Origin of the sequence: Vogesella mureinivorans (assembly GCF_007644035.1) — a bacterium.
Taxonomy (GTDB): Bacteria; Pseudomonadota; Gammaproteobacteria; order Burkholderiales; family Chromobacteriaceae; genus Vogesella; species Vogesella mureinivorans.
Genome location: NZ_VMTV02000165.1, coordinates 56,034 through 154,257, shown reverse-complemented (window position 1 = coordinate 154,257; position 98,224 = coordinate 56,034). Strand labels below are relative to the sequence as shown.

General features: G+C 64.4%; 84 protein-coding genes and 4 tRNA genes (1 of these 88 running past the window's edge). 35 read left to right on the top strand and 53 right to left on the bottom strand.

The window, feature by feature from the left end:
• The 4 genes from FLQ44_RS06315 to FLQ44_RS06300 all read right to left on the bottom strand — a co-directional run bounded on the left by FLQ44_RS06315 (position 1) and on the right by FLQ44_RS06300 (position 3,271).
• Positions 1–77: transfer RNA gene (locus FLQ44_RS06315), tRNA-Gln, on the bottom strand.
• A gap of 9 nt (positions 78–86) precedes the next feature.
• The gene (gene ispE / locus FLQ44_RS06310; RefSeq protein ID WP_147693581.1) at positions 87–941 is read right to left on the bottom strand and encodes a 4-(cytidine 5'-diphospho)-2-C-methyl-D-erythritol kinase; all 855 of its coding nucleotides are present in this window, start codon (positions 939–941) and stop codon (positions 87–89) included.
• A 6-nt stretch (positions 942–947) separates the two neighbouring features.
• Entirely contained in the window at positions 948–1,514 is a 567-nt protein-coding gene (gene lolB / locus FLQ44_RS06305; RefSeq protein WP_147693580.1) for a lipoprotein insertase outer membrane protein LolB, read from the bottom strand.
• Positions 1,511–3,271, bottom strand: a complete 1,761-nt coding sequence (locus tag FLQ44_RS06300) for a tetratricopeptide repeat protein (RefSeq protein ID WP_147693579.1) — start codon at positions 3,269–3,271, stop codon at positions 1,511–1,513. The genes lolB and FLQ44_RS06300 overlap by 4 nt, the downstream gene beginning before the upstream one ends.
• Before the next feature lie 80 nt (positions 3,272–3,351).
• Between FLQ44_RS06300 and mutM the strand changes: the two genes are divergently transcribed.
• The 3 genes from mutM (at position 3,352) to FLQ44_RS06285 (ending at position 6,418) form a co-directional block, all read left to right on the top strand.
• A complete protein-coding gene (mutM, locus tag FLQ44_RS06295; RefSeq protein WP_147693578.1) occupies positions 3,352–4,167 on the top strand; it encodes a bifunctional DNA-formamidopyrimidine glycosylase/DNA-(apurinic or apyrimidinic site) lyase in 816 nt (271 codons plus the stop codon).
• Between the two features lie 13 nt (positions 4,168–4,180).
• Positions 4,181–4,954: a lysophospholipid acyltransferase family protein gene (locus tag FLQ44_RS06290; protein ID WP_147693577.1), complete on the top strand. Its 774-nt coding sequence runs from the start codon at positions 4,181–4,183 to the stop codon at positions 4,952–4,954.
• A gap of 138 nt (positions 4,955–5,092) precedes the next feature.
• On the top strand, positions 5,093–6,418 hold the full coding sequence (locus tag FLQ44_RS06285) for a dicarboxylate/amino acid:cation symporter (protein ID WP_147693576.1): 1,326 nt from the start codon (positions 5,093–5,095) through the stop codon (positions 6,416–6,418).
• Positions 6,419–6,523: 105 nt separating this feature from the next.
• Here FLQ44_RS06285 and FLQ44_RS06280 read toward each other — a convergent pair whose 3' ends face one another.
• Positions 6,524–7,345, bottom strand: coding sequence for a symmetrical bis(5'-nucleosyl)-tetraphosphatase (locus tag FLQ44_RS06280; RefSeq protein WP_147693575.1), 822 nt, complete (start codon positions 7,343–7,345; stop codon positions 6,524–6,526).
• Between the two features lie 147 nt (positions 7,346–7,492).
• On the opposite strand from FLQ44_RS06280, the gene FLQ44_RS06275 reads away from it, so the two are divergent.
• A complete protein-coding gene (locus FLQ44_RS06275) occupies positions 7,493–9,517 on the top strand; it encodes a UvrD-helicase domain-containing protein (protein WP_147693574.1) in 2,025 nt (674 codons plus the stop codon).
• Positions 9,518–9,618: 101 nt separating this feature from the next.
• On the opposite strand, the gene FLQ44_RS06270 is transcribed toward FLQ44_RS06275, so the two are convergent.
• The gene (locus tag FLQ44_RS06270; RefSeq protein WP_147693573.1) at positions 9,619–10,359 is read right to left on the bottom strand and encodes a c-type cytochrome; all 741 of its coding nucleotides are present in this window, start codon (positions 10,357–10,359) and stop codon (positions 9,619–9,621) included.
• A gap of 155 nt (positions 10,360–10,514) precedes the next feature.
• Between FLQ44_RS06270 and FLQ44_RS06265 the strand changes: the two genes are divergently transcribed.
• The 5 genes from FLQ44_RS06265 to FLQ44_RS06245 all read left to right on the top strand — a co-directional run bounded on the left by FLQ44_RS06265 (position 10,515) and on the right by FLQ44_RS06245 (position 15,521).
• Positions 10,515–10,591, top strand: a tRNA-Arg gene (locus tag FLQ44_RS06265).
• Positions 10,592–10,775: 184 nt separating this feature from the next.
• Positions 10,776–12,236, top strand: coding sequence for an efflux transporter outer membrane subunit (locus FLQ44_RS06260; protein ID WP_147693572.1), 1,461 nt, complete (start codon positions 10,776–10,778; stop codon positions 12,234–12,236).
• On the top strand, positions 12,233–13,576 hold the full coding sequence (locus FLQ44_RS06255) for an efflux RND transporter periplasmic adaptor subunit (protein ID WP_147693571.1): 1,344 nt from the start codon (positions 12,233–12,235) through the stop codon (positions 13,574–13,576). Before FLQ44_RS06260 ends, FLQ44_RS06255 begins: the two co-directional genes overlap by 4 nt.
• Entirely contained in the window at positions 13,573–14,310 is a 738-nt protein-coding gene (locus tag FLQ44_RS06250) for an ABC transporter ATP-binding protein (RefSeq protein WP_147693570.1), read from the top strand. The genes FLQ44_RS06255 and FLQ44_RS06250 overlap by 4 nt, the downstream gene beginning before the upstream one ends.
• Positions 14,310–15,521, top strand: coding sequence for an ABC transporter permease (locus tag FLQ44_RS06245; RefSeq protein ID WP_147693569.1), 1,212 nt, complete (start codon positions 14,310–14,312; stop codon positions 15,519–15,521). Before FLQ44_RS06250 ends, FLQ44_RS06245 begins: the two co-directional genes overlap by 1 nt.
• Positions 15,522–15,584: 63 nt before the next feature.
• Here the strand turns inward: FLQ44_RS06245 and FLQ44_RS06240 are convergent, their stop codons facing one another.
• From FLQ44_RS06240 to recC, 8 genes are all read right to left on the bottom strand, one after another.
• A complete protein-coding gene (locus FLQ44_RS06240) occupies positions 15,585–15,785 on the bottom strand; it encodes a hypothetical protein (protein ID WP_147693568.1) in 201 nt (66 codons plus the stop codon).
• A 168-nt stretch (positions 15,786–15,953) separates the two neighbouring features.
• Positions 15,954–16,835 carry an NUDIX hydrolase gene (locus FLQ44_RS06235; RefSeq protein ID WP_147693567.1) on the bottom strand — a complete coding sequence of 294 codons (882 nt, stop codon included), beginning with the start codon at positions 16,833–16,835 and terminating at the stop codon, positions 15,954–15,956.
• A 203-nt stretch (positions 16,836–17,038) separates the two neighbouring features.
• Positions 17,039–17,115 (bottom strand) — tRNA-Pro (locus FLQ44_RS06230).
• Positions 17,116–17,144: 29 nt separating this feature from the next.
• Positions 17,145–18,872: an exodeoxyribonuclease V subunit alpha gene (recD, locus tag FLQ44_RS06225; RefSeq protein ID WP_240801197.1), complete on the bottom strand. Its 1,728-nt coding sequence runs from the start codon at positions 18,870–18,872 to the stop codon at positions 17,145–17,147.
• Positions 18,869–20,356 (bottom strand): polyphosphate:AMP phosphotransferase, encoded by a 1,488-nt coding sequence (gene pap / locus FLQ44_RS06220; RefSeq protein ID WP_147693566.1) that lies wholly within the window; start codon positions 20,354–20,356, stop codon positions 18,869–18,871. The genes recD and pap overlap by 4 nt, the downstream gene beginning before the upstream one ends.
• A 90-nt stretch (positions 20,357–20,446) precedes the next feature.
• Positions 20,447–24,004: an exodeoxyribonuclease V subunit beta gene (gene recB / locus FLQ44_RS06215; RefSeq protein WP_147693565.1), complete on the bottom strand. Its 3,558-nt coding sequence runs from the start codon at positions 24,002–24,004 to the stop codon at positions 20,447–20,449.
• Positions 23,991–24,839, bottom strand: a complete 849-nt coding sequence (locus FLQ44_RS06210) for a hypothetical protein (RefSeq protein WP_147693564.1) — start codon at positions 24,837–24,839, stop codon at positions 23,991–23,993. Before FLQ44_RS06210 ends, recB begins: the two co-directional genes overlap by 14 nt.
• Before the next feature lie 5 nt (positions 24,840–24,844).
• On the bottom strand, positions 24,845–28,021 hold the full coding sequence (gene recC / locus FLQ44_RS06205; RefSeq protein ID WP_147693563.1) for an exodeoxyribonuclease V subunit gamma: 3,177 nt from the start codon (positions 28,019–28,021) through the stop codon (positions 24,845–24,847).
• 107 nt (positions 28,022–28,128) lie between these two features.
• On the opposite strand from recC, the gene FLQ44_RS06200 reads away from it, so the two are divergent.
• The 3 genes from FLQ44_RS06200 to FLQ44_RS06190 all read left to right on the top strand — a co-directional run bounded on the left by FLQ44_RS06200 (position 28,129) and on the right by FLQ44_RS06190 (position 30,749).
• Entirely contained in the window at positions 28,129–28,506 is a 378-nt protein-coding gene (locus FLQ44_RS06200; protein WP_147693562.1) for a SirB2 family protein, read from the top strand.
• A gap of 264 nt (positions 28,507–28,770) precedes the next feature.
• Positions 28,771–30,252 (top strand): S8 family serine peptidase, encoded by a 1,482-nt coding sequence (locus FLQ44_RS06195; RefSeq protein ID WP_170252846.1) that lies wholly within the window; start codon positions 28,771–28,773, stop codon positions 30,250–30,252.
• A 2-nt stretch (positions 30,253–30,254) separates the two neighbouring features.
• The gene (locus tag FLQ44_RS06190; protein WP_147693560.1) at positions 30,255–30,749 is read left to right on the top strand and encodes a hypothetical protein; all 495 of its coding nucleotides are present in this window, start codon (positions 30,255–30,257) and stop codon (positions 30,747–30,749) included.
• A 184-nt stretch (positions 30,750–30,933) separates the two neighbouring features.
• Here FLQ44_RS06190 and FLQ44_RS06185 read toward each other — a convergent pair whose 3' ends face one another.
• On the bottom strand, positions 30,934–32,220 hold the full coding sequence (locus tag FLQ44_RS06185; protein WP_147693559.1) for an NAD(P)/FAD-dependent oxidoreductase: 1,287 nt from the start codon (positions 32,218–32,220) through the stop codon (positions 30,934–30,936).
• Positions 32,221–32,373: 153 nt separating this feature from the next.
• Complete coding sequence (locus FLQ44_RS06180; RefSeq protein ID WP_147688645.1) at positions 32,374–33,342, bottom strand: LysR family transcriptional regulator; 969 nt, start codon at positions 33,340–33,342, stop codon at positions 32,374–32,376.
• 507 nt (positions 33,343–33,849) lie between these two features.
• Between FLQ44_RS06180 and FLQ44_RS06175 the strand changes: the two genes are divergently transcribed.
• From FLQ44_RS06175 to FLQ44_RS06140, 8 genes are all read left to right on the top strand, one after another.
• On the top strand, positions 33,850–34,425 hold the full coding sequence (locus FLQ44_RS06175) for a response regulator transcription factor (RefSeq protein ID WP_206208690.1): 576 nt from the start codon (positions 33,850–33,852) through the stop codon (positions 34,423–34,425).
• Between the two features lie 146 nt (positions 34,426–34,571).
• Complete coding sequence (locus FLQ44_RS06170) at positions 34,572–35,747, top strand: NAD(P)H-dependent flavin oxidoreductase (protein ID WP_147693557.1); 1,176 nt, start codon at positions 34,572–34,574, stop codon at positions 35,745–35,747.
• Between the two features lie 120 nt (positions 35,748–35,867).
• The gene (locus FLQ44_RS06165) at positions 35,868–37,223 is read left to right on the top strand and encodes an aldehyde dehydrogenase family protein (protein WP_147693556.1); all 1,356 of its coding nucleotides are present in this window, start codon (positions 35,868–35,870) and stop codon (positions 37,221–37,223) included.
• Positions 37,224–37,247: 24 nt separating this feature from the next.
• On the top strand, positions 37,248–37,919 hold the full coding sequence (locus tag FLQ44_RS06160; protein WP_206208689.1) for an exopolysaccharide biosynthesis protein: 672 nt from the start codon (positions 37,248–37,250) through the stop codon (positions 37,917–37,919).
• 74 nt (positions 37,920–37,993) lie between these two features.
• Complete coding sequence (locus FLQ44_RS06155; RefSeq protein WP_147693555.1) at positions 37,994–38,617, top strand: glutathione S-transferase family protein; 624 nt, start codon at positions 37,994–37,996, stop codon at positions 38,615–38,617.
• 8 nt (positions 38,618–38,625) lie between these two features.
• Entirely contained in the window at positions 38,626–38,973 is a 348-nt protein-coding gene (locus FLQ44_RS06150; RefSeq protein ID WP_147693554.1) for a hypothetical protein, read from the top strand.
• A complete protein-coding gene (locus FLQ44_RS06145) occupies positions 38,966–40,348 on the top strand; it encodes an FAD-binding oxidoreductase (RefSeq protein WP_147693553.1) in 1,383 nt (460 codons plus the stop codon). The genes FLQ44_RS06150 and FLQ44_RS06145 overlap by 8 nt, the downstream gene beginning before the upstream one ends.
• Positions 40,349–40,623: 275 nt before the next feature.
• Positions 40,624–41,805, top strand: coding sequence for a PAS domain-containing protein (locus FLQ44_RS06140; RefSeq protein WP_170252844.1), 1,182 nt, complete (start codon positions 40,624–40,626; stop codon positions 41,803–41,805).
• 372 nt (positions 41,806–42,177) lie between these two features.
• Here the strand turns inward: FLQ44_RS06140 and FLQ44_RS06135 are convergent, their stop codons facing one another.
• The 3 genes from FLQ44_RS06135 to FLQ44_RS06125 all read right to left on the bottom strand — a co-directional run bounded on the left by FLQ44_RS06135 (position 42,178) and on the right by FLQ44_RS06125 (position 45,131).
• Positions 42,178–42,705: a response regulator transcription factor gene (locus FLQ44_RS06135; RefSeq protein ID WP_147688626.1), complete on the bottom strand. Its 528-nt coding sequence runs from the start codon at positions 42,703–42,705 to the stop codon at positions 42,178–42,180.
• Positions 42,702–43,952 (bottom strand): ATP-binding protein, encoded by a 1,251-nt coding sequence (locus tag FLQ44_RS06130; protein ID WP_147693551.1) that lies wholly within the window; start codon positions 43,950–43,952, stop codon positions 42,702–42,704. Before FLQ44_RS06130 ends, FLQ44_RS06135 begins: the two co-directional genes overlap by 4 nt.
• 189 nt (positions 43,953–44,141) lie before the next feature.
• Positions 44,142–45,131: an isocitrate/isopropylmalate dehydrogenase family protein gene (locus FLQ44_RS06125; protein WP_147693550.1), complete on the bottom strand. Its 990-nt coding sequence runs from the start codon at positions 45,129–45,131 to the stop codon at positions 44,142–44,144.
• Positions 45,132–45,374: 243 nt separating this feature from the next.
• Between FLQ44_RS06125 and FLQ44_RS06120 the strand changes: the two genes are divergently transcribed.
• Positions 45,375–46,154 (top strand): ferredoxin--NADP reductase, encoded by a 780-nt coding sequence (locus FLQ44_RS06120; protein WP_147693549.1) that lies wholly within the window; start codon positions 45,375–45,377, stop codon positions 46,152–46,154.
• Between the two features lie 424 nt (positions 46,155–46,578).
• On the opposite strand, the gene FLQ44_RS06115 is transcribed toward FLQ44_RS06120, so the two are convergent.
• The gene (locus FLQ44_RS06115; RefSeq protein ID WP_147693548.1) at positions 46,579–47,520 is read right to left on the bottom strand and encodes a LysR family transcriptional regulator; all 942 of its coding nucleotides are present in this window, start codon (positions 47,518–47,520) and stop codon (positions 46,579–46,581) included.
• 86 nt (positions 47,521–47,606) lie between these two features.
• On the opposite strand from FLQ44_RS06115, the gene FLQ44_RS06110 reads away from it, so the two are divergent.
• Positions 47,607–48,488, top strand: coding sequence for a DMT family transporter (locus FLQ44_RS06110; protein WP_147693547.1), 882 nt, complete (start codon positions 47,607–47,609; stop codon positions 48,486–48,488).
• 13 nt (positions 48,489–48,501) lie between these two features.
• Here FLQ44_RS06110 and FLQ44_RS06105 read toward each other — a convergent pair whose 3' ends face one another.
• The 6 genes from FLQ44_RS06105 to cydP are packed head-to-tail and all read right to left on the bottom strand — an operon-like array spanning position 48,502 to position 52,344.
• The gene (locus FLQ44_RS06105) at positions 48,502–48,969 is read right to left on the bottom strand and encodes a hypothetical protein (protein ID WP_147693546.1); all 468 of its coding nucleotides are present in this window, start codon (positions 48,967–48,969) and stop codon (positions 48,502–48,504) included.
• A gap of 31 nt (positions 48,970–49,000) precedes the next feature.
• Entirely contained in the window at positions 49,001–49,282 is a 282-nt protein-coding gene (locus FLQ44_RS06100) for a cyd operon YbgE family protein (protein ID WP_147693545.1), read from the bottom strand.
• Positions 49,275–49,400 (bottom strand): cytochrome bd-I oxidase subunit CydX, encoded by a 126-nt coding sequence (gene cydX / locus FLQ44_RS06095; protein WP_147688601.1) that lies wholly within the window; start codon positions 49,398–49,400, stop codon positions 49,275–49,277. The genes FLQ44_RS06100 and cydX overlap by 8 nt, the downstream gene beginning before the upstream one ends.
• Before the next feature lie 57 nt (positions 49,401–49,457).
• Positions 49,458–50,597 carry a cytochrome d ubiquinol oxidase subunit II gene (cydB, locus tag FLQ44_RS06090; RefSeq protein ID WP_206208688.1) on the bottom strand — a complete coding sequence of 380 codons (1,140 nt, stop codon included), beginning with the start codon at positions 50,595–50,597 and terminating at the stop codon, positions 49,458–49,460.
• A gap of 9 nt (positions 50,598–50,606) precedes the next feature.
• Entirely contained in the window at positions 50,607–52,160 is a 1,554-nt protein-coding gene (locus tag FLQ44_RS06085) for a cytochrome ubiquinol oxidase subunit I (protein WP_147693543.1), read from the bottom strand.
• The gene (gene cydP, locus FLQ44_RS06080) at positions 52,150–52,344 is read right to left on the bottom strand and encodes a cytochrome oxidase putative small subunit CydP (RefSeq protein WP_147693542.1); all 195 of its coding nucleotides are present in this window, start codon (positions 52,342–52,344) and stop codon (positions 52,150–52,152) included. The genes FLQ44_RS06085 and cydP overlap by 11 nt, the downstream gene beginning before the upstream one ends.
• Before the next feature lie 211 nt (positions 52,345–52,555).
• Between cydP and FLQ44_RS06075 the strand changes: the two genes are divergently transcribed.
• On the top strand, positions 52,556–53,896 hold the full coding sequence (locus FLQ44_RS06075) for a sigma-54 interaction domain-containing protein (protein ID WP_147693541.1): 1,341 nt from the start codon (positions 52,556–52,558) through the stop codon (positions 53,894–53,896).
• 69 nt (positions 53,897–53,965) lie between these two features.
• On the opposite strand, the gene FLQ44_RS06070 is transcribed toward FLQ44_RS06075, so the two are convergent.
• Entirely contained in the window at positions 53,966–55,594 is a 1,629-nt protein-coding gene (locus FLQ44_RS06070) for a phosphoethanolamine transferase (protein WP_147693540.1), read from the bottom strand.
• 173 nt (positions 55,595–55,767) lie between these two features.
• Here FLQ44_RS06070 and FLQ44_RS06065 point away from each other — a divergent pair, with 173 nt between their 5' ends.
• Together FLQ44_RS06065 and FLQ44_RS06060 are read left to right on the top strand one after the other, a co-directional pair.
• Positions 55,768–56,589 (top strand): UDP-2,3-diacylglucosamine diphosphatase, encoded by an 822-nt coding sequence (locus FLQ44_RS06065; protein ID WP_240801195.1) that lies wholly within the window; start codon positions 55,768–55,770, stop codon positions 56,587–56,589.
• Complete coding sequence (locus FLQ44_RS06060; RefSeq protein ID WP_147693538.1) at positions 56,577–57,641, top strand: glycosyltransferase family 4 protein; 1,065 nt, start codon at positions 56,577–56,579, stop codon at positions 57,639–57,641. The genes FLQ44_RS06065 and FLQ44_RS06060 overlap by 13 nt, the downstream gene beginning before the upstream one ends.
• Positions 57,642–57,723: 82 nt before the next feature.
• On the opposite strand, the gene FLQ44_RS06055 is transcribed toward FLQ44_RS06060, so the two are convergent.
• Together FLQ44_RS06055 and FLQ44_RS06050 are read right to left on the bottom strand one after the other, a co-directional pair.
• A complete protein-coding gene (locus FLQ44_RS06055) occupies positions 57,724–59,907 on the bottom strand; it encodes a patatin-like phospholipase family protein (protein WP_170252842.1) in 2,184 nt (727 codons plus the stop codon).
• Positions 59,908–59,924: 17 nt separating this feature from the next.
• Positions 59,925–60,563, bottom strand: coding sequence for a ribonuclease T2 family protein (locus FLQ44_RS06050; protein ID WP_147693536.1), 639 nt, complete (start codon positions 60,561–60,563; stop codon positions 59,925–59,927).
• Positions 60,564–60,752: 189 nt separating this feature from the next.
• Here FLQ44_RS06050 and FLQ44_RS06045 point away from each other — a divergent pair, with 189 nt between their 5' ends.
• Entirely contained in the window at positions 60,753–61,295 is a 543-nt protein-coding gene (locus FLQ44_RS06045) for a DUF1523 family protein (RefSeq protein ID WP_170252840.1), read from the top strand.
• Positions 61,296–61,398: 103 nt separating this feature from the next.
• On the opposite strand, the gene FLQ44_RS06040 is transcribed toward FLQ44_RS06045, so the two are convergent.
• Together FLQ44_RS06040 and xth are read right to left on the bottom strand one after the other, a co-directional pair.
• The gene (locus FLQ44_RS06040) at positions 61,399–61,602 is read right to left on the bottom strand and encodes a cold-shock protein (RefSeq protein WP_017508689.1); all 204 of its coding nucleotides are present in this window, start codon (positions 61,600–61,602) and stop codon (positions 61,399–61,401) included.
• 295 nt (positions 61,603–61,897) lie between these two features.
• Positions 61,898–62,668, bottom strand: a complete 771-nt coding sequence (gene xth, locus FLQ44_RS06035; RefSeq protein WP_147693535.1) for an exodeoxyribonuclease III — start codon at positions 62,666–62,668, stop codon at positions 61,898–61,900.
• 207 nt (positions 62,669–62,875) lie between these two features.
• Here xth and FLQ44_RS06030 point away from each other — a divergent pair, with 207 nt between their 5' ends.
• Both FLQ44_RS06030 and FLQ44_RS06025 read left to right on the top strand, forming a co-directional pair.
• Positions 62,876–63,061, top strand: a complete 186-nt coding sequence (locus FLQ44_RS06030) for a hypothetical protein (protein ID WP_147693534.1) — start codon at positions 62,876–62,878, stop codon at positions 63,059–63,061.
• Between the two features lie 192 nt (positions 63,062–63,253).
• The gene (locus FLQ44_RS06025) at positions 63,254–63,871 is read left to right on the top strand and encodes a LysE family translocator (protein ID WP_147693533.1); all 618 of its coding nucleotides are present in this window, start codon (positions 63,254–63,256) and stop codon (positions 63,869–63,871) included.
• 214 nt (positions 63,872–64,085) lie between these two features.
• Here the strand turns inward: FLQ44_RS06025 and FLQ44_RS06020 are convergent, their stop codons facing one another.
• The 4 genes from FLQ44_RS06020 to FLQ44_RS06005 form a co-directional block, all read right to left on the bottom strand.
• Positions 64,086–64,463 (bottom strand): VOC family protein, encoded by a 378-nt coding sequence (locus FLQ44_RS06020; RefSeq protein ID WP_147693532.1) that lies wholly within the window; start codon positions 64,461–64,463, stop codon positions 64,086–64,088.
• 88 nt (positions 64,464–64,551) lie between these two features.
• On the bottom strand, positions 64,552–65,553 hold the full coding sequence (locus FLQ44_RS06015) for a CE1 family esterase (RefSeq protein ID WP_206208687.1): 1,002 nt from the start codon (positions 65,551–65,553) through the stop codon (positions 64,552–64,554).
• A 185-nt stretch (positions 65,554–65,738) separates the two neighbouring features.
• Positions 65,739–66,047, bottom strand: a complete 309-nt coding sequence (locus FLQ44_RS06010; protein ID WP_147693531.1) for a hypothetical protein — start codon at positions 66,045–66,047, stop codon at positions 65,739–65,741.
• Between the two features lie 346 nt (positions 66,048–66,393).
• Complete coding sequence (locus FLQ44_RS06005; RefSeq protein WP_147693530.1) at positions 66,394–68,436, bottom strand: M3 family metallopeptidase; 2,043 nt, start codon at positions 68,434–68,436, stop codon at positions 66,394–66,396.
• Between the two features lie 69 nt (positions 68,437–68,505).
• On the opposite strand from FLQ44_RS06005, the gene FLQ44_RS06000 reads away from it, so the two are divergent.
• Both FLQ44_RS06000 and FLQ44_RS05995 read left to right on the top strand, forming a co-directional pair.
• Positions 68,506–69,054: a gamma carbonic anhydrase family protein gene (locus tag FLQ44_RS06000; RefSeq protein WP_147693529.1), complete on the top strand. Its 549-nt coding sequence runs from the start codon at positions 68,506–68,508 to the stop codon at positions 69,052–69,054.
• Positions 69,055–69,237: 183 nt separating this feature from the next.
• Positions 69,238–70,890 (top strand): methyl-accepting chemotaxis protein, encoded by a 1,653-nt coding sequence (locus FLQ44_RS05995; RefSeq protein WP_147693528.1) that lies wholly within the window; start codon positions 69,238–69,240, stop codon positions 70,888–70,890.
• 77 nt (positions 70,891–70,967) lie between these two features.
• On the opposite strand, the gene tpx is transcribed toward FLQ44_RS05995, so the two are convergent.
• The 12 genes from tpx to rplU form a co-directional block, all read right to left on the bottom strand.
• Positions 70,968–71,465: a thiol peroxidase gene (gene tpx, locus FLQ44_RS05990; protein WP_147693527.1), complete on the bottom strand. Its 498-nt coding sequence runs from the start codon at positions 71,463–71,465 to the stop codon at positions 70,968–70,970.
• A gap of 105 nt (positions 71,466–71,570) precedes the next feature.
• Positions 71,571–71,966 (bottom strand): carboxymuconolactone decarboxylase family protein, encoded by a 396-nt coding sequence (locus FLQ44_RS05985; RefSeq protein WP_147693526.1) that lies wholly within the window; start codon positions 71,964–71,966, stop codon positions 71,571–71,573.
• Between the two features lie 25 nt (positions 71,967–71,991).
• On the bottom strand, positions 71,992–72,885 hold the full coding sequence (locus FLQ44_RS05980; protein WP_147693525.1) for a DMT family transporter: 894 nt from the start codon (positions 72,883–72,885) through the stop codon (positions 71,992–71,994).
• Positions 72,886–73,039: 154 nt separating this feature from the next.
• Entirely contained in the window at positions 73,040–74,497 is a 1,458-nt protein-coding gene (locus FLQ44_RS05975) for a high affinity choline transporter 1 (RefSeq protein ID WP_147693524.1), read from the bottom strand.
• Between the two features lie 454 nt (positions 74,498–74,951).
• Positions 74,952–75,821 carry an MBL fold metallo-hydrolase gene (locus tag FLQ44_RS05970; RefSeq protein ID WP_147693523.1) on the bottom strand — a complete coding sequence of 290 codons (870 nt, stop codon included), beginning with the start codon at positions 75,819–75,821 and terminating at the stop codon, positions 74,952–74,954.
• Between the two features lie 117 nt (positions 75,822–75,938).
• Positions 75,939–76,676 (bottom strand): M48 family metallopeptidase, encoded by a 738-nt coding sequence (locus tag FLQ44_RS05965; protein WP_147693522.1) that lies wholly within the window; start codon positions 76,674–76,676, stop codon positions 75,939–75,941.
• A gap of 113 nt (positions 76,677–76,789) precedes the next feature.
• Positions 76,790–79,600, bottom strand: coding sequence for an ATP-binding protein (locus tag FLQ44_RS05960; protein ID WP_147693521.1), 2,811 nt, complete (start codon positions 79,598–79,600; stop codon positions 76,790–76,792).
• Positions 79,600–80,328 (bottom strand): hypothetical protein, encoded by a 729-nt coding sequence (locus tag FLQ44_RS05955; RefSeq protein WP_017508671.1) that lies wholly within the window; start codon positions 80,326–80,328, stop codon positions 79,600–79,602. Before FLQ44_RS05955 ends, FLQ44_RS05960 begins: the two co-directional genes overlap by 1 nt.
• Before the next feature lie 2 nt (positions 80,329–80,330).
• Positions 80,331–81,602: a hypothetical protein gene (locus FLQ44_RS05950; protein WP_240801194.1), complete on the bottom strand. Its 1,272-nt coding sequence runs from the start codon at positions 81,600–81,602 to the stop codon at positions 80,331–80,333.
• A 50-nt stretch (positions 81,603–81,652) separates the two neighbouring features.
• Positions 81,653–82,858, bottom strand: a complete 1,206-nt coding sequence (gene obgE / locus FLQ44_RS05945; protein ID WP_147693520.1) for a GTPase ObgE — start codon at positions 82,856–82,858, stop codon at positions 81,653–81,655.
• Between the two features lie 162 nt (positions 82,859–83,020).
• Complete coding sequence (gene rpmA, locus FLQ44_RS05940) at positions 83,021–83,296, bottom strand: 50S ribosomal protein L27 (protein ID WP_017508668.1); 276 nt, start codon at positions 83,294–83,296, stop codon at positions 83,021–83,023.
• A 12-nt stretch (positions 83,297–83,308) separates the two neighbouring features.
• Entirely contained in the window at positions 83,309–83,620 is a 312-nt protein-coding gene (gene rplU / locus FLQ44_RS05935) for a 50S ribosomal protein L21 (protein ID WP_147693519.1), read from the bottom strand.
• 193 nt (positions 83,621–83,813) lie between these two features.
• On the opposite strand from rplU, the gene ispB reads away from it, so the two are divergent.
• The 3 genes from ispB (at position 83,814) to FLQ44_RS05920 (ending at position 85,900) form a co-directional block, all read left to right on the top strand.
• On the top strand, positions 83,814–84,785 hold the full coding sequence (gene ispB, locus FLQ44_RS05930) for an octaprenyl diphosphate synthase (RefSeq protein WP_147693518.1): 972 nt from the start codon (positions 83,814–83,816) through the stop codon (positions 84,783–84,785).
• A gap of 16 nt (positions 84,786–84,801) precedes the next feature.
• A tRNA-Arg gene (locus tag FLQ44_RS05925) sits at positions 84,802–84,876 on the top strand.
• 190 nt (positions 84,877–85,066) lie between these two features.
• Entirely contained in the window at positions 85,067–85,900 is an 834-nt protein-coding gene (locus tag FLQ44_RS05920) for a DUF3025 domain-containing protein (RefSeq protein WP_147693517.1), read from the top strand.
• Here FLQ44_RS05920 and FLQ44_RS05915 read toward each other — a convergent pair.
• Positions 85,846–87,051, bottom strand: coding sequence for a YihY family inner membrane protein (locus FLQ44_RS05915; protein WP_147693516.1), 1,206 nt, complete (start codon positions 87,049–87,051; stop codon positions 85,846–85,848). The genes FLQ44_RS05920 and FLQ44_RS05915 overlap by 55 nt on opposite strands.
• Before the next feature lie 61 nt (positions 87,052–87,112).
• Between FLQ44_RS05915 and wrbA the strand changes: the two genes are divergently transcribed.
• Positions 87,113–87,703 (top strand): NAD(P)H:quinone oxidoreductase, encoded by a 591-nt coding sequence (gene wrbA, locus FLQ44_RS05910; RefSeq protein ID WP_147688538.1) that lies wholly within the window; start codon positions 87,113–87,115, stop codon positions 87,701–87,703.
• A gap of 10 nt (positions 87,704–87,713) precedes the next feature.
• On the opposite strand, the gene pbpC is transcribed toward wrbA, so the two are convergent.
• Together pbpC and FLQ44_RS05900 are read right to left on the bottom strand one after the other, a co-directional pair.
• Positions 87,714–89,924 carry a penicillin-binding protein 1C gene (pbpC, locus tag FLQ44_RS05905; protein ID WP_147693515.1) on the bottom strand — a complete coding sequence of 737 codons (2,211 nt, stop codon included), beginning with the start codon at positions 89,922–89,924 and terminating at the stop codon, positions 87,714–87,716.
• Positions 89,914–95,598, bottom strand: coding sequence for an alpha-2-macroglobulin family protein (locus FLQ44_RS05900; protein WP_240801193.1), 5,685 nt, complete (start codon positions 95,596–95,598; stop codon positions 89,914–89,916). Before FLQ44_RS05900 ends, pbpC begins: the two co-directional genes overlap by 11 nt.
• On the opposite strand from FLQ44_RS05900, the gene FLQ44_RS24030 reads away from it, so the two are divergent.
• Positions 95,597–95,743, top strand: a complete 147-nt coding sequence (locus tag FLQ44_RS24030) for a hypothetical protein (RefSeq protein ID WP_206208703.1) — start codon at positions 95,597–95,599, stop codon at positions 95,741–95,743. The genes FLQ44_RS05900 and FLQ44_RS24030 overlap by 2 nt on opposite strands.
• Here the strand turns inward: FLQ44_RS24030 and FLQ44_RS05895 are convergent.
• From FLQ44_RS05895 to metX, 3 genes are all read right to left on the bottom strand, one after another.
• Positions 95,740–97,410 (bottom strand): AmpG family muropeptide MFS transporter, encoded by a 1,671-nt coding sequence (locus tag FLQ44_RS05895; RefSeq protein WP_147693513.1) that lies wholly within the window; start codon positions 97,408–97,410, stop codon positions 95,740–95,742. The two genes, FLQ44_RS24030 and FLQ44_RS05895, sit on opposite strands and share 4 nt — an antisense overlap.
• 64 nt (positions 97,411–97,474) lie before the next feature.
• Positions 97,475–98,071, bottom strand: a complete 597-nt coding sequence (metW, locus tag FLQ44_RS05890) for a methionine biosynthesis protein MetW (protein ID WP_147693512.1) — start codon at positions 98,069–98,071, stop codon at positions 97,475–97,477.
• Positions 98,068–98,224 carry the 3' portion of a homoserine O-succinyltransferase MetX gene (metX, locus tag FLQ44_RS05885; protein WP_147693511.1) on the bottom strand. 986 nt of this gene lie beyond the right edge of the window, so 157 of the gene's 1,143 nt are visible here — the last part of the coding sequence; its start codon lies beyond the right edge, outside the window — the gene reads right to left on this strand; its stop codon occupies positions 98,068–98,070. The genes metW and metX overlap by 4 nt, the downstream gene beginning before the upstream one ends.

Sequence of the window (98,224 nt, the reverse complement as noted above, 5' to 3'; positions counted from 1 at the left end):
TGGCTGAGGAGGAAGGATTCGAACCTTCGCATGCCGGAATCAAAATCCGGTGCCTTAACCAACTTGGCGACTCCCCAGTATCCTTGCTATTCCCCGTCTGAAACCGGATGCGCCTTTAACCCCTTGGCAACATACACAGTCATTTCACCAGACAAAGAGTGGAATACTTTATTTGCTTGATCTTCATTTGCCAGCTCCAGAAACACACATGCTCCTGAACCTGTCATCAGCGGCGAACCGTATTCACTTAAACGATTCAAAACCTGTTTTACCGCTGGATATATTTCTGCTACGCCTGGCTGCAAATCGTTTTGTTTTTGCGTCGCGCCAGACAGGCTTCGCATTATGGAGAACGAAGCTTTGCCTGTCAACAACCTTTGTGAAAATTCTTGGAATACCGGCCCGGTCGCCACGTGAACAGGTGGTTTGCATACCACATACCAGGCATCTGGCAGCGCCAGCTCGGTAAGCTGCTCCCCAATGCCGGTAGCGCGGGCATTTTTGCCAAAAATGAATACCGGCACGTCGGCGCCCAGCTGTACGCCCAGCTGCATCAGCGCTTCGCGGCTCAGGCCGCAGCCCCACAGGCGGTTCAGCGCCAGCAGCACCGTGGCGGCATCGGACGAGCCCCCGCCCAGGCCACCGCCCATCGGGATGCGCTTGTGGACACGCAGCGTGGCACCCAGCGGGCTGCCGCTGGCCTGCTGCAGCAAGCGGGCGGCCCGTACGGTGAGGTCGCTCTCGGCCGGCACATCGGGCATGGGGTTCAGTAGCTCGACCACGCCATCGTCGCGCACGGCGATGTCGATGGTGTCGCACAGGTCGATAAAACGGAAGTCGGTATCCAGCAGATGGTAGCCGTCTTCACGCTTGCCGGTAATCAGCAGCGTCAGGTTGAGCTTGGCGGGTGCGGGAAAGGTATGAAAGGTCTGGGCTTGCATGATGACTCAGGGTTGCGGTGCCGGCTGCCATTGCCAGCTGGAAAAAACCAGGCGGATGCTCATGCCTTCGCGTTCCAGCTCTAGCCTGCGTGGCAGCTGGGTATCGGCATCACGGGTATTGCGGATCAGCCAGCCCTGCTGCTGCAGGCGGCCGTCGTCGGCATAACGGGCGGGCCAGCCGGGTGCGGCATGGCCGCGCACCCACCAGGCCAGGTTGGACAGCGGTAGCGGCCAACCCAGGGTGGCTTCGGTGAGGGTTTCCACGTCGGCGGCGTATTGCTCTCGGCCATTGGCTTTCAGCGTTACCCCCTGCGCCGTGCGCGTGAGGCTGGCGACCGTGGTGCCGATGGGGGTTTTTACATCCAGCTGGTCGCCGCCGGGGGCGTGCTGCCAGTCAAAGCTGGCTACTTCGCCCTTGCCCTGGTAGTTCACCGCCAGGCGGCCACTGGTTTCGAAAGCTTCATCCCGCAGGTTGGCCGCAGGGGCTTGCATGCTGCTGTTAACTTCCGGGGTGCTGGCGCAACCGGCCAGCAGAAGAAGGCCGGCAACGAGCCAGCCATACTGATACTTCATGGTTTCAATCTGTTCAGGGTGTCGGTAAGAATCGGGTGGTCAGGGCTGCTCTGGCGGGCTTTTTCCCAGATGGCTCGGGCTTCGTCCTTGCGCCCCAGGCTCCACAGCACCTCGCCCAGGTGGGCGGCTACTTCGGCATCCGGCAGGCGGGCGTAGGAATCCTGCAGCGGTTTCAGCGCTTGCTGGGCATGGCCTTGGCGGAACAGTACCCAGCCCAGGCTATCGAGCACCATGGCGTTATCGGGCTCGGCTTTCAGCGCTTGCTCGATATACCCCTGCGCCTCTTTGAGCTGGCGACCTTGGTTGGCCAAGATATAGCCCAGAGCGTTCAGTGCCTGTGCATCGTCCGGGCGGGCTTTCAGGATAGTGCGCAGGTCTTGCTCGGCATCCGCCACCCTGCCCAGCGATTCCAGCAGCAGTGCGCGCTCGTACAGCACATCGGCCTGACCGGGCAAGATCTTCAATGCTGCATCCAGCAGCGTCACGGCCTGTTCTGGCTGTTTGGCATCTTTGGCCATACGCGCCTGCGCTAGGCTGATGCGCACAGTGTTTTGCGGGTCGGCTGCTAGCGGGGCCAGGCTATCGATAGCTTGCTGCCACTGCCCGGCTTCCGATTGCAGCTGCGCCAGGCGCACGCGGGCCGGCAGCAGGTTGTCACCAGCGCTTACCTGCGCGTACCAGCTTTGTGCCTGGGCGGGCTGTTTGCGCTCTTCTGCCAGCTGGCCCAGTACATAGCGCAGCTCGTTCGGGTCGCTGAAACCGGCCGTCAGCGCGGCTTCCAGATATTGCCGCGCCTGTTCCAGCTTGCCGTTCTGAAACGCCAGCAAGCCGGCCAGATGCAGCACGCCGGGGTGCTGGCCATAGCGTGGCAGCAGGGTCTGTGCGTAGGTCTCGGCTTCGGCGTAGCGCTTTTCACCGGCCAGCAGGCGAATGTAGTTCATGCGCAGCTCGACGCTGGCTTGCGGGCGGCGGGCCAGCTCGGCTTTGAGAAAGTCAATGGCCGCGACCGGGCTCTGGCGGCGCAGGCGCTCCAGCTGCCACATCACCGGCAGGTCCCACTGTGGGGCGATCTGCGCCAGACGCGCCAGCTCCGCGTCTACCGCGTCCTGCTTGCCGGCTTCGGCGGCGACCGCCAGGTGGGCAAAGCGCGCTTCGGGCAGGTCGGGGTAGCGTGCGGCCAACTCGTTGACCAGTTGTTCGGCGCCGGCTTTATCGGCCTGGCGTGCGGCCAACCTGGCCAGCTGTACAAAAATGGCACCGGCGCGTTTGGGCTGCTGCGCCAGCATGCTTTCCAGCAGGCCACGGCTTTCGGCCAGCTTGCCGCTACGCAACAGGGTGATAAAGAACTGCTCGCGGGCCACTTCATCGGCCGGGTCCAGCGCCAGCCACAGGCTGAGCGCGGCGCTGGCGGTATTGATCTGCCCGGCAAACAGGGCAAACTCGGAGGCACGGCGGGCCAGGCGCGGGTCTTGTGTGGTGCGCGCCAGGCTCAGATAGGTTTCAGCAGCCTGGGCGGCACCGCCGCGCTGGGCAGAGATTTCGGCCAGCAGGATGCCGTACAGCCATTCCGGCTGCAGCTGCAGCTTGGGGATGGCCGGGTTGTCGGCGTCGGCCAGGGCTTTGGGTTCGTCGTCCTGCTCGGCGACCGGTGCCACGGCGGCAGGCTGGCTAGCCGCGACTTGCAGGGGGGCGTGCGAGGCGCAGGCAGCCAGTGCCAGCGGCGTGAGTACGGCTACTAGTCTCAGAAGTGCGTTCATGCTGGGCCCAGACATCGATTCAGGCAGGTAGAATACCACGCCATCCAGTTTATTCATGCAGCGCGCAAGGACAGTCATTCATGCCCGAATTGCCAGAAGTCGAAACCACCTGTCGCGGCATCAGCCCGCAGCTAGCCGGCGCCACGCTGCGCGCGGTAGTGATACGCGAGCCACGGCTGCGCTGGCCGATTCCGCCCGAGCTGCCCGCCCTGCTGGCCGGGCGCACGGTACGCAGCGTGAGCCGGCGCGCCAAATACCTGCTGATCGACTTTGACCACGGCACGCTGATCGTGCACCTGGGCATGTCCGGCAGCCTGCGCTTTGTGCCACCCGGCACCACGCCGGAAAAGCACGATCATGTAGACATCGACCTGGGGCAAACAGTTCTGCGCTACCGCGACCCGCGCCGCTTTGGCGCCATGCTGTGGCAGCAGGGGCCGGCCATGGCCCACCCGCTGCTGGCCAGCATGGGGCCGGAGCCGCTGTCGGATGCCTTTGACGGCGCGGTACTGTACGAGGCCACACGCCGCAAGGGCAGCGCCATCAAGCTGGTGATCATGGACAACCACGTGGTGGTGGGCGTGGGCAATATCTACGCCAACGAGTCGCTGTTCTACGCCGGCATCCACCCGGCGCGTGCGGCCAACAGCCTGAGCCACGAAGAGTGCCAGCGCCTGGCCACGCAGATCAAGCGGGTGCTGGCCCGCGCCATCGACGCCGGTGGCAGCAGCCTGCGCGATTTCATGGATGCCAAGGGCAAGCCGGGTTACTTTCAGCAAAGCTACAAGGTCTATGGCAGAGCCGGCCTGACGTGTCATGATTGCGGCTCGCTGATTGGCGAGCTACGCCAAGGGCAGCGCAGCAGCTGCTTCTGCCCGCATTGCCAACCCCTCTGACACGGACCCATACGTGCACGCCCCTACCGCCCTACCCGTTCGCGCGCTACGCCTGGCGCGCCTGGCCCTGCATGTGTTTCGCGGCGTTGTTGCCGTGGGCACCCGTTACCCCCGGCTATCCCAACCCGCCCGCGCGGTGATCACCCAGCGCTGGTCACGCCAGCTGCTGCACATACTGGCCATCAAGGTCAAAGTCAGCGGCACGCCGCCTGGCGTGTACCCGGCCCACACCCTGGTGGTGGCCAACCATGTGTCGTGGCTGGATATTTTTGCGCTGAACAGCGTGACGGTATCGCGCTTTGTCGCCAAAAAAGAGCTGCGCGACTGGCCGGTAGCCGGCTTTCTGGTCAAAAACGCAGGCACGCTGTTTATCGACCGCGCCAACCGCCGCGATGCCAGCCGCGTCAACCAGCAGCTGGCGCAGGCGCTGCAGGACGGCGGCTGCATGGCAGTGTTTCCGGAGGCCACCACCTCGGACGGGCGCGGCATGCTGCCGTTCAAGGCGTCGCTGTTCGAGGCTGCCCGCCTGGCCGGCGCCACCGTGCAGCCGGTGGCCATACGCTTTACCACGCCTGGCGGGCAGTTTTGCGATGCCGCTGCCTACGCTGGCGATACCACCTTCTGGCAAAGCCTGCGCCAGATTCTGCGTACCCGCGCCATGGTGGTAGAGCTGCACTACGCCGAGGCCATCCCGCAGGGGGCGACAGCAGAGCAAACCCGCTTTGCGCTATCCGAAACGTCCCGCCAGCGCATCGCTGGCGCGCTGGGCCTGCCAGAGCAGGCCTGATACCCCACCGGGCGCGGCTATTGGGGTTTTCCGCAATGCGGAAACACCCAATTCTGCCCACCGCCCTAGCAGTGCATGATCGACCCAAGAGATAGCCGGTGCTGCCTGCAGCGCCGCCATAACACACGAGAGGTCGATATGTCGGGTAAGCCGTTTTACAAAACCCTGTATTTCCAGGTCATTGTCGCCATTGTTCTGGGCGTGATGCTGGGCCATTTCATGCCCGAGCTGGGCGCTAAACTGAAGCCGCTGGGCGATGGCTTCATCAAACTGGTGAAAATGATGATCGCCCCGATCATCTTCTGCACCATCGTGGTCGGCATTGCCGGCATGGAAGACATGAAAAAGGTTGGCCGCGTGGGCGGCAAAGCCTTGCTGTACTTTGAAGTGGTTACCACGCTGGCGCTGGCCATCGGCCTGCTGGTAGTGAACTTCGTACAACCCGGTAGCGGCATGAACGTGGATCCCACCACGCTGGATACCGGTGCCATTGCCAAATACACCGAAAAAGCCGCCGGCCAGAGCACGGTAGACTTTATCCTGCACATCATCCCGCAAAGTGCCGTAGGCGCTTTTGCCGAGGGCGAAATCCTGCAGGTGCTGCTGTTCTCGGTACTGTTTGGTGCCGGCCTGTCGATGATGGGCGAGCAAGGCAAGCCGGTGCTGGGCTTCTTTGAAAAAGTGTCGCACGTGCTGTTTGCCATGATCGGCTTCATCATGAAGCTGGCCCCGATCGGCGCCTTTGGTGCCATGGCATTCACCATCGGCAAATACGGCGTGAGCAGCCTGGTGCAGCTGGCCTCGCTGATGGGTACTTTCTACCTGACCTGCGTGCTGTTCGTGGGCCTGGTACTGGGCAGCATCGCCCGCTTCTACGGCTTTAGCGTGTGGAAGCTGATCAAGTACATCAAAGAAGAGCTGATGATCGTACTGGGTACGTCGTCGTCCGAATCGGCCCTGCCGCGCCTGATGGTGAAGCTGGAGCAGCTGGGCTGCGCCAAGCCGGTCGTGGGCCTGGTGGTACCAACCGGTTACTCGTTTAACCTGGACGGCACCTCGATCTACCTGACCATGGCAGCCATCTTTATCGCCCAGGCCTGCAATATCGACCTGACGCTGACACAAGAGCTGACCATTCTGGGCGTGCTGCTGCTGACATCCAAAGGCGCGGCAGGCGTGACCGGCTCCGGCTTTATTACCCTGGCCGCCACCCTGGCGGTGGTACCGGAGATTCCGGTAGCCGGCCTGGCGCTGATTCTGGGTATCGACCGCTTCATGTCCGAAGCCCGCGCCATCACCAACCTGATCGGCAACGCTGTGGCCACCGTAGTGGTAGCCAAGTGGGAAAACTCGCTGGATACCGAGCAGATGGCCCGCGAGCTGGCCAACCCGACACCGATCAACCACGGCGCCCCGGTAGAAGCCCCGCACCTGGTACGCGAAGTCTCCAAAGAGCTGAGCTAAGCACAGCGCAGCGTACTGTCAGCAAAAAGCCCCGGCACAGACACCGGGGCTTTTTTGCGTCTAATGCTGCGCCAAAGGTTGGCCGCAGCCTGCTTGCGGCCAACCTTAGCGGCTGATCTCGCGGTAGGCCTGGCACGGCAGCGAAAACACCGCACGGTCTTCCAGCCGTACAGCGGTGAGGCTGCCGCCCCACAAGCAGCCGCTGTCGATAGCCAGCACGTCGTCATCCATATGCAGGCCCAGCGCCGACCAGTGGCCGCAAATGATCGGCGTATCCACACTACGGCGGGTAGCCGCCTCGAACCACGGCAGCAGGTGCGGTGGCGCGCCGTCCAGCTCGCCCTTGTAGGACAAGTCCAGCTCGCCATCCTGGGTGATAAAGCGCATGCGCGTCATGGCGTTCACGATCAGCCGCAGGCGGTCCATGCCTTTCAGGTCATCCTGCCAGCGCACCGGCTTGTTGCCGTACAGCTTGCCCAGAAACTGGCGGTGGTGCTTGCCGGACAGCTCGTACTCCACCTCCTCGGCCAGGCGCAGCGCCTTTTTGATGCTCCATTCCGGCAGCAGGCCGGCGTGCACCATGGCGTAGCCCTGTTCGTAGATCATCAATGGCTGGCAACGCAGCCAGTCCAGCAGCACCTTGCTTTCGGCGGCATCCAGAATGGGCTGGATGGTGTCGTCGGCGTGTACCTTGCCGTAGCCTTCAGATACCGCCAGCAGGTGCAGGTCGTGGTTGCCCAGCACCGTTTGCACGCAGTCTTGCTTGTCGAAGACCCAGCGCAGCACCTGTAACGACTCGGGGCCACGGTTGACCAGGTCGCCGGTGAGCCACAGCGTGTCGCGGCCGGGGTTGAAATCTATCTGGCGCAGCAGCGCCATAAAGGGCGTAAAGCAGCCCTGCAAATCGCCAATCGCGTAGGTGGCCATGTGTTTTTCCTGTACAGATCGCGGCCGGGTTGGCCATAGCGCATGCCGCTAGCCAGATGATAATGGATGCGCCGCTTGCCGTCGCCGCTGCGCAAGGGCGGCCATGCGCTACAATGCGCGCTGTCCATGAAAGATTGACGACGCCCCATGTCCCTGCTGCAACTGAACCCGCCCCAACGCGACGCCATCAAATACGTGGACGGCCCCCTGCTGGTGCTGGCGGGTGCCGGCTCCGGCAAAACGCGCGTCATTACCCAGAAGATCTGCCACCTGATCCGCGAATGCGGCTACCAGGCCAAGCATATCGCCGCCATTACCTTTACCAACAAGGCCGCGCGCGAAATGCTGGAACGGGTGGGCAAGCTGATGGACAGCCGCGAGCTGAAGGGCATTACCGTGTCCACCTTCCACTCGCTGGGCATGCACATCCTGCGCCAGGAAGCGCCGCATCTGGGCTATAAAACGCAGTTTTCCATTCTGGACAGCTACGACGCCGCCAAGATCATCTCGGACATCCTGAAAAGCACGCACAAGGACGAAGTGCGCAAGGTACAAAGCCGCATCTCGCTGTGGAAAAACGAGCTGCTGGACGCCGACGCCGCGCTGGTGGCGGCCGATAATGAATTCGACCGCATCTGCGCCACCACCTACAGCGCCTACCAGGCCACGCTGATGGCCTACCAGGCCATGGACTTCGACGACCTGATCCGCCTGCCGGTGGGGCTGTTCCAGACCCACCCCGAGGTGCTGATCAAATGGCAGGGCCGCCTGCGCTACCTGCTGATCGACGAATACCAGGACACCAACACCTGCCAGTACCTGCTGGTAAAGCTGCTGGCCGGCGTACGCGGCCTGTTTACCGCCGTGGGCGACGACGACCAGAGCATCTACGCCTGGCGCGGTGCCAATATGGAAAACCTGCGCCTGCTGCAGCACGACTTCCCGGCGCTGAAAATCGTGAAGCTGGAGCAAAACTACCGCTCCACCGCGCGCATCCTGCGTGCGGCCAACTCGGTGATTTCCAACAACCCCAAGCTGTTCGAAAAGCAGCTATGGAGCGAGCTGGGCCTGGGCGAGCCGATTCACGCCGTGATGTGCAAGGACGAAGAGCACGAGGCCGAAATCGTGGTGCAGCGCCTCTTGGCGCACAAATTCGAATACCGCACCGAGTTCAAGCACTACGCCATCCTGTACCGCGGTAATTACCAGTCCCGCGTGTTTGAAACCGTGCTGCGCAACCAGCGCATCCCCTACCAGATGGCCGGCGGGCAGAGCTTTTTCGACAAGCCGGAAATCAAGGACGTGCTGGCCTACCTGCGCCTGATCGCCAACCCGGACGACGACCCGGCGTTTATCCGTGCGCTCACCACGCCCAAACGCGGCGTGGGCGCCACCACGCTGGAAAAACTGGGCGCCAGCGCCGCGCTATTCGACAAAAGCCTGTTCGCCAGCGCGGGCGAGCCGGGCTTTCGCGTACAGGTACAGGACGCCCAGCTCAAGCCGCTGGAAGACTTCTGCCGCTTTATCACCAGCCTGCAATACCGTGCCACGCGTGAACCGGCCGGCGAGCTGGTGATGGACATGCTGAAAGTCATCGGCTTCGAGGCCTGGCTGTACGACAGCGAAGACAGCCCCAAGGCAGCGGAAAGCAAATGGAAGAACGTGTTCGAGCTGGTAGCCTGGCTGCAGCGCAAGGGCGAGGCCGACAGCAAGAACCTGATCGAGCTTACCCAGACCATTGCGCTGATTACCATGCTGGAAGGCCGCGACGAGGGCGATGTCGACGCCGTACACATGTCCACCCTCCACGCCTCCAAAGGCCTGGAGTACCCGCACGTGTTTCTGGTGGGCTGCGAGGAAGGCATCCTGCCGCACAGCGAGTCGGTGGATAACGGCATGGTGGAAGAAGAACGCCGCCTGATGTACGTGGGCATTACCCGCGCCCAGCGCAGCCTTACCCTCACCTACTGCGTCAAACGCCGCCGCGCCGGCGAATGGCTGTTTGTCGAGCCGTCGCGCTTTATCGGCGAAATCAATGGCGACGACCTGCGCCATTTCGGTAAAAAAGGCGGCGAGCCCATCGTTAGCAAAACCGAAGGCAAAAGCCGCCTGGCCAACCTGACTGCCATGCTGGGCAGCAAGGTGCAAAAAACCGACGATAAAGCACCGTAGCCACGCCCCTGCCACCCAGCACCGCAAAAAACAAACCCTGTCTGCCTACGCAAACAGGGTTTGTTTTGTACAACTACGCCGCACAAAGGCGGCGCAGTGTATTACTTGGCCGCATTGACCAGGTAGGAAACCGCAGCCTTGAATTCTTCATCAGAGCCGGTGAAACCACCTTTAGCCGGCATGGCATTCAGGCCTTTGGTAGCAGAGGCCAGCAGGCCATCGTCACCTTTGGACAGACGCGAAGCCCAGGCAGCCTTATCGCCAAACTTCGGCGCACCAGCCGCACCGGTAGCGTGGCAAGCTACACATACACTTTCATACACTTTCTTGCCAACGACAGCCGGGTCCAGCGCCGCACCGGCAGCCGCTGCACCACCCACTGGCGGCTCGGTAAACTTGCCACCTGCAGCGTTGCCCATATAGGCCACGGCGCGTTTCACTTCGTCGTCGGTCAGGTCTGCCGCACCACCTTTGGCCGGCATGGCGTTAAAGCCTTCCAGTGCGTGTTTCACCAGGGTATCCCAGCCCTGCCCTACGCGAGCAGTCCAGGCAGCGGCATCACCGAACTTGGGCGCGCCAGCCAGGCCGGCGCCGTGACAGGTAATACAGATACCTTCATAAACTTGCTGGCCGGTTTTCATGCCTGGGGGCGCATCGCTGGCCTTGGCTTCGCCAACCGGCTTCAGGCGGGCAGCGACAGCTTCCTTGGTCATCACTTCTGCGTTGACATCAAAGCCGCCGGTGGCCAATTTGGCCAGCAGATACACTGCTACTACCAACAGCACGACAACACCCAGCAAAACCGGCACGATCTTGCCTGGGGCTTTGGTTTCGTTGCTCATTCCTGCCTCACCTGAATTAATAATGACAATCCGAAGAATAGGGAAATTATACGGCAAAGCCATGCTGCGGCAAAATGTCCCATCGATAATGTTTGCGCAAACGCAATGGCGCTAGACGAAAACACCATGCATGGGCTATATTGCGCGGCTTGCGTGTACCCGTAGCTCAGTTGGATAGAGTGTCAGCCTCCGAAGCTGAAGGTCGCTGGTTCGACTCCAGTCGGGTACGCCAACCTCCCCCTGCTTCACCCTGTATCCGCACCTGCCTGCTTTCCTGTACTGCCCTAGCCGCTCCGTGTTTTTCATAGCGCTGCCGTAGCCAATTCAGCACACGTGCGCTGCCGAACAGACCAGCCCGCACTACCCGCCTATAACCCTCGTGAACCTTACTGTCTTACTTTCACGAGCACCGCCGCATGACACGCCACCGCAGCCACCCGCGCCGTAGCAATATGAACACTGGCCATGCCAGCCTGCTGGCGGTGCTGCTGTGCACGCTACAGGGCTGCAGCACGCTGCTGCCGCAAGAGCCGGCGGCCACCGCGCTGGTGCTACCCGCAAGCTGGTCTGCCACGGATGCCATGCCAGCGGGTGACTTGCGCGTAGCGGGTACGCCACTGGCCGACTGGTGGCTGCGTTTTGACGACCCGCAGTTGGCCGCACTGGTACGCCAGACGCTGCTGGCCAATACCCGCCTGCAGGGCGCACAGGCAGCGTTACAACAGGCGCAAGCATTACGCGATGTGGCAGCCGCCGCCATGTGGCCGGCACTGGGCGCCTCGGCGTCGGCGCAGCGCGGCAGTGCCGGTGGCCATAGCACGGGTAACCGTTTGCAGGCGGGGCTGAATGCCAGCTGGGCTATCGACCTGTTTGGCGGCCAACGTGCGGCGCTGGCCGCCGGTAACGCCAGCATGGCCGCCAGCCAGGCCAGCTTGGGCGACGTACAGGTGCAGCTCGCTGCAGAGGTCGCGCAGCATTACCTGCTACTACGCAGTGCGCAGGCACGGCGGGCCATCGCCACGCAAAACCTGGCCAGCCAGCAAGACATACTGCAGCTGACCCGCTGGCGCCAGCAAGCCGGCTTGCTGGGTGCGCTGGAAGCCGAGCAAGCGCAGGCCGCCACCGCGCAAAACCAGGCGCTGCTGCCTGTGCTGGATAGCAGTATTGAACAAAGCCAGCACGCACTGGCGGTGCTCACCGGCCAGCCACCGGCCAGCCTGCCGGCGCTGCGCGACCCGCGCCTGGCCGGCCTAATACCACAAGTGCGCGAGCGCATCATGCCGGCGATACCGGCCGACACCCTGCGCCAGCGGGCTGACATTCGCGCCGCCGAATACCAGGTCGCTGCCGCGCTGGCACGCGAGGGGCAAGCACAGGCACTGCGCTGGCCCGACTTTGCCATTGGCGGCTCGCTAGGCGTAGAGGCCGCTACCGCTGGCGGCCTGAGCCACGCCGGCGCCGTGCTGGGCAGCCTGCTGGCCAGCATCACGCTGCCGATTTTTGACGGCGGCACCCTGCGCGCACAGGTAGGCGTACAGCAAGCAGCGCTGGCGCAAGCGCAGCTGGCCTACCGCGGGGCAGTACTGACCGCGCTGCAGCAGGTAGAAGATGCGCTGGCCGCCCTGCGTGGCAACCAGCTGCGCGTAGCCAGCCTGCAGCAGGCTGCCGATGCCGCCGGGCGCGCAGCCCGGCTGGCGCGCCAGCGCTACGACAGCGGGCTGATCGACTTCCAGAACGTACAAGAAACCCAACGCACACAGTTGGCCGCACAAGACAGCCTGGCCAGTGGCCAGGCCGATATTGCCAGCGACCATATCCGCCTGTTCACCGCACTAGGGGGTGGCTGGCGCCCCGACACACCGGGCACACCACCATGAACCAAACTACCCCCATTACCGCGGCCCCCACCAGCCCCCCACCCGGCAACGCACTGGGCGAGCTGCTGGGCGAGCCACCCCGCCGCCCCTGGTACCTGCGCCGCTGGCTGTGGCTGGCCGTGGCTGCACTATTGTTGGCCGCAGGCGGCCTCACGTGGTGGTGGCAGGCGCGCGCCGCACGCGCCGCCCCCAGCTACAGCACCGTCACCGTGGGGCGCGGCGACATTACCCTGACGGTAACGGCCAACGGCACCGTACAACCTACCCGCGCCATCAATATCGGCAGCGAGCTATCCGGCACGGTACTGAAGGTCAATGTGGATGTGAATGACCCGATCCAGCGCGGCCAGGTACTGGTGGAGCTGGATACCGCCAGGCTGCACGACCAGATACTGCGCTCGCAGGCGGCGCTGGCCGCCGCCCGCGCACGACACCAGCAAAGCGCTGCCACGCTGGCCGAAGCCAACGCCATGCTGGCGCGGCAAGAGGCCGTGGCCCGCCTGTCGGGTGGCAAGGTGCCCGCCCAGGCCGAGCTGGACAGCACACGCGCCACGCTGGCACGCGCCCAGGCCGAGCACGCCAGCACGCAAGCCGGTATCAATGATGCGCAGGCGGCGCTGTCCACCGACCAGACCAACCTGGCCAAGGCGGCCATCCGCGCCCCGGCCGACGGCGTGGTGCTGACCCGCTCGGTCGACCCGGGCAATACCGTGGCCGCCTCGCTGCAGGCCGTTACCCTGCTGACCATCGCCGAAAGCCTGAACCGGCTACGGCTGTGGGTCTACGTGGACGAGGCCGACGTGGGCGACGTGAAAGTCGGCCAGCCAGCCACCTTTACCGTGAGCGCCTACCTGGGCCGGCCGTTCCCGGCACGCGTCACCCGCGTGGGATTTGGCCCCACCCTCACCGACAATGTGGTGACCTACCTTACCTACCTGGACGTAGACAACAGCGACCGCAGCCTGCGCCCCGGCATGACCGCCACCGCCAGCATTGTGGCCCGGCAGCGCAAGAACGTGCTGCAAGTGCCCAACGCCGCCCTGCGCTACACCCCCAGCAACGCTGCGGCCAACGCGCAAAAAGGCCTGGCCGGCGGCATCAGCTTTGGCCCACCCAAAACCGAAAGCCAGCGTAAAAGTGCAGCCGATAACGCCAGCACCGCCATGGCACGCCGCGTCTGGGTCTTGCCCGCCGCCATCGCCGGGCATGGCGCCGCCGTACCGCTGGCGGTCGCCGTACTGCCCGGCATCAGCGACGGCCACATGACCGAAATCACCGGCGGCGACCTGCAAGCCGGCATGCAGGTGATCACCGCCCAAAAAACGGCGGCCGCGCCATGAGCCCGCCGCTGATCCAGCTGCGCGGCGTCAGTAAACGCTACGGTAGTGGTGCCGCCGGGCTGCTGGCGCTGCAGGCCATCGATCTGGATGTCAGCGCCGGGGAGTTTGTCGCCATCATGGGCCCCAGCGGCTCGGGCAAGTCCACCGCCATGAATATCCTGGGCTGCCTGGACAGCCCCAGCAGCGGGCAGTACCTGTTCAAAGGCATGCACGTAGAGGCGCTGACCCGCGACCAGCGCGCGCGGCTGCGCCGGCGCTACCTGGGCTTTGTGTTTCAGGGCTTTAACCTGCTGGCGCGCACCTCGGCACAAGAAAACGTGGCGCTGCCGCTACTGTACCGTGGCGACAGCAGCCGCACCCGCACCCTGGCTGCACGCCAGGCGCTGCAAGAAGTGGGGCTGGCCGGCTGGGAGCAACACACCCCCGCCCAGCTATCCGGCGGCCAACAGCAGCGCGTGGCCATTGCCCGTGCCATGGTTACCCAGCCCGCCGTGCTGCTGGCCGACGAGCCCACCGGCAACCTGGACACGCTGCGCAGCCAGGAAATCATGGGCTTGCTGCTGGCGCTAAACCGCGACCACGGCATTACCGTGCTAATGGTCACGCACGAGCCAGACATGGCCAGCTACGCCCACCGCCTGGTGCGCTTTGTCGATGGCCGCATCGCCAGCGACCAGGCCAACCCGCACCCCACACCCGGCAACGTGGCGCGAGCGCCGAGCGAGGTAAGCTGATGCTGTTTAGCATACTGATGCTGGCTCTGCGCTCGGTACGGCGCAATATGCTGCGCTCGTTCCTTACCATCCTGGGCATTGTGATTGGCGTCAGCGCCGTCATCACCATGGTGACCCTGGGCAACGGCGCCACCCAGGCTATTGAGGACAAGCTCACCAGCCTGGGTACCAACTTGCTGATGGTGAGCCCCGGCCAACGCCTGGGCGGCGGTGGCGGCGGCGGTGTACCGCAGTTTATCGAGGCCGACGGCGATGCCATCCGCGCCCAGATCGGCGGCGTGGCCGCCGTGGCCCCGCAGGGCCGCGCCAACGCCACGGTGGTAGCCAACGGCCGCAACTGGGCCACCACGCTGGTCGGCAGCAATAATGCCTGGTTCGACACCGGCAACTGGCAGCTGGCCAGCGGGCGGCAGTTTACCGACAACGAACAACAAGCCGGCGCCGCCGTCTGCCTGGTGGGCGAAACGGTACGGCGCGAGCTCTGGGGCAACACCGTGGGGCAAACCGGGCTGGGGCAACCCTTGCGCGTGCGGCAGTTTTCCTGCGAGGTCGTGGGCGTGCTGGCGGCAAAGGGCCAGGGCGGCATGGGCGATCAGGACGATACGGTGCTGCTGCCGCTACGCACGCTGCAGCGCCGCGTGACCGGCAGCCACAAGGTAGGCATTTTGCTGGTTTCCATGCAGCCCGGCAGTGATAGCGGCCCGCTGAAAGCCAGCCTGCGCCAGCTGCTGCGCGAGCGCCGCCACCTGGCCGAGGGCGACGACGACAACTTCAATATTTTCGATACCCAGCAGCTGGCACAAACCCTGTCCAGCACCATGGCCGTACTTACCAGCCTGCTGGGCGCGGTGGCGGCGGTGAGCTTGCTGGTGGGCGGCATCGGCATCATGAACATCATGCTGGTGAGCGTGACCGAGCGCACACACGAAATCGGGCTGCGCCTGGCGGTGGGCGCGCTGGAAGGCGAAGTGCTGCTGCAGTTTTTGATCGAAGCGGTCGTGCTGTCGGCGCTGGGTGGCATGATCGGCATAATTGTGGCCACCGTGGCCTCGTACTGGTTATCCCGGCTGATGGGGGTGCCCTACCAGTTCGACCTGGCCATCAACCTGATGTCGCTGGTGTTTTCGGCGGCCATTGGCGTGCTGTTCGGCTATATGCCCGCCCGCCGCGCCGCACGCATGGACCCGATAGAAGCGCTGCGGCACGAATAAGCACACGGCAGCAAAAAGCCCCACGCCGCTTGGCCGTGGGGCTTTTGCACGATGAACCTGTGTTTATTTACTGCGTTCCAGCACGCCAACCACACGCGTCAGCACAAAACGGTCGTCCACAAACTGGCGGATCTCGGCGCGCACCGGGTAGGAATGAATGCTAAGCATCACCCGCGCCGCGCGCAGCGCCTCTTCCTGTGTGGCGTGAATGGGCCCGCCCTCGTCCACCCCGAAATAGTCGGAAATCAAGCGCACGCGAAACATGGCAAGCTCCTGCTGTTATTTTATTGCGGCCAACCTACCTGGCCCACAATACAGGCTTGCCATTGCTTCTATAATTCGCATTTTTCACCCTCTATCAGGGCAAAGCCCGCCATAAACAAAAAGCCAACACAATGTTGGCTTTTTTATCTGCTGGCACCGGGCTGCGGCTTATTTTCCCTGCACGTTTTGCCCTACCGTACCGCGGACCTCGTCCAGCAGCACCTGCACCGGCGCTGCCTGGCTGCCCCAGTAACCCAGGCGCGCCATGCAATCGATGGCCACCAGCGCGGCATCGCTCATGAACTGCCCATTGATGATGTGCTGCTCTACCTCGGCCAGCGTCATCAGCACGTGCTCGGCCACTTCGCCGTCCTGGTTTTGCGGGATATCGCCCTGCGCCAGCCAGATATCGTAGACAAACAGCCATTCGCGGTGCAGGCCACGGGCTACCGGGCGGGTCGCCAGCAGCAACGCCTGCTGCTGCAGCGGTGACAGCTGCGCGGCCTGCATGCCGGCTTCTTCCCAGCCTTCGCGCAGCAGCGCGTCCATGATGCTTTCGCCGGCGGCCACGCCACCACCCATCAGGTTATCCAGCCGGTTGGGCGCCACGTCCTTGAACGGGCTACGCCGGCCTATCCACATGCGCACTTCGCCATCGGGCATGCGCGTGAGGCCATTCAGGTGTACGGCACGGCTGGTGAGGCCCAGCGGGCGGAAGGCGGCGCGTTCCAGTTCGAAACAGGGGGTACCGTCTGGCAGGTAGGCAATGAATTTCTCGTTGCGCCAGCCGCTAAACCAGCCGGCATCGCGCCAGGTTTCAGCTGCGGCCTGCAGCAGGGTGCTGCGTGCGCTGTAGGACATATCGGTGGCCAGCAGCTGCATCACACCCGCCTCTAGCGCAAACAGCTCGCCGTGGTGTGCCAGCAGGCGCTCGCGCCATACCTGATTGATAAAACCGATAGGCGCACCACCCAGCGCCAGTGGGATAAACGCCGTTTGATCGTAGCGGATGGTTTTTTCCAGCAATCCGGCAACGCCTTGCACCTGCATGACAACTCCCTGCTGCTTTCGTGAAGGCGCCATCTTACGGAGATTGCGCAGGCTATGCCTTGCTTTGGCTGGTGCAGGCGGGCTGTCTGCCGGCCTGCGTGCGCAGATGCAACACTTCTATAAAAATGACATGCAGTTTTGCTGACACATTGCCGAGTGCAATGCAAAAAGCCGCAGTCGTTTGACTGCGGCTTTTTTAATTCTGGTCGGAGTACAAGGATTTGAACCTTGGACCCTCTGCTCCCAAAGCAGATGCGCTACCGGGCTGCGCTACACTCCGAACAAGACCCGAACTATACCGATAGATTTTCAGACCGTCAAGCCCCTGCCCCATATTTTTTCAGCCAGGCCCGATTGGCGTGCCGGTGCGTACTGCACGGCGGCCTGCAGCACCGCCAGGCTACCTGCCAAAACAAAGTGCTGCCGGGCACGGGTGATGGCGGTGTACACCAGCGAGCGGGTCAGCGTGGCGGTAGGCTGCGGCGGTAAGGCCAGCCACACGCTGCCAAATTCGGAGCCCTGCGATTTATGCACCGTCATGGCGTAGACGGTGTCGTGCTCTGGCAGGCGGGCGGGCGATACCTCGCGCCAGCCACCGTCGGTAGTGGGGAAGATCACGCGCAGGCGGCCGTCGCGCGCCACGGTCAGGCCGATGTCGCCGTTGAACAAGCCCACGCTATAGTCGTTGCGCGTAATCATCACCGGGCGGCCGGGGTACCAGTCGCTATCGGCCGGCTTGCGCCCCAGGCGCACCAGCTCGGCGCTGATTTGTTCGTTGATCTGCGTAACCGCGTGGCGCTCTGCGGCCAACAACATGCACTGGTTGAAGGCGGCAAACAGCGCAGGCCAGTTGTCGCCCTCGCCCAGCGCGTCCAGCGCTTGCCAGTAGCCGGCGCGCAGCGCGTGCAGGCCGGCGGCGTCGGGCAGCTGCAGCTGGCTGGTAATGTCCAGGTTGGCCGCATCGGCCAGCAGCGCGGCCACCTGCGCCGTATCGCCGGCGTTCACCGCGCGGGCCAGGCGGCCAATGCCGGAGTGCTCGCCAAAGCGGTGGCTTTTTTCCAGCACCACCACGCTGTCGGCCAGCATGGCGCCATCGTCCACCTGCCCTGGCGGGGTGATGCCCGCCGCCTGCAGCTGCGCCGCCGTGGCCGTGCGCCAGGCCTGCTGGCTGCACAGGTCCCCCAGCACGGCGCCGGCATCTACCGAGGCCAGCTGGTATTTGTCGCCCAGCAGAATCAGCCGGGCATGCGGCGGCAGCGCGGCCACGGTTTGTGCCATCAGGGTGAGGTCTACCATCGAGGCTTCATCCACCACCAATACATCAAGCGGCAAGGGGTTGGCCGCATGGTGGCGCGGGCGGGCGGTGCCGGGCAGCAGGCCGATGAGGCGGTGCAGGGTTTGCGCCTTGTCCGGTAGCTGGGCGCGGGTGGCCTCGGCCACCGGCAGCGCGTCGCGGGCAGCGCGTACCGACTCGGTAAGCCGCGCGGCGGCCTTGCCGGTGGGCGCGGCCATGGCCATCACCAGCGGGCGGCCGGACAGCGCCGCCAGCGCGGCCAGCAGCCGCACCACGGTGGTGGTTTTACCGGTGCCGGGGCCACCGGAAATCACCATGAAACGGTGCTGCGTGGCCAGCCATGCGGCCAACCTTTGCCAGTCGCCACGCGGGGCGCCGGCAAACAGGCTGTCCAGCACGCCGTCCACGTCGCCAGCCAGCGGCTGCGGGTCGGCAGCCAGCGCCTGCAGGGCGGCCACCAGGCGGGTTTCGTCCTGCCACTGCCGCGCCAGATACAGGCGGCCACCGTCGTCCACAATCAGCGGGGCGTAGTCGCCGGGGCGGCCCGCCAGCGGGCTGTGGCGCAGCAGGGCGTAGTCGTCCCGCGTGAGGCCGGCCAGGCACACGTGCCCGCTGGCCAGGGCGGCCAACAGGCGCTGCAGCACCGGCTGCAGGGCGGCGCCGTGCTGCGGATCCAGCCGCGCCATCAAGCCGGCCAGCTGTGCCGGCAGCAGGCTTTCCGTGGTGTCCATCTGCTCGCTCATGCCTTGCCCAGCCTGGCTTCCAGCGCGTCGCATACGGTGGTCAGCACCTTGATGCGGGCGTAGTACTTGTTGTTGGCCGGCACCAGTGTCCACGGCACGGCGCTGGTACTGGTGCGGTCTATCATGTCGCACACGGCAACCTTGTAGGCGTCCCATTTGTCGCGGTTACGCCAGTCTTCCTCGGTAATCTTGAAGCGCTTGAAGCCGGTTTCCTCGCGCGCCTTGAAGCGGGCCAGCTGCTCGTCGGCGCTGATGGCCAGCCAGAACTTCAGCACGATGGCCTTGTTGTCGGTGAGCTGGTGCTCGAAGTCGTTGATCTCGTAATAGCCGCGCATCCAGTCGGCGGTGTCGGCAAAGCCTTCTACCCGCTCCACCAGCACGCGGCCGTACCAGGTGCGGTCGAAGATGGTGACCTTGCCCTTGCCCGGCACCTGGCGCCAGAAGCGCCACAGCCACGGCATGGCGCGCTCTTCTTCGGTAGGCGCAGCCACCGGCACCACGCGGTACAGCCGCGCGTCCAGCGCCTGGGTAAGGCGGCGGATGGCACCGCCCTTGCCCGCCGCATCGTTGCCCTCAAACGCCAGCACCAGCGAGTGCTCGGCAAAGCGCGGGTCACGCGTTAGCCCGTTGAGGCGGCCTTGCAGCGCGGCCAGCTGCTGGCGGTAGTCGTCTTTGGATAGCGTCTGTTCCAGCTGTAGCGATTCCAGCAGCAGCTTGTTGTCCGCCGGGGGCGTGATGGGGGCCACGTCCGAGCGCGGGTGCCACGATTCGTCTATAGCCAGGCGCTGCTGCAGCGCCTGCAGCAGGGCACGCCCTACCGCCAGGCTGCGGTAGTTGGCGTCTTCGCCGTCCACCACCAGCCACGGCGAGTAGGCGGTATTGGTGAGGCGCATCATGTGCTCGGCGTTATCGCGGATGCGCTTGTACTGCTGGTGGTGCTGCCAGTCGGCCTGGCTCACGCGCCAGGCAGTGGCAGGGTCTTTTTCCAGTGTGCGCAAGCGTTTGCGCTGTTTTTCTTCGGTCAGGTGCAGCCAGAATTTCAGCACCAGCACGCCGTCGTTGGACAGCATGCGCTCGAAACGCAGGATATCGAACAGCTGCTTGTCGAAGGTGTCGCGGTTGATCTTGCTATCCACGCGGTCAAACAGCGCGTCGGAATAATAAGACCCAAAAAACATGCCGATGCGGCCCTTGGCCGGCAGCTCGCGCCAGTAGCGCCACATCCACGGGCGCTCGCGCGCGTCGTCGTTGGGGGTGTCAAAGGCAGCGGTGTGGATCAGCCGCGGGTCTAGCCATTCATTGATCTGGTTCAGCATCTCGCCGCGCCCGGCGCCGTCCATGCCGTGAATCAGGATCAGCACCGGAAACTGGCTGCGCTGTTGCAGCTCGTACTGCGCTTCCAGCAGCGCTTCGCGCAGGCTGGCTTCTTCGGTTTTATAAGCTGCCTTGTCGATGACGTGGCCGATTTCGGCTGATTCGAACATGGTTTTCTTTCCTGTCTGGTTGGCCGCAGCACCGGCGGCACGGCATGACATGATTGTAAGGCCGGAGCGGGCTGTGCAGCCAACCCGGTTTCAGGCGGCCACGAACAGCGCGTCCAGCGCCGCCAGCAGCGCCTCGTCTGGCGCATCGCACCACACGCCCTGCCCGCTGCCGTCGATGCCGCGCAGGTACAGGTAGCGCACGCCGCCCAGGCGCAGCTGCGGGGCGCGCTGGGCAATATAGCGGCGCAGCGCCACGCAGTAGATCAGGTACTGCAGGTAGTAATGCTCGCGCGCAATGGATGCGGCCAACTGCGGCGTGCCGTAGTCGGCGTAGCTGTCGCCCAAGTGGTTGGACTTGTAATCCACCAGCCACAGCGCGTCATCGGCAATGAACACCAGGTCGATAAAGCCTTTCAGATAGCCCTGCACCCGCTCGAAGCTGAGCTTGGCGGCAGCCTCGCGCAGCGGCGCGGCCAGGCCGTGCGCCGGGTGGCACAGCACGGCTTGCAAGGCGGCCAGGTTCAGGCCGTTGGCCGGCAGGGTGAATTCCATCTCCACGCGGCGGCGCGCCGGTGGCACCTCGGCCAGGCGCACGCCGGGGGCCAGCTCGGCCTGAATGGCCGACTGCAGCATGGCCAGCGCGGCGTCTTGCCACTGCGCGTCAAAGCCATGGCGCTGCAGCGCCTCGGCCACCACCTGCGGCCAACCCTGTGGCCGGGTAAAGTCCACGCGCTCGAACATATCGTGCAGGCAGGTACCGGCGCGGGCACCACGCGGGAAGGCAAAACGGTCGGCCAGCTGCTCGGCGGCGGCCACGTCCTGCAGCGGGCCGTGGTCGTGGTCCGGCACCTCGCCTGCCTGTGCCGCGCCGCCGCCGTGCAGGTGGCGGGTCAGGCTGCTAAAGCTGCTTACCCACCACGGCGTGCGCAGGCGGCGGCGCACCGTGGCCAGCTGCGGGGTAAAGCTGTCTGCCTGCAGCGCGGGCAGCGTGTTCATGGCCACGTTCACGCTGCGGCAGTGCACCGCGCCGGGCTGGCTGCGGGCGTAGGCGGCCAGGTCGGCGCTGATGGCGGCGTCGGACAGCGGCGTGTCTTCCAGGCTGGCCAGGTTGGCCGCATGCCGCCCGTGCAGCAGCCACGATAGCGCGGCGGTCTGCATCTTTTGCACGTGGCCCCACACTATGTACTGGCGGTGCTCGGCGCGGGTCAGCGCCACGTACAGCAGGCGCAGTTTTTCGGCCAGGATCTCGCTGCGGGCGGCGTCGCGCGCGGCGTCGCTTACCAGCTCGCCGGGTGCCAGCCACGACTCGCCGCCATCGCGGTAGCGCCAGAAGGTGGTATCGCGGCGCTCCAGCGCGCCATCCCACAGGAAGGGGCAGAACACCAGCGGGTACTGCAGGCCTTTCGAGGTGTGGATGGTGACGATCTTCACCAGCTCGGCGTCGCTTTCCAGCCGCAGCAGGGCTTCCTCGCCGGCGGGCGGGCTGGCCACGGCGGCCTCGAACCACGCCAATAGCGGGGCCTGACCGGCGATGCGCTCGGCTTCCTGCTGCAGCAGCTCGGCCAGGTGGCCCAGGTTGGTCAGGCGGCGTTCGCCGTCCGGCAGCGGCAGCAGGCGCGCGGCCACGCCCTCGCGCGCCATGAAGCCACGCCAGGCGGCCATAAAGCCGCGCTGCTGCCACTGCTTGTGGTCGTCGTGGTTGGCCACCAGCCGCGCTTCCCACGCCGCTTCGTCCTCGGCCAGCTGCAGCAGCTGCGCCGCGTCCAGCCCCAGCAGCGTGGTGGCGCACAACACTTTCAGCCGCGTTTCGGACGCCGGCTCGGCCCAGGCGCGCAGCAGCGCCAGCAGCTCGGCGGCCTCGTGGCTGGCAAACACGCTTTCCTGCGTCAGCGCTACCGCCTTGACGCCACGTGCGGCCAGGGCATCGCGCACCGCGTCGCCCTGACGATGGGTGGCCACCAGCACGGCCATATCGCCACCGGCCAGCGGGCGGCGGCTACCGCCCTTTTCCAGCTGCGCCTTGTCCTGGCGGGCCAGCGCCAGCAGGCGGGCGATCTCGTGGGCGGTGGCTTCGGCGGCGTATTGCGTGGCCTCGGCCTTGTTCACGCCTTTATCGCTATCGCTGGCAGGAAAAGCCAGCACGGTGAGCGCGCCGTCGTCGTCGGCTACGTGCAGGGTGCTGCCGCCGCTGGGCGCGGCGTCGACTTGCGGGTAGTCGATGCCGTCCAGCAGAAACGGCTGCGGCCGGTCAAACAGCTGGCTCACCGCCGCCACCAGCGGCGGCTGGCTGCGGCGGTTGGTCAGCAGGGTGTATTGCTTGTCGGCCGGGGCGTCGTCGCGCGCGCTCAGGTAGGCAAAAATATCGGCGCCGCGAAAGCTGTAAATGGCCTGCTTGGGGTCGCCCACCATGAACACCGGCCGCGCCTGCTGCACAAAGGCGCGGCGGAAGATGCGGTACTGCAGCGGGTCGGTATCCTGGAATTCGTCGATCAGCGCTATGGCAAAGTCGGCGGCGATGCGTGCGGCCAACCGTGCACCGTGCTCGGGGTCGTCCAGCGCCGTGGCCAGGTCGGTGAGCAGGTCGTCAAAGCCACGGCTGCGCGTGGCGCGGCGCTGCGCCACGGCGTGCTGGTCTATCCACGCGATCATGGCCAGCTTGAGCCCGGCAATGTTCTGTGCCAGCTGCCGGCTGTAGCTGTCCCACGCGGCCAGCCAGCCATCTACCAGGGCAAACAGCCGGTGCTGCGGCGCGCTGTGGCCCTTGTTGACGCCCTTATCCAGCTGGCTTTGCCCCAGGCGCGCCAGGTCTTTGGCCTGGGTGGACGATAGCTGCGGCAGGCTGGCGTCGGCGGCCAGCATCTGCAGCAGGCGCACGTAGCGCTGGCACTGCGCCGGCTTGTAGCTGGTCTGCTTTAGCCCTTCTGCGGCCAACACTAGCGTGCAGCCCTCGGCCAGCGTGGCGCTATCGGCCTGCAGCGGTGCCCAGGCTGCGGCGGCAGCTTCGCGTGCGGCCAACAGTGCGGCGCTGTCGATGCTTGGGGTGCGCAGATAGGGTTTGGACAAATACGGCCGCACCTCGGCCAGCCAGGCGTCCGGCGTATCGCCGTTTTCGGCCAGCACCTGCGCCAGCGCGGGCTGCGCCACGATGTGCGTGCGCCAGAAATCGTCGGCCAGCTGCTGCAGGTCGGCGTGGTTGTCGGTGGCCAGCTCGGCGGCGAAGGTCTGGCCGCTATCGAAGGCGGCGTCGGTAAGCACGCGCTGGCAAAAGCCGTGGATGGTGTAGATGGCCGCCGCGTCAAAATCATTGATGGCCGCCCGCAGCCGCTGCTGCGCCAGCGGCATGTCGCCTGCGGCCAACCTGTGCGCCATGGCCTGCAAGAACGGGTCGCCCGTCGCGCCGCCGTCCAGCACCTGCTGCAGCTCTACCAGGCGGCGGCGCAGGCGCTCGCGTAGCTCGGCCGTGGCGGCCTTGGTGTAGGTCACCACCAGCAGGCGGTCCAGCGTGGGCGGCGGCGTGCCGTCCGGCGCGTCCTCCAGCAGCAGGCGCGTGTACAGCGCGGCAATGGTCCAGGTCTTGCCGGTACCGGCCGAGGCTTCGATCAGGTTGATGCCCGACAGCGGGCAGTTCAGGGCGTCAAGGGCTTGCATGATCAGCCTCGGTAGGATGGCTGACTTTCACGCCATCATCTTTCCTAATATACAAAACAAGAAAATAAACCAAGAGAAGTGTCATTTTCGAATATTCAGGAAATCCAAAATTTAGCGAATCTCCATGCAAAACAGAATTCCTAAAATTGGAAACTTTCTCTTTGCCATTATTTAAGAAAACATTCCAAGCAAAAATACTAGATAAAAAATCAATCCCACTGTTTTTATTTGCAATTTCAAGCTTTACATAAAGCCCACTCACATATTTATCTTTTTTATCATCACCAACAAAATAAAACTTACCATCTGCTTTTGAAAAAATAAATCTCTTGAAAGCAAGATACTCAGTCAAAATACCCTCAAAAATACTCAAAAGCAAACAAACAGCACCAGCATGGAAAGCATTATCGTACAGAGAAAACGCCTCCTCTATCAAGCCCACACGTTCTTTGCTAAAGGACGGCTTATCATTACCCACTGAAACCACGCACAAAGCCTTATAATTACTAATAAGCTTATCTCTAAACCGCTCATTTCTCATCAAGTCAGTATTACCTGAAGCATCTGACGGCCTATTAAAATCGACAAACTCAATCAAGTCTCTAAATGAGAAAAAATCCCCAAGAGATTCCAAATCAACAACCTGCCCATCAAAGACTGCAATAAAATTATCAACATAAGGCTCAGCATAAAGGGCAGCTGCACCATATAATTTTAATCTTTCAACAGTCACACCAGAATCACTCAAAGCTGCGGCAATCTCATTAGGCTTTTTTAGTAAATCAGAAATAACAGCCGACTTCTTCCTGCCAGAATAGTTATCACGACCAGACACCTTACTTACTCCTTTATCATTTGCAACGCGCCCACCAGCGGCGCCAGCAGCGTATCGGCCAGCTGCGCGAATAACGGGTCGGACAGCGGCTCCAGGTGGCGGAAGGCCAGCAGGTTGGCCGCGTCGTCGCGCTGCGGGGTGCGGCCCAGGCCGGTGAAGTCGGGCGACCATTCGTTTTGCGCGGCGCCCATTTGTTTGCCGGGCTCGGCGCGGGCGTAGGCCAGCGAGGTGCGGGCAAAGAACGGCAGCGGCTGGCTTTGGCCCTGCAGGTAGCGCGCCATCCACGCGGCCAGCAGCGCGTGGGCGTCCAGCGGCTGGCCGTCACGACTACTGGCACTCAGGCGGTGTACGCCGTCGTCGGCGTACAGCACGCTGTCGGTGGCGATGCCGGGCAGGCCGGCGGCCAACCTCACCAGATGCTCCAGCCACAGGGTGATGAACTCGGTGGCGTAGGCTTTGCGCGGTACCACGCGCAGCAGGCCTTCTGGGCGCAGGCCGGCCAGCTCGCCGCTAAGCATCACCCCACCCAGCTGTAAGCGTACCGGCTGCGGCGGCAGGGTGTCGGCCAGCAGGCTGGGGGGCAGGCGCGCGGCAAAGCGGGCGCTGGCGGCGCGTTCTTGCGCCAGGCAGGCGTCGCCCAGCGCGGCATCGGGCAGCAGGCCCTGCCCGGCCAGGCGGGCTTCGGCGTGGCGCAGCGGCTTGCCGGCCAGCAGGCTGCCGACCAGGGTGTCGCGGATGTCACTGCGGCTGTCGCGGTCGATGGCAAACGGTTCGCGCACCGGTAGCTCGTCGGCGTGGCGCGCCAGCTTTAGCCCCAGGCGGTCGGCCAGCCAGGCGCGTACCGGGTTGCGCCAGAAGCGCAGGAAATCGGCCAGCAGCACCACCGGCGGTGCCACGGCGGGCAGCGTGGTGGCAAACGGCTGCGCGGCGGCGGCCGGCTGCGCCAGGGCAGCGGCCCACAGCGGCTCGTAGCTGGGCAGGCTGCCGTCGTAGCTGCGGCGGCTGAAGGGCTGCAGCGGGTGGCGGGTGGTGATGGCGGGCGCGATGTCGCCGCCGCACATGCTGGCCAGGGTATCCAGCAGCTCGGCTACCAGCGGTGACGGCGGCAGCGGTTCATCACTGCGCACGCTGCGGCCCACCCAGCTCAGGTACAGCGCGTCGCGGGCGGACAGGATGGCTTCCAGAAACAGGTAGCGGTCGTCGAAGCGGCGCGAGCGGTCGCCACGGCGCGGGTTGCGCGCTACCAGGTCGAAGCTGACCGGGCGCTCGTCGCGCGGGTAGGCGCCGTCGTTCATGCCCACCAGGCACAGTACGCGGAACGGGATGGAGCGCATCGGCACCATGGCGCAGAAGGTAAGCCCGCCGGTAAGAAAACCGCCGCTGGACGACATGTCCAGCTGGCGCAGCACGGCGTCGCGGATCACCGCCAGCGGCAGCGCGCCGTCAAACTGCGCCAGCGTGGCGTCGGCGGTGAGGGTGTCGGCAATGCCGTGCAGCAGCTGCAGCGCGGCTTCGTCGGCTTCGTCTACCAGAAACAGCTGCGCGGCGGCGTCGCGCAGGCGCTGGGCCCAGCCGGCCATGCTGGCGGGCTGCGCCCAGTCTGCGGCCAACCCTGCCAGCACGTCGTACAGGCTAGCCAGGCTGGCGAGCTTGTCGGCGGCCTGGCCCTGGGCGGCGCTATCGGGCAGCAGGCCGGCAAACAGCGGCGCACCGTCGCCGGCCAGGCTGGCGGGCAGCATGGTGCCCAGCAGCAGGCGGTCCAGCCCCCAGCGCCAGGTGTGCGTGGGCTCGGCGGGCAGGCCGAGCCGGGCTTTGTGCGCGGCGTCGCGCCCCCAGCGTATGCCGGCCTGGCGCACCCATTGCGCCAGCAGGCTGACGTCGTCGTCGGCCAGGCCAAAGCGCGCCAGCAGCGCCGGGCAGTCCAGCAGGGCCAGTACGTCGCTGGCGGCAAAGCGCGAGTCGGCCAGCTGCAGCACGGCGCCAAAGGTGGCCAGCAGCGGCACCTCGCGCGCCAGGCGGCGGTCGGCAATGCTGTAGGGGATGGACGGCGCGTCGCTGCGGTAGCCGAATACGGCGTCGATGTACGGCGCGTAGGCGTTGATATCGGGGGTGAGTACGGCGATATCGGCGGGGGTGAGCGTGGGGTCGGCAGCCAGCAGGGCCAGCAGCTGGTCTTTCAGCACCTCCAGCTCGCGCATGGGGCTGTGGGCGATATGGCAGCGGATGGACGCATCCCCCGCGCTATAGGGTGCCACGTTGGCCGCAGGCGGGGTGAGCGTGAGGATGTCGTGCTGCAGGCGCGTCAGCAGGCTGTGGCCGTCCGGCGCCATGAAGGCCGACATGGGCTGCGCGATGCCGCCGGCCAGCTCGTCGAAAAAGTCGCGCCCCTGCTGGCCCAGCGATGCCAATAGCGGGTGGCCGCCGGCGCTGGCGTCGTCGCCAAACAGCGTTGCCTGGCGGCTGCGGGCTTGCAGGTCGCCCCAGTAGGCTTCGCTGGGGTTGAGCAGGAACACATTCACCTCGGTGAGCTCGGCCATGCGCTGCAGCAGCGCCAGGTACATGGGCGCCAGCGTGGCGATGCCGAACACCGACACGCGCTGCGGCAGGTGCTCGCTGCGCAGGCGGGCAAAAAAGTCGTCCAGCATCATCACACGGTGGCGGCCGGGCACCTCGGCGGCCAACCTTTGCCACAGCGCAGCCTGCCAGGCTTCGTCCTCGCCCAGCCCCAGCAGGCGGCCGGCTTCCCAGGCGCGTATCCAGTCGGGGCGGAACACCAGGTATTGGTCGTAGATATCGGCAATCTTGCCGGCCAGCTCAAAGCAGGCCAGCGGGCCGCCCTGCAGGTAGCGCTGCAGCGGGGTAAACGGCTCGCCAGCCAGCGTGGGCAGCACGTCCATCAGCCGCCAGCACAGCACGTCGGGGGCAAAGGCGGATTTGGGCGGCAGCTCGGGCAGCACGGCCTGCATCAGCCGCCAGCCAAAGCCGGCCGGCAGCACGAATTCCAGGTTGGCCGCCAGGCCGCGCTGCTGCGCCAGGTTCAGCGTCAGCCAGCGCCCCATGCCCCGGCTTTGCACCATGATGACCTCCGGCGCGAACGCATCGGCCAGCGGGCTGTCTGTGAGATGGCTGTACAGAATGCCCAGGGCTTCCAGGCGGTTGGATTGATACAGGTTCAGCGGCATGGCGCAGGCTATGGCGTGGTCATCGACCCCGGCAGTTTAGCATTCTGCCTGCTGTACAAAGCGGTATGATCGCGCCGCATGACATTTATCTACATTGAGGCTTCACCATGGATTATCAGTTTCTGAAACACGCACACGCCGGGCTGGCGTATCTATCGCTTACCCTGTTTGCTGCCCGCGCCGTGCTGTCTTACACCCGCCCTGCCCTGCTGCAGGCGCGCGCACTGAAAATAGCACCGCACGTGGTCGACACCGGCCTGCTGGCCGCCGCCATCACGCTGGCGGTAATGGCCGGCCTGTCGCCGCACAACCAGCCCTGGCTGGCGGCCAAGATCGCCGCGCTGCTGGCGTATATCGCGCTGGGCACCATCGGCCTGAAAAAACTGCACGGCTCGCCCCTGCGCGCCGTGGTGCTGGCCGCCGCCATGGCCATGCCCATTTACATGATTGCCGTGGCCAAAACCAAGCTGGTGTGGCCGTTCTGACAGGGTGGCCATCCGGACATGGTCATAGAAATGCTTTTCGAATAAAATGTTGCCATTTACTTGGCTGGCGACACAAATATGAACATCAGGCCTATCAGCTGCGTGCTGACGACCCTGTTCCTTGCCGCTTGTGGCGGGGGCGGGGGCGGAGGTGGCAGCAACGCCCCTGTGAGTATCGATACCAACACCAACGCCTACAAAGCCGTGCCTGTGGTGGTAACAAGCAATTCGGCCAACTGCGACAGCACGCCACCGCCAGCCGCGGTGGCGCAGCTGGGGGAAGGCTACTCGGGGCAACAATGGCATTTGCAAGCGGCATCGCTGGCACTGGAAAACACCTGGCTTGGCGGCAATACTGGCCAGGGTGTTGTCGTATCCGTCGTGGACGACGGGGTGGAGCTGAATCATGAAGATTTGGCCGCGAATGTTCTAGCCGGTCAGTCGCGCAATATCGTCGACAATGGCAAAGGCACGCTCGACCCTAGCCCGACCACACGGGACAACGACCACGGCACGGCTGTAGCCGGCCTGATTGCGGCGGCGGCCAACGGCAAAGGCATGCTGGGCATCGCGCCGAACGCCCGCCTGGTAGCGCACAACCTGCTAGCCGCAAACGGCAGCTCCGACCTGCAGGACGCCGCAGCCATGCTGCATGGCAATGCGGTCGTGTCGGTAGTCAACAATAGCTGGGGGAACCTGGACGGTACCGGCGAACTGTACCCCGATGCTGGCAGCCTATGGCGCCAGAGCGTGATCAATGGCGCCACTCAAGCGCGCTGTGGGCGTGGCATCGTTTATTTCGTGGCAGCAGGTAATGGCGGCGAAGCCACCAGTGCTAGCAGTGACGAGCGTAGCAATTATGACTACCTCAATAATCACCCGATGATGATGACTGTCGGATCGATCAACGAGAATGGGTCGGCTTCTTCCTTTACCGAGCCCGGCAGCAATGTCCTGATCGCCGCCGAAGGTGGTACAAATATTTCGAGCACCAGGCTGCTAACAACAGCACTAAGCCAAACCGGCAACCTGGGCAACAGCAACCAATACCGCAACAATTTTGCCGGCACATCGGCGGCCACACCGCTAGTCAGTGGTACTGCTGCGCTCATGTTGCGTGCGAATCCTGCACTGAGCTGGCGCGACATCCGCTGGATTCTGGCCAGCACTGCGCGTACCGATCTGGAAACGCCCAAGCTGCCTGCCGCTATCGGTAATGGCAACTTTACCTATCGCACCGGGTTTGGCCGCTTGGACAGTAATGCCGCGGTAGCCATGGCACGTACCTTTCCAGGCTTACCACCACTCAAAAAGTGCGAAACGACGCAAACATCCAGTCTCGTCATTCCTGACAATGATGCGGAAGTCAGCGATCGCCTCAGCGTGAGCAACTGCAGCATCAATACAATCGAATATGTCGAACTGACGGTATCCATTCAAAATGCCGTTAGCAGTAGCGACATGAACGTAACACTAGACAGCCCGGCTGGACGCAACAGTATCTTGACCACCCGTCATACCTGCCATGGTGAGCCAGGCTGGATGCCCAGCGCACGTCGCTGCAGTGTGCCCATGAACCCGTTTACCTTCGGCTCGGTACGACACCTGGGCGAGAATTTTGGCACGGGCAGCTGGACCCTGCGTATCAGCGATACAATACGTACACGGGCACCGAATAGCATGGAAACAGTCAGCGAACCGGTCACGACACTGCGCAATTGGTCCATCACCGTATGGGGGCACTGAACATGACAACAAGCCACACACTCGGCCTCGGTCTGGCCGTCTTGCTATTAGCTGCCTGCGCACAAGCCACACCACCCAGCTACCAATGGCATGAAAACGGTGCTACGCGTCACGGCTGGCTGGACATACAAAACGGTATCGACACCAGCAGCGGCCAAGCGGTGCAAAAGCCCTACCCCACGACCAGTCGCAGTAAATCTGCGCTGGGGCTACCACGCGACAGCAAGCTGCTACCTATCGTACGCCTCGGCCCCGCTGGCGATGCCCCCTATCTGGTTCCGGCCGGTGGTGTGATTGTACAAAGTACGGACCCCGCGGCTTTGCAAGCCTGGGCAAGCAAGCGCCAGCTGCATGCCAGCCCCGCCGGTATCGATGGTTACTGGCGCATCAATACCGCACCCGGTAATGACAGCCTGGAAGCGGCCACTGCGCTAGCCAGCCTGCCAGGCGTGCAAAGCGCCAGCCCGGACTGGTCAAGACCGCGCCAGCGACGCTAGCAGCAAGCTCACGGCAATCATGCTGTCAATCGGCTACCTCTTACTTCGGTGACGGGTTGGCCATACGTGCTTCAGCACGTTGCCATATCTTCTGCCTGCTGGCGCTACCACCAAAAAAAACGGCTGGCACAAGGCCAGCCCAGGATGGACAGAGCGTAAGGCAGGTGCGTGGCACCTGCCGGTATTACAGGCCCAGCTTGTCGCGCATGCCGTACCACCAGGCACCCAGCGTGAGCATGGGCACGCGGAACAGGCGGCCACCCGGGAAGGGGTAATGCGGCAGGCTGGCAAAGGCGTCAAAGCGCTCGCTCTGGCCGCGGATGGCTTCGGCCATGATGCGGCCGGCCAGGTGGGTGTAGGTGACACCGTGGCCGCTGCAGCCTTGCGAGTAGTAAATGTTGCTATCGATACGGCCAGCCTGCGGCAGGCGGGTGAGCGTGAGCGAGAAGTTGCCGGTCCAGCCGAATTCGATTTTCACGTCTTTCAGCTGCGGGAAGGTTTTCAGCATTTTCGGGCGCACCAGGTTTTCGATCTCGCCCGGGTCGCGCGCGCCGTATACCGTGCCGCCGCCGTATAGCAGGCGGTTGTCGCCGGTCAGGCGGTAGTAATCCAGCAGGAAGTTGCAGTCTTCCACGCAGTTGTCGCCGGGCAGCAGGCTGCGCGCCAGCTCGGGCGACAGGCGCTCGGTGGTGACGACCTGGGTGCCGCACGGCAGGGTTTTCTCGGCCAGCACCGGTATCAGGTTGCCCAGGTAAGCGTTACCGGCTACCACCACGAAATCGGCAGTGACCTGGCCAGCGGCGGTTTTCACCACGGCAGGTTGGCCGCGTACCACATCGGTAACGGCGGATTGCTCATAGATACGGCCGCCCAGCGATTCGAACGCAGCGGCTTCGCCCAACGCCAGGTTCAGCGGGTGGATGTGGCCGCCCCAGTTATCCAGCAGCGCGCCCACGTACTCGTTGGAGTTCACGATGCGCTGCATACCGGCTTTGTCGATCATCTGGATGCCAGTGTGGCCGAAGCTTTCCCACAGGCGGCGTTTGGCATCCAGCTCGTCCAGCTGCTTCTGGGTAAAGGCCGCAAAGACGTTGCCGTCTTTCAGGTCGCACTGGATGTTGTACTTGGCAATACGCTCGCGGATGATCTTGCCGCCTTCAAAGGCCATGGCGCCCAGGCGCTTGGCAGCTTCCTTGCCATGACGCGCCTCGATCACATCCATATCGCGGCTGTAGCTGTTAACGATCTGGCCACCATTGCGGCCCGATGCACCCCAGCCCACGCGGGCGCTTTCCAGCACCACCACGCTAAAGCCGGCTTCAGCCAGGTGCAGGGCGGTAGAGATACCGGTATAGCCGGCACCAATCACGCAGACATCTGCCCGCACGCTACCCGCCAGCGCCGGGCGCTCGGGGCTAGGGTTGGCAGAATAGGCGTAGTAGGAATTAGTGTGTTCGATGCGCTGACTCATGATGTATCCCATCCATTTTTTAAACACTTGCGGCCAACAGGCACGGGTTTATGGCTGGATTATGCGCAACAGCCCAAGCTTTGTCTAATATGTTAAACGCCAATGTCGCAAAAAAGCCCGGCAAGCCGGGCGGTGGGCAACGCTGGGGCGGGTTTACAGGCCCAGGTGCATGCGCAGTGCTTCGCGTTTGGCAGACAGGTCTACGCCTGGCAGGTCGGCAATAATATCCGGGTGGTCCAGCAGCTTTTCCACTGCAAAATCCACAAACACGCGGGTACGCGGCGCAATGTGGTCGCGGTGCGGGAAGCAGATATAGATGGAGCGCTCCATCGACACGTAGTCGGTCAGCACTGCCTGCAGGCGGCCGGCACGCACATCGGCCAGCACTTCGTGGCCAGGCAGCTGCGCTACGCCCAGGCCCAGGCGGGCCATTTCTACTACCGAATCCACATCGTTAACGGTGTAGGTACCGGTCACTTCCAGCGGGATACGCTCGCCGTTACGCTCGAATTCCCACTTGTACAGGCGGCCCGAGGTAGGGAACTGGAAATTGATACAGTCGTGCGCCGACAGCTCTTCCGGGCTACGCGGTTTGCCGTGCTCTGCCCAGTATTCCGGCGAAGCCACCACATACTGCGGAATATGCGCCAGATGGCGTGCCACCATGCGGCTGTCCGGCATCATGCCGACACGTACGCCCACGTCGTAGCCGTCTTCGATCAGGTCGCTAAAGTGATCGTCCATACCAAAGAACACACGGATCTTCGGGTAGCGCTGGCAGAACTCTTCCATCAGCGGCAGGATGAAGCGGCGGCCAAAGGCGTTGGGCAAGCTGATGCGCAGGTGGCCGGCGGGTTCGTCGCGGCTGGCTTTCAGCTGGTTGATGGCCGAATCCAGGTTATTCACCGGGCCGCGGCACTGTGCGTAGAAGCGGCGGCCGTCTTCGGTCAGCGTCAGCTGGCGGGTAGTGCGGTTGAACAAGCGTACTTCCAGCTCTTGTTCCAGGCGGGCAATGCTCTGGCTGACGGCAGCTGGCGAGACGCCCAACTTGCGAGCAGCATCGGAAAAGCTGCCGTTCTCAGCAGTGGTCATGAAGACCATTAGCGCTTTTAATGTATCCATTGGGCGATCTCGCAGATGACATATGGCGGGTGGGGTAAAACACCCTATTTAAAAATGGCCTTGGGGTAAAGCTTGGCAAAATTGACAGTTTCGCTGACAAATAATAGGACAAAATCAGATTCGCTTAAAGATATTTTCGTGTTTCCTGTCAAATGACGTCATATCACGTCGCAATGCCCACAGTCACTCGCCGTTATGCCAGTCGCCCCCCGTCCAAACAGCCAGTTTTCAAAATGATGCGCTTTTGCAACAAGCACAGCGGGCGCAAAGGCCGGTTTTCTGTTACGGCAATACCCAACCAGATAGCACCAATGCGCTTTACTCATGCCAGAGTGAAGAAACATTGGGGCAGCTTCGACCCTTGGTTAAGATACGCGTTCAATACATAAAACATAACAGGGGAACAGTATGTCGAAAGGTATACCTTTTGCTTCTGGCTCAATCTCCGCGGGTCTGTCACACACTCAGCTTTGCCAGCTGCTCGAGTGGATTCACAGCCTCCCGCAGATGGCAGACGAGAGAGAACTTCACACCTTCCTGCACACGCTAGGCAGCGACCACGCAGTCGCTGCCCTGTGGATTATTCATGGCTCGGCCACACCACAAGGCTGGACCGCCACCCCGCGCACGCTGGGCCAGCCCGCCGCCTGCCATAGCCACGACTGGCAGCGCCTACCGGCCGATATCGGTAGCCAGGTGCAATTTACCTGGCTGGCGCACACCAGCCCCGCTACCGCCTGCTTTGCCATGCAACGCGATGGCCAGGCCACGCTGCTATACGTGCAGCCGCGCCAAGCCGACGACGCCGCTACCCTGCGCATGCTGGGTGGCCTGTTGCCACACCTGCACCCCACCCTGCAGCGCCTGGCACCAGCAAGCAACGGCAACAACCCGCTGTCGCACCGCGAAAAAGACATTTTCCACTGGATGATGCGCGGCAAGACCAACTGGGAAATCGCCACCATCCTGGATATCAGCGAGCGTACGGTGAAGTTCCACGCGGCCAACATCATCCGCAAGCTGGAAGCCAATAACCGCACCCACGCCATTGTGCTGGGCATCCAGAAAGGCCTGGCGGCCTGATTAGGGCCTGTTAACACTATTTTTTGCTGCGGCGCAGGCCTGAGACAGGACAATGCCCTATCCGGCCGTGCTTGACCCACGTCAACGCACGGCTTTTTTACGCTTATCACAATCGTGCGCCTACTCTATTTCTGTTGAAAGCACGCATGCCCCGCTCCCTTTTCTCCCCCCTCGTCATCCGTGGTCGTGAACTCCTGCCTATCGTACAAGGGGGTATGGGCGTGGGCATTTCGGCCAAACAGCTGGCCGGTGCTGTGGCGCGTGCCGGCGGCCTGGGCACGGTGGCCAGCGTGGACCTGCGCCACCTGCACGACGACCTGATGGCCGATGCGGCCAACCAGCAGGGCCAGGAAGGCATTAACCGCCTGAACCTGATTGCGCTGGACCGCGAGATAAAAGGCGCACTACAGCGTGCCGACGGCCACGGCATGGTGGCGGTGAACGTGATGAAGGCGGTAGACAACCACGCCGCGCTGGTGCGCCAGGCTTGCGAATCCGGCGCACACGCGGTGGTGATGGGCGCCGGCCTGCCGCTGGACCTGCCGGAAATGACCGCCAGCCACCCGGACGTGGCGCTGATACCCATCCTGTCCGAATCGCGCGGCATTGGCATTGTGCTTAAGCGCTGGATGAAAAAAGGCCGCCTGCCGGACGCTATCGTGATCGAGCACCCCAACCACGCCGGCGGCCACCTGGGCGCGGCCCGCATCAGCGACGTGGGCGATGCCAAGTTTGACTTTGCCCGCGTGCTGGAAGAAACCTTCGCGCTGTTCAAAGACCTGGGGCTGGAGCGCGAACGCGTGCCACTGATTGTGGCCGGCGGGGTAAACAGCCACGAAAAAGTACAGACTTATCTGAATACTTACGGCGCCAGCGCCGTGCAGATCGGCACCGCATTTGCCGTGACCAGCGACGGCGACGCCCACATCAACTTCAAGCGCACGCTGGCTGGCGCCAGCCGCGACGATATTGCCGAGTTCATGTCGGTAGCCGGCCTGCCGGCACGCGGCGTGCTGACCCCGTTCCTGAAAAGCTACCTGAAGCGCGAAGACAAGCTGCAAGCCAACGCCAAAGCCGACCCGGCGCGCTGCACCCAGGCGCTGAACTGCCTGAGCGTGTGCGGCCTGCGCGACGGCCTGGCCAAGGTGGGCCAGTTCTGCATCGACCTCAAGCTGGCCGCCGCCTTCCGTGGCGAAGTCAGCAAGGGGCTGTTCTTCCGCGGGGCCGACCCGCTGCCGTTTGGCGACGCCATCCGCAGCGCCAGCGAAACCATGCACTATTTCCTGACCGGCGAAAAACCGCTGGACCTGCAGCCGGCCTGAACGGCAAGCACTGCGCACAATGCGGCTAACCTTACCCGTGCTGCGGCAGCGTGGTCAGGGTTGGCCGCATTTGTTACAGTGGGCTGCTTCTGTCATGTAACCCCTTTACTACGCCCTGCCATGACCGCGTTTACCAGCTGTAACCCCGCCACAGGCGAAGTCGTCTTTACCCGCCCCCTCAGCAGCCAAGAGCAGCTGGCCAGCCAGCTAGCCAGCCTGCGCCGTGCCCAGCACGCCTGGGCCCACCTGGATACCGCCACCCGCGCCACACGCCTGCTGCGCCTGGCCGACGCGCTTAGCGCCCACCGCTACGCGCTGGCGGCGCTGGTCTCGCTGGAGGTGGGCAAGCTGGAGCGCGAATGCCTGGCCGAGATCGACAAATCGGCGCAGCTGATCCGCTACTACGCCGAGCTGGCGCCCACGCTACTGGCCCCCAAAGACATTCCCACCCAGGCCAGCCGCAGCGGCGTAGCCTTCGAGCCTTTGGGCCTGGTGCTGGCCATCATGCCGTGGAACTACCCGGTGTGGCAGGTGCTGCGTTTTGCCATTCCGGCGCTGATGGCCGGCAACGGCTGCCTGGTGAAACCGGCGCCGTCGGTACCGCAGTGCACCGCGCTGCTGCTGGATATCGTGCACGAGGCCGGGCTGGACGTGCTGGATGTGGCCTGGATCAACCACGACATGGCCGAAGACGCCATCAAGGGCTGCGACGCGGTGGCCTTTACCGGCTCCACCACCGCTGGGCGCCAGGTAGCCGCGCTGGCCGGGCGGCACCTGAAAAAAACTGTGCTGGAGCTGGGCGGCAGCAACCCGTTTATCGTGCTGGCCGACGCTGACATCGACGCCGCCGCGCAGGAAGCCGCCCACTCGCGCTACCGCGACGCGGGCCAGAGCTGCAACGCCGCCAAGCGCATGATCGTGGTGCCGGAGATTGCCGACGCCTTTGTGGCGCGCTTTCTGGAACACGTGGCCGCGCTGCGCCCCGGCCACCCGGCCGACGAGCACACCACGCTGGCACCGCTGGCGCGCGCCGACCTGCGCGAGGCACTACACGCGCAGGTGCTGGACGCCGTCAGCCAGGGTGCCAGCCTGCTGGCCGGCGGCGTGATGCCGCACGGTGCCGGCTTCTTTTACCCCGCCACGGTGCTGGACCACGTTAGCCCGGCCTGCCGCGTGTACCAGGAAGAAGTGTTCGGCCCGGTGGCCACCCTCCTGCGCGCCCGCGACGAAGCCGACGCGCTGCGCCTGGCCAATGACACACCGTTTGGCCTGGGTGCCAGCATCTTCAGTGCCGATGTCGAGCGCGCCTGGCAGCTGGGGCGCGAGATAGAAGCCGGTGCGGTGTTCATCAACCGCTACACCAGCTCCGACCTGCGCCTGCCTTTTGGCGGCGTCAAGGCGTCCGGCTACGGCCGCGAGCTGTCCGAGTTCGGCCTGTACGAGTTCGTGAACGTGAAAACCTACTGGCAAAAATGAACCGGCAAGCACAGGCATGGTCGCATGGCACTGTTGCCCCTTACCGAGCCTGCCATGCTGCCCTCACGCCCCACCCGCCCCACCCCACGCCGTAGCTGGCTGCGCATTGCGCTAGCGGCCCAGCAGCTACAGCACGGCTCGCTGGGCCAGCTGATAGGCCGCCACCCGCGCCAGCAGCTCACCTGGCTGGGGCTGTTGGCCGCACCGCTGCTGCTGCCGGTGGCCATCCCCGGCATGGCCACCACCGTGGGCGCGTTTTGTCTGCTGGTGGCACTGTCTGTCGCGCTGGCGCGCCCGTTTCCGCTGCCCGCCTGGCTGGGCCGCCGCCATGTCCCCCACGCCCTGCACGGCCCGCTGCACCGCGTACTGCACCGCCTGGCCTGCCTGTTGGGGCGTATCAGCCAGCCACGCCTGCTGGCGCTGAGCGGCCCGCGCTGGCGCTGGCTGAACGGCGGCATGCTGGCGCTGGCCGGGGCATCGATGATGACGCCGATGCCCTTGGTGTCATTCGATAATGTGGTGCCCGCCGCCGCCATCGCCCTGCTGGCCTGGGGCCTGCGCGTGCGCGACGGCGGCATGCTGCTGGCCGGCTACGTGGCGACCGTGCTGGCCTGGCTCTACGTGGGGCTACTGTGGTGGGCCGGGGCGGAAATCCTGCTATGGCTGGCGCAGCGCCTGCCGGCGGGCTGGCTATAGGGCTGCCACCGCCCGCGCCTTGCGCGTATCATCGTGCTTTTATGCATACGCCCACGCAGGCACAGGAACCCCACATGAGCAAGATCACCCTGTTCGGCAACCGTCTTTCCGGCCACAGCTACAAAGTGCGCCTGGCCCTGGTACTGGGCGATGTATCGCACGAATACCGCCACGTGTCGCTCAGCCTGCCACGCGAAGAACGCGAGGCCGATTTCCGCGCCGCCAGCCGCTGGGACGAAGTACCGGCACTGGTAGTGGACGGCGAGCCCATGGTGCAGTCCAACGCCATCCTGCAATGGCTGGCCGAAAGCGAAGGCGTGCTGGCCGGCCAACCCGGCGAGCGCCAGGGCATACGCGAATGGCTGAGCTGGGAGGCCAACCGCATCGGTTTCTCGCTGCCCAACCTGCGCTACGCGCGCAAGTTTGCCCCGCTGGACCCGGGCGCCGATGCCTGGCTGGAAGCCCGCACCCGCCGCGACCTGGACGTGCTGAACGCCCACCTGGCTGGCCAGGCTTACCTGCTGCCCAGCGGCCTCACCATTGCCGACCTGTCCGCCAGCGCCTACCTGTGGGTGATCGACGACGCCGGCCTGACGCTGGACGCCTGGCCACACGTGGCCGCCTGGCTGGCACGCATTGCCGCGCAGCCGGGCTGGGAACACCCGGCCACGCTGATGGCCCCGGATATCGACGAGTAAACCCCGCCATGGCGCAGCCGCAGCGCATCTGGCTACAGCGCGAGTCACCGGCCAAGCCGGAACCCGGTGCGCCGTGCAACGGCTGTGGCGTGTGCTGCGCCGCCGCGCCCTGCCCGCTATCGCACCTGCTGCTGCTGCACCGCCACGGCCCCTGCCCCGCGCTGCAATGGCAGGCGGCGGAAGCCCGTTACGGTTGCGGCCTGCTGCTGGCCCCGCGGCATTATCTGCGCTGGCTGCCTGCCGCTGCCGAGCCACTATTCCACCGCCTGGCACGGCGCTACCTGGCCATCGGCCACGGTTGCGATGCCTATGTAGAGGCGCAGCCAGAACACGCTGCGGAGCCCCGAGATGACTGAACTGCACGCCCAACTGGCCGCCATTGTGGGTGCGGCCAACCTGCTGACCACCCCGCACGAGCTGGCCCCCGCCGTAACCGACATGCGTGGCCGCTACACCGGCCAGCCACTGGCCATGGCGCTACCGGCCAGCCGCGAAGAAGTGGCCGCGCTGGTGGCGCTGTGCGCGGCCGAGGGCATTGCCATCGTGCCGCAGGGCGGCAATACCTCTACCTGCGGCGGCGCCACACCGGATACCAGCGGCCGCCAGCTCATCATCGGCCTGCGCCGCATGCAGCGCGTGCGCAGCATCGATGCGGCCAACCTGTCCATCACCGTGGACGCCGGCTGCACGCTGGCGCAGGTGCAGCAAGCCGCCGCCAGCGTGGGGCGGCTGTTTCCGCTATCGCTGGCCAGCGAGGGCAGCTGCCAGATAGGCGGTAACCTGTCCACCAACGCCGGCGGCCTGGCCGTGCTGCGCTACGGCACCATGCGCGAGCTGACGCTGGGGCTGGAGGTAGTCCTGCCGGACGGCACGCTGCTGGATGCACTATCGGCGCTGCGCAAAGACACCACGGGGCTGGATGTAAAGCAGCTGTTCATCGGTGCCGAAGGCCAGCTGGGGCTGATTACCGGCGCCACGCTCAAGCTGTTTGCCCTGCCCACCGCCTACAGCACCGCACTGTTGGCCGTAGACAGCGCCGACGCGGCCATCGACACGCTGAATGCGCTGCAAGCGCGCTTTGGCGACCGCCTGACCACGTTTGAAATGATGTCGGACCTGTGCCTGCGCATCTCGGATAAACACAAACCCGGCTGCGTACCGTTTTTTGCACCGTGGGTGGTGCTGGTGGAGCTGTCAGACGGCGGCGAGCCTGCCGCGCTACAAGCCAGCTTCGAGCAATGGCTGGCCGGCCAGGCATTCAGCGACGGCGTACTGGCGCAAAGCGAGGCGGAACGGGCACGGCTGTGGCAGCTGCGCGAGGATATCTCCGACATGCAAAAGCGCGAAGGCCCCAGCATCAAGCACGATATCGGTGTGCCCAGCTCGGCCATACCGGCGTTTCTGGCCAGCTGCGGCGCGGCGCTGGAAGCCGCCTTCCCCGGCGTGCGCATCGTCGCCTTCGGCCACGCCGGCGACGGCAACCTGCACTACAACATCAGCTACACCCGCCCCGGCAACGCCGAGCTGTTTGCCGACGAAGACGCGGTGAATGCCATTGTTTACGACCACGTGTACCGCTACCGCGGCACGCTGGCCGCCGAGCACGGCATCGGCCAGCTGAAAGCACACTGGCTGGCACGCTACAAAGACCCGGCCGCGCTGGCCATCATGCGCGGCGTCAAACAGCTGCTGGACCCGCACAACATCATGAACCCCGGGCGCTGGCTGTAGGTCTGTTAGCCAATGCGCTGGCCTGCCACAAGGCCAGCTGCCAAGCGGACACTGCCGGCCGTGCACATTCACTGCCTTGGCGCGCCGACACCGCGATGCGCCAACAGTAAGCAGCCGCAGCCATGAAAAGACTTTGAACAAGCGCCAGGCACAACGTGCTACAGACTCACGGCATGGCGGCAATACCACACCTTTGGCCCCCCTATTTGAAAAGCATTGTGTTGTCAGGACAAATGGCTATTCTGAATACAGGTTATTTCGATAGAAGGTGCCCAATGTCCTTGCTACCCGACCCGGCAGGGCTGGTTAACACCCTGCTCAATAGCGCGCCGATAGGCATTGCTGTGCTGGACGCCGATTTTCGTTACCTGCATATCAACCCACAGCTAGCCAGCTCCAACGGCCAGCCGGCAGAAGCCCATATCGGCCGCCGCCCGCGGGACGTCATCCCTGACGCCGGGCCGGCGCTGGAAGCCATCATGCAAGCCGTACAAAGCAGCGGCCAGCCACGTACACGCTTTGCCGCCAGCGCCGAAATCCCCCCTGGCTCCGGCCAGCTGCGCCACTGGGAAGCCAGCTACCACCCGCTGCCCATGCCGGATGGCCAGCCCTGCGGCATTCTGGCCATGGTAGAAGATGTCACCGCCCGCTACGAAGCCGAGCGCGTACAGCGCGAAAACGAAGGCCATCTGCGCCGCGTGCTGGATAACCTGTTTGCCTTTGTCGGTGTGCTGGCGCCGGACGGCACCCTGCAAAGTGCCAACCGCGCCCCGCTGGAAGCCGCCGGCATACGCATAGAAGATGTGCGCGGGCTGAAATTCTGGGACTGCCCCTGGTGGAACTACTCGCCGCAAGTCCAGGCGCAGATACAGCACGCGGTACTGCGCGCAGCCTGCGGCGAGGTGTCCCGCTTTGACATCGTGGTACGCCTGGCTAATGACACGCTGACCCCCATCGACTTCATGCTGGCGCCGCTACGCGACGAGTACGGCCGCATTACCCACCTGATTCCCTCGGCTATCGATATCAGCGCACGCAAGCGCAGCGAAGACGCGCTACGCCAGAACGAAGCGCTGTTGCGCCAGGTGGTGGAGGCCATTCCGGACGGGCTGATGATGGTGGATGAGGCAGGGCTGATCAGGCTGGTAAACAGCCGCATGGAAAACCTGTTTGGCTACTCGCGCGCCACCCTGCTGGGGCAGCACTTCAGCTACCTTTTATCGGAAACGCAGCGTGAACAGCACCACGGCAAGATGAAGCACTACCTGCAAGCGCCGTCCAGCCGCCCCATGGCGGATAGCCAGGTGCTACTGGCACGGCGGCGTGATGGCAGCCTGTTTCCCTGCAAGATCGGCCTGTCACCGCTGCTGGTGGGCAGCAAGCAACATGTATTGGCATCCATTACCGAGCTTGGCCAGACTGACAGCGACACGGCACACAAGCCGGAGCCTGCCTGATGCACGGCATGGCTGCTGAATAAGGAGGGGGCAAAAACGACAGGCAAAAAAAATCCCCTGAGGGTCCTCCACAGGGGCCAACACGAGGAAGAAACATCTCGCCGGCGAGGGGCCGACTCAATGCTTCGAGGGGCTAACACCACAAAAACCTTTCGGCTTGAGTGCAGTGCACAATTTAACGCAATTGCTCTAGATTGTCCATGGCTTTGTTAGGGCATTGGCAATAAGTTCCCTTATTGAATGCCAGCCAAGCAACAGTAAAGCCCTGCTGGCACACCACCTTTGTCAATAAATAGCGATGCTCGCCAGGCTGATGGCATACCAGGCCGGCGCTGCTACCGGCTTTGTCACCACCATCAGCAGGCACAGGGGCTAGTTCTTCACCGGCCGTTTGGCCAGCATGCGCTGCAGGGTGCGGCGGTGCATGTTCAGGGCACGGGCGGTGGCCGACACATTGCCATCGTGCTCGGCCAGCACGCGCTGCAGGTGCTCCCAGCTCACGCGCTTGAGCGACATCGGCTGCGCGGTCACGTCCTGCGCAGGGTTGGCCGCCACCTGGCCCAGCGCGTTCAGGATGTCGTCCACACCGGCCGGCTTGGCCAGATAGTTCACCGCACCCAGTTTCACCGCCTCTACCGCCGTGGCAATGCTGGCGTAGCCGGTGAGCACCAGTACGCGCGCTTGCGGTGCTTTTTCCAGCAGCTGTGGCAGCAGGCGCAGGCCGCTTTCGCCGGCCAGGTTCAGGTCCAGAATCACCTGTGGCGGTGGCGCCGCCATGACCTCGGCCAGCGCCGCGTCAGGGTTGGCCGCATGGCGCACGCTGTAGCCGCGCCGCGTGAGGCTGCGCGCCAGTACGCCGGCAAAAGCGGTGTCGTCATCGATAATCAGCAAGTCGTTCATGGGGTATCCAGTGGCAGACGCAGGGTGGCGCGCACACCGCCCTGCGGGTCGTTATCCAGGTTCAGTTCGCCGCCCAGGTGCGACAGCGTCACGTGCGACAGCATCACCCCCAGGCCCAGGCCGGCAGGCTTGTTGCTGTCCAGCGGGGCCAGGCCGGCGCGCGCCAGCTGGGCGTCGCTCAGGCTGCCGCGGCGGTTGTGGATGTGCAGCGTGAGCCAGCCTGCGCTGCTGGCCACGGTCAGCTCCACCTCGCCGCCACCGGCCTCGGCGGCGTTATTGAGCAGGTTGAAAAACGCCGGCCAGAAGCGCGGGTCGAACGCCACCAGCGGGCCACCCTGCCGCAGCCCGTGGCGCAGCAGTTTTACGTCCGGCCGGCTGGAGTGCCAGCCCTGCAGGCGTTCGTCCAGCGCCTCGCACAGCGGCTGCGGCGCCGGGCGGCTTTCGGCACCGGCTTTCAGCCTGGCCAGCGCGTCGCGGCATACCGCCAGCTGGCTGTGCATCAGCTGCAGGTCGTCGAGCAGCGCGGGGGGCGTGGTGTAGCTGGCCAGCATGTCGTCACACAGCAGGGTCAGCGTATTGAGCGGTGTAGACAGCGTATGCGCCGCACCGGCAGCCTGAACCCCCAGCGCCACCAGCTGCTCGTCGCGCAGCTGCGCCTCGCGTGCCGCGGCCAGCGCCGCTTCGCGCTGCGACAGCTGCCAGGCCAGATAGGACACAAAGCCGGTCAGCAGGGTAACGGACACGGCAAAGGTGATCCACATGCCCACCAGGTGCAGCTGGAAAGCATAGGCGGCATCGCTACCGGCCAGCGGCCACGGCAGGTGCCAGACAAACAGCAGGCCGTAGGCCATCAGGCTGATGATGGCTAGCGCCCAGGCTCGTGCAGGGGGCAATAACAGAGCCCCAAACAAGACCGGCGGCAGGTAAAGCGAGGCCAAAGGGTTGGCCGCACCGCCGGTAAACGCCAGCATTTCGGTAAGTACCACCATATCGGCCAGCAAGCCCAGGCTGATCAGGCTGCGCACCTGCCAGCCCTGCGCCGCCAGCCATGGCGTCGCCAGGTTCAGCAGCGCCAGCGTCAGCCAGGCTTGGCCCAGCAGTAGCAGAGGCAACACCAGGCCGGCCAGCTGGCCCAGCACGATCAGCAGCAAAGCCGCCAGCAGCATGACCCAGCGCAGCTGCAGCAGGCGCTGGTGCACCAGGTCGAGGTTGGCCGCAAACAGGGCCGGAAACACAGTAGGCATCATGGCGGCACTTTACCATCCGGCATGCCGGCCGGCGCAGGGCTGCGGCATTTTGTCGCGCCCAAAAAAGAAAGCCGCCCTCTTGGAGTAGGGCGGCATCAAGTGTTCTATTCGCAAGCAGGGGCGCCCCCCTGCCAGACACAATGTAGCGCATGGCCGGCGGTGGCGGAATGCGACACCTTGTCGCAGGGGCTATAGCGCGGCGATCACCGCATCGCAAAACGCCGCCGTGCCGGTGCTGCCGCCCAGGTCCGGCGTGCGAGTACCGCTGGCCAGTACGCGCTGCACGGCTTGCTCCAGCTGCGTGGCGGCGGCGGGCAGCTGCCAATGGTGGCGCAGCAGCATGGCCAGCGACAGCAGGCTGGCGACCGGGTTGGCCACGCCCTGCCCGGTAATATCCGGCGCGCTGCCGTGTACCGGCTCGGCAATGGCCACGCCCGGCCCCAGATTAAGCGACGCCGCCACGCCCAGGCCCCCGGCAAACGCGGCGGCCAGGTCGGACAAAATATCGCCGTACAGATTGGGCGCCAGCAATACATCAAACGCCTGCGGCGCCTGCGCCAGCTTCAGGGCGGCGGTATCCACCAGCAGCTCGTCTATCGTCAGCTGCGGGTAGCCTGCGGCCACCTCGCGCGCGCAATCGCGAAACAGGCCGTCGGTCAGCGGCAGGATATTGGCCTTGTGCACAATGGTGATGCGCTGCCGCCCGCTGGCCGCCGCCAGCGCAAAAGCGGTGTCGGCCACCCGCAGCGAGGCGGCGCGGGTGATGCGCTTGATGGCGGTGGCGGTGTGGCCGTCGCTGTGTTCCTCGCCCACGTACAGGTCTTCGGTGTTCTCGCGCACAATCAGCAAATCCAGCCCCGGCAGCCCACAGCCAGGCAGGCTCAGGGTTGGCCGCAGGTTGGCGTGGCAGCCCAGCAGGCGGCGCAGCTGCACAATGGGCGAGCGGTAGCCCGCCACCGCCCGCGCCGGCGAGCTCACCGCGCCAAACAGCACCGCGCCGCAATCACGCGCGGCAGCCAGTGTGGTGTCCGGCAGCGCCGTGCCCTGCTGCTGGAAGGTGGCCCAGCCGGCGTCGGCCGTCACCGTTTGCAGTGTTGGCAGCATGCTGTGCAGCACGCGCACCGCCTGCGGCACCACCTCTTGCCCGATGCCGTCACCAGCGATTACACACAGTTTCATCGCGCTTTCTCCCTGTTGTTGTTGCAGGGCAACATAGCGCGCAGCATGTAGGCTGGCAACTACAAGCTGTCTGACACCCTGACAGCCTGCTGGCGCCAGCTTATCGAGAACCCATGTCATTATATAAATTGATTAATATCAAAAAATGCAATAAAGACAGAACCTTTCCGTCCAAGCAGTTATTTGCAAGCTGCGGTAGAATACGCGCTTGATGATTTTTGCCTGTATTCAAAGACAATCCACATGGCTACTCTTTCGACCGAAACCGTCCTGTCCGTCCATCACTGGAACGACACCCTGTTCAGCTTCACCTGCACCCGCGACCCGGGTCTGCGTTTCATCAACGGCCAGTTCGTGATGATCGGTCTGGAAGTGAACGGCAAACCCCTGATCCGCGCCTATTCCGTGGCCAGTGCCAACTGGGAAGAGCACCTGGAGTTCTACTCCATCAAAGTGCAAAACGGCCCGCTGACCTCGCGCCTGCAGCACCTGCAGCCGGGCGACAAGGTGGTGATCTCCGGCAAACCTACCGGCACCCTGGTACAGGACAACCTGCTGCCTAACGCCAAGCACCTGTTCCTGCTGGCGACCGGTACCGGCCTGGCGCCGTTCATGTCCATCATCAAGGACCCGGAAGTCTACGACCTGTACGACAAGATCTTCCTGATCCACGGCGTGCGCTGGGTAAACGAGCTGGGCTACCACGACTACATCACCAAAGAGCTGGCCGAGCACGAGTTCCTGGGCGAGATGATCAGCGACAAGCTGGTGTACTACCCTACCGTGACCCGCGAGCCGTTCCGCAACCAGGGCCGCCTGACCGACCTGATCAAGAGCGGCGAGCTGGCCAAGCAGCTGGGCATTGCACAGCTGAACCCGGAAACCGACCGCGCCCTGCTGTGCGGCAGCCCGGCCATGCTGGAAGACACCTGCCATATTCTGGAAGACCTGGGTTTCAAGGAATCGCCACGCATGGGCGAGCCTGGCCACTTCGCGATCGAGCGCGCCTTCGTCGAGAAGTAAGCGCCGGCCTGCGGCCAACCCTGCACACCCCGCCCCTGGGTAATGCCGTTCAGTTACAAGTGGGAGGGCGTGAGTGAAGCGCCCCATCCCGTTGGCGCGAGCCGGTCAAAATGGTGCGCCCCAGGTTTTAAGACGCCGATTTGTTTGAGCCCCGAGCCGTTAGCGAGGGGCGAGTTCGGCGGCGCCTGGGGTGTGCCATTTTGACCGGGGTTTCGAGTAGCCCCGGGTTGCGGGGGAATGAAAAGGGGGCGGCAATCCGCCCCCTTTCCCGTCTGCCGGGCGGAACCGGCATTTAAGCATCGTCCGCATAGCGGACACGAAAGCACGCTTCAACACAACAAACCCCTAGCGAAAAAATGCCAGTCAGCGTTAACTGACTGGCGTTACGCCTGCGCGGGGTGTTTTGCTTTGTGCTGCCGGTGAGTCAGCCTGCAGGCAGGCTGGCCGCGCCATAGCCCTGCTGCGTGGCCACCCCCAGCAGGAAATCCACCACCGCCCGTACCCGCGCCGCGCGGTAGCGGTCGGCGTGGTAGACCAGCCAGCTGGTGCCCTGATAGCGCCCCAGCAGCTGCCAGGCCGGCAACACGGCCAACAGCCGGCCCGAATCCAGCCCCTGGCGCGCGGTAAAGTCGGGCAGGCTGGCGATGCCCATGCCCCACTCCGCCGCCTCGCGCCGCATCTCGCTATGGTTGCTGGCGTAGCGGCCACGCACGTTTACCACCACGCGTTCGTTATCGCGCACCGCGCACCACTCGTCGTCGCCAGCTTGTTCGGCCAGGTGCAGGCAGCTGTGGCGTACCAGCTCGGACGGGTGCTGCGGTGTACCGTGCTCGGCCAGATAGGCAGGCGCCGCGTACAGCTTGGTGCGCACCACCATGAATGGCCGCGCCACGTAGCCGGCCGGCGGGTCGCCCAGCCGCAGCGCGATGTCTACGCCGTCGGCGATCAGGTCGCCGGGTTGGTCATTCACCTGCAATTCCAGCGCCAATTGTGGATAAGTCTGCAAGAGCAGCGGTAGCTGTGGATGAATGATCTGGCGCAAAGCGGCCTTGGGTGCGGCCAACCTGACCCGCCCTGCCACGGTACTGGCGTGGCGGGCGGCGCCGTCGCAGGCGGCACGGGCTGCCTCCAGCATGCTGCGGGCGTGGCGTACCACCTCCTGCCCGCCACTGGTCAGGCGCAAACGGCGCGTGCTGCGCTCCAGCAGCGTTAGCCCCAGCGCCGCCTCCAGCCGCGCCATCTGGCGGCTCACTGCCGACGGCGTACTGCCCTGCAGCCGCGCTGCCGCGCTGAACGACCCGGCCTCGACCACATCTACCAGCACCGCCAGGTCTGGCAGCAGCGGCAGCAGTTCATTTGTTCTCATCGCGCACAAATCCTTTGCCTGAATGGCCCATTATCAGCCTGTGCGAACAGTTTCATACTGGGCCACACACAAGACAAGGAGAAATCATGCCCACCCGCCGCCCGCTACCGCCCGAGATGCTGTTGCTGCTCACCGCCGTGATCTGGGGTAGCAGCTACAGCATGGTGAAAACCGCGCTGGCCTACTACCCGGTGGCCGGCGTCATCGCCATCCGCTTTTTGCTGACCGCCGCCCTGCTGCTGCCCTACTGGCTGCGGCTGCCCGCGGCGCAGCGGGCCGCCACGGTGCGGGTGGCGCTGCCCACCAGCGTGGGCCTGCTGGCGATTTTTCTGGCCGAAACCGCCGGCGTGGCGCACACCAGTGCCGGCAAGGCAGCGTTTCTGGTGAGCCTGTGCCTGCTGCTGACGCCACCAGTGGAATGGCTATGGCTGGGCAAGCGCCCGGCCGGCAAGCTGTGGCTGGCGGCCATCGTGTCGCTGCTGGGTACCTGGCTGCTCACCGGCATGGCTAGTGGCGGGCTAAATCACGGCGATGCGCTGATGCTGCTGGCCGCGCTGATCCGCGCTTTCCAGAGCTGTTTGGCGACGCGGCTGACCGCTGGCAAGGGCATAGACATGCTGGGGCTGACGGGGGTGCAAGGCTTGCTGGTGGGGGGCGCCGCGCTGGTGCTGGGCGTACTGCAGCCAGGCGGGCTGCCCGCGCTGCCGCTACAGGCCGGCTTCTGGCTGCCCATGCTGTTTCTCACGCTGTGCTGCACGCTGTTTGCCTTCTGGGCGATGAACCATGCGCTGGCCGCCACCAGCCCCAGCAAGGTGGCCCTGCTGCTGGGCAGCGAGCCGCTGTGGGGGGCGCTGTTTGCGGTGAGCTGGCTGGGCGAGCCACTGGCCGCCAGCGGCTGGCTGGGCGGGCTGATGATCGCCGGTGCGGCGCTCTGGCTGGCGTGGCCGGCCAGATCAGCGCCTACCTGAAATGGATGCCCCGCTAAGGTGCCAGCAAGGCGGGCAGCGCTGCTACGTCGGCCACATAATGCACCGCCGCTACCTGGCCGCCTTGTAGCGCCAGCACGGTAAGCTTGCCGGCCTCGCGCGGCAGCATGGCCACGTTGGCCGCATCACGCGCCAGCCACACGGCAAACGGCAGCTCACGCATGGCGGGTACGGCAAACAGCCGCGACACCAGCGCCGGCATGCGGCTGATGTCGGCCACGTACACCACGCCCTGGCGCTGCGCCGGGCTCAGCCCGGCTAGCAGCGGGTGCAGCGCGTCGCTGGTGGCGCGGTCGTGGCTGAACAGCAGCCAGCGCGTGTCGCTGCCCAGCGTGTGCGGCTTGTCGAACTGGTCGGCCAGCGCCAGCGGCGGCACGGCGTCCCCCACGGCAAGGTTGGCCGCCAAGGCGGCGGGGGCCAGCAACAGACACAGCGATAACAGGGCAAACAGGCGGCGCAACATGGCAAGGGCTTTCAGATGAGAACATCTCTCATCATAACGCCAAGCCATACAGGCTGGCCATGCGCCACAGTGCGGCCAACAGTGCCAGGCACATGGCCGGCGCACTGAACACCCATCGCGGCAGCCAGTGGCGCGGGGCAAACCCCACGCCGCGCACCAGCGCCGCCGACATGGCCCACATCAGCAGCATGGCGGCCGGGTGGTCTGCCACCCCGGCCGGGGTGGCCAGCAACTGCGGCTGCAGGCTAACGCCCAGCATCAGCCCTACCCCCAACAGCAAAGCCAGCGGGCGAATAGCGGCGGCCTCAGACACCGCCCTGCTCCGGCGGGCCTGGCAGCACGCGGTCTTGCTCGTACTCGCCCCACATTGCGTTCAACACCCCCAGCAGCACGGCAAAGCCGATGCCCAGTACCCAGGCGAAATACCACATGATGTTTCCTTTCGATCTGCAAAATGGTACCGCCCGGCCTGCGGGCCGGGCAGGCACTCAGTAAGCGCTATGGCTGTTTTCACGCACATACGCGGCAGTAACCTTGCCGCCCATCACGCGGTACGCCCAGCGTGTGTACAGGATGATGATGGGCATGAAGATCACGGTAGCCCCCAGCATCAGGCCCAGCGTCAGCTGGCTGGACACGCTATCCCACACCGTCAGGCTGGACGCCAGGTGGCTGGACGACGGCATGATGAAGGGGAATAGCGACATGCCGGCGGTGCCGATAATGCCGGCCAGCCCCAGCGCACTGGCCCAGAAGCCGGCAAAGGTGCGGCCAACCCTGGCCAGCAGTAGCGCGCCGATCAGGCCGGCGTAAGCCAGCAGCGGCAGCAATAGGGTCAGCGGCCAGCGCTGGTAATTGGCCAGCCAGGCACCGGCTTCACGCGCTACGGTCTTGGCCAGCGGGTCTGGCAATGCGCCGGTTTGTACTGCTGAGGTGATGGCGTAGCCGTCTATGCCCTTGGCCAGCCAGACACCCGCCGCGGTGAAACCCAGCAGCGCCACCAGTACACTGCCGTGCAGCGCACGGCCGGCGCGGGCCTGGATATCGCCCTCGGTACGGTGCATCAGGTAGATGGCGCCGTGGGCGGTGATCATGGCGCTGGACACCACGCCGCACAGCAGGGCAAACGGGTTCAGCAGCGCCCAGAAGCTGCCTTCATAGTACGGCACCAGATTGTTATCGAAGTGGAACGGCACGCCCTGGAACAGGTTGCCAAAGGCCACGCCGAAGATCAGCGGCGGCACGAAACCGCCGATGAACAGGCCCCAGTCCCAGACATTACGCCAGGTGGGGTGGTCGATCTTGCTGCGGTAGTCAAAACCCACCGGGCGAAAGAACAGCGCCCACAGCACCGCCAGCATGGCCCAGTAGAAGCCGCTGAACGCGGTGGCGTACACCAGTGGCCAGGCGGCAAAGATGGCGCCGCCACCGGTGATGAACCACACCTGGTTGCCGTCCCAGTGCGGGCCCACGGTATTGATGACCACACGGCGCTCTACGTCGCCCTTGCCGACAAAGGGCAGCAGCGTGCCCACGCCCATGTCGTGGCCGTCCATGATAGCGAAGCCGACCAGCAGCACGCCCACCAGTACCCACCAGATGATTTTCAGGGTTGTGTAATCCAGCATGATGACTCCTTAGTGAGCGGGGGCTTCGTTGGCGTAGCGGCCGGTACCCAGGCTGCCGGGGCCCTGGCGGGCAAAGCGCACCATCAGGTACATCTCCACGCACAGCAGCACGGTGTAGAAGCCGACAAAACCGGCCAGCGAGCCGTACAGCGACGCTTCAGACAAGGTGGATACCGACAGCCGCGTGGGCAGTACGCCGTAGATGGTCCACGGCTGGCGGCCATACTCGGCCACAAACCAGCCCACCTCGCAGGCCAGCCACGGCAGCGGCAGGCTGTACAGGGCGAACTTCAGCAAGCGGCGGTTGGCCGCAAAGCTGCCGCGTATCGACGCCCACAGCGCCCAGCCAAACAGGCCCAGCATGGCCACGCCCAGCGCCACCATGAGGCGGAAGCTCCAGAACATCGGCGCTACTTTGGGGATGGTGTCGCGTGCGGCGGCATCGATCATCGCCGGGGTAGCATCTGCCACATTGGCGCTGTATTTTTTCAGCAGCAGGCCAAAGCCCAGGTCGGCCTGGTGCGCTTTCAGCTGCGCCTGGGCGGCCGCGTCGTGGCGGTTGGCGCGCAGCGTGTCCAGCGCCACCACCGCCTGCTGGCCGGAGACGATGCGGGCACGGTTGGCCGCCACGATTTCGTGAATGCCGGGGATCTCCTTGCTGACCGAGCGGGTGCCGATCAGGCCCATTACCCAGGGTATTTCGATGGCCCAATCGTTTTTCATCTCGGCTTCGTTCGGCCAGGCAATCACGTTAAACGACGCTGGCGCCGGCTCGGTGTGCCACATGGCCTCCATGGCGGCCAGCTTGGTCTGCTGTGATTCGCCTACCGAATAGCCGGACTCGTCGCCCAGCACAATCACCGAGCACACGCTGGCAAAGCCGAACGCCGCAGCAATACGGAAGCTCTTTTTGGCAAACTCCACATCACGGCCACGCAGCAGGTACCAGCTGGAAATCGACAGCACAAACATGGCACCGGTGACATAGCCGGCCGACACGGTGTGCACGAACTTGGCCTGCGCCACCGGGTTGAACACCACCGCCCAGAAGTCGGTCATTTCCATGCGCATGGTGTGGTAGCTGAACTCGGCACCTACCGGGTTCTGCATCCAGCCGTTGGCAATCAGGATCCACAGCGCCGACAGGTTGGTACCAATGGCCATCAGCACGGTCACCAGCAAATGCTGCTTGCGCGACAGGCGGTCCCAGCCAAAGAAGAACAGGCCGATCATGGTGGATTCCAGGAAGAACGCCATCAGGCCCTCGATGGCCAGCGGGGCGCCAAAAATATCGCCCACATAGTGCGAGTAGTAGGCCCAGTTAGTACCGAACTGGAATTCCATGGTGATGCCGGTGGTCACCCCCAGCGCAAAATTGATGCCGAACAGCTTGCCCCAGAACTTGGTCATGTCCTGGTACACCTGCTTGCCGGTCATTACCCACACGGTTTCCATCATCACCAGCAGCCACACCATCCCCAGCGTGAGCGGCACAAACAGAAAGTGGTACATGGCTGTGGCGGCAAACTGTAGCCGCGACAAGTCCACAACATTATCGATCATGTTCTTCTCCTGATTGACGGGCGGCAGGCACTGGCGCGGCCACGGCATTGGCCATGGCTTGCGTGTCTACCTGTACCCGCTGCGGGGCGATGAAGGCGTGCCACAGTGCGTACAGCACCGCCAGTTTCAGCACCACCACCCATAACAATTCACGGCGCAAGCGTCGGTCTTCCGGTAACAACATGCCGCCCTCCCTGAGCAAAAGCCGCCGGCAAGCCATGCCGGCAACAGGGTTAAAGTGTGCGCATGCGGCCAACTTCACGGAATGTGACACGTTGCCGCAGCCTGCCCCCCATAGTGCAAGTGCCGTGCCATGCCTGAAACGGGCCAAAGCTGCCATTCCGCCACTTTTGGCGGCATAATCAGCCAACACTGTCATGTCAGGACTGACATATATGTCACCCATTCAGCCACAATCCACCCTGGCTACCATCGCCGCCATGCTGGACGCCGTGCCCGACCCGCGCATCGTGATTACCCCCGACTACCACATCCGCCACGCCAACCCGGCCTACCGTGCGGCCTATGGTGACGACGCAGTTGGCCGTACCTGCTTTGCGGTATCGCACGGCTACAGCCGCCCCTGCGACGAGGAAGGCGAAAGCTGCCCGCTGAAAGCCACACTGGCAAGCGGCCAGCCCGAGCGCGTGCTGCACATACACCGCAGCCGCCACGGCGACGAACACGTGGACGTGGAGCTGTCACCCATGTCAGATGTCAGCGGCTACCCGCTGCTGTTTGTGGAGAAGATGAAACCGCTGGCGCTGGCCAGCAGCCAGGCGGTGCCGGACCGCATGGTTGGCCGCAGTGCGGCGTTTCGCCGCATGCTGCTGCTGGCGCAGCGCGCCGCGCCGTCGCCGGTGGCGGTGCTGTTGCAAGGGGAATCGGGTACCGGCAAGGAAGGCCTGGCGCGGGCGATTCACGATGGCGGCGGCGCAGCGCGGCCATTTGTGGCGGTAGACTGCGCCAGCCTGACGGAAACCCTGCTGGAGAGCGAGCTGTTCGGCTACGAGAAAGGCGCGTTCACCGGCGCCACGCAGCGCAAGCAGGGCCTGGTGGAAGCGGCCAACGGCGGCACGCTATTTCTGGACGAAATCGGCGACCTGCCCCCCAGCCAGCAGGTGAAACTGCTGCGCCTGCTGGAAACCGGCACCTTCCGCCGCGTGGGCGGTATCAGCAGCATCCCGGCGCGCTTTCGGGTGATTGCCGCCACCCACCGCGACCTGGCGCACATGGTGCGCGAGGGTAGCTTCCGCGCTGACCTGTACTACCGGCTGGCGGTGTTTCCGCTGCGCCTGCCACCGCTGCGCGAACGGCAGGAAGATATCCCGCTGCTGGCCGAGGCGCTGCTGGCACGCGTCGCACCAGGGCGTGCGCTGGCGCTGTCGGCAGACGCACTGGCCTGGCTGCTGCAACACCCCTTCCCCGGCAATATCCGCGAGCTGCGCAATATGCTGGAGCGCGCCAGCCTGCTGTGCGATGGCGACCGCATCCTTCCGGAACACCTGTGGCTGGACGCGCTGGCGGCACCTGCGGCCAACCCTGGCGCCGGTTTTCATAGCCCGCTGCTACCGCTGGCCGGGCTGGAACAGCGCTATCTGGCGTGGGCACTGGCCAGCCACCAGGGCGACCGCGCCAGCCTGGCTGCCCAGCTGGGCATTACCGAGCGCACGCTGTACCGCAAGCTGGCCGCGCTGCAGCAGGGCACAGCTGGCACGCCAGATGCTATGCCTTGAGGGCATACCTCCAAGTTTGCGTTCGCCCGCCATCATCAGGCGGGCATTTTTTTGCCCGCCCTTAGCCGCTCAACGCGGGCTGCGGCAGCGGGCAAACATATCCAGCGGGGCTTGGTACACGGCGGTTTTCACCCCCATCAGGCCCAGTACGCTATGGAACAGGTTGTCCTGGCTGTAGCGCTGCTGGATGCCCTGCTGCAAACAAGCCTGCTGCATGCCGGCTGCCTGCTGCCAGGCCGGCGAGAACCACGCCACCATGGGGATGTGCTTTTGCGCGTCTGGCGCCACCAGATACGGCGTGGCGTGCAGGTACATATTGTTTTCGCCCAGCGATTCGCCGTGGTCGGACAGATAGATCATGCCACCCGCCACCGCGGGCTCGGCTTGCAAGGCGGCGATGGTTTTGGCCAGGATGGCGTCGGTGTACAGGATGGTGTTGTCAAAACCGTTGATGATGTCCTGCTGGCTGCACTTTTGCAGCTCGCTGGTGCGGCAGACCGGGGTAAAGCGCTCGTACTCTTTCGGGTAGCGCTTGTAATAGGCCGGGCCGTGGCTGCCTTTCTGGTGCAGCACAATCACGGCATCGCCTTTGAGTGCCTTCAGCCGCTGCGGCAGGCCATCCAGCAGAATGTCGTCAAAACACTCGCCATCGGCACAGAAAGCCGGGTTCTTGTCGCCAAATACCATGTCCGTGGGCACGCGGTTACACACTTCTTTGCAGCCGGAATTATTATCGCGCCAGCTGACCTGTACGCCCGCCCGCTGCAGGATATCCAGCAGGTTCTCGCGCTGCTTGGCCTCATCAGCATCAAACTTGTCGCGCGGCAGGGACGAGAACATGCACGGCACCGAGATCGCGGTTTCGGTGCCGCAAGACCAGGTATCGGGGTAGTTGATCAGGCCAGGGATGCGCGCCAGCTGCGGGTTGGTCTGGCGCGGGTAGCCATTGAGCGAAAAATGGTCGCCACGGGCGGTTTCCCCCACCACCAGCACCAGCACGCGCGGCTTGCTGCCGGCAGGCCACGGCGCGGTACGGCTGGCATCCTCCCCTACTTTTTGCAGCACGGCCGGCTTGGCGGTAAGGCGCTTGATATACGAGCTGCTGGCTTGCAGGTAGTTGGTAGGCGTCAGCGCAAAGCGCAGCTCGCGGTGATTGCGAGACAGCGAGGCAAAGTCCTGATACCCCACCATGGCCACCGCCACCAGCACCCCGGCGCTCACCAGCAGCGCCACCACACGGGCCCCCAGCTCGCGCAGCGGCGGGCGGTACAGCACCGGTGTTTTCCACAGCCACAGGCTGGGCAGGCCACCCAGCAGCAGTACGGTGAGCACCATCTTGACCGTTAGCAGGTCGCGCACCTCGGCGCCGTCGGTTTGTATGGCGTTGCGCACCATATTCATGTCGATCAGCACGCCGTACTGGCTCATGAAATAACTGACCCCGGCGGTAAGCAGCAGCAGCACGGTGAGCAGCGGCTTGCCCACCCACGGCCACACCAGCAGCTGCAGCAGCAGGCTGAACAATGCGCTCAGCAGCACAAACGCCAGGCCCAGCATTTTTACGCCATGGCCATCCAGCGGGCTGACGATGGCAAACAGCCGCTGCCAGAAAGCCATATTGAAAAACAGCACCAGCAGCACGGCCAGGCTGGCGGCCAACACTTCGGCACGCAAAGGGCGAAAAACGTGGGAAAACATGCAGGCAGCCAAGTTTGCGAGATAGGGCCCACAGTGAAACAAGGCAACCTTAAGTCGGGCTTATCAAACGGGTGCCATGGCGATAAATGGCGTCACGCCGCTGTCACAGCGGGCACATTCTGCTGTCACATGCACCACGCAGCATGGCGCTATCTGCTACGCCGGAGCGCACCATGAGCCACCGCTACCGCACTATCTGGCTGTCTGATGTCCACCTGGGCACCAGTGGCTGCCAGGCCAGCTTCCTGCTGGATTTCCTCAAACACCACGAGTCGGACACGCTGTATCTGGTGGGCGACATCATCGACGGCTGGCAGCTGAAAAAATCCTGGGGCTGGAAGCAAAGCCACAACGATGTGGTGCAAAAGGTACTGCGCAAGGCGCGCAAGGGCACACAGGTGATCTACGTACCCGGCAACCACGACGAGGCGGCGCGGCAATACTGCGGCCTGGACTTTGGCGGCATTGCCATCCGCCAGGAAGCCGAGCACCTCACCGCCGACGGGAAACGCCTGCTGATCATCCACGGCGACGAGTTCGACGGCGTCATCCAGCACGTCAAGTGGCTGGCGTATGTAGGCGACAGCCTCTATACAGTGATCCTGCACCTGAACCGCCACTACAACTGGCTGCGGCAAAAGCTGGGGCGGCCGTACTGGTCGCTATCGCAGTACCTGAAACACAAGGTGAAGAACGCGGTGAACTTCATCAGCGACTTTGAACAGATCCTGGCCGACGAAGCCCGCCGCCGTGGCTTTGACGGCGTGATCTGCGGCCACATCCACAAGGCCGAGGTCAAAGACATCGGCGGCGTGGTGTACGGCAACTGTGGCGACTGGGTGGAAAGCCTGTCCGCGCTGGTAGAACACGCCGACGGCCGGCTGGAAGTGGTGTACTGGACCAGCCAGGCCAGCAGCGCCGCCGCACCCACTACCATCGCGGCCCAGCCGGTACGCGAAGGCACGCTGGAGGAGGCCGAAACATGCGCATCATGATCATCACCGACGCCTGGTACCCGCAGGTCAACGGCGTGGTACGCAGCATCGTCGAAACCGTGCGCGAGCTGCGGGCGCTGGGCCACCAGGTGGCCATGGTCACGCCGCAAGGTGGCGAACACGACGACGGCGATGGCTTTCTTACCCTGCCCTGCCCTACCTACCCGGATATCCGCCTGTCGCTGCTGCCCTACCGCAAAACCGCCGCCCGCCTGGCCGAGTTTGCCCCGCACGCGGTGCACATTGCCACCGAAGGCCCGCTGGGCATGGCTGCACGGCGCTGGTGCCGCCGCCGCGGCCAACCTTTCACCACCGCCTATCACACGCGCTTTCCCGAATACATCCACGCACGCACGCGGCTGCCACTGGCCATCAGCTACGCCTGGATCCGCCGTTTTCACAACGCTGCGCAGGCGGTCATGGCGCCCACCCCGGCCATTGTGGCCGACCTGCAAGCCCGTGGCTTTCACAATGTGGTGCTGTGGAGCCGCGGGGTAGACACCACCACCTTCAGCCCCGGCGAACGCGACCTGCTGGACACGGCACCACCACGCTTTGTCTACGTTGGCCGCGTAGCGGTAGAAAAGAACATCGAGGCGTTTTTGCAGCTGGACCTGCCCGGCAGCAAATGGGTAGTCGGCGAAGGCCCGCAGCTGGCCGAGCTGCAGGCACGCTACCCGGCGGTACACTTTGCCGGCGTGTTCCCACAGGCCGAGCTGGCGCGCATTTACCGCGCGGCAGACGTGTTTGTGTTCCCCAGCCGCACCGACACCTTTGGCCTGGTGCTGCTGGAGGCCATGGCCTGCGGCACGCCGGTAGCCGCCTACCCGGTAGCCGGGCCGCTGGATGTGGTGGGCAATAGCGGCGGCGGCGTGCTGCACGACGACCTGAAAACCGCCTGCCTGCAGGCGCTATCGCTAGACCGCCAGCACGTACGCCGCGTGGCCGAGGGCTTTTCCTGGGCCGCCGCCACGCTGCAGTTTGAAGCGCAGCTGCACGCCCGCCCGGTAGGGGAACAGGAAGGCATGGCCTTTACCAGCGGCGGGCGCTAGCCGCACATGAAAAAGCCGGCCACACCGGGTGGATACCCAGGTGAGCCGGCTTAAAGGTTGGCCGCAAAGGTTGGCCGCAGCGCTAGTACTCCAGCCCCAGGTTAAAGTAGCCGGTGAGCTGGCCTTTCTTGCCATGCCCCACCCCCATGAAAACCGGCCCCAGAATGGTATCGGCCCCCACGAAAAGCGACCCGGCAGGCAGCCAGCGGGTATCTTGCGCCAGCGGCAAGGTGGCCCACACACGCCCTATTTCGGCCGATGCGCCCACATACAAGCCGGAACCCAGCGCCGAAGGCAGGCTGGACACACGCCACGACACCATGCCACGGGCAAAGGCCATCTGGTGCCCCAGCAGCTCGCCGGGCTGGTAGCCGGATACGTTGCGGAATCCCCCCAGCTCGAACACTTCGGCCGCGTCGTTCTTGTCGCTGTAGCCACCGCGCAGGGTAAAGCGCCAGCTGATATCGTGACGATCGGTAGTGACGGTGTCGATCATGAACGACGCACTGGGTTGCGGGTTGGGGTCGTCGGTACGGTGCAGCGGCTTGCGCGCTTCCAGCTGCAAGGCATAGCCATTGCGTGGCCAGCGCGGGTTATCCAGCTGGTCCAGCACCAGCTTGCTGCGCAAACCTTGCTCACGGGACTTGGCATCGCTCAGGTCCAGCATACCGCGAAAACCGGTACCCAGCGCCAGGCTGTCACGGCTGGCATACCAGCCATTGCGCCACTCCCCCAGCTTGCCCAGGCTCAGGCCGGCATCCAGGTTAACGGTATTGGTCTGCCGGATCAGCTCTGCCGTGGGCTGGTGGCTATCGACATACAGGCTGTAGCGCTTCTCGCGCCGGCTACTGCCCAGGCTCAGGAAAACGGGCGAATTGGCATCAAACGGCTGCTGCCACTCGGCACCAAAGGTGGGCTCCTCGCCCAGCTTGGCTTCGCCCAGCAAGCTGCCACCGCGGCTATTGAGCCAGCTGCGCCTGAACTCGCCCAGTAATGAAAAGGTGGCATCGCCCTGCGAGCTGCTACGCAGCTCCAGGCCGCCCCGCACGTAGTTTGGCCCGGTGTGGCGCTCTAGCAGATGCACATCGGCCACGTGCTGGCCTTCCTGCTGGCGCAGCGTGTAGTCCAGCTTGTCCAGGTCCCCTTCGGCAAACACCTCGCCCAGTTTCTGGTGCAACGCCCCCAGCCCCAGGCGGCTGCCAATCAACAGCTTTTGCTGCATGGCCTGCGGGTCGACAAAGTCAAAATTGCCGGCCACATTAATGCGGTCGATACGCGGGCGCTCGCCCTGTGCCCGAGCCTGCTGCCAGGCTGCGTACTGGTCGGGGGTGCTGGCCAGGGCCACCAACTGCGGTGCGATGGCACGTGCGGCCAACCTGCCCGCCTCGATAATCGCCGCGTTATCGCCAAAGTCGGCAGGCGACACCCCATCGAGCTGCGGGCGAATCAGGATATCCTGCGGCCCCAGCTTGGCCAGGGATTCGCGGCTGTTGCGTGCCACCATCAGGTAGGTGGTCTGGTCCAGCACGTCCAGAAAGTTACCCAGCTGCTCGCGCGCTACCGGCGGCGTACCCACATCGATCACGATCAGCACATCGGCACAGCGGCCTTTGAGCTCCTCCACCGGCAGCTGGCGCGCCATGCCGCCATCTACCAGTATGCGGTCGTCGGCTTCTACCGGTGCAAACATGCCCGGCACCGCCATGCTGGCGCGCATGGCCAGGCTCAGGTCGCCACGGTCAAACACCACGGCATCACCGGTCTCCAGATCGGTTGCCAGGGCGCGAAACGGAATGCTGAGCCGGTCAAAGCTGGGCTCGTTGCGGGCGCGGGTCAGCTGGCGAATGAACAGGTCAATGCCCTGGGCGTTGATGGCCGCCTTGGGCAGCCGCCACTTGCCATCGCGAAAACCCACGGTGAGGTCAAAATAATTGCGGCTGTCGCTCTGCTTGCGGTTGTACGGCACGTCCTGACGGCGTGGCCGGCCGGAGAGCAGGGTTTCCCAGTCCGCCTCGGCAAACTGCCGCTCCAGCTCGGCCAACGGCTGCCCGCTGGCGTAGGCACCGCCAATCAGCGCCCCCGCCGAGGTGCCGGCCATACAGGCGATGGGAACGTGTAACTTTTCCAGCTCCTGCAGTACGCCCAGGTGGGCAAAGCCGCGGGCACCGCCGCCGCCCAGTACCACACCGATACGCGGTGCTGCCGGCTCGGCAGCCCAAACCAACAGGGTATGCAGGCAGAGCCATGCGGCCAACATTGCTTTCATCGTGGTTCCCATGGCGATCAACGTACGCTGCGTACCAGGATGTCCGGCTGGCGGCAGCTACGGCGCTCGCTGGCCAGCACATCGTCACCGCACGGCCGGCCCTGGCGGCCCTGCTTGTCGGTACACAGGTAGATTTCTTTCAGGAAACGGCCACCCCCGCTGCACGATACCGCCAGCGCACGCGGGCCCAGCCAGGGGTTGGCCGCCTGCAGCTCGGCTTTCAGCTCGGGCAGGGTTTTACGCAGAGGCTGTACCGGGGCCTGATAGGCTGCCGGTACAGCCAGGCGGGCTTTCAGGCCAGCGGCCAGCTGGTGGTAGGCCGCCTGGCCCAGGCCACTGCAGGTGCCGTGCTTTTCCCACTCGTGGCGGTATAGCTTGCGGCTGGGGTACAAGCCGGCAAACTGCTGCAGCATGCCCTCATCAAAACGCTCGCGGCTGCAGTCTGCCGGGTAGCCGCGCTGGTACTGCGGCCACAGGCCATGCAAGACAAAGCCATACTGGCGGCTGCACTGCTCGCGGTCGCCCGGGCGCACCGCGCAGTAATCGGGCGACCACGACAGGGCCATGACGTAGTAGTCGAACTGCCCCGGCGTCCCTGCCGCGTGGGCAGCAGGGGCAAGCAAGGCAGACAGCAGTGCAGCAAGAAAAAAGCGCATGGGTAGCTCCGGCAGGCTGGGGGCAAGGTGGCCCGTTAGGCAGGTCTACAGTGTAACGGCCTGCCCGCGTACCATGCCATCAGCTTGATGGCACACAGGGCACAAAATCACGGGCACAAGTGGCAAGTGTAGGGGCATAATTGTGAAAAACACCTTAAACCCAATGATTTTTAAAGGAAAACCATAGAAATGCGTGCAAAACTTCGCAAGGCAGGCATGACGCTACTGGGCTTGTTTGCCTTGGGCGGCAGCCTGCTGCTGGACTACTACCTGCCCGAACACGCCATCACCACCATTACCGGCGTAGAGGTCAAACTGGCGGACAAAGACGGCCCTATCAGCAAACAGAACCCGGCCGACCAGCCGGTACGCGACATGTACCTGATCTACACCCAGCACGCGATCGACGATGTGCGCGTTTACCGTAACGAAGACACCGGCTGGGGTTGGCCGCTGTACTTCAAATTTGACGCATCCGACGTGCAAGCCACGGCACGGGCGCTGGAAAACGCACGCCAGCCCGCCCATATTTCGTCGTATGGCTGGCGCATCAATATGTTCTCGCTCTACCCCAATATCACCAGCATCCGCCTGGCACATGCCGACGACAGCACCTGGAGCGCCATTCGCTGGCTGGCTTTTAGCCTGTGGGGGGTGCTGCTCATCCTGCTGGCACGGCTGACCTGGCGCTGGACCCGCCCGGTAGTCAAAGATGGCGACCTGATAAACTAAGCCCTGCCAAGCACGCCAACGCCGCTAGCCGGCGTTGGCTACAGACATGAAAAAAGCCCCGCAAGCGGGGCTTTTTTTATTGCCAGCAAAATGGCAACCGATATTACATCGGCTGGATTTTGGTAGCTTGTGGGCCTTTTTGGCCCATGCCGGATACGTAGCTTACTTTCTGACCTTCAGCCAGGGATTTGAAGCCGTTGCCCTGGATTTCGGAGAAGTGAGCGAACAGGTCGTTGCCGCCTGCGTCCGGAGTGATGAAGCCAAAGCCTTTTGCATCATTGAACCATTTAACGGTACCGGTTTCCATTTTGTCTTCCTTTTGAAAAAACGTAAAAAATTAGGCGAAATGCCTGTCAGCGAAATAATCAAGAAGGGACCGGATGAAACAATGGAGTACCGCTTTTGAAGTGGAACAACTCTGAACTTTGGATCAACTAGCTTGAAATCTTGCTTCAGCACGTTATACGCACTAAGCCCGTGCCCGGCAAGCTATTTCGCTTTTTTATTTTTCGCCACGGCCCGCTATGCATTTTAAAACCATACATCACGGGCCATGGCCGCAACACCTTTCGCGATGACACCCGGCACACGCCAGGGCAGGCTTACGCCAGTGTCAGCACCACGGGCGTGTGGTCGGACGGGCGCTCCCACTTGCGCGGGGTTTTGTCGATCACGCAGCCGGTAGCACGCGCCTTCAGGCTGTCGGTAATCAGGATATGGTCGATACGCACGCCCATATTGCGGCGGAACATCATGGCGCGGTAATCCCACCAGCTGTATTGCTTGTCTTCCTGATTGAATAGCCGGAAGCTATCCGACAGGCCCATAGCAATCAGGCGGCGGAAGCTGTCGCGCTCTGGCGTGGTGCACAGCACCTGCTCGCGCCAGCCTTCCGGGTCGTATACATCGCGGTCTTCCGGGGCGATGTTGTAGTCGCCCAGCAGGGCAAAATCCGGGTAGCGGGCCAGCTCGCTGGCTACATAGCCTTCCAGTGCGGCCAACCAGCCCAGCTTGTATTGGTACTTGGGCGAATCCACTGCCTCGCCATTCACGAAATAAGCACAGATCACGCGTACGCCATCGATGGTGGCGGCAATCACGCGGCGCTGTTCGTCTTCATAGCCGGGGATGCCCTGCACAACATCGCTGATGGTGCGGCCATTTTTTACCAGGATGGCCACACCGTTATAGGTTTTCTGGCCAAACCACACGGCCTGGTAGCCCGCGGCTTCGATATCGGCCAGCGGGAATACCGGGTGGTCCATCTTCAGTTCTTGCAGGCACAGTACATCGATGGGGTTGTCCGCCAGCCATTGCACCACGTGCGGCAGGCGCACTTTCAGCGAATTGACGTTCCAGGTGGCTAGTTGCATGGGGCTCTCCCTTTGATAACAGGCCGACACCATAGCGCGTGGCAAGCAGGCTGGCAACGCGGCTAATATTACAAACACGCCACGCCACCATCACCAATAAAAGCAGCCACTTACCGGCATGGCGTGATTAATAAAATAGACACAAAACTTGCCAGCGCCGTGGTAGCCCGCCTAGAATGGCGCCATCGTCATCACCGGAAGCAGAAATTGTTTTCCAAAAAACCGCGCCAAACCGCGCAAAACCCGGGCACGCTGTGCCCCACCAATGCCGCCCACCGTGGCCGCCTTGCCCCGCTTGCCCAGAGCTTTGCCCTGCGCACCCCCAGCTTTGCCCACCGCCATAGCCTGACACCTGCCGACGAACCGGACACCCAGTCCGAGCCACCCCGTTAGCGCCCCTCGCTTCTGCCCTATTTCCCGCAGTAACGATTGAATCATGGCCTGCCACCGCGCCTGTTGCACGGTAGCAGCCAGTAACGCCTTGCCGCCCGCACGCTAGCTGCCTGCCTACGCGCACCACGGTACACACCGTGGCAACGTTGGCCGCATGCTGCCTGCGCACGCCAGGGCAGACGAGTATTGGCTATGGATTTCCACAACTGGATCATGTACCTGGGCACCATTGTGCTCTTGATGCTGGCACCGGGCCCCGGCCCGCTGCTAACCCTGTCGCACGGCGCGCAGCATGGCGCCCGTGGCGGCGTACCCAACGCGCTGGGCTTTTCTGCCGGCGCGCTTACCCTGATGGCCCTGTCGGCGCTGGGCATTACCGCCCTGCTGTTTGCGTCGCCTGCGGCGTTCAATATCGTGAAGATGCTGGGGGCCGGCTACCTGGTATGGCTGGGTATTACCCTGTGGCGCAAGCCATTCAAGCTGGGCCAGGCGCAGGGCTGTCGCGTCAGCCCGCTATGGAGCGGCTTTCGCCCGGCGTTTTTGCTGGCTGTCAGCAACCCCGAAGACACCGTGTTTTTCTCGGCCTTGCTGCCGCGCTTTCTGGATACCAGCCGCGAGCTGTGGCCGCAGTACCTGACCATGGCGGCAACCTGGGTGGTAGCGGATATGGTGGTCGCCGTGGCGCTGGCCGCTGCCGGTGGCCGCCTGGGTGGCTGGCTGGCGCACGGCCAACGCCTGCAGCGTTTCTCGCGCACCTCGGGCGGGCTGTTTGTGCTGGCCGGTGTGATGCTGGCTGCCGTGCAGCGTTAAGCCGCTAGCGTTACCTGCGACAAGGGCCTTTCGCATGGCGAAAGGCCCTTGTTTCGTTCTGCAGCGCCGCACAGCGCTGGGGACAAAAAAATGCCCCCGCACCGGGCGGGGGTCAACACAGTCAAGTTCGCTCACTGTTGTGCCTGCTAGACAAACAGTCATAGTGTGAACCCGCGCGGCGCGCTTGGTTCCCGCTGCTGACAAAAAAACCTTGTCATGCCTGTGGCGGGTACACGCTGATTTCGATCAGGTTCTGGTCCGGGTCCAGCAAATACACCGACTGGATGGTGCCCTGCGCACCGGTCTTGGCCACCGGGCCCTCGACAATATCCACCCCCTCGGCCTGCAGGTGGGCTACCACCTGCGGTAGCGGCCAACGGCTAATCAGGCACAGGTCGCCCGAGCCGACACCGGCACGGTTGCGCGGCTCCTCGCCCAGCAGCTGCAGGTTGATCTTCTGGTTGCCGAAATGCAGCGCGCGGCGGCCGTTGGCAAAGGTGACCGCTTCCATCTGCAAGACGCGGCAGTAAAAGGCTACCGACGCTTCGATATCGGTAACGGTAAGGACAACGTGGTCGATGTGGCTGATCATGATGGTCTCCCAAAGAAAGCAAACGTCATGCTAGCGCACCGACGCGGGCTTGGCTCGCCCTCCCTGCGCACACACTGTTCAGCAAGCATCATGGCCGTGGCGGCAAGCCACTGAAAAAAGCCCACATCACGTCATTGGCATCCAGCGCCTGGCCAGGGCCCGCCTTGCCGATACGGGTACGGCCGCCACCCGGCCAACTATGGCCACCTTGCTCGGTGACACACAGCTGCAATGCGCTAGCAGCGGCACAGCCGGTATAACGCTCGCAATAGGCACCCGCTACCGTCAGGCTGCGCACCGGCTGCGGGCGGCACTGGTTGTGCGCCTGCCACTGCGCCATGGTCGCGGGTACCGACGTGAAATCGGTGACCTTGCGCTCGTCGCGAAACGCCCCTGGCCCGGCACCACCATCGAACAGAACATGGTCGTCATCCCGCGCATGGATATGCAGCACCGCTAGCGGCCGTGCTGGCTGGCAAGCCAGCGTGTTATCGGTACCGGCGACCGAGGCGATGCCGGCAAACACATCCGCCGCCTCGCACGCCAGCCGGTACGCCATCATGCCGCCATTAGACATGCCTACCGCGTACACGCGCCCCGCGGTTACCGTGTAGTGCTGCTGCACCCAGGCCACCACCGCGCGGGCAAAGGCCACGTCATCTACCGCTTCGTCGCGCGCCTTGCCACAGCAGCGCCCGGCGTTCCAGGTGGCCAGTTTGTCACCCAGCGCGCCGGTGCCATTGGGCACCGCTAGCAGGTAGCCCGCCTGGTCGCTATGGCGGGTCAGCCCGTAATGGCGGTCGTTCGCCATGAATGCCATATTGCCACCGCCACCATGCAGCGCCAGGACTAGCGGCAAGGGCTGCCCGGGCTGATAACGGCGCGGCACATGCAGCAGGAAGCTGCGCTGCCGGCCGGCATGTGGCAGCGCCACAGTCAACGTGTGCCCTGCCGTGGCAGGTGATAGCTGCTGCCGTGACAAAGCGTCGCGTAGTGGCCCGGCATGGCCTGGCACGCCAGGAAAAAAGCCAGCCACGAGCAACACAAGCGGCAGGGCCATGCCGTGAAATAGACGGGCAAGGTAGGTCATGATGACAAGCTCGGCAATATTCACCCAGCCATGCTGACACCCGCAGCAACCCATTTCAAATGGCAGTCGTTAACAAATGCAAAGCCGTCCGTGGATAAAACAAAAAAGCGGCCTGCAAAGTACAGGCCGCCAAGATGGTGTCACGCCAAGCGTGCAGGGCAATGTCACCATGCAACACGTTACGCTTAAGGCGTCACACAATAGAAACCACCCCCATCTATCGCCTCGCCTTGCTCATTCTGTGCCGACGGGTGATAACCCAGCGCACGGAAAGTCTGGCTAGCGGTACTCAGCGTGGCGCACATCGCCGCGCCTTTTGCCGCCATGGATTGCGGCACCGGCCCGAAAGCGCCCGGCTTATCCCAGGCCAGCGCGCCGCCTGCCATGCGGACAAGCTTGGGCGGTGTCGAAGACGGGTACTGACCAATGGCGGTCATGCTGCTACAGGCGGTAGCCAGCAACGCGGCCACGATGACAAGGCTGATCGATTTCATGGGTACATCTCCTGTTTCCATACCGTAAATGGCATCCCGGCTACACCCCCCTCAAGGCAGATGTGCCCAGAACGGAAACACCCTATCGCAAGTCATTTTTACCGATAAAACATATCGCCATTGTTAATTTATCCGGTATCGATAACAGCCAACATATCGATAAACCAGCCCATCGCCATGATGCATATTGCCGACACATGCGCGGTAGCACAGCCCGCCCCCTCTGGCGGCAAGTGTCATGGTGCCAGACGCGCCTGGGCTTCAACGCACAAGGGCAAGCCGTATGGCTTGCCCTTGTGCTTTACCGCCCCGCTACGGCCAACGTTGGCCGCAGCAGGCGCGATGGTCAGGCGGCTACCGGCTCGCTCATGCCACTGTGGCGCAGCAGCGCGTCGATTTGCGGGTCGCGGCCGCGGAAGGCACGGAACGATGCCAGCGCCGAGCGGCTGCCACCCACGGCCAACACCTCGTCCCAGAACTTGTGGCCTACCGCCGGGTTGGCCCCACCCGCCTCTTCGAAGGCGGCGTAGGCATCTGCCGACAGCACTTCTGCCCACTTGTAGCTGTAGTAGCCCGCTGCGTAACCGCCAGCAAAAATGTGGCTGAAGCTGTTGGGGAAGCGGTTGTACGCTGGCGGGCGGTTTACTGCCACCTCATCGCGCACCTGCTCCAGCAGGGCCTGCCAGTCCACTGTGTCAGGGTTGGCCGCGGTGTACAGCTGCATGTCAAACAGCGAGAACTCCAGCTGGCGCACGGTCTGCATGCCGCTCTGGAAGTTCTTGGCGGCCAGCATCTTGTCGTACAGCGCGTGCGGCAACGGCTCGCCGCTATCCACGTGGGCGCTCATGCCCTGCAGTACATCCCATTCCCAGCAGAAGTTTTCCATGAACTGGCTAGGCAGCTCGACCGCGTCCCACTCCACGCCGCTGATGCCGGACACGCCCAGCTCGTCCACGCGGGTCAGCAAATGGTGCAGGCCGTGGCCGAATTCATGGAACAACGTGGTGACTTCGTCGTGCGTGAAGGTGGCCGGCTTGTCGCCCAGCGGGCGGGTAAAGTTGCACACCAGGTAGGCCACCGGGGTTTGCACCTGCCCTGCCTTGACGCGGCGGCCGCGCACGTCGTCCATCCAGGCGCCAGGGCGCTTGCCGTCACGGGCGTACAAATCCAGATAGAAGCCACCCAGCAGCACGCCGTCTTTGCGGATCTGGTAGTAGCGCACGTCCGGGTGCCAGGTTTCGGCGTCTTGCTGCGTTACCGTAATGCCGTACAGCTTGTGCACCACGCTGAACAAACCGGCCAGTACTTTGGGCTCGGGGAAGTACTGCTTTACTTCGTGCTCGGAAAACGCATAACGCGCCACGCGCAGTTTTTCGGCGGCGTAGCTGATGTCCCATGCCTCCAGCGTGTCCAGCCCCAGCTCGGCGCGGGCAAAGGCTTCCAGCTCGGCGCGATCCTGCTGCGCGTAGGGCTTGGCGCGGGCGGCCAGGTCGCGCAGGAAGTCGATCACCTGCTGCGGGGTTTCGGCCATCTTGGTGTACAGCGACAGCTCGGCGTAGCTGGCAAAGCCCAGCAGCTGCGCCTCTTCGGCGGCCAGCACCAGGCGTTCGCGAATCAGCGCGGTGTTGTCCTGCTCGGCCGGGCCAAACTCGCTGGCGCGCTTGGCATTGGCTTCGTACAGCTGCTGACGCAGCGCACGGTTGTCGGCGTACTGCAGCACCGGGAACAGCAGCGGAAACTGCAGGCCCAGCTTGTATTTGCCCGGCTGGCCGTCGGCTTCGGCGATGGCGGCGTACATGGCCAGGCTGTCTTCCGGAATGCCGGCCAGCTCGGCGGCGTCGTCGATCAACAGGCTAAAGCTGTCGGTGGCGTCCATCACGTTTTGCGAAAACTGGCTAGACAGCTCGGCCAATCGGCTGGAGATCTCGGCAAAGCGCGCTTTCTGCGCATCCGGCAGCTCGGCGCCAGACAGGCGGAAATCACGCAGGTCGTTGGCGATGATTTTCTGGCGCGCCGCGCTGGCCGTGGCAAAGGCCGGGTTGGCCGCCACCGCCTTGAAGCGGGCAAACAAGTCCAGGTTTTGCCCCAGCTCGGTAAAGAAAGCCGAAATGCGCGGGATTTCGGCGTTGTACACCTCGCGCAGGCCATCGGTATTGCCCATCACGCTATTGAGGTGCCCCACCACGCCCCAGGCGCGGCCCAGGCGCTCGGTGGCGTCGGACAGCGGCTCGGACACGCTGTCCCAGTCGTCGCCGCCAGCGGCGATCACCTGCTCTACTGCGGCACGGGCCTCGGCCAGCAGCACGTCCAGCGCCGGGGTAACGTGTTCGGGTTTGATCGCGGCAAAACGCGGCAGATCGCTAAAGTCCAGTAGCGGATTAGGGGTCATGTTTGGCATCCTGTTAAGAGTGGCGCCGCAGCGTGCGCGCAGAAACGTATTCTAGATAAGGACAAATCCGTGAATCGCAATATCCGTTCCTATGATGGCCACCAGCCGCAGATCGACGCCAGCTGCTATATCGACGACGCCGCCGTGGTAATCGGCGAAGTCAGCCTGGCGGCCAACGTTTCAGTATGGCCCTGCGCCGTGGTACGCGGCGACGTGAACAGCATCAGCATAGGCGAAGGCAGCAATGTGCAGGACTTTGCCATGCTGCACGTGAGCCACCGCAAAGACAGCGACCCGCAAGGCGCGCCGCTGGTGATTGGCCGCCATGTCACCATCGGCCACCACGTTACCCTGCACGGCTGCACCATCGGCAACGAAGTGCTCATCGGCATCGGCAGCATCATCCTGGACCGCGCCATGATCGAAGACCGCGTGCTGATTGGCGCCGGCAGCCTGGTGCCGCCCAACAAGCGGCTGGAAAGCGGCTACCTGTACCTGGGCAACCCGGTAAAACAGGTGCGGCCCCTCACCGAGGGCGAGCTGGCGTATTTCAAATACTCCGCCGAGCACTACGTGAAGGTCATGGACAAACACAAGGCCAGTATTGCAGCAGGCTGACGCCACCATTGTTCACAGATTCTTAACGAATAGCGCCTAGTCTACAAGACAGGCGCTTTTTTCATGTACCCGATGGGCTAAAACCGGCCACGGTTACACCCATGCGTCATTGTGATGAATTGTCATCTATCAGTAACGTTGACCCTCTACACTGCGGCCAGCTTTGATAAGGATGGATTTAAAATGACGCTTGTTAAACGGCTGTGGCTCACCGTTATCCTCACACTTGGCTGCCTGCTGGCAGTGATGCTACTGAGCAGCCAGCAGCTGTGGTCGCTACGCAGTGACTTCGAACAATACCGTAGCCGGCAGCTGCTATCGGCCAACCTGCAAACGCTGAAAGCCGAGGTGCTATCGCTATCGCGCGCCGACCCGCTGCTGCCAGACACGGCCGCCCAGCTGGCCAGCGTAAATAAAAGCAGCCGCCAGCTGATTGCCGCTATCGTCACCGGGCTGCCTGCCGCAGAGCGCGACAGCTTTGCCAAACAAGCCAGCCAGCACTGGCAGGCGTACCACACCAACCTGCTGTCGGCCATCAAGATTGCCGAAACCTCGCCAGAGGACGCGCTGTCCATCCCCGAAGAAGCCTACAAGATGAGCCTGCAGCCTTTGGCCGGCCTGATCGACCAGCGCCTGGTGTCGGAGCGCCAGCTGCTGGCACAAGCCGAAACCGCCATGCAAGGCGCGCTCAGCCGGCTGGTCATGCTGGTACTGGGCCCGCTGGGCCTGGCCAGCGTGATTGTGGTGCTATCGCAAGTCCTGCTGGCGCGCCGGCTGAAAGGGCAGATTGCCGCCATGCAGCGTGCGGCCGACCAGCTGGGCGAAGGTGACCTGGCCGCCCGCCTGCCGGTAAACGGTGCCGACGAGCTGTCGCAAGCCGCCCGCCACATCAACCGTTTTCTGGACAAGCTGGCCACCCTGCTGGCCACCGTACGCAGCACTGCCGCGCAGAGCGAGCACGAGGCGCGCAGCATCCTGGCGCTCACCGGCCAGGTGATCACCGTGACGCAGCAGCAAGCTGACAAGGCAGAAAACACCCGTGCCGCCGCAGGCCAGATTGCCGGCGGTAACCAGCGCATCAGCCAGGCGCTGCAGCAGGCCGTAAGCCAGGCCGATAGCGGCAGCGAGCGCACCGGCCATGCACGCAGCCTGGCCACCGGTACTGCCGACACCCTGCACAAGCTGTCCGTGCGCCTGCAAGGTGGCGTCAACGACGCCGAGCAGCTCAAAACCGCCATCCGCGACATTGCCCAGATCAGCACCCTGATTCGCGATGTGGCCGAGCAAACCAACCTGCTGGCGCTGAACGCCGCCATCGAAGCCGCCCGCGCAGGCGAAGCAGGCCGCGGCTTTGCCGTGGTGGCCGACGAAGTGCGCAAGCTGTCCGAGCGCACCGAAAGCGCCACGGCGCGCATCTTCGACACCCTGTTGCGGGTAGAGTCGGCCAGCCAGGCGCTGGCCGCTACCATGAGCGAAGCCCACCTGGCCGGCGAGCACAGCATCGGCGCGCAAGAAACACTGAACAACGCGCTACTGCAAGCCGACCAGGCCATGTCGGCCTTCCGCCAGGCCATGAAAGACATCGAAGAAGCGCGCCAGGCACAGCACATGGCCAGCGACAATATCGTGAGCCAGGGCGACGAAGTGGCCACGCTGGCCGCCGGCATCTTTGGCCAGATGCAAACCCTGGCCCCGGCCATGGGCCGCCTGACCGACGCCTCGCAGCAGCTGAACCAGGATCTGGCCTGGTTCCGCACCCAGCCGCACGCCAAGGTTGGCCGCACACCGCCCACCACTCTACCGGGTGATCGCCACGCCCTGCGTGCCGCCGCCTGAGTCACCTCCCTTTACAGCACAATAAAAAACCGGCCAGCGCAAGCTGACCGGTTTTTCGTCTTGGCGACCTGGCTGTCTTACAGCACGGCCAGCGCGGCGTCGTAGTTCGGCTCGTCGGCGATCTCGGCTACCAGCTCGCTATGCAGCACCTGGTCGTTTTCGTCCAGTACTACCACGGCACGGGCAGTCAGGCCGGCCAGCGGGCCGGAAGCCAGCTGCACGCCGTAGGCCTCGGCAAAAGCCGGGTTGCGGAAGGTAGACAGATTGGCCACGCCTTCGATGCCCTCGGCACCGCAGAAACGCTTCTGCGCAAACGGCAGGTCGGCAGAAATGCACAGCACTACCACGCCATCACGGGCGGCGGCTTTTTCGTTGAACTTGCGTACCGAGGTGGCGCAGGTAGGGGTATCCACCGACGGGAAAATGTTCAGGATCTTTTTCTTGCCGGCAAAGGCAGCCAGGCCCACGTCGGACAGGTCACCAGCGGTCAGGGTAAAAGCCGGGGCGGCGCTGCCAGCGGCCGGCAGGGTACCGGCTACGTCTACAGGGTTGCCTTTCAGGGTAACGGTTGCCATTGCATGTTTCCTTTTGGGTAAGAACAGTGGGTAATGCCCAGAGTGTGGGGCAAGCTGGCGAAATTTCAACCCCGCTGACAGCAGGGTTGGCCGCCAGGCCTAGCGCTACGCCTCGTCCGGCAGCTGCAGGCCCAGCTCGGCCAGTACCTCGCGCGCGGCGCGGAAGGCCTCTACCGCCGCCGGTGCCCCGGCGTACACGGCGCAGTGCAGCAGTGTTTCGCGGATTTCTACCAGGCTAGCGCCATTATTGATGGCACCACGGATATGGCCTTTCAGCTCCTGGCTACGGCCCAGTGCGGCCAACATGGCGCAGGTCAGCAGGCTACGGGTTTTCAGGTCGATACCGTCGCGCTGCCAGGTACTGCCCCAGGCGTGTTCGTTCAGCCAGTCTTGCAGCGGGCGGCTGAAACCGTCCAGATCGCTCATCGCCCGCGTGGCAAACGCCTCGCCCATCACCTGGGTGCGCCGCGCCAACCCGGCCTGTTTGTCTTGCTCGCTCATGCTTTCACTCCTGTTAACAAGGGGGCTACTTGCCAGCCCGCGTGGCCAGCACCACGCCCGATAGTATCAGCCCGATACCGGCCAGGTGGTACCACTGCAGCGCTTCACCCAGAAACAGCATGGACAGCACGGCGCCGAAGCCGGGCATCAGGTGGATGAACATGCCGGCGCGCGCCGCGCCCACGCGGGCCACGCCCAGATTGTAAAAGTAGTAGGCCGCTACCGATGGCAGCGTGCCAACGTAGGCAAAGGTGGCCAGCGTACCGGTGGTCAACGGGGTGTAACGGCCGCTGGCCAGCTCGGCAGCAAACAGCGGCACAATGCCTAGCAAGCCGATAGCCACCAGTACGGTCAGCAGGCCGATGCGGTCCAGCGTGGCAGGCAGCGGCTTGAGCAGCAGGGTGTACAGCGCCCACGCCACCATGGCCAGAAACACCACCGCGTCGCCACGGTTGATGTCCAGTGCGGCCAACCTGTGCCAGTCGCCATGCGCCACGATGAACAGCACGCCGATAAAAGAAATACCTACCGCCAGCGCCTGGCGCCGGCCGATCTTCATGCCAAAGAACAGCGCGCCAAACAGCACGATCAAAATAGGGATAAAGGAATTGAGCAGCACCGCGTTGGTGGCGGCGGTGTACTGCAGCCCCCAGTAGGCCAGCGAGTTGAAGCCGGTGACGCCCAGCAGCGCCAATAACAGCAGGCGGCGCCAGTGCGGCCGCCACAGCGCACGCTGCTGCCAGGCCGGGCGCAGGCCAAACGGCAGCAGCAGGCACAGGGCAATGGCCCAGCGGGCAAAGGAAAGGGTCATCGGGGCAACACTGGCGTGCATGGCACGGGCCAGCACAAAATTGCCCGACCAGAACAGGGCGGTCAGCGTCAGCAGCAGATAAGCAATGCGGGGTGATGTCGTTTTCATGAAAGCACCATGCCATGTGCCGTGCCACCAGACAAGCCAGCGCGGCGCAACAAACTGTTCCCATAAAAAAACCGGGGCAGGTGCCCCGGTAAGACAATGGCCAGGCCGCACAGCCCAAAGCGATGGTCCCCTGCTGTGCGGCTGGTAAAACGCGTTAACCCGCCTGCGTTTGCGGCTGGCTACCACCCGCTTTGACTGCGCACTGTGGCGCGACAAACTGCGGCAGCAGCGAACCCAGCAGCATGCCCAGCACGCTCATCAGCAAGCCCGCCAGCTGTGGTGGCCAGAAATCGGTATCGGTAGCCGTCAGCTCCAGGGCAATCCAGGTGCCTACGCCCAGGATAATCGCCAGCATGGCGCCCTGCGTGGTGGCACGCTTCCAGAACAGGCCGGCAGTCAGCGGTACAAAGGCTGCCACCAGGGTCACTTTGTAAGCGTTACCCACCATCTCGTAAATGGACGCATCGGAATACAGCGCAAACAGCGTGGTACCCACAGCACATACCAGAATGGCCGCACGGGTCGCCAGCAGGAACTCGCGGTCGCTCATCTTGGGCTTGAAGTGCTTGAAGATGTTTTCCACAAAGATCACCGACGGCGCCAGCAGCGTGCCGGACGCGGTAGACATGATGGCCGACAGCAGCGCGCCAAAGAACATCACCTGGGCGAACAGCGGGGTTTCTTCCAGAATCATGCGCGGCAGGATCATCTGCGAATCTTCCGCCAGCCATTTTTGCACCAGCTCGGGGTTGATCATCGATGCGGCGTAAATCAGGAACACCGGCAGCAGGCAGAAGGTCAGGTAAAACACGGCCCCCACGATGGTGGCGCGCACAGCGATTTTTTCGCTCTTGGCCGACATCACGCGCTGGAACACGTCCTGCTGCGGAATGGAGCCGAACATCATGGTGACGGCCGCCCCGATAAAGGCCACCAGATCACGCGGCTCGGTACTGGTAATGAAGGTGAACTTGCCCTCGCCCGCGGCCTTGGCAATCACCTTGTCGGCACCGCCGGCCATGCCGCTGAACAGCCACACCAGGTACAAGAGGCCACCGACGATGATTACCATCTGGAAGAAATCGGTCAGCGCCACCGACCACATGCCACCAAACAGCGTATAGATCACCACAATACCGGCGCCGATCAGCATGCCCTGGGTGGTGGTGATACCGCCATCAGACAGCACATTGAACACCACGCCCAGCGCGGTAAGCTGGGCGGCAATCCAGCCCAGGTAGGACATCATGATCGCCAGGCTGGTAATCACCTCTACCGTGCTGCCATAGCGCTGGCGGAAGAAATCGCCCATGGTCAGCAGGTTCATGCGGTACAGCGGGCGGGCAAAAAACACCCCCACCAGCATCAGGCAGGTAAACGAGCCGAACGGGTCTTCCACAATGCCGTGAAAGCCTTCCTCGATAAAGGTAGACGGGATACCCAATACCGCCTCGGAACCAAACCAGGTGGCAAACACCATGGCCGCGACGATATGGAATGGCATGCTACGGCCACCGGCCGCGAAATCTTTTGCGTTTTTTACGCGTGTAGATGCGTACAGGCCAATACCCACAGTAACGGCCAGATACATGACGACGAACCAGACAAGCATGTCTGAGTCTCCTTCTCCCAATGCAGTGTTTCGGCAAGTGTGGCCCCAGCCTGCCCAGGGCAAGCAAAACGGCCACGCTCAATCGGCTTGTTACTTTTGTTGTGGCGGCCATTATAGCCAGCCCACAACACAAACCGAGCAATTTATTAAACACAACGAGAACCGGGCGGCAGCACAGCTGCCACCGGTTACGCCACAAAACCGCCAAAGCGCTGCTTAGCACGCCCGTCATAAATCTTTAAAAAACAAGGCAATAAGCTAGCTAATACAACAAAAAAGCCACAGCGCTGCGGGGGGTAGCCCCCTCGCAAAACTGTGGCTTATTGTGCCGCAAACGTGCGTTTAAGTGTCGTAGAATATGTTAAACATACGCCACACTTTTCCACTGGCATAAGAAAAAACAGCCGGGTCAAAACACCCCGCCCACGACATGGCCAGGCAGCACAAAAGCGCCCTAGCTAGCCTGCCGCTGCAAGCTGCCCTGCCCTGCCATCACCGAAAAACGCTGCTTTTGCGCGTCGTACAGTACCGGGGCACAGGCCACCGCCGGGTCGTGGGTAAAAAACAGGCGGCCATGCACACCCGCCAGGCGCTGCAACAGGTGGCGCTTTTCGTCTATCAGCTGCTCGGGAAAGCGGTCGTAGCCCATGGTGATGGGCACGTGTACCCAGGGGGCACCGGGGATGAGGTCGGCGGCAAACACCACCGGGCCATCCGGCATGGGGATCTCGGCCAGCAGCATGCCCGGCGTATGGCCGTGCGACACGCTAAAACGCCAGTCTGGCGGCAGGCAGGCCGGTGGCTGCTCGCCATCCACCAGCACCAGGCGGCCACAGCTTTCCAGCAACGCCACCAGCTCCGGCACAAACGATGCGCGGTCACGCGGGTGCGGGTTCAGCGCCCGCTGCCAGGCCTCGCGCCCCACCACAATCTGCGCATTGGGGAACAACAAGCGCGCCGGCTCGCCATCCCATGCGGCCAACAGCCCGCCGGCATGGTCGAAGTGCAGGTGCGACAGCACCACCACATCGATATCCTCGTGGCGCAGCCCGTGCGCGGCCAGCGAATCCAGCAGCACGTGGTTTTCTTCCATCACGCCATAGCGCTCACGCAGCTTGGCGGCAAAAAAAGCCCCGATGCCGGTTTCCAGCAACACACGGCGGCCATCAGCCTCTTCGACCAGCAGGCAGCGGCAGCATAGCGGCACGCGGTTTTGCTCGTCCGGCGCTAGCCAGCCGGCCCACACCGCACGCGGCGCGTTGCCAAACATGGCACCGCCGTCCAGTTTTTGTGAATTGCCCAGCAAGGATGTCAGGGTACGCATCGAAATCTCCCGAATCGGTGAGCCGCCATTGTCAAGCAAGTGCTTGGTTTTGTCATGTACGCTATCGATAAAAAAACAGCCCGCATTAGCGAGCTGTTCCGATAACGACACCGGGTATTACTTGATCAGCTTTTCTACCTTGTCGGCACGGTCGCCCGCGGCAGGGTGGCTGGACAGCAGGCTGCTGTCGTTACCGTACAGTGCGGCCAACTTGCGCAGCGCAGACGGGGCGGCGTCCAGCTTGTAGTTATGGCGCTTCAGAAACTCTACTGCGTAAGCATCGGCATCGCTTTCCTGCGACTGCGAGAACTGCGCGTGCAGGATTTGCTCGCTCAGCTCACCCATTTCCGACTCGGAAAACGCGGCCACATTGGCGTTACCGCTACCGGCAGCGGCCTTGCGCGCGGCAGACGCCGCGTAGGCCACTTGCATGGCTTTCTTGCTGTGGCCCAGCTTCACGTGGCCGATTTCGTGGCCAATCACATAGCGCACTTCGTCGTCGGTCATCTTGTCCAGCAGGCCGCTGTACACACGTACGGTGCCGTCTGCCATGGCAAAGGCGTTCACTTCTTTATCCAGATACACCTTGAAGTTCAGCTTCAGGCCGTCTTCGCTGCTAAGGCCGCTCACGATCTTGGCCAGGCGTTTGGCTTGCGGGCTACCTGCGGCGGCTACCTTGGCCTGCTTGTCCAGCGCCTTGCTGGACTCGGCCGCCATGGCCTGCACTTCGGCATCAGACAGGGTGGCGGACTTCACCAGATCGGTACCGGCACTCAGCAGGGTGTTCAGGCCAAATGCCTGGGCAGGGCCGCACAGGGCCAGAGACAGCAGGGAGACAAGCGCGAGCTTTTTCATGGTTTTATGCCAAAGTCAAAAAAGAACGGCATTCTATTAGCATGCTTGATGAATGTCTATGCATTCGTTATCAAGTGTGCCATAAAAAAACCCGGCCAGGCCGGGTGGGGTGTTTACGACGCAGCATCCACGCGGCGCCGGGTTTGCAGGATGGGCGGTGCCCACTGCTCGCCTGGCCGCTTTTTGCGCGTGGCCAGCGTCAGGCCGGACGGCGCAAAGATGTTGATGTTGTGCGTATTGGGCGTAGTAATCAGGTACTGCGCCTCGGTAGCCTTGAGGAAGCCGGCCACGCGGTCGATGTTGAAGATGTCCAGGTGGGCAAACGGCTCGTCGATGAACACAAAGCCGGACGGGTTGCTTTCGTCCATCATCAGGCCGATCAGCATGATCAGCGACTTCATCACCTGCTGGCCGCCGGACGCCTCGCCATCGTTCAGGCCCATCAGGCCTTTCTGGTCGAAGTTGAACTTCAGCACCAGGCCAGCCTGCGCCAGCAGGGCGTCGTCGTTGGCCAGCGTGGGCAGCTCCACCTCTACTCCAATACCGGCCAGCTCGCCCAGGCGCTTCACGTTGTGGCCGTAGGCGCGCACGGTGGCGCGCAGCTTGCCCAGGTAGGCATCGCGCGCGTCGCTGGTGAGGCCGGCGGCGCGTTCTACCTCGGCCTGGCGGCGCTGGCATTCGCGCGTCAGGCTGCTCAGGTCTTCCTGCAGTTTGTCTTTCAACTGCAATACCGCGTCGTCACGCTCCCACTCGCCTGCGGCCAACCTTTCTTCCAGATAACTGATTTCGTGGCGCACGTCGGCGGCGGATTCGAACTCGTCGGCCAGCTGCGCCACAAAGGCCGCGTCCTGCGCCGCAGCCGGCAGCTGGCGGCGGCAGTCGCGCAGCTCGGCCAGGTGGCGGCGGATAAGGCGCCGCGCCTGCGCCATGTCGGCCTGCGCCTTGTGCTCGCCCTGCAGGCTGTCCTGCTCGCGCTGGCATACGCGGTCGTGGGCGATGCGGGCGTCGCTGTAGCGCTGCTCGGCGGCGTCGCGCTCGGCCTGTGCGGCGGCCAACCTTTCGCCCGCCTCGGCCACCGCCTGCTTCAGGCTGTCGGCCTGCGCCGCCAGTGCGGCAAACTCTTCGGCGCGGCTATCCAGCAGGCGGATGGCGTCCATACCGGACAGGTACTCGGCCAGCTGTGCGGCCTCGCGGCTGGCTGCGACCAGCTGCTCTTCGTGGCGCAGCATGGCCACGTTCAGCGCTTTCAGGCTGTCGCGCAGCGCCTGTAGCCGTGTCTGGCGCGCCGCTTCGCCAAAGGCAAAATCGTGCGCCGGTACGCCAATGTGGCGCGCGCCACGGCGTTCGCGGAAGTAACCCTCCGGCGTGATCCAGTCGCCGTCTTCACCGGCGCCGTCGGCCACGCTGGCCACGCGGCTGACGCGGTTCATCTGCTGGTACAGCCAGTCCGGCGCGTCGGCAGCAAAGCGCACCACCTCCAGCAGGCTGCCGCTGCGCGCACGCGGCGCGGCGGCGGTTTCCGGTACAACAAAGTGGCGATAGCGCAGCTTTTCGCCCAGCTGCCAGGCGGCGCGGCGGTCGCCAGCGTCTTGTAGCAGCACCACGTGGCGGTAAGGCTTGAGCAGCGCCTCGACCGCGCCCTGCCAGCGGCTGTCGGTCACTTCAACGATGTCGGCCAGCATCTGGTGGCCGATGCCGGCTTCGTCCAGCGCGGCGCGGAAGTGGCGCACGTCTTCCGGCGCACGCGGCTTGCCGCCTTCCAGTGCAGCCAGCTCGGCGCTATAGCCGTCGCGCTCGGCTTTTTGTGCTTTCAGCGTGTCGCGCAGGCGCTCGTTGGCGTCGCGCAGTGCGGCCAACTTGTGGCCCAGCGTGGCGGCATCTTCACCGTATTCGCGGCTGGCCAGCGCTTGCAGGCGGTCGCGCTCTTTCAGCTGGCTGGCGATATCGCGCTCGGCGTCGCGTGCCTGCATGAAGTCGTCCTGCGCCTGCTTGCGCACGGCCTCGGCGGCATTACGCGCCGCCAGGGCGCTGCTTTCGGCGTCGCGCAGTGTGGCCACCAGCTGCAGGGTGTCGCGGTGCTGACGGCTGACAGCCAGGTAGCTGCCCTGCAGGCGGCGGTAGTCTTGCCACAGCTTGCCGGTGGCGGCGCGGCCGTCGATCAGCCCCAGTACCGGCAGCGCGTCGTCGCGCAGGCGGGTAATGCGCTTGCTCAGGCCCACCCATTCCAGGTAGCGGCTGGCGCGGCTTTTCATCATTTCCACGCGGCCTTGCAGCGCTTCTTCCTGGCGGCCCAGGGCGGCCAGCTCGGCCTCGGCGGCTTTCTGTTCGTCGCGGGCGTGCTGGTAGTTGGCCAGCACGTCTTTATCGCCAAACACCTGGAACACCAGGTCCAGCAGCTGCTTGGGGCTGTATTCGGTGAGCTTGTCGGTGTCGCCCTGCTCCAGCGCCAGCACTTCGGCCACGGCGGCGGTAAGGCCGGCGGCTTCCAGGCGGCGGCGGTATTCCTGCACGCCCAGCCACGGCACGCTGCTATCGCCAATGGCCTGATCCAGCGCCACGTCGCCTTCCAGAATGGCGTAGTGGCGCACCCAGTCGCCGCCCTGCTTCTTAATGCGGCATAGCAGGGTGACTTCCGGCTGCAGCAGCGGGAAGAACGGCGTGGGGTACAGGCCGCCCTGCAGGCGGCGCGGGTTGTCTACCACGCCTTTCAGGAAGGCATACGGTTCGCGGTTGTTGCGCACATAGCGCTTGTAGTCGCGCTTGCCGGAGCACTTGATGGCCAGCAGCGTGCGCATGGCGTCCAGCAGGGTGGTTTTGCCGGAGCCGTTGGGGCCGATGATGGTGACGATCTGCGCGTCCAGCGGCACGGTGAGGCGTTGCCAGAAGTCCCAGTGCACCATTTCTACCGATTTCATCTGGAACATCAGGCTTGCTCCTCGTGTGGCTTGTCTGTTTCTGCGCTGTCTGCGGCCAACCCTGGCGGGCCGTCCTGCAGCTGCTGCGCGGTGAGGTGCTGCGATAGCTGGCCGCGGCGCGACAGCACTTCGGCCAGCGCGCCTTCGATGATGCGCGGCGCCAGCTGGCTGTAGTCGATCATCACGTCCAGCAGCGGGCCTTCTACCAGCCAGCGGTTACGCCGCTGCAAGAAGCCCAGGTTCACCAGGCGGCCCAGGTTGGCGTTAAAGCGCGTGCGCCCGCCCAGCTGCTTGCCAAAGTCGGCGTACAGGGCGTCTTCCGACACGCCTACCGACACGGTGTCGCCGGTTTCCAGCGGCTTTTGCGCGCCAAACATATCGTGCTGGCCTTCGTTGCCGGCGGCTACGCGCGACACCTGGCGTTCGCGCTTGGGCAAAATAATCAGCGCCCACACGATCACCAGCAGCGCCACGCCGTCACGCGGCAGGCCCAGGTTGTTGTTAAGCCAGGCTTCGCCGCTGCCGAATACCGGCTCGGTGAGCGCCGGCAGCAGCGCCACGGCAATGTGCTCGGCGTAGGGGTTTTCTACCAGCTGCAGGCCGGCTGCGGCCAATCTTTGGTCCAGCTCCAGGCGGAAGGTTTCGTCCAGCAGCGCGCGGCGCGCCAGGGCGTCGCTGCGCGGCAGCACGCGGTGCGCCAGCAGGCGCGCAATCAGGGTGGTCAGTTGCTGTTCCATGCTCAGGGTTTCTGCGCTATCAGCCGCGCATCGGACAGCGAGGCGACTTCGGGGTGATCGGGGGTGATGATGCTATGGCCGCCAGCAAGCTGCAGCGGCAGGCGCGCCAGCGACGCTATCACGCTCTGGTCGCTGCTGCTTTCCGGGTCGCCCAGCAGCGACAGCAGCGACAGGCGGTAGGCGGTTTCGTTGTAGCTTGCGGCCAACACCGCGTCGGCAATGGGGTAGCCCTGCTCGCCCGGCGCGCCGTCCAGCCCCAGCTGCAGCAGGCTGTCGTACAGCGCCTCGGCTTCCAGCAGGCGCTCCATCTCGGGCGCGTCGGCGGCTTCGGCGCTGGCGGCTTGTGGCAGCGCCGTGTTGGCCGCGGCCAACCTTTCGCGGCCCAGCAGCTCGAACTCGGCCACGTCGCCCAGCTCGGGGGTGGTGAGAAAAGCCGGCTCTACGCCGTAAGACAGCGCATTGCCCAGCAGCGCGGCCAGCGTGGCCCCGCCCTGGTGGCGCAGCCAGTCGGCAATATCGGTAGAGGTGAGGCCGGAGCTGCCCAGGTGTACGCGCTGCGCAGCCAGCTGCGCCAGGCGGCGCTCGAAAGTACCGGCCAGCGCCAGCATGCGGCTTTGCGCCAGCGCAATGGCCTGCGCCTGGTTCAGCGTGGTGAGCGTCAGCGTGTCGTCGCGGGTCAGGTTGCGTATCACCTCGGTGGATTTGCCCACCCAGCGCCATACCGACTCCAGCCGGTGCTGCGCGGCGCGGATGCGGAACTCGGACTGGCTTTCCAGCGCGTCGGCAAACTCGGCGTGCAGCTCGTTCAGGCGCGCCAGCAGGTGCTGCATGGCTTCGTCCGACACCTGCCCTACCGACTGCCCGGCGGCCACCTGGCTGGTGAGATAGCCCAGCTCCACGTCGTCGCCGGCAAAGTCGATCAGCGTGGCCAGCGCAGCCAGCGCCACGCGGGCGCCTTCGCTCAGCGCGTAGTGGCCGCTGTCGCTGTCGTATACCAGCAGCTCGCCCTCGCGCAGGCGGCCCAGGATGGTGCCAAGCTTGGTGTCGTTCAGGTAGGCAAAGCGCTGGGCAATGTCTTGTGGCGTCCAGTACGGTGAGTCGGCGCGGCTACCCAGCTCGCGCAGCACCAACAGGCGCATCAGCACTTCTTCGTCGCCACCGCGAAACAGGGTGACAAACACCGCCAGGTAAGGCCAGGCTGCACTCAGGCGCGAGAGCGCCGGCAGGCTGTCCGGGGCCATGCCCGGGCGGAAAAATTCGGAAAGGGAATCCAAGGAAACAATCCGGTCTGCGGGAAACAGACCGGATTGTCAGAGGTGGGGTCTTACTCGTCAATGGCGACGGTATCGCCAGCGGCATCGGCAGCGGGCGCTGCGTCATCGGCCGGGGCCGGCTGGATCACCGCGGCGGCGGCTTTGGCCAGCTTGGCGGCGCGCTCGGCTTCTTCGGCCAGCTGGCGGGCTTTACGCTCTTGCTCGCGCAGTACCTTGATGTATTCGTTCATGGCGAATACCAGGTCGCGGGTGCCTTCGCCGGTGAGGCCGGAGATGACAAAGTAACGCTGCGCGTTCATGTCGAAGCCGAAACGGTCGTCCGGCTGCTGCTGCGGCCAGTCGTAGGCTTCCAGGAAGGCTTTTACCTTCTCGTCACGCTCTTCTTCCAGCAGCATGTCGACTTTGTTCAGCACCAGCCAACGCGGCTTGTGGTACAGCTCTTCGTCGTACTTTTTCAGCTCTTCCACAATGGCGCGGGCTTCGCTTACCGGGTCTACGGCTTCGTCAAACGGGGCCAGGTCTACCAGGTGCAGCAGGATGCCGGTACGCTGCAGGTGCTTCAGGAAGCGGTGGCCCAGGCCAGCGCCTTCTGCCGCGCCTTCGATCAGGCCTGGGATATCGGCGATCACGAAGCTGGAGGTATCGTCCATGCGCACCACACCCAGGTTCGGGTGCAGGGTGGTAAACGGATAGTCGGCCACTTTCGGCTTGGCGGCAGACACGGCGCGGATGAAGGTGGACTTGCCCGCGTTCGGCATGCCCAGCAGGCCCACGTCGGCCAGCACTTTCAGCTCCAGCTTCAGGTTGCGGATATCGCCGACTTCGCCACGGGTAAACTGGCGCGGGGCACGGTTGACCGAGCTCTTGAAGTGGATATTGCCCAGGCCGCCCTTGCCGCCTTTGGCCAGCACCACTTCCTGGCCGTTGAAGGTCAGGTCGGCGACCACTTCTTCGCTGTCGGCGTCGATAATCTGCGTGCCCACCGGCATGCGCAGGTACACGTCTTCGGCGCCCTTGCCGTAGCAGTCGGCACCGCGGCCGTTTTCGCCGTGGCCACCCAGGTACTTCTTCACGAAGCGGTATTCCACCAGGGTGTTGATGTTTTCGTCTGCAATGGCGATAACGCTACCGCCACGGCCACCATCACCACCATCCGGGCCGCCGCGCGGAATGAATTTTTCACGACGGAAACTGCAGCAGCCGTTACCGCCTTTACCTGCACGTACTTCGATACGCGCTTCATCAATAAACTTCATGGAACCTCCAGTATTACCGAGGAGTCAGGCGCAAACAGCCGCCAAAACTGCACTGCCAGGACTTGGCCGCAGCCGCTTGCGCCTCACGCCTCAGAGCCAACGCGATTAGCTTAAACAAAAAAGCCCTATCACAAGATAGGGCTTTTTTTCGTCAACGCGAGATTACTCGGCGTCAACACCGGTGTACGGAACAACGGTAATGGTCTTGCGGTTGAACGAGCCTTTAACAGCGAATTCAACATAGCCGTCCACTTTCGCGAACAGGGTGTGGTCCTTGCCCATGCCAACGTTTTCGCCAGCGTGGAACTTGGTACCGCGCTGACGCACGATGATGGAACCAGCCGGGATCAGTTCGCCACCGTAAACCTTAACGCCCAGGCGTTTGGCTTCGGAGTCACGACCGTTGCGGGAGCTACCGCCTGCTTTTTTGTGTGCCATGTCTGTTTATCCTTACTTGGAAATCGCGTCGATGCGGATTTCGGTGAAGTTTTGACGGTGACCCTGGTGCTTCTGGTAGTGCTTACGGCGACGCATCTTGAAGATACGTACCTTTTCGCCACGACCGTGGGAAACAACAGTAGCCTGCACTTTTGCGCCAGCTACCAGCGGGGCGCCTACGGAAACCTGATCACCGTCCACAACCATCAGCACTTCTTCCAGTACGATTTGGCTGTCGATGTCTGCAGGTATCTGTTCTACTTTGAGTTTTTCACCAACGGCAACTTTGTATTGTTTACCGCCAGTTTTTATGACCGCATACATTCGTATAGCTCCTAATATTCTGTCAACGCGCGATGTGCGCGAAGAACGCAAGACTATACGCAAGTGATTGTTTGTTGTCAATTTTCTCGTCAAAACAACACTGTGTAACCGGGCGACCATGGCAAGAGTGCGGCCAACTCTGCTAATATCGCGCGGTTTTCCAGCCAATATCCATATAAAGAACCCGGTCGCGATGTCATCCACTCCGCTCTTTCGCACGCTTACCGCCAACGACATGAACACCGTCGATCAGGCTATCCGCACCCGTCTGCATTCCGATGTTGTCCTGATCAGCCAGGTAGCCGAGTACATCATTTCCGCCGGCGGCAAACGCCTGCGCCCGATGCTGACCCTGCTGGCAGGCCGTGCGCTGGGCTACGGTGACAAGCACCTGTTCGAGCTGGCCGCGATGATCGAGTTCATCCACACCGCCACGCTGCTGCACGACGACGTGGTAGACGAATCCGACATGCGCCGTGGCCGCCAGACCGCCAACGCCATGTTCGGCAACGCTGCCAGCGTGCTGGTGGGCGACTTCCTCTACACCCGCGCCTTCCAGATGATGGTCTCCACCGGCAGCATGCGCATTCTGGAAGTGATGGCCGACGCCACCAATATCATTGCCGAAGGCGAAGTGCTGCAGCTGCTGAACATCGGCAATGTGGACGTGAGCGAAGACGACTACCTGAAAGTGATCCAGTACAAGACCGCCAAGCTGTTCGAGGCCGCCACCCGCGTAGGCGCCATCATCGCGAAGGCCACACCGGAACAAGAGCAAGCGCTGGCCGACTACGGCATGCACCTGGGCACGGCCTTCCAGATTATCGACGACGTGCTGGACTACAGCGGCGACGCCACCACCATCGGCAAGAGCCTGGGGGATGACCTGGCCGAGGGCAAGCCCACGCTGCCGCTGATCTATACCATGCGCCAGGGCCCGGCCGAGGCCGCCACCGTGGTGCGCGAATCGCTGGAAGCCGCCAGCCGCGAGCGTTTCAATGAGGTGCTGACTGCTGTACAATCCTGCGGCGCGCTGGACTACGCCCGCGCCGAGGCCGAAAAAGCGGCCGAACGCGCTGTGGCTGCGCTGGCAGCCCTGCCGGACAGCGAGCACAAAACGGCCATGGCCGAGATTGCGCGCCTGTCCGTGGCACGCAACGCCTAGTACCAAGTTTCTGGCTGTCCCTGTAGTTAAATGGATATAACGGCCCCCTCCTAAGGGGCAGTTCTGGGTTCGATTCCCGGCGGGGGCGCCACCCCGACCTGCACGCCACCCTAGCGGGTGGCGTTTGTCTTTCCGAATGCGGAGTAATACACATGAACCTGCTGCAACGCCTTGCCCTGCTCGCCGTCATCGGCGTGGTGCTGTCTGTCACCATCCACCACCTTACCCGCCCGCAAGCTGCGGCCAACGTCTCCGCCAGCCAGGCACAGTAAACCCGCGCCATGCGCATGATTGCCCAGGGCTGCCTGCCCACCGGTTTTACCCCGTGGCCGGACCACCCTCTGTACCGCAGCCTGGCGCCGTGGCAGGCGCTGCAGCCGCAAAGTTGGCCGCAACAGGCTGACTTCGACCGCCTCACCGCCCACGCGCGGCGGCTGGGCCAGGCGCTGCCGCCCGGCCTGCGCTTTGCCTGCGACCTCGACCCCACGCTGTACTACGAGATGCACATTGGCGCCCACGGCGAGGTACCGACCCGCACGCAAAACTGGCACGACTGGTTTGGCGCGCTGGCCTGGCTATCGTGGCCGCGCAGCAAAATCGCGCTGAACGACCGCCACGTACGCGCCATCGCGCGCGGCGAGGTAGGCCGCGGCCCGTTTCGCGATGCAGCCACGCTGCTGGATGAATGCGGGGTGATCGTGCCGGTGGCCGACCCGGCGCTGTCGGCGGCACTACAGGGTATGGACTGGCAGACGCTGCTGGTGACGCACGCCGATGCCTGGGGCACGCGCATCGATACCCATGTGCTGGGCCACGCGCTGTTCGAACAGGGGCTGGCCATGCACATCGGCTGGTGCGGCAAGGCGCTGCTGCTACCGGTAGCAGAAGATTTCTTTACGCTGGGCTACGCAGAACGCCAGCAGCAGCTGGATGCCCGCTTGGCCGCCCTGCTGCAGGACGATAGCTGGCTGGCGCGCCCGCGCGAGCTGCTGCCGCTACCGCTGCTGGGCCTGCCGGGCTGGTGGCCGCAGCAGGATGCGGCCTTCTACGCCAATACCGCTTATTTCCGCCCCACGCGGCGGGCAAACGCCGCCACCGAGACTTCGCCCAGCTGAGCCATGGTGCTGCCCAGCAGCGCCTCTATCTCGGCGGCGATATCGTCGTCCTGCGCGTGCTGCTCTGGCCGGTACACAAACAGGCGGAACAGCTCGGCCAGGTCGATGTGCTCGGCACGGCGCAGCAGCGCCCAGCTGTCCCGCGTGCCGCGCTGCACGTAGCCGGCTTGCGCCAGCCGGTCCAGCACGCTGCCCAGCTCGTCGTAGCCCACTTTTACCTCGCGGCGCAGGTCTTCCGGCCGCAGCGCCTGGCCTTGTTCCTGGGCGCGGTCCAGCATCACCAGCACCTCGACTGCATCCAGAAAGCGGCGGCGCGGCTCGTTTCGGCGCTGCCAGGCACCGCCTTCCCAGTACGAAAACGACGCGGTCAGCACTGCCCCCGCCAGCACCACCAGCCACAGGCAAAACAGCCACAGCAGCAGGATAGGTACGCTGGCAAACGCGCCGTACACCAGCTGGTAGCTGGCGATCTGGCCAATATAGAAACCAAAACCCAGCTTGGTCGCCTCCAGCAAGATAGCCGTCAGCAGGCCGCCCAGCATGGCGTGCTTTACCGGCACATAGCGGTTGGGCACGATGCGGAACACCAGCGCCAGCACCAGCATGGTGAGCGTGACGCTGCCTACCGACTGCAGGGTTTCGTCCAGCAGCGGCGAGATGCGCTCGATATGCGTCAGCTTGAACAGCAAACGCCAGCCCAGCAAACCGCCGCCCAGCGCCAGCGGCCCCAGCGTCAGCACCGTCCAGTACACCATGCTCTGCTGCAGCCACGGCCGCGCGCGGCGCACACCCCAGATACTGTTGAAGGTGCGCTCTACGGTGGCCATCAGCATCAGCGAGGTCGCGCCCAGCATCACGATACCGGCGGCAGTCAGCTTTTCGGCGTTGTCGGCAAACTGGCGCATGTATACCGAAATCACCTTGCCGGCGAACTCTGGCACCAGCGTGGACAGCAGCATCACCTTGAAGCGGGTGCTGTAGTCGGAAAACACCGGAAACGCCGACATCACGGTAATGGCGATGGTCAGCAGCGGCACCAGCGCCAGCAGGGTGGTAAAAGTCAGGCTGCCGGCTACCTGCATCACGCGCTGCTGCGCCAGGCGGCGGCGCAAAAAGGCGGTAAAGCCCCAGAAAGACAATGGCTTGATCACGATAAGTGGGGAATGTCAGGTAAAATTTTCAGATCCGCAATGTTAACCGATAGGAATGGCCATGCAGGAAATTCTGGTGCTCTACTACAGCCAGCACGGCGCCACGCGCGAGCTGGCACGCTTGATCGCCCGCGGTATCGATAGCGTGGACGGCTGCCGCGCCCGCCTGCGCACCGTACCCAAGGTGTCTACCGTGTGCGAAGCCACCGCCCCCGCCGTGCCGGATAGCGGCGCGCCCTATGTAGAAGCGCAAGACCTGGCCGAATGCAGCGGCCTGGCGCTGGGCAGCCCCACCCGCTTCGGCAATATGGCCGCCGCCATGAAGTACTTTCTGGATGGCACCGCCCCGCAGTGGATGCAGGGCACGCTGGCCGGCAAACCGGCCTGCGTCTTTACCAGCAGCAGCACCCAGCACGGCGGCCAGGAAAGCACCCTGCTCACCATGATGGTGCCGCTACTGCACCACGGCATGCTGCTGGTAGGCCTGCCGTACAGCGAGCCAGCGCTCAGCCATACCACCACCGGGGGCAGCCCCTACGGCGTGACCCACGTGGCTGGCAGCAACAATGCGCCGATCAGCGACGACGAGAAAAAACTGGCCATCGCCCAGGGCAAGCGCCTGGCCGAAATGGCGAAAAGGTTGGCCGCGTAAGGCTGCCGCGCTAATGGAAGCTGGCCGGGCGCTGCGTGCCCGGCTTGGCTACCGCGCCGCGTACCTCGAAGCGCACCCGCTCTACCACCTTGCCGCGCCCGTCGCGCAGCTCCAGCACGTGGCGGCCTGGCCACGGGAACCACGGCAGCCGTGCGCCGCGCCCCAGCAGGCGGCCGTCCAGCCACCACTGCGCCGCCACCACGCCGCGCGCCTGTAGCAGCAGGCGCTGGTTGGCCGGTGGAATATCGGGGTCGATAGCGTAAAGGCTACCGCCCAGAGGCGACACGATACCGGCCGGCTGCGCACTGCCGCGTGGCTGGCCGGTAATCAGCGTGCGTTCGGTCCCCGCCAGAAAGTACTCCTGCCGTGCGGCTTCCTCGCCCGCGGCGTAGCGCACTTGGCGCTGGCTCACCCCGGCAGGTGGCACCGGCGGTAGCGACGGCCGGCCACGCTGCAGCCAGTTCATCACCCCCTGCCATACCGGCGCCGCACCGTGCATGCCGGACACATCCCACATCGGCTCGCCGCTGGCGTTACCCACCCACACCGCCACCGTGTAGTGGCGGCTGTAGCCGATGGCCCAGTTGTCGCGCATGTCTTTGCTGGTGCCGGTTTTCACCGCGCTCCAGTACGGCGTGGACAGCACGCTTTCCAGCCCGAAGGTACGCGCCCGCGCGCTGCGGTCGGCCAGCATGTCGCTGACGATGAAGCTGGACGCCGCGTCCAGCTTGCGCTGCGGCGCGGCGGGCGGCTGTGCCAGCAGCCAGCGCGGCGCGCTGTACTGCCCACCCTGCGCCAGCGTGCGGTAGGCATTGGCCAGCTCGATCAGCCGCACATCGGCCGCGCCCAGCGCCAGGCTGTAGCCGTAGTAGTCGCCGTCCTGTTGCAGGCTGCGCAGCCCCAGCGCGTACAGGCGGTCGCGCAGCGCAGTGGGGCCGACCATGGTGATGGTGCGCACGGCGGGGATATTGAGCGAAGCCCCCAGCGCGCTGCGCACCGATACCGGGCCTTTGAAATCGCGGGCGTAGTTTTGCGGCGCGTACAGGCCGGCGGCGGTTTGCAGGTCTAGCGGGCTATCGTCCAGCAGGCTGGCCGCCGTCAGGTAGTGCTGCTGCAGCGCCAGCTGGTACAGAAAAGGCTTGAGCGTGGAGCCTGCCTGGCGCAAGGCGGTCACGCCATCCACGTTGGCCGCAGCGGACAAGCGCCCGCTGGAGCCCACCCAGGCCAGAATGTCGCCGCTGGCGTTGTCCAGCACCAGCAAGGCGCCGTCCTGCACATGGCGTTGCGCCAGGGCCAGCAGGTGGCGCTGCAGCAGGGCGCTGGCGTGGCGCTGCAATGGCGCATCCAGCGTGGTGCGCAGTACGCTGCCCGCGGGCTGCGGCTGCTGTTGCAATAGTTTTTGTGCAAAGTGCGGCGCCAGCTGTGCCTGTGCGTCTACCACCGGCAGGCGGCGGGCCAGCACTTGGCGCGTCTGGATGCTGGTGCGGTCACAGTCACGCTGCAGTGTGGCGCCATCTGGCGGCGGGCGGCGCTGCTGGCGGGCAGTGTCCAGCGCCATGTCGCGCAGGATGCCGCAGGCGCGGGCGGCCACGCGATCAGGACCTGCATTGGGGCCGCGTAGCAGCGCCACGATGATGGCCGACTCCTGCCGGTTCAGCCCCTGCGGCCATTTGCCGAACAGCGCGCGCGACACCGCCGGTAGCCCCACCAGCTCGCCGCGAAAGCTCACCAGGTTCAGGTAGGCCTCCAGAATCTCGTCCTTGCGCCATTGTTTTTCCAGCGCGCTGGCCGACCAGGTCTGGCCCAGCTTTTGCCACAGGCTGCGCCCGCCGCTGCCGGCTTTCAGGTCGGCGTCCAGCAGGCCGGCCAGCTGCATGGTAAGGGTAGACGCGCCACGGGTACGGCTATGCCACAGGTTGCCCCAGGCGGCGGCAGCCACGCCGGACCAGTCCACACCGCTGTGCTCGTAAAAGCGGCGATCTTCCGACAACAGCAGCGCGTAGCGCAGCGGCGCCGAGGTATCGGCCAGCGGCAGCCAGTCTAGCCGCAGCGCGCGTTTGTCCTGCCGTACGCGCTGCAGCGGCGCACCGTGGCGGTCTTGCAGGATCACGTCCGACGGCCGCCACGCGGCGCGCACCTGGGCAAAACCGGGGTTGGCCGCTACCGGCTGTGCTGCGGCCAACCCTGCCAGCCACAGCACGGCCTGCCAGCTAGCGCGCACGCGCTACCTCGAACGGTGCATTGGCCAGCATGCCGTACACGCCCGGCGCGTACATGGCTTCTACCCGCGTGGGCGGCAGCTGGAAGCGGCCGGTGGTGTTCAGCCGTACCGTGTATTCCACCGTAAGCGCGCCGCGCGGCAGGTAGCGGTAGTAGGCGCGGTAGTTGCCCGGCAGGCGCTCGATATAGTCGGCCCAGCCGTTGCCGCGCTCGCGCGCCTGCGCCACGGCGATGGCCGAGTCGTTGCCCAGCCCGCTGCCCAGAATGCTGGCACCGGCCGGAATCGGGTCGTCCACTACCACCCAGCCCATATCGGCCTGGGCGTCGATCTGCAGCGTGACTTTCATCACATCGCCAGGGCGGTACTCGCCGGACACTTGCTGGCTAACCGGCGTCAGCGTCTTGCTGATGCGGTAGCCGGCGCTGCGCTGGCCGCTGAACTTCACCGCGGCCAACGCTTCTACCGTGGCCCACGGCGCGCCGCTGCCCTGGTGCGCAAGCGTGAGCGTGCCCTTGCCACCGGCGGGCCACGGCAAGAGCGGCAGGCGCTGCGAGGTATCGGCCGGGCTGGCGCTAGCCTGCTGGCTGCCCAACGCTACGCTGCTGCTGCCGCTGACCGGCACGCTTTCGTACTGGCGCGAGAACTGCGCTACCGCCAGGCTGCCCCACAGGTTGGCCGTGGTGCCCTGCCAGTGGCCGCGCTGCTGCCGCGCCAACAGGCCGGTAAGCAGGCGCGGTACGTCGGCCTGCCAGTCTGGCAGGGTGCTGGCCAGCAGCAGCAGGCGGGCGGCGTTCTGGTTGGCGCTGCCCATCAGCCACCAAGCGTTGTCGTCGGCCTCGCTGCTGAACACCAGCCGCGTGCCCTGATAGCTAAGGCGGCTGCGCAACAGCTGGCCGGCCTGCGCCATGGCGGCGGTACGGTTGGCCGCGGCCGGCGTGCGCTGCAGCAGTTCCAGCCAGTCGATCAGCATGGCGGTGCTGTAGCGCTGGGCCTGGCCGTCCAGTACCTCCAGCATGGCCGGCTGTAGTTTGCCGTGGTAGGCCAGCGCCAGCATGGCGGAGAGCAAACGGGCATCGCGGTGCTGGCTGGCCAGTGGCAGCGGGCGCTGCAGGCGGCCTTCCACAAAGGCGGCCAGGCCGGCCAGCATGCGCTGGCGCGGGCCTTCCGGCAGCGCTTGCCCGGCCTGCTGGCTGACTTGCAGCAGATAGGCGGTAAGTACGTCACTGCCCCACGGCCCGCTGCCTTCCGATAACGGGAAGTACGCCGCCAGACCATCGCTATCCAGGTACAGCGGCAGCTCCTTGCCCAGTGCGTCCCACTGCGCGGCATTGGCCGTGCCCAGCGCGCGCGAGGCGCGCTGTTCCAGGCAGCTGTACGGGTATTGCTCGAACCAGCGCTGCACCGCCGGCAGGCTGCTGCCCAGGCGCGATTGCAGGCTCACGCTGATCCCGCCGCGCCCCGGCAGCGCGCCGGCGGGCAGGCCCACCGGCAGCTGTTGCGCGGTGTCCAGCCGCAGCAGCGTGCCCTGCTCCACCGTGACCGGTACCGCTGGTGCCACCTGCTGCTGCACGGCCAGGCGGTCGCTACCCTTGCCGCCCACGGCCTGGGCGCTGATAGCCCAGTCCAGTGTGGCCAGGCCGGTGGGGACGGTATACGGCCAACTGATCTCGCGCGCCTCGCCCGCTGGCAGGCTGATACGCTGCGCGGCCAGCTTCTGGCTACCGGCCGTGGCGGCCACGTCCAGCGTCAGCGCCTTATCGCTGCCATTGCGCACGGTGACGGTGGCGGCCAGCTGGTCGCCCTCACGCACCAGTGCTGGCAGGCCACTGCTGATCTGCACGTCTTGCACCACGTCCACGTCGGCCTGGCCGGTGCCAAAGAAATGGCTGCCCACGTCGGCCACGGCCACCAGGCGGAAGCGGGTGAGCGCGTCGTTCAGCGGCACGTTAAGGTTGGCCGCACCGTTGGCGTCCAGCACCACAGATGGCCGCCATAGCAGCAGCGTATCCAGCAGCTCGCGCGTGGGTGCCTGGCCACCGCCGCCGCCCGGCGGCAGCGCCTTGCGGCCGTAGTGGCGCTTGCCTACCACCTCCAGCTGCGCGGTGGCGGTGTCTACGCCATAGCTGCGGCGCTGGTACATGGCTTCCATCAGCTGCCAGCTGTTATTGGGCTGCAAGCGCAGCAGCGCTTCGTCCACCGCGGCAAAGGCGACCTCGGTACCGGCGGGTGCCGGTTTGCCGTCCGGCATGCGTACCTGGATGCGCACCGGCACCGTGTCGCGTATGCCGTAGCGCGTGCGCTGCGGCGTTACCGTGACCTGCAGGCGGCGCGCTTTGTCGCCTACCTCGATCTCGGCCACGCCGTATTTGAACGCCGGCCGCGACAGGTCCACCATGCTGGACGGCGGCGTGTAGTCGCTGCCTTCGTGCCAGTAGGCATCCCACCACTCGGCTGGCGTTTTCCAGCCCCAGCTAAAGAACGAATACCACGGCACGTCGCGCACGCGGCCGCGCACCGCCAGCACCGACACGTACACGTTCGGCCCCCAGCCCTCGCCCACTTTCAGCTCCACCACCGGCGACTTGCCTTCCAGCTGCAGCACGCGGGTGTCGATGATGCCTTCGCGCTCGATGGCCAGCCACACGGTGGCCTTGCGGAACGGCATGCGCACCTGGAAGCGCGCGGTATCGCCGGGGTTGTAGCTGCGCTGCTCGGGCAGCAGGTCGATACGGTCGTTGTCGGCCACGTCGAACCACACCTCGTCGTGGCGGCTTACCCACACCTGCTGCGCCGCGCGCGCGGTGTGGCCTTTGTCGTCTTCTACCTCGGCAATCACTTCCAGATTGCCTTCTTCTTTGGGCGACAGCTCGCACAGCAGCAGGCCGCTGGCGTCGGTGGTGCCGCTGCACAGCTTGCCCTCGTCGCTACGCTCGTGGCTGTGCTCCCAGGCGTAGAAGCCACCCACCAGCCGTTTGCGGCTGGACAGGTAATGGTGGCTGGCCAGGCGCAGCGTGACCTTGCGGCCAACTTGCGGCTTGCCCAGCGTATCCAGCACCACGGTTTTGACATTGAGCGTGCGCCCTACCGATACCCAGTCGTCCACCGCCACGCCTACCTGCAGCGCCGCCGGCCATAGCGGCACCATGCGCGACAGGGTCTGCGTTTCGCCGGACGGGTCGCGCAGGCTGGCTTCGGCCAGCAGCCAGTACGGCCGGTCCAGCGCGGGCAGCTTGTCGATGGCCAGCTTGCCGTTGCCGTTGGCGTCCAGCTGCAGCGGGGCTTTATCCAGCACCACCTTGCCATCCAGCCGGCTGCTGCTATCGGCCTCATCGTCCTCGTCGCCGGCCTGCGGCGGGTTGAAGCTGAAGCCGTCGTAGCCGCGCGGCTGCTCGTAGCGCGCTTGCAGCATGGCGCTCACTTGCAGCGGCCAGTTGCGCGCTGCGCCGCCGTTGCCCCAAGCCAGGTTCACGCTTAGCGGCAAGCGCTCGGCGGCGATACCGGCACTAGCCGGGTAGCCGATGCGCCCGCGCATCACCGGCAGGCGGAACGCTTCCACGCGGAAGTTACCGCTGTACAGCTCGTAGCCGTCCAGCGCCAGCGAGGCCGGCTGCGCGTCGCCACTGCTGCGGCTGCCTTTACGCAGCAGATAAATGCTGTATTCGCCCAGCTTGGCTTCCTTGGGCAGGGTAAACGTGGTGTCGGCGTAGCGGCCACGGCGCCATTGCAACGGCAGCACGAATTCGTCGTCGCTGGCGTCGTGCTTGATGCGCACGCTTTCCGGCAGCTCGCCGGCTTTCAGCAGCGCCAGGCCGCGGCTGTTCTGCACCCGCAGCAGGTGCTTCATCGACACCGTTTCGCCGGCACGCAGCAGGCTGCGGTCCAGAATGCTGTGCGCTACCACCGCTGGCTGCTCGCCGCTGCTGGTGGGGAAGGGAAAGCGCCAGCTTTCGATGCCGCGGTTCCAGCCGCTGCGCACAAAGGACACGTCCTCGCTGCCGTTGGCCATTTTCAGGCGGGCGGTAACAAACAGGCCCTCCAGGCTTTCCGGCCCGTCGCACTGCGCCTCCGGCAGCGGTTTGGCGATGCGCGCCACGCCGTCCTTGCCGGTGCGGCCCTGCCACAGCAGGGTTTCGCGGCAGTCGTACACGCTCACCAGCGCGTCTGCTTGCGGCACGGCGCGGTCCAGCGAGGTGACCCACACCGCAGCGTTTTCCGGCGAGCGCTTCAGGTGCACCGCGAGGTTGGTCACCAGCGCCGCGCTACGCACGTACATCGGCGCCTTGCTGCCCAGCAGCGCGCGGCCCAGCAGGCGCGATTCGATTTCCACCACGTGCAGGCCGCGCTGCGGCAGCGGTATGCCTACCACCTCAAACGGCCAGCGCCCCTTGGCGTCCGGCTGTGCGGGTAGCGGCAGCTTGCGCGCCTGCGGCAGTTTTTTCAGCAGCGACAGGCGGCGGCTTTCCACCTCTTTGCCCTTGCCTTGCGGCAGCGTGCTTTCGTGGTAGCGCAGCACCTTGCCCAGCCAGCGCATCATGTTGCGGTCGTCACGCGCCAGCACGCCCTGGCCGGTTAGCGACACGCTGCGCAGCGGCAGCCCGGCTTCCACGCCGCGCAGCGTTACCGGCAGGCTGGCGTCGCTGCCGGCTTCGATAATGCCGAACGGCGCGGCGGCAAACTTGGCCAGCGGCGGAAAATCGCCAATACGTACGGCCAGCGGAAACTTGGCGGCGTTCACCAGCTTGCGGCCAACCTCGTCCACCAGGCCGTCGGGCAGCTGCAACTGCAGCGTCTGCAGCGGGGTAAACGGCGGCTTGAACTGGATGCTGTCTACCGGCTCGCCGCGCTGCCCATCCAGCTGCGGGGTACGGGCGTTGGCCTCGCCCTCGCCTTGCAGGCGGATGGCGGCGGCCTGTGCGGCTGGCACCGGCGAGCTGAACACCAGGCTGATGGGTTTGAACGGGATGCAGGCACCGCGTGCGTTGTCACGGGTGCAGCTGAGGGTGGCGCTAAACGGCGGGCGCACGCGGAAATCCAGCCGCTCGGCCTCGCCGGGGCGCGGGTTGTGCAGCGATACCTTGCTGTCTGCTGACAAACGTTGGCCGCAACGCACGGTCAGCACGCTGGCGGCGTCTTTTTCCAGCTTCAGGTGTTGCAGCAGGCGCTGGCGCTCGGCGGCGGGCAGCGGCTGCAAGGGCAGGCGTTCGGCCAGCGCCGAGCTCTGGCAGTACAGGCCGGGCAGGCTGCTGCGGCGGGCGTTCAGGCGCAGCACAAAGGCCTGGTCTTCCTCGATGCGCTCGCCGTCTTGCGGCCAACTCTGCACGATGCTGGGCGCGCCGGTGGCAAACTGGTAGCTGGCCGCCGCCAGCGCCACGCCCTGCACATCTTTCAGCCCGCTTTTGAGGCTGAAACGGCAGCGGGTATCGGCCGCCGGCACCGTGCGCAGGTCCAGCACCCAGCTCTTGTCGTCCACCCAGTGGCCGCTGCCGTCCAGCCGGCAATCCCACTGCAGCGGCGCGGCGGCCTGGCTGTCGCCCAGCCGCACCATGGGGGTGCTGAAGCTGATGCGCACCTGTTGCGGCGCCTTCACCTCGCCCTGCGGGCTGAACGTGGCTACGCCTGCGGCGTGGCTAAACAAGGGGGCCAGCAGCAGTATGCCGGCAAGCAGGGTTTTCATGGTGGAGGCCCGTAAAAAGCAGGCCGCCATTATCCCCGACATTCACCCGGCATGTGATATTTCGATAAATGAAAGCGTGCTGGCGAGCAAGAAAATGCCGCCCGAAGGCGGCAGGGTGTCACGCTTGCCCCGGCAGGCCCGCTAATCGTCCAGCGCCACCGGCCCCTTGGGCACGTCCAGCGCCTGCACCCGCGCCTTCAGCCGCGCCAGCATCAGCAGGCCCGGCACCGCTGCGGCGGTAGAAAACAAAAAGAACGCCGGCCAGCCCACGCTTTCGGTAAGCACGCCAGACAGCGGCCCCACCCACACGCGGCCAACCGCGGCAAAGGCCGACAGCAGCGCGAACTGGGTGGCGGTAAATTTCTGGTTGCACAGCGCCATCAGGAAGGCCACAAAGGCCGCAGTGCCCATGCCGCTGGACAGGTTTTCCACCGCCACGGCAAACAGCAGCAGGTAATCCACATCGCTGCTGTCTTTCAGCGCCACGATCAGCCAGTCGAAAGCGGGCAAGGTAAAGCTGCCCCACGCGCCTTTGCCCGACACGGCCACCAGCCAGAAGCCCAGGTTGGACAGCAGCTGCAGCACGCCAAAGGCCATCAGCGAGCGGTACAGGCCCAGGCGCAGCATCAGCGCGCCGCCGGCCAGCGCGCCGACGATGGTGAGCCAGATGCCGATCACCTTATTCACCACGCCGATCTCGGCCTGGGCAAAGCCCACACCTTTCAGCAAAAAGGTAGTGGTGAGCGCCCCGGCAAAGGCGTCGCCCAGCTTGTACAGGATGATCAGCGCCAGAAACGCCCCGGCGGCTTCCATGCTGAAATAGTTGCCCAGCGAGCGGTTCAGCGTATCAAACCTGGCCTTCTGCGCCGCCCACCACGCCAGCGGCAGGGTAAAGGCCATGCCCATTAGCAGGGATAGCAGATCCACCCACTTCTTCTGGTTGGGGTGAGCCTTCTTGTCGGCATTGCCAGCTGCAGGTTTGCTTGCCTCTGCCGGTTTGGCAAGCACCGTACTGGCTACCGGCACAGGGTTGGCCGCAGGGCTGGCTGGCGCCTCGGCCACCACGGGGTAGAACGGCGCCACCACGCGCTCGGCCAGCGGGGCGGCCACGTGGGTGGTGAACTGGTAGCCAATGACCACCGCCAGCAGCACGGCGGCAAAGCCTTTCAGGTCGTTGCGCGCGTCGCTTACCGGCGCCACATTGTCTTTGGGTACCGGCGGCACCAAGAGCAGCGAGATGGCCGCTGCGGCCAACATGATGCCGGCCATCACCTGATACACGGTACCCCAGTTCCAGCCGTTGCCATTAAGCGGGTCGGCCCACACCATGGCAATACCACCGGACAGCACCATGGCCAGGCGGTAGCCGAACACACCCAGCGATGACGCCAGGCCGCGCTCGGCCGGCTGCACCACATCGGTACGGTAGGCGTCGATCACCACGTCTTGCGACGCCGACAGGAAAGACAGCAGCACCGCCAGCAGCGCAAAGCCCTGTACATCACTGGCCGGCTGCATGCCAGACATGGCCAGCAGCACGGCAGCCAGCCCCAGCTGGGTGAGCACCAGCCAGCCGCGACGGCGGCCCAGCCACGGTGGCTCGAAGCGGTCCATCAGCGGCGCCCACAGAAACTTGAAGGTATACGGCAGGCCCACCAGGCTCAGAAAACCGATGGTGGCCACGTCGATACCGTCCAGCGTGAGCCAGGCCTGCATGGCGGTGCCGGACAGCGCCAGCGGCAAACCGCTGGCAAAGCCCAGCACCCAGATCATCAGCATGCGCCATGCGCCCTGCTGCCGGATATCGCGCATGCGCGCCTCCCGTTTTGTTGTTATCGATAAAAAATGGCGCCGAAGCGCCATGGCTGCTGCGGCCTTAGCCGCGCGTCACGCGGTAAAACGCCAGGCTGCCGCGCAGATTGGGCAGGAAGTGTACACGCCGCCCGCCGGTCATCACCACCCGCTCTACCACGCGCAGGCCGTTCTTGGCGCACAGCGCGTCAAAGTCGCCCAGCATGCACCAGTGGATGTTGGGGGTGTTGTACCACTGGTAGGGCATGTCGTCGGACACCGGCATGCGGCCTTTCAGAATCTGCCAGCGGTTTTCCCAGTAGCCAAAGTTGGGGAAGGTGACGATGGCTTCGCGGCCAACGCGCAGCATCTCCAGCAAAATCTGCTCGGTGTTATGCATGGCCTGGATGGTTTGCGACAGCACCACGTGGTCGAAACGCTGGTCTTCGAACTCGGCCAGGCCGGCCTCCAGGTCACCCTGGATGGCGTTAACGTTGGCCGCGACACAGCGCACCACGTTGTTCACGTCGAAATCCACACCGTAGGCGGATACCTGTTTATGGGCCTGCAGCCAGGCCAGCAGGTCGCCTTCGCCGCAGCCCAGGTCGAGCACGCTGCTACGCGGCGTGACCCAGTCGGCGATCATTTGCAGGTCGGGGCGCAGGCTGGCGGGGGCGCTCATGCTGCCACCTCCTTCGCCACGCGCTGCAGGTAGGCACGCATCAGGTTCATATAGGGTTCGTCGGTCATCAGGAAGGCGTCGTGGCCGTGTACGGATTCGATTTCGGCGTAGGCCACGCGCTTGCCGGCGGCGATCAGCGCCTTCACCGTTTCG

What these genes read in the sequence shown, in the direction of transcription:
- ispE (WP_147693581.1), bottom strand. Translation starts at nt 941, where the DNA reads ATGCAAGCCCAGACCTTTCATACCTTTCCCGCACCCGCCAAGCTCAAC.
- lolB (WP_147693580.1), bottom strand. Translation starts at nt 1,514, where the DNA reads ATGAAGTATCAGTATGGCTGGCTCGTTGCCGGCCTTCTTCTGCTGGCC.
- FLQ44_RS06300 (WP_147693579.1), bottom strand. Translation starts at nt 3,271, where the DNA reads ATGAACGCACTTCTGAGACTAGTAGCCGTACTCACGCCGCTGGCACTG.
- mutM (WP_147693578.1), top strand. Translation starts at nt 3,352, where the DNA reads ATGCCCGAATTGCCAGAAGTCGAAACCACCTGTCGCGGCATCAGCCCG.
- FLQ44_RS06285 (WP_147693576.1), top strand. Translation starts at nt 5,093, where the DNA reads ATGTCGGGTAAGCCGTTTTACAAAACCCTGTATTTCCAGGTCATTGTC.
- FLQ44_RS06280 (WP_147693575.1), bottom strand. Translation starts at nt 7,345, where the DNA reads ATGGCCACCTACGCGATTGGCGATTTGCAGGGCTGCTTTACGCCCTTT.
- FLQ44_RS06275 (WP_147693574.1), top strand. Translation starts at nt 7,493, where the DNA reads ATGTCCCTGCTGCAACTGAACCCGCCCCAACGCGACGCCATCAAATAC.
- FLQ44_RS06270 (WP_147693573.1), bottom strand. Translation starts at nt 10,359, where the DNA reads ATGAGCAACGAAACCAAAGCCCCAGGCAAGATCGTGCCGGTTTTGCTG.
- FLQ44_RS06260 (WP_147693572.1), top strand. Translation starts at nt 10,776, where the DNA reads ATGACACGCCACCGCAGCCACCCGCGCCGTAGCAATATGAACACTGGC.
- FLQ44_RS06255 (WP_147693571.1), top strand. Translation starts at nt 12,233, where the DNA reads ATGAACCAAACTACCCCCATTACCGCGGCCCCCACCAGCCCCCCACCC.
- FLQ44_RS06250 (WP_147693570.1), top strand. Translation starts at nt 13,573, where the DNA reads ATGAGCCCGCCGCTGATCCAGCTGCGCGGCGTCAGTAAACGCTACGGT.
- FLQ44_RS06245 (WP_147693569.1), top strand. Translation starts at nt 14,310, where the DNA reads ATGCTGTTTAGCATACTGATGCTGGCTCTGCGCTCGGTACGGCGCAAT.
- FLQ44_RS06240 (WP_147693568.1), bottom strand. Translation starts at nt 15,785, where the DNA reads ATGTTTCGCGTGCGCTTGATTTCCGACTATTTCGGGGTGGACGAGGGC.
- FLQ44_RS06235 (WP_147693567.1), bottom strand. Translation starts at nt 16,835, where the DNA reads ATGCAGGTGCAAGGCGTTGCCGGATTGCTGGAAAAAACCATCCGCTAC.
- recD (WP_240801197.1), bottom strand. Translation starts at nt 18,872, where the DNA reads ATGAGCGAGCAGATGGACACCACGGAAAGCCTGCTGCCGGCACAGCTG.
- pap (WP_147693566.1), bottom strand. Translation starts at nt 20,356, where the DNA reads ATGTTCGAATCAGCCGAAATCGGCCACGTCATCGACAAGGCAGCTTAT.
- recB (WP_147693565.1), bottom strand. Translation starts at nt 24,004, where the DNA reads ATGCAAGCCCTTGACGCCCTGAACTGCCCGCTGTCGGGCATCAACCTG.
- recC (WP_147693563.1), bottom strand. Translation starts at nt 28,021, where the DNA reads ATGCCGCTGAACCTGTATCAATCCAACCGCCTGGAAGCCCTGGGCATT.
- FLQ44_RS06200 (WP_147693562.1), top strand. Translation starts at nt 28,129, where the DNA reads ATGGATTATCAGTTTCTGAAACACGCACACGCCGGGCTGGCGTATCTA.
- FLQ44_RS06190 (WP_147693560.1), top strand. Translation starts at nt 30,255, where the DNA reads ATGACAACAAGCCACACACTCGGCCTCGGTCTGGCCGTCTTGCTATTA.
- FLQ44_RS06185 (WP_147693559.1), bottom strand. Translation starts at nt 32,220, where the DNA reads ATGAGTCAGCGCATCGAACACACTAATTCCTACTACGCCTATTCTGCC.
- FLQ44_RS06180 (WP_147688645.1), bottom strand. Translation starts at nt 33,342, where the DNA reads ATGGATACATTAAAAGCGCTAATGGTCTTCATGACCACTGCTGAGAAC.
- FLQ44_RS06175 (WP_206208690.1), top strand. Translation starts at nt 33,850, where the DNA reads ATGGCAGACGAGAGAGAACTTCACACCTTCCTGCACACGCTAGGCAGC.
- FLQ44_RS06170 (WP_147693557.1), top strand. Translation starts at nt 34,572, where the DNA reads ATGCCCCGCTCCCTTTTCTCCCCCCTCGTCATCCGTGGTCGTGAACTC.
- FLQ44_RS06165 (WP_147693556.1), top strand. Translation starts at nt 35,868, where the DNA reads ATGACCGCGTTTACCAGCTGTAACCCCGCCACAGGCGAAGTCGTCTTT.
- FLQ44_RS06160 (WP_206208689.1), top strand. Translation starts at nt 37,248, where the DNA reads ATGGCACTGTTGCCCCTTACCGAGCCTGCCATGCTGCCCTCACGCCCC.
- FLQ44_RS06155 (WP_147693555.1), top strand. Translation starts at nt 37,994, where the DNA reads ATGAGCAAGATCACCCTGTTCGGCAACCGTCTTTCCGGCCACAGCTAC.
- FLQ44_RS06150 (WP_147693554.1), top strand. Translation starts at nt 38,626, where the DNA reads ATGGCGCAGCCGCAGCGCATCTGGCTACAGCGCGAGTCACCGGCCAAG.
- FLQ44_RS06145 (WP_147693553.1), top strand. Translation starts at nt 38,966, where the DNA reads ATGACTGAACTGCACGCCCAACTGGCCGCCATTGTGGGTGCGGCCAAC.
- FLQ44_RS06140 (WP_170252844.1), top strand. Translation starts at nt 40,624, where the DNA reads ATGTCCTTGCTACCCGACCCGGCAGGGCTGGTTAACACCCTGCTCAAT.
- FLQ44_RS06135 (WP_147688626.1), bottom strand. Translation starts at nt 42,705, where the DNA reads ATGAACGACTTGCTGATTATCGATGACGACACCGCTTTTGCCGGCGTA.
- FLQ44_RS06130 (WP_147693551.1), bottom strand. Translation starts at nt 43,952, where the DNA reads ATGATGCCTACTGTGTTTCCGGCCCTGTTTGCGGCCAACCTCGACCTG.
- FLQ44_RS06125 (WP_147693550.1), bottom strand. Translation starts at nt 45,131, where the DNA reads ATGAAACTGTGTGTAATCGCTGGTGACGGCATCGGGCAAGAGGTGGTG.
- FLQ44_RS06120 (WP_147693549.1), top strand. Translation starts at nt 45,375, where the DNA reads ATGGCTACTCTTTCGACCGAAACCGTCCTGTCCGTCCATCACTGGAAC.
- FLQ44_RS06115 (WP_147693548.1), bottom strand. Translation starts at nt 47,520, where the DNA reads ATGAGAACAAATGAACTGCTGCCGCTGCTGCCAGACCTGGCGGTGCTG.
- FLQ44_RS06110 (WP_147693547.1), top strand. Translation starts at nt 47,607, where the DNA reads ATGCCCACCCGCCGCCCGCTACCGCCCGAGATGCTGTTGCTGCTCACC.
- FLQ44_RS06105 (WP_147693546.1), bottom strand. Translation starts at nt 48,969, where the DNA reads ATGTTGCGCCGCCTGTTTGCCCTGTTATCGCTGTGTCTGTTGCTGGCC.
- cydX (WP_147688601.1), bottom strand. Translation starts at nt 49,400, where the DNA reads ATGTGGTATTTCGCCTGGGTACTGGGCATCGGCTTTGCCGTGCTGCTG.
- cydB (WP_206208688.1), bottom strand. Translation starts at nt 50,597, where the DNA reads ATGCTGGATTACACAACCCTGAAAATCATCTGGTGGGTACTGGTGGGC.
- FLQ44_RS06085 (WP_147693543.1), bottom strand. Translation starts at nt 52,160, where the DNA reads ATGATCGATAATGTTGTGGACTTGTCGCGGCTACAGTTTGCCGCCACA.
- cydP (WP_147693542.1), bottom strand. Translation starts at nt 52,344, where the DNA reads ATGTTGTTACCGGAAGACCGACGCTTGCGCCGTGAATTGTTATGGGTG.
- FLQ44_RS06075 (WP_147693541.1), top strand. Translation starts at nt 52,556, where the DNA reads ATGTCACCCATTCAGCCACAATCCACCCTGGCTACCATCGCCGCCATG.
- FLQ44_RS06070 (WP_147693540.1), bottom strand. Translation starts at nt 55,594, where the DNA reads ATGTTTTCCCACGTTTTTCGCCCTTTGCGTGCCGAAGTGTTGGCCGCC.
- FLQ44_RS06065 (WP_240801195.1), top strand. Translation starts at nt 55,768, where the DNA reads ATGAGCCACCGCTACCGCACTATCTGGCTGTCTGATGTCCACCTGGGC.
- FLQ44_RS06060 (WP_147693538.1), top strand. Translation starts at nt 56,577, where the DNA reads ATGCGCATCATGATCATCACCGACGCCTGGTACCCGCAGGTCAACGGC.
- FLQ44_RS06055 (WP_170252842.1), bottom strand. Translation starts at nt 59,907, where the DNA reads ATGAAAGCAATGTTGGCCGCATGGCTCTGCCTGCATACCCTGTTGGTT.
- FLQ44_RS06050 (WP_147693536.1), bottom strand. Translation starts at nt 60,563, where the DNA reads ATGCGCTTTTTTCTTGCTGCACTGCTGTCTGCCTTGCTTGCCCCTGCT.
- FLQ44_RS06045 (WP_170252840.1), top strand. Translation starts at nt 60,753, where the DNA reads ATGCGTGCAAAACTTCGCAAGGCAGGCATGACGCTACTGGGCTTGTTT.
- FLQ44_RS06040 (WP_017508689.1), bottom strand. Translation starts at nt 61,602, where the DNA reads ATGGAAACCGGTACCGTTAAATGGTTCAATGATGCAAAAGGCTTTGGC.
- xth (WP_147693535.1), bottom strand. Translation starts at nt 62,668, where the DNA reads ATGCAACTAGCCACCTGGAACGTCAATTCGCTGAAAGTGCGCCTGCCG.
- FLQ44_RS06025 (WP_147693533.1), top strand. Translation starts at nt 63,254, where the DNA reads ATGGATTTCCACAACTGGATCATGTACCTGGGCACCATTGTGCTCTTG.
- FLQ44_RS06020 (WP_147693532.1), bottom strand. Translation starts at nt 64,463, where the DNA reads ATGATCAGCCACATCGACCACGTTGTCCTTACCGTTACCGATATCGAA.
- FLQ44_RS06015 (WP_206208687.1), bottom strand. Translation starts at nt 65,553, where the DNA reads ATGACCTACCTTGCCCGTCTATTTCACGGCATGGCCCTGCCGCTTGTG.
- FLQ44_RS06010 (WP_147693531.1), bottom strand. Translation starts at nt 66,047, where the DNA reads ATGAAATCGATCAGCCTTGTCATCGTGGCCGCGTTGCTGGCTACCGCC.
- FLQ44_RS06005 (WP_147693530.1), bottom strand. Translation starts at nt 68,436, where the DNA reads ATGACCCCTAATCCGCTACTGGACTTTAGCGATCTGCCGCGTTTTGCC.
- FLQ44_RS05995 (WP_147693528.1), top strand. Translation starts at nt 69,238, where the DNA reads ATGACGCTTGTTAAACGGCTGTGGCTCACCGTTATCCTCACACTTGGC.
- tpx (WP_147693527.1), bottom strand. Translation starts at nt 71,465, where the DNA reads ATGGCAACCGTTACCCTGAAAGGCAACCCTGTAGACGTAGCCGGTACC.
- FLQ44_RS05985 (WP_147693526.1), bottom strand. Translation starts at nt 71,966, where the DNA reads ATGAGCGAGCAAGACAAACAGGCCGGGTTGGCGCGGCGCACCCAGGTG.
- FLQ44_RS05980 (WP_147693525.1), bottom strand. Translation starts at nt 72,885, where the DNA reads ATGAAAACGACATCACCCCGCATTGCTTATCTGCTGCTGACGCTGACC.
- FLQ44_RS05975 (WP_147693524.1), bottom strand. Translation starts at nt 74,497, where the DNA reads ATGCTTGTCTGGTTCGTCGTCATGTATCTGGCCGTTACTGTGGGTATT.
- FLQ44_RS05970 (WP_147693523.1), bottom strand. Translation starts at nt 75,821, where the DNA reads ATGCGTACCCTGACATCCTTGCTGGGCAATTCACAAAAACTGGACGGC.
- FLQ44_RS05965 (WP_147693522.1), bottom strand. Translation starts at nt 76,676, where the DNA reads ATGAAAAAGCTCGCGCTTGTCTCCCTGCTGTCTCTGGCCCTGTGCGGC.
- FLQ44_RS05960 (WP_147693521.1), bottom strand. Translation starts at nt 79,600, where the DNA reads ATGTTCCAGATGAAATCGGTAGAAATGGTGCACTGGGACTTCTGGCAA.
- FLQ44_RS05955 (WP_017508671.1), bottom strand. Translation starts at nt 80,328, where the DNA reads ATGGAACAGCAACTGACCACCCTGATTGCGCGCCTGCTGGCGCACCGC.
- obgE (WP_147693520.1), bottom strand. Translation starts at nt 82,858, where the DNA reads ATGAAGTTTATTGATGAAGCGCGTATCGAAGTACGTGCAGGTAAAGGC.
- rpmA (WP_017508668.1), bottom strand. Translation starts at nt 83,296, where the DNA reads ATGGCACACAAAAAAGCAGGCGGTAGCTCCCGCAACGGTCGTGACTCC.
- rplU (WP_147693519.1), bottom strand. Translation starts at nt 83,620, where the DNA reads ATGTATGCGGTCATAAAAACTGGCGGTAAACAATACAAAGTTGCCGTT.
- ispB (WP_147693518.1), top strand. Translation starts at nt 83,814, where the DNA reads ATGTCATCCACTCCGCTCTTTCGCACGCTTACCGCCAACGACATGAAC.
- FLQ44_RS05920 (WP_147693517.1), top strand. Translation starts at nt 85,067, where the DNA reads ATGCGCATGATTGCCCAGGGCTGCCTGCCCACCGGTTTTACCCCGTGG.
- wrbA (WP_147688538.1), top strand. Translation starts at nt 87,113, where the DNA reads ATGCAGGAAATTCTGGTGCTCTACTACAGCCAGCACGGCGCCACGCGC.
- FLQ44_RS24030 (WP_206208703.1), top strand. Translation starts at nt 95,597, where the DNA reads ATGGTGGAGGCCCGTAAAAAGCAGGCCGCCATTATCCCCGACATTCAC.
- FLQ44_RS05900 (WP_240801193.1), bottom strand. Translation starts at nt 95,598, where the DNA reads ATGAAAACCCTGCTTGCCGGCATACTGCTGCTGGCCCCCTTGTTTAGC.
- FLQ44_RS05895 (WP_147693513.1), bottom strand. Translation starts at nt 97,410, where the DNA reads ATGCGCGATATCCGGCAGCAGGGCGCATGGCGCATGCTGATGATCTGG.
- metW (WP_147693512.1), bottom strand. Translation starts at nt 98,071, where the DNA reads ATGAGCGCCCCCGCCAGCCTGCGCCCCGACCTGCAAATGATCGCCGAC.